This window comes from Flavobacterium antarcticum DSM 19726, assembly GCF_000419685.1.
Classification (GTDB): domain Bacteria; phylum Bacteroidota; class Bacteroidia; order Flavobacteriales; family Flavobacteriaceae; genus Flavobacterium; species Flavobacterium antarcticum.
On record NZ_ATTM01000004.1, the window covers coordinates 1 to 115,343 of the forward strand.

103 protein-coding genes and 1 tRNA gene (1 of these 104 running past the window's edge) are annotated in these 115,343 nt (G+C 34.3%); 47 read left to right on the top strand and 57 right to left on the bottom strand.

The window, feature by feature from the left end:
• Both YWA_RS14775 and YWA_RS0107350 read right to left on the bottom strand, forming a co-directional pair.
• Nucleotides 1-153 (bottom strand): transposase (locus tag YWA_RS14775; RefSeq protein ID WP_022827860.1); only part of this gene is annotated, 153 nt, incomplete at its 3' end.
• 24 nt (nt 154-177) lie between these two features.
• Nucleotides 178-465: a hypothetical protein gene (locus tag YWA_RS0107350; protein WP_022827861.1), complete on the bottom strand. Its 288-nt coding sequence runs from the start codon at nt 463-465 to the stop codon at nt 178-180.
• Between the two features lie 1,102 nt (nt 466-1,567).
• Here YWA_RS0107350 and YWA_RS0107360 point away from each other — a divergent pair.
• The 4 genes from YWA_RS0107360 to YWA_RS0107375 all read left to right on the top strand — a co-directional run bounded on the left by YWA_RS0107360 (nt 1,568) and on the right by YWA_RS0107375 (nt 7,072).
• Nucleotides 1,568-2,347 (top strand): DUF2971 domain-containing protein, encoded by a 780-nt coding sequence (locus tag YWA_RS0107360; protein ID WP_022827863.1) that lies wholly within the window; start codon nt 1,568-1,570, stop codon nt 2,345-2,347.
• Nucleotides 2,348-2,684: 337 nt separating this feature from the next.
• Complete coding sequence (locus YWA_RS0107365) at nt 2,685-3,908, top strand: serine hydrolase domain-containing protein (protein WP_022827864.1); 1,224 nt, start codon at nt 2,685-2,687, stop codon at nt 3,906-3,908.
• Between the two features lie 381 nt (nt 3,909-4,289).
• Nucleotides 4,290-5,936 (top strand): serine hydrolase domain-containing protein, encoded by a 1,647-nt coding sequence (locus YWA_RS0107370; RefSeq protein ID WP_022827865.1) that lies wholly within the window; start codon nt 4,290-4,292, stop codon nt 5,934-5,936.
• Between the two features lie 419 nt (nt 5,937-6,355).
• On the top strand, nt 6,356-7,072 hold the full coding sequence (locus tag YWA_RS0107375; protein ID WP_022827866.1) for a 3-ketoacyl-ACP reductase: 717 nt from the start codon (nt 6,356-6,358) through the stop codon (nt 7,070-7,072).
• A gap of 56 nt (nt 7,073-7,128) precedes the next feature.
• On the opposite strand, the gene YWA_RS0107380 is transcribed toward YWA_RS0107375, so the two are convergent.
• The gene (locus YWA_RS0107380) at nt 7,129-9,204 is read right to left on the bottom strand and encodes a M3 family metallopeptidase (RefSeq protein WP_051126936.1); all 2,076 of its coding nucleotides are present in this window, start codon (nt 9,202-9,204) and stop codon (nt 7,129-7,131) included.
• Nucleotides 9,205-9,400: 196 nt separating this feature from the next.
• Between YWA_RS0107380 and trmD the strand changes: the two genes are divergently transcribed.
• The 8 genes from trmD (at nt 9,401) to uvrB (ending at nt 18,092) form a co-directional block, all read left to right on the top strand.
• Nucleotides 9,401-10,078: a tRNA (guanosine(37)-N1)-methyltransferase TrmD gene (gene trmD / locus YWA_RS0107385; RefSeq protein WP_022827868.1), complete on the top strand. Its 678-nt coding sequence runs from the start codon at nt 9,401-9,403 to the stop codon at nt 10,076-10,078.
• An 80-nt stretch (nt 10,079-10,158) separates the two neighbouring features.
• Nucleotides 10,159-10,632, top strand: coding sequence for a hypothetical protein (locus YWA_RS0107390; RefSeq protein WP_157505316.1), 474 nt, complete (start codon nt 10,159-10,161; stop codon nt 10,630-10,632).
• A gap of 137 nt (nt 10,633-10,769) precedes the next feature.
• Nucleotides 10,770-11,123: a 50S ribosomal protein L19 gene (gene rplS / locus YWA_RS0107395; protein WP_022827870.1), complete on the top strand. Its 354-nt coding sequence runs from the start codon at nt 10,770-10,772 to the stop codon at nt 11,121-11,123.
• A 241-nt stretch (nt 11,124-11,364) separates the two neighbouring features.
• On the top strand, nt 11,365-13,587 hold the full coding sequence (locus tag YWA_RS0107400; protein WP_022827871.1) for an NADP-dependent isocitrate dehydrogenase: 2,223 nt from the start codon (nt 11,365-11,367) through the stop codon (nt 13,585-13,587).
• An 83-nt stretch (nt 13,588-13,670) separates the two neighbouring features.
• Nucleotides 13,671-14,333 (top strand): thiamine diphosphokinase, encoded by a 663-nt coding sequence (locus tag YWA_RS0107405; protein ID WP_022827872.1) that lies wholly within the window; start codon nt 13,671-13,673, stop codon nt 14,331-14,333.
• Nucleotides 14,334-14,346: 13 nt separating this feature from the next.
• Nucleotides 14,347-14,931: a GDP-mannose pyrophosphatase NudK gene (gene nudK, locus YWA_RS0107410; protein WP_022827873.1), complete on the top strand. Its 585-nt coding sequence runs from the start codon at nt 14,347-14,349 to the stop codon at nt 14,929-14,931.
• Nucleotides 14,932-15,903, top strand: coding sequence for a 23S rRNA (adenine(1618)-N(6))-methyltransferase RlmF (rlmF, locus tag YWA_RS14780; RefSeq protein ID WP_022827874.1), 972 nt, complete (start codon nt 14,932-14,934; stop codon nt 15,901-15,903). It begins immediately after the preceding gene.
• A gap of 197 nt (nt 15,904-16,100) precedes the next feature.
• Nucleotides 16,101-18,092 carry an excinuclease ABC subunit UvrB gene (gene uvrB / locus YWA_RS0107420; protein ID WP_022827875.1) on the top strand — a complete coding sequence of 664 codons (1,992 nt, stop codon included), beginning with the start codon at nt 16,101-16,103 and terminating at the stop codon, nt 18,090-18,092.
• On the opposite strand, the gene YWA_RS0107425 is transcribed toward uvrB, so the two are convergent.
• Nucleotides 18,089-18,490 (bottom strand): hypothetical protein, encoded by a 402-nt coding sequence (locus tag YWA_RS0107425; protein WP_022827876.1) that lies wholly within the window; start codon nt 18,488-18,490, stop codon nt 18,089-18,091. The two genes, uvrB and YWA_RS0107425, sit on opposite strands and share 4 nt — an antisense overlap.
• 59 nt (nt 18,491-18,549) lie before the next feature.
• Between YWA_RS0107425 and YWA_RS0107430 the strand changes: the two genes are divergently transcribed.
• The 8 genes from YWA_RS0107430 to YWA_RS0107465 all read left to right on the top strand — a co-directional run bounded on the left by YWA_RS0107430 (nt 18,550) and on the right by YWA_RS0107465 (nt 27,006).
• Nucleotides 18,550-19,347, top strand: a complete 798-nt coding sequence (locus YWA_RS0107430) for an alpha/beta hydrolase (protein ID WP_022827877.1) — start codon at nt 18,550-18,552, stop codon at nt 19,345-19,347.
• A gap of 204 nt (nt 19,348-19,551) precedes the next feature.
• A complete protein-coding gene (locus YWA_RS0107435; protein WP_022827878.1) occupies nt 19,552-20,043 on the top strand; it encodes a DUF1456 family protein in 492 nt (163 codons plus the stop codon).
• A 10-nt stretch (nt 20,044-20,053) separates the two neighbouring features.
• Nucleotides 20,054-20,680 carry a GDSL-type esterase/lipase family protein gene (locus YWA_RS0107440; protein WP_022827879.1) on the top strand — a complete coding sequence of 209 codons (627 nt, stop codon included), beginning with the start codon at nt 20,054-20,056 and terminating at the stop codon, nt 20,678-20,680.
• A 75-nt stretch (nt 20,681-20,755) separates the two neighbouring features.
• The gene (locus YWA_RS14785) at nt 20,756-23,053 is read left to right on the top strand and encodes a sensor histidine kinase (RefSeq protein ID WP_022827880.1); all 2,298 of its coding nucleotides are present in this window, start codon (nt 20,756-20,758) and stop codon (nt 23,051-23,053) included.
• Nucleotides 23,050-23,442 carry a response regulator gene (locus YWA_RS0107450; protein ID WP_022827881.1) on the top strand — a complete coding sequence of 131 codons (393 nt, stop codon included), beginning with the start codon at nt 23,050-23,052 and terminating at the stop codon, nt 23,440-23,442. Before YWA_RS14785 ends, YWA_RS0107450 begins: the two co-directional genes overlap by 4 nt.
• A gap of 15 nt (nt 23,443-23,457) precedes the next feature.
• Nucleotides 23,458-24,033: a non-canonical purine NTP diphosphatase gene (locus YWA_RS0107455; protein WP_022827882.1), complete on the top strand. Its 576-nt coding sequence runs from the start codon at nt 23,458-23,460 to the stop codon at nt 24,031-24,033.
• 181 nt (nt 24,034-24,214) lie between these two features.
• On the top strand, nt 24,215-26,152 hold the full coding sequence (locus YWA_RS0107460) for a DEAD/DEAH box helicase (RefSeq protein ID WP_022827883.1): 1,938 nt from the start codon (nt 24,215-24,217) through the stop codon (nt 26,150-26,152).
• A gap of 86 nt (nt 26,153-26,238) precedes the next feature.
• Nucleotides 26,239-27,006, top strand: a complete 768-nt coding sequence (locus YWA_RS0107465) for a carboxypeptidase-like regulatory domain-containing protein (protein ID WP_022827884.1) — start codon at nt 26,239-26,241, stop codon at nt 27,004-27,006.
• 1 nt (nt 27,007) lies between these two features.
• On the opposite strand, the gene YWA_RS0107470 is transcribed toward YWA_RS0107465, so the two are convergent.
• Nucleotides 27,008-27,676 carry a TrmH family RNA methyltransferase gene (locus YWA_RS0107470; RefSeq protein WP_022827885.1) on the bottom strand — a complete coding sequence of 223 codons (669 nt, stop codon included), beginning with the start codon at nt 27,674-27,676 and terminating at the stop codon, nt 27,008-27,010.
• Nucleotides 27,677-27,733: 57 nt separating this feature from the next.
• On the opposite strand from YWA_RS0107470, the gene YWA_RS0107475 reads away from it, so the two are divergent.
• The 3 genes from YWA_RS0107475 to YWA_RS0107485 all read left to right on the top strand — a co-directional run bounded on the left by YWA_RS0107475 (nt 27,734) and on the right by YWA_RS0107485 (nt 32,306).
• Entirely contained in the window at nt 27,734-28,420 is a 687-nt protein-coding gene (locus YWA_RS0107475; RefSeq protein WP_022827886.1) for an SIR2 family NAD-dependent protein deacylase, read from the top strand.
• Nucleotides 28,421-28,535: 115 nt separating this feature from the next.
• Complete coding sequence (purB, locus tag YWA_RS0107480; RefSeq protein ID WP_022827887.1) at nt 28,536-29,882, top strand: adenylosuccinate lyase; 1,347 nt, start codon at nt 28,536-28,538, stop codon at nt 29,880-29,882.
• 177 nt (nt 29,883-30,059) lie between these two features.
• A complete protein-coding gene (locus YWA_RS0107485) occupies nt 30,060-32,306 on the top strand; it encodes a cation:proton antiporter domain-containing protein (RefSeq protein ID WP_022827888.1) in 2,247 nt (748 codons plus the stop codon).
• Nucleotides 32,307-32,322: 16 nt separating this feature from the next.
• Here YWA_RS0107485 and YWA_RS0107490 read toward each other — a convergent pair whose 3' ends face one another.
• The 4 genes from YWA_RS0107490 to YWA_RS15340 form a co-directional block, all read right to left on the bottom strand.
• Nucleotides 32,323-32,724 (bottom strand): hypothetical protein, encoded by a 402-nt coding sequence (locus YWA_RS0107490; protein ID WP_022827889.1) that lies wholly within the window; start codon nt 32,722-32,724, stop codon nt 32,323-32,325.
• Between the two features lie 427 nt (nt 32,725-33,151).
• Nucleotides 33,152-34,162 carry a response regulator gene (locus YWA_RS0107495; protein WP_040472151.1) on the bottom strand — a complete coding sequence of 337 codons (1,011 nt, stop codon included), beginning with the start codon at nt 34,160-34,162 and terminating at the stop codon, nt 33,152-33,154.
• 4 nt (nt 34,163-34,166) lie between these two features.
• Complete coding sequence (locus tag YWA_RS0107500; RefSeq protein WP_022827891.1) at nt 34,167-34,607, bottom strand: response regulator; 441 nt, start codon at nt 34,605-34,607, stop codon at nt 34,167-34,169.
• Nucleotide 34,608: 1 nt separating this feature from the next.
• Nucleotides 34,609-39,831, bottom strand: a complete 5,223-nt coding sequence (locus YWA_RS15340; protein WP_022827892.1) for a PAS domain S-box protein — start codon at nt 39,829-39,831, stop codon at nt 34,609-34,611.
• 339 nt (nt 39,832-40,170) lie between these two features.
• On the opposite strand from YWA_RS15340, the gene YWA_RS0107510 reads away from it, so the two are divergent.
• The 3 genes from YWA_RS0107510 to YWA_RS0107520 all read left to right on the top strand — a co-directional run bounded on the left by YWA_RS0107510 (nt 40,171) and on the right by YWA_RS0107520 (nt 42,191).
• Nucleotides 40,171-40,752 carry a fasciclin domain-containing protein gene (locus YWA_RS0107510; RefSeq protein ID WP_022827893.1) on the top strand — a complete coding sequence of 194 codons (582 nt, stop codon included), beginning with the start codon at nt 40,171-40,173 and terminating at the stop codon, nt 40,750-40,752.
• A 368-nt stretch (nt 40,753-41,120) separates the two neighbouring features.
• The gene (locus YWA_RS0107515; RefSeq protein WP_022827894.1) at nt 41,121-41,378 is read left to right on the top strand and encodes a hypothetical protein; all 258 of its coding nucleotides are present in this window, start codon (nt 41,121-41,123) and stop codon (nt 41,376-41,378) included.
• Nucleotides 41,379-41,381: 3 nt separating this feature from the next.
• The gene (locus YWA_RS0107520; RefSeq protein ID WP_026718659.1) at nt 41,382-42,191 is read left to right on the top strand and encodes a DUF3667 domain-containing protein; all 810 of its coding nucleotides are present in this window, start codon (nt 41,382-41,384) and stop codon (nt 42,189-42,191) included.
• 86 nt (nt 42,192-42,277) lie between these two features.
• On the opposite strand, the gene YWA_RS0107525 is transcribed toward YWA_RS0107520, so the two are convergent.
• Nucleotides 42,278-42,703: a response regulator gene (locus YWA_RS0107525; RefSeq protein ID WP_022827896.1), complete on the bottom strand. Its 426-nt coding sequence runs from the start codon at nt 42,701-42,703 to the stop codon at nt 42,278-42,280.
• A gap of 213 nt (nt 42,704-42,916) precedes the next feature.
• Here YWA_RS0107525 and YWA_RS0107530 point away from each other — a divergent pair, with 213 nt between their 5' ends.
• Together YWA_RS0107530 and YWA_RS14795 are read left to right on the top strand one after the other, a co-directional pair.
• Entirely contained in the window at nt 42,917-45,322 is a 2,406-nt protein-coding gene (locus YWA_RS0107530; protein WP_022827897.1) for an alpha-ketoacid dehydrogenase subunit alpha/beta, read from the top strand.
• Between the two features lie 114 nt (nt 45,323-45,436).
• The gene (locus tag YWA_RS14795) at nt 45,437-45,712 is read left to right on the top strand and encodes a hypothetical protein (RefSeq protein WP_022827898.1); all 276 of its coding nucleotides are present in this window, start codon (nt 45,437-45,439) and stop codon (nt 45,710-45,712) included.
• Nucleotides 45,713-45,824: 112 nt separating this feature from the next.
• On the opposite strand, the gene uraH is transcribed toward YWA_RS14795, so the two are convergent.
• The 7 genes from uraH to YWA_RS0107570 form a co-directional block, all read right to left on the bottom strand.
• Complete coding sequence (gene uraH, locus YWA_RS0107540) at nt 45,825-46,232, bottom strand: hydroxyisourate hydrolase (RefSeq protein WP_022827899.1); 408 nt, start codon at nt 46,230-46,232, stop codon at nt 45,825-45,827.
• Nucleotides 46,233-46,265: 33 nt separating this feature from the next.
• The gene (locus YWA_RS0107545) at nt 46,266-46,787 is read right to left on the bottom strand and encodes a heme-binding protein (RefSeq protein WP_022827900.1); all 522 of its coding nucleotides are present in this window, start codon (nt 46,785-46,787) and stop codon (nt 46,266-46,268) included.
• Between the two features lie 63 nt (nt 46,788-46,850).
• The gene (locus tag YWA_RS0107550) at nt 46,851-47,420 is read right to left on the bottom strand and encodes a Crp/Fnr family transcriptional regulator (protein WP_022827901.1); all 570 of its coding nucleotides are present in this window, start codon (nt 47,418-47,420) and stop codon (nt 46,851-46,853) included.
• Nucleotides 47,421-47,437: 17 nt separating this feature from the next.
• Complete coding sequence (locus YWA_RS0107555) at nt 47,438-48,343, bottom strand: mechanosensitive ion channel family protein (RefSeq protein ID WP_022827902.1); 906 nt, start codon at nt 48,341-48,343, stop codon at nt 47,438-47,440.
• A 138-nt stretch (nt 48,344-48,481) separates the two neighbouring features.
• Nucleotides 48,482-49,858, bottom strand: a complete 1,377-nt coding sequence (locus YWA_RS0107560; protein ID WP_022827903.1) for a nucleoside permease — start codon at nt 49,856-49,858, stop codon at nt 48,482-48,484.
• A 190-nt stretch (nt 49,859-50,048) separates the two neighbouring features.
• Nucleotides 50,049-50,732, bottom strand: a complete 684-nt coding sequence (cmk, locus tag YWA_RS0107565) for a (d)CMP kinase (RefSeq protein WP_022827904.1) — start codon at nt 50,730-50,732, stop codon at nt 50,049-50,051.
• Nucleotides 50,733-50,838: 106 nt separating this feature from the next.
• Nucleotides 50,839-51,309, bottom strand: coding sequence for a hypothetical protein (locus YWA_RS0107570; protein WP_022827905.1), 471 nt, complete (start codon nt 51,307-51,309; stop codon nt 50,839-50,841).
• A gap of 119 nt (nt 51,310-51,428) precedes the next feature.
• On the opposite strand from YWA_RS0107570, the gene YWA_RS0107575 reads away from it, so the two are divergent.
• Nucleotides 51,429-51,857, top strand: a complete 429-nt coding sequence (locus YWA_RS0107575; protein WP_022827906.1) for a thioredoxin family protein — start codon at nt 51,429-51,431, stop codon at nt 51,855-51,857.
• 249 nt (nt 51,858-52,106) lie between these two features.
• Here YWA_RS0107575 and porQ read toward each other — a convergent pair whose 3' ends face one another.
• From porQ to YWA_RS0107600, 5 genes are all read right to left on the bottom strand, one after another.
• Complete coding sequence (gene porQ, locus YWA_RS0107580) at nt 52,107-53,126, bottom strand: type IX secretion system protein PorQ (RefSeq protein ID WP_022827907.1); 1,020 nt, start codon at nt 53,124-53,126, stop codon at nt 52,107-52,109.
• Nucleotides 53,127-53,267: 141 nt separating this feature from the next.
• Nucleotides 53,268-55,721 carry an endopeptidase La gene (gene lon, locus YWA_RS0107585; protein ID WP_022827908.1) on the bottom strand — a complete coding sequence of 818 codons (2,454 nt, stop codon included), beginning with the start codon at nt 55,719-55,721 and terminating at the stop codon, nt 53,268-53,270.
• A gap of 189 nt (nt 55,722-55,910) precedes the next feature.
• Complete coding sequence (locus YWA_RS0107590) at nt 55,911-56,852, bottom strand: DUF6252 family protein (protein ID WP_022827909.1); 942 nt, start codon at nt 56,850-56,852, stop codon at nt 55,911-55,913.
• A 42-nt stretch (nt 56,853-56,894) separates the two neighbouring features.
• On the bottom strand, nt 56,895-58,196 hold the full coding sequence (locus YWA_RS0107595; protein WP_022827910.1) for an MFS transporter: 1,302 nt from the start codon (nt 58,194-58,196) through the stop codon (nt 56,895-56,897).
• A 64-nt stretch (nt 58,197-58,260) separates the two neighbouring features.
• On the bottom strand, nt 58,261-59,079 hold the full coding sequence (locus tag YWA_RS0107600; RefSeq protein ID WP_022827911.1) for a M48 family metallopeptidase: 819 nt from the start codon (nt 59,077-59,079) through the stop codon (nt 58,261-58,263).
• A gap of 149 nt (nt 59,080-59,228) precedes the next feature.
• Between YWA_RS0107600 and YWA_RS0107605 the strand changes: the two genes are divergently transcribed.
• Nucleotides 59,229-59,531: a heavy metal-binding domain-containing protein gene (locus YWA_RS0107605; protein WP_022827912.1), complete on the top strand. Its 303-nt coding sequence runs from the start codon at nt 59,229-59,231 to the stop codon at nt 59,529-59,531.
• Nucleotides 59,532-59,603: 72 nt separating this feature from the next.
• Here the strand turns inward: YWA_RS0107605 and YWA_RS0107610 are convergent, their stop codons facing one another.
• The 5 genes from YWA_RS0107610 to YWA_RS0107630 form a co-directional block, all read right to left on the bottom strand.
• Nucleotides 59,604-59,792 carry a YgaP family membrane protein gene (locus tag YWA_RS0107610; protein ID WP_022827913.1) on the bottom strand — a complete coding sequence of 63 codons (189 nt, stop codon included), beginning with the start codon at nt 59,790-59,792 and terminating at the stop codon, nt 59,604-59,606.
• Nucleotides 59,793-59,896: 104 nt separating this feature from the next.
• Entirely contained in the window at nt 59,897-63,094 is a 3,198-nt protein-coding gene (locus YWA_RS0107615) for an efflux RND transporter permease subunit (protein WP_022827914.1), read from the bottom strand.
• A gap of 39 nt (nt 63,095-63,133) precedes the next feature.
• On the bottom strand, nt 63,134-64,261 hold the full coding sequence (locus YWA_RS0107620; RefSeq protein WP_022827915.1) for an efflux RND transporter periplasmic adaptor subunit: 1,128 nt from the start codon (nt 64,259-64,261) through the stop codon (nt 63,134-63,136).
• A gap of 18 nt (nt 64,262-64,279) precedes the next feature.
• Complete coding sequence (locus YWA_RS0107625) at nt 64,280-65,593, bottom strand: TolC family protein (protein WP_022827916.1); 1,314 nt, start codon at nt 65,591-65,593, stop codon at nt 64,280-64,282.
• Between the two features lie 299 nt (nt 65,594-65,892).
• Nucleotides 65,893-66,519 (bottom strand): Crp/Fnr family transcriptional regulator, encoded by a 627-nt coding sequence (locus YWA_RS0107630; RefSeq protein ID WP_022827917.1) that lies wholly within the window; start codon nt 66,517-66,519, stop codon nt 65,893-65,895.
• Between the two features lie 164 nt (nt 66,520-66,683).
• Between YWA_RS0107630 and YWA_RS0107635 the strand changes: the two genes are divergently transcribed.
• The 4 genes from YWA_RS0107635 to YWA_RS0107650 are packed head-to-tail and all read left to right on the top strand — an operon-like array spanning nt 66,684 to nt 69,362.
• A complete protein-coding gene (locus YWA_RS0107635) occupies nt 66,684-67,226 on the top strand; it encodes an RNA polymerase sigma factor (protein WP_022827918.1) in 543 nt (180 codons plus the stop codon).
• A gap of 30 nt (nt 67,227-67,256) precedes the next feature.
• Entirely contained in the window at nt 67,257-67,670 is a 414-nt protein-coding gene (locus YWA_RS0107640; RefSeq protein ID WP_022827919.1) for a hypothetical protein, read from the top strand.
• Nucleotides 67,671-67,672: 2 nt separating this feature from the next.
• The gene (locus tag YWA_RS0107645; RefSeq protein WP_022827920.1) at nt 67,673-68,110 is read left to right on the top strand and encodes a hypothetical protein; all 438 of its coding nucleotides are present in this window, start codon (nt 67,673-67,675) and stop codon (nt 68,108-68,110) included.
• Nucleotides 68,111-68,168: 58 nt separating this feature from the next.
• Nucleotides 68,169-69,362 (top strand): LETM1-related biofilm-associated protein, encoded by a 1,194-nt coding sequence (locus YWA_RS0107650; protein ID WP_022827921.1) that lies wholly within the window; start codon nt 68,169-68,171, stop codon nt 69,360-69,362.
• Nucleotides 69,363-69,412: 50 nt separating this feature from the next.
• Here YWA_RS0107650 and YWA_RS0107655 read toward each other — a convergent pair whose 3' ends face one another.
• The 9 genes from YWA_RS0107655 to holA all read right to left on the bottom strand — a co-directional run bounded on the left by YWA_RS0107655 (nt 69,413) and on the right by holA (nt 80,895).
• Nucleotides 69,413-70,747 (bottom strand): tetratricopeptide repeat protein, encoded by a 1,335-nt coding sequence (locus YWA_RS0107655; RefSeq protein ID WP_022827922.1) that lies wholly within the window; start codon nt 70,745-70,747, stop codon nt 69,413-69,415.
• 32 nt (nt 70,748-70,779) lie between these two features.
• Nucleotides 70,780-73,362 (bottom strand): DNA gyrase subunit A, encoded by a 2,583-nt coding sequence (gene gyrA / locus YWA_RS0107660; RefSeq protein ID WP_022827923.1) that lies wholly within the window; start codon nt 73,360-73,362, stop codon nt 70,780-70,782.
• A gap of 415 nt (nt 73,363-73,777) precedes the next feature.
• Nucleotides 73,778-73,948, bottom strand: coding sequence for a lmo0937 family membrane protein (locus YWA_RS15670; protein WP_022827924.1), 171 nt, complete (start codon nt 73,946-73,948; stop codon nt 73,778-73,780).
• Nucleotides 73,949-74,161: 213 nt separating this feature from the next.
• Entirely contained in the window at nt 74,162-74,320 is a 159-nt protein-coding gene (locus YWA_RS15675; RefSeq protein ID WP_022827925.1) for a lmo0937 family membrane protein, read from the bottom strand.
• Between the two features lie 90 nt (nt 74,321-74,410).
• Nucleotides 74,411-75,328, bottom strand: coding sequence for a YihY/virulence factor BrkB family protein (locus tag YWA_RS0107675; protein WP_022827926.1), 918 nt, complete (start codon nt 75,326-75,328; stop codon nt 74,411-74,413).
• Between the two features lie 92 nt (nt 75,329-75,420).
• Entirely contained in the window at nt 75,421-77,601 is a 2,181-nt protein-coding gene (locus tag YWA_RS0107680; protein WP_022827927.1) for a tetratricopeptide repeat-containing hybrid sensor histidine kinase/response regulator, read from the bottom strand.
• Between the two features lie 69 nt (nt 77,602-77,670).
• Nucleotides 77,671-79,365, bottom strand: a complete 1,695-nt coding sequence (ettA, locus tag YWA_RS0107685) for an energy-dependent translational throttle protein EttA (RefSeq protein WP_022827928.1) — start codon at nt 79,363-79,365, stop codon at nt 77,671-77,673.
• A gap of 108 nt (nt 79,366-79,473) precedes the next feature.
• Entirely contained in the window at nt 79,474-79,650 is a 177-nt protein-coding gene (locus YWA_RS14800) for a CAL67264 family membrane protein (protein WP_245557709.1), read from the bottom strand.
• A 243-nt stretch (nt 79,651-79,893) separates the two neighbouring features.
• Nucleotides 79,894-80,895, bottom strand: a complete 1,002-nt coding sequence (gene holA / locus YWA_RS0107695; RefSeq protein ID WP_026718662.1) for a DNA polymerase III subunit delta — start codon at nt 80,893-80,895, stop codon at nt 79,894-79,896.
• 88 nt (nt 80,896-80,983) lie between these two features.
• Here holA and YWA_RS0107700 point away from each other — a divergent pair, with 88 nt between their 5' ends.
• The 5 genes from YWA_RS0107700 (at nt 80,984) to YWA_RS0107720 (ending at nt 85,580) form a co-directional block, all read left to right on the top strand.
• Nucleotides 80,984-81,439, top strand: a complete 456-nt coding sequence (locus YWA_RS0107700; RefSeq protein WP_022827931.1) for a type I restriction enzyme HsdR N-terminal domain-containing protein — start codon at nt 80,984-80,986, stop codon at nt 81,437-81,439.
• Nucleotides 81,440-81,453: 14 nt separating this feature from the next.
• Nucleotides 81,454-82,446, top strand: coding sequence for a glycosyltransferase family 2 protein (locus tag YWA_RS0107705; protein WP_022827932.1), 993 nt, complete (start codon nt 81,454-81,456; stop codon nt 82,444-82,446).
• A 78-nt stretch (nt 82,447-82,524) separates the two neighbouring features.
• Nucleotides 82,525-83,361 (top strand): OmpA/MotB family protein, encoded by an 837-nt coding sequence (locus YWA_RS0107710; RefSeq protein ID WP_022827933.1) that lies wholly within the window; start codon nt 82,525-82,527, stop codon nt 83,359-83,361.
• A gap of 185 nt (nt 83,362-83,546) precedes the next feature.
• Entirely contained in the window at nt 83,547-84,725 is a 1,179-nt protein-coding gene (locus tag YWA_RS0107715; protein WP_022827934.1) for an acetyl-CoA C-acyltransferase, read from the top strand.
• A 93-nt stretch (nt 84,726-84,818) separates the two neighbouring features.
• Nucleotides 84,819-85,580, top strand: a complete 762-nt coding sequence (locus tag YWA_RS0107720) for a C40 family peptidase (RefSeq protein WP_022827935.1) — start codon at nt 84,819-84,821, stop codon at nt 85,578-85,580.
• Here the strand turns inward: YWA_RS0107720 and YWA_RS0107725 are convergent.
• Nucleotides 85,573-86,049: a hypothetical protein gene (locus tag YWA_RS0107725; protein WP_022827936.1), complete on the bottom strand. Its 477-nt coding sequence runs from the start codon at nt 86,047-86,049 to the stop codon at nt 85,573-85,575. The genes YWA_RS0107720 and YWA_RS0107725 overlap by 8 nt on opposite strands.
• Nucleotides 86,050-86,167: 118 nt before the next feature.
• Complete coding sequence (locus YWA_RS0107730) at nt 86,168-87,433, bottom strand: aminotransferase class I/II-fold pyridoxal phosphate-dependent enzyme (RefSeq protein WP_022827937.1); 1,266 nt, start codon at nt 87,431-87,433, stop codon at nt 86,168-86,170.
• 167 nt (nt 87,434-87,600) lie between these two features.
• On the opposite strand from YWA_RS0107730, the gene YWA_RS0107735 reads away from it, so the two are divergent.
• Nucleotides 87,601-88,404 carry an NYN domain-containing protein gene (locus tag YWA_RS0107735; protein ID WP_022827938.1) on the top strand — a complete coding sequence of 268 codons (804 nt, stop codon included), beginning with the start codon at nt 87,601-87,603 and terminating at the stop codon, nt 88,402-88,404.
• Here YWA_RS0107735 and YWA_RS0107740 read toward each other — a convergent pair.
• The 3 genes from YWA_RS0107740 to sucC form a co-directional block, all read right to left on the bottom strand.
• A complete protein-coding gene (locus tag YWA_RS0107740) occupies nt 88,390-88,812 on the bottom strand; it encodes a hypothetical protein (protein WP_022827939.1) in 423 nt (140 codons plus the stop codon). The genes YWA_RS0107735 and YWA_RS0107740 overlap by 15 nt on opposite strands.
• 249 nt (nt 88,813-89,061) lie before the next feature.
• Nucleotides 89,062-89,514 carry a response regulator gene (locus YWA_RS0107745; RefSeq protein WP_022827940.1) on the bottom strand — a complete coding sequence of 151 codons (453 nt, stop codon included), beginning with the start codon at nt 89,512-89,514 and terminating at the stop codon, nt 89,062-89,064.
• Between the two features lie 366 nt (nt 89,515-89,880).
• Nucleotides 89,881-91,074, bottom strand: coding sequence for an ADP-forming succinate--CoA ligase subunit beta (gene sucC / locus YWA_RS0107755; protein WP_022827942.1), 1,194 nt, complete (start codon nt 91,072-91,074; stop codon nt 89,881-89,883).
• 521 nt (nt 91,075-91,595) lie between these two features.
• Here sucC and YWA_RS0107760 point away from each other — a divergent pair.
• Nucleotides 91,596-93,014: an alkaline phosphatase gene (locus YWA_RS0107760; protein ID WP_026718664.1), complete on the top strand. Its 1,419-nt coding sequence runs from the start codon at nt 91,596-91,598 to the stop codon at nt 93,012-93,014.
• Nucleotides 93,015-93,043: 29 nt separating this feature from the next.
• Complete coding sequence (locus YWA_RS0107765; protein ID WP_022827944.1) at nt 93,044-93,670, top strand: carbonic anhydrase; 627 nt, start codon at nt 93,044-93,046, stop codon at nt 93,668-93,670.
• A 368-nt stretch (nt 93,671-94,038) separates the two neighbouring features.
• On the opposite strand, the gene YWA_RS0107770 is transcribed toward YWA_RS0107765, so the two are convergent.
• The 14 genes from YWA_RS0107770 to YWA_RS0107835 all read right to left on the bottom strand — a co-directional run bounded on the left by YWA_RS0107770 (nt 94,039) and on the right by YWA_RS0107835 (nt 110,031).
• A tRNA-Ser gene (locus tag YWA_RS0107770) sits at nt 94,039-94,123 on the bottom strand.
• A gap of 145 nt (nt 94,124-94,268) precedes the next feature.
• On the bottom strand, nt 94,269-95,402 hold the full coding sequence (gene ribB / locus YWA_RS0107775) for a 3,4-dihydroxy-2-butanone-4-phosphate synthase (protein ID WP_022827945.1): 1,134 nt from the start codon (nt 95,400-95,402) through the stop codon (nt 94,269-94,271).
• On the bottom strand, nt 95,383-96,876 hold the full coding sequence (locus tag YWA_RS0107780; RefSeq protein WP_026718665.1) for an LptF/LptG family permease: 1,494 nt from the start codon (nt 96,874-96,876) through the stop codon (nt 95,383-95,385). The genes ribB and YWA_RS0107780 overlap by 20 nt, the downstream gene beginning before the upstream one ends.
• A gap of 9 nt (nt 96,877-96,885) precedes the next feature.
• The gene (locus tag YWA_RS0107785; RefSeq protein WP_245557705.1) at nt 96,886-97,539 is read right to left on the bottom strand and encodes a LolA family protein; all 654 of its coding nucleotides are present in this window, start codon (nt 97,537-97,539) and stop codon (nt 96,886-96,888) included.
• 1 nt (nt 97,540) lies between these two features.
• A complete protein-coding gene (locus tag YWA_RS0107790; RefSeq protein ID WP_022827949.1) occupies nt 97,541-99,991 on the bottom strand; it encodes a DNA translocase FtsK in 2,451 nt (816 codons plus the stop codon).
• Between the two features lie 54 nt (nt 99,992-100,045).
• Nucleotides 100,046-100,420, bottom strand: coding sequence for a diacylglycerol kinase family protein (locus YWA_RS0107795; protein WP_022827950.1), 375 nt, complete (start codon nt 100,418-100,420; stop codon nt 100,046-100,048).
• A gap of 1 nt (nt 100,421) precedes the next feature.
• Nucleotides 100,422-100,919: a thiol peroxidase gene (tpx, locus tag YWA_RS0107800; RefSeq protein WP_022827951.1), complete on the bottom strand. Its 498-nt coding sequence runs from the start codon at nt 100,917-100,919 to the stop codon at nt 100,422-100,424.
• 140 nt (nt 100,920-101,059) lie between these two features.
• A complete protein-coding gene (locus YWA_RS0107805) occupies nt 101,060-102,055 on the bottom strand; it encodes a TerC/Alx family metal homeostasis membrane protein (protein ID WP_022827952.1) in 996 nt (331 codons plus the stop codon).
• 39 nt (nt 102,056-102,094) lie between these two features.
• A complete protein-coding gene (locus YWA_RS0107810; RefSeq protein WP_022827953.1) occupies nt 102,095-104,791 on the bottom strand; it encodes a DNA gyrase/topoisomerase IV subunit A in 2,697 nt (898 codons plus the stop codon).
• Between the two features lie 61 nt (nt 104,792-104,852).
• Nucleotides 104,853-106,709: a DNA topoisomerase IV subunit B gene (locus YWA_RS0107815; RefSeq protein WP_022827954.1), complete on the bottom strand. Its 1,857-nt coding sequence runs from the start codon at nt 106,707-106,709 to the stop codon at nt 104,853-104,855.
• Nucleotides 106,710-106,837: 128 nt separating this feature from the next.
• On the bottom strand, nt 106,838-107,512 hold the full coding sequence (locus YWA_RS0107820; protein WP_022827955.1) for a TIGR02117 family protein: 675 nt from the start codon (nt 107,510-107,512) through the stop codon (nt 106,838-106,840).
• The gene (locus YWA_RS0107825) at nt 107,484-108,044 is read right to left on the bottom strand and encodes an NADPH-dependent FMN reductase (protein WP_022827956.1); all 561 of its coding nucleotides are present in this window, start codon (nt 108,042-108,044) and stop codon (nt 107,484-107,486) included. Before YWA_RS0107825 ends, YWA_RS0107820 begins: the two co-directional genes overlap by 29 nt.
• A 192-nt stretch (nt 108,045-108,236) precedes the next feature.
• Entirely contained in the window at nt 108,237-109,700 is a 1,464-nt protein-coding gene (locus YWA_RS0107830) for an aminoacyl-histidine dipeptidase (protein WP_022827957.1), read from the bottom strand.
• A 76-nt stretch (nt 109,701-109,776) separates the two neighbouring features.
• Nucleotides 109,777-110,031, bottom strand: coding sequence for a (2Fe-2S) ferredoxin domain-containing protein (locus tag YWA_RS0107835; protein ID WP_022827958.1), 255 nt, complete (start codon nt 110,029-110,031; stop codon nt 109,777-109,779).
• Nucleotides 110,032-110,400: 369 nt separating this feature from the next.
• On the opposite strand from YWA_RS0107835, the gene YWA_RS0107840 reads away from it, so the two are divergent.
• Genes YWA_RS0107840 through YWA_RS0107855 form a run of 4 tightly spaced genes read left to right on the top strand, consistent with a single transcriptional unit; the run spans nt 110,401 to nt 113,565 of the window.
• The gene (locus YWA_RS0107840; RefSeq protein ID WP_022827959.1) at nt 110,401-111,468 is read left to right on the top strand and encodes a DUF3810 domain-containing protein; all 1,068 of its coding nucleotides are present in this window, start codon (nt 110,401-110,403) and stop codon (nt 111,466-111,468) included.
• 57 nt (nt 111,469-111,525) lie between these two features.
• A complete protein-coding gene (locus tag YWA_RS0107845) occupies nt 111,526-112,020 on the top strand; it encodes an RNA polymerase sigma factor (protein WP_022827960.1) in 495 nt (164 codons plus the stop codon).
• Nucleotides 112,021-112,033: 13 nt separating this feature from the next.
• Nucleotides 112,034-112,675, top strand: coding sequence for a hypothetical protein (locus YWA_RS0107850; protein ID WP_022827961.1), 642 nt, complete (start codon nt 112,034-112,036; stop codon nt 112,673-112,675).
• Nucleotides 112,676-112,710: 35 nt separating this feature from the next.
• Nucleotides 112,711-113,565, top strand: coding sequence for a TraB/GumN family protein (locus YWA_RS0107855; RefSeq protein ID WP_022827962.1), 855 nt, complete (start codon nt 112,711-112,713; stop codon nt 113,563-113,565).
• Here YWA_RS0107855 and YWA_RS0107860 read toward each other — a convergent pair.
• Together YWA_RS0107860 and YWA_RS0107865 are read right to left on the bottom strand one after the other, a co-directional pair.
• Entirely contained in the window at nt 113,562-114,374 is an 813-nt protein-coding gene (locus tag YWA_RS0107860) for a lysophospholipid acyltransferase family protein (protein ID WP_022827963.1), read from the bottom strand. The genes YWA_RS0107855 and YWA_RS0107860 overlap by 4 nt on opposite strands.
• Before the next feature lie 50 nt (nt 114,375-114,424).
• On the bottom strand, nt 114,425-115,063 hold the full coding sequence (locus YWA_RS0107865) for an NUDIX hydrolase (protein ID WP_022827964.1): 639 nt from the start codon (nt 115,061-115,063) through the stop codon (nt 114,425-114,427).
• A gap of 59 nt (nt 115,064-115,122) precedes the next feature.
• Here YWA_RS0107865 and YWA_RS0107870 point away from each other — a divergent pair, with 59 nt between their 5' ends.
• Nucleotides 115,123-115,343, top strand: partial view of a DUF4268 domain-containing protein gene (locus tag YWA_RS0107870; protein WP_022827965.1) — the 5' portion only. Its footprint extends 223 nt past the window's final position; the window shows 221 of its 444 coding nt (coding positions 1-221); the start codon lies at nt 115,123-115,125; its stop codon lies beyond the right edge, outside the window.

Here is a 115,343-nt window from a genome sequence, read left to right on the forward strand (position 1 = left end):
ACCAAACTTATCGTAATCCTTGCGCCATTTATAAAGCATACTAACTCGGATACCTAATTCTCTAGCTAATTCAGTAATGTTAGAACGTTCATTACTTAATTCTACAGCTTTTATCTTAAATGCTGCATCATATTTTTTTCTATCTGTTGTCATAAGTTAAAATTAAGTTTTTTTCTCTTAACTTAAACTCCCAGCTAAATTAGTATATCCAAACACGCGTTTCAAATTAGTTTCTAAAGTATGCATTGCAGCATCTTTACTAGCAACGATACTCTTGGTTCTTGCATTTAAATTTAGTGATTTCGGATACCAATCATTCCAAGCCTCCAAACCTGTCATTATTAATGCTTTATTTTCAGCACTGACATTTAAACGAACCATGTTGTCTACTAAATGCGGAACAGACAGGTTATAATAAGTATTTTTCTCTGATTCCTTTCCAGGAAATTGTCCATCTCTAGCCATATTTTATATTTATATAATTTTAAAATTTGTTTTGATAACTATATCATTTTTTTTTTGTTTTTGTGCTTTTAGGCATTCAAAATCAGTGTTTGGGAGCCTTCCCTTTGCTTGGGGGAGCTTTCCCTTTGCTCGGGGGAGCTCTCCCTTTGCTCGGGGGAGCTTTCCCTTTACTCGGGGGAGCCTTCCCCTTGCTTGGGGGAGCTTTCCCTTTGCTCGGGGGAGATCTCCCTTTTGTTGGGGGAGCCTTCCCTTTGCTTGGGGGAGCTCTCCCTTTTGTTTGGGGAGCCTTCCCTTTGCTTGGGGGAGGTCTCCCGAAACCCTAAAAATGTGTCCCAAAGCACAAAAAACACAGCACTTAATTTAGGGGAAACCCAACCCTGCTTTGCCTGAACAACGCAAAACCCTTGGGATAGATGCCAATGGTTAGTAAATAGGTGGAGAAAATGATTGTTGTAGTATTTTTAGCTTGCAAACTCATTTTGGCATTTATTTAATTTGTTGTGGCGGTTCGTGTTTCATTGCTCCTTTTAGTCCGGTTGCAAAACGGAGCTTGTTGTTTGAATTTAGAACATTCATTAGTTACCAATTGACCTTGAATAATTCTTGAATTGTTGTTCAAACTTGTCTTGTGAATTTAGAAAACAATTATGTCACAAAAACTCCCTACAAATGGGTATTTTTCAATTATTTTTCTGACTGCTAGTAAGTTGAATTTCTTTGAATATTAGGTAGGGAATGTTTTATTACGTTTTACTTTTAGCAAAAAAGAGATGTTTTAGGTTGGCGAAAATAGGAATAATGTAGTGGGGTGTTTTTTGAGGTTTGAAAAAAGCCAAAATTATTGCGGACGAAAACGTCGATTGAAGAGGGATTTGTGAAGTTTTGTGATTGAGAGGTAAAAGAGGAAGAACAATCTAAATTTATAAGCATGTGAGCAAAACGTACCGTAAATAAAAAGTCCATTTGATAATTTTTGATGGTATTTTAATACATTTACAATTCAATAATGTCTGACGTTTGTCAGACTTATGCATAGAAAAGGTGTTGTATATGTGTGAAGGCACAAGACATATATACAAGTTACCTGCAATATTAAACCAAAATGAGAAAAATATCCTTTTCAGAAATTTTAGAAAGCGGAATATCTAGCGGACAAGTTTCTCAATATCTATACAAATATAGAACTATTGATTCTCTGAAAAAAATTTTAGAAAATGATTCATTATGGTTTTCAAGTCCGCAAGATTTTAATGACCCTTTCGACTGCCAAATCGTACCAGATACGAATAATACTGAAGAAGAAATTATAGAATTTTTAAAGTCAAATGCTCCTGAAGGCACATCTGAAGAAAGTATTTCTTCTTTAGCATTAAAAATTTTTAATAATCCAGAGATTTGGAAAAAAACAATTGAAGGAGTTTTTAGGGACGTAATTAATGCAACAGGCGTTTGTTGTTTTACTGCAAATGAAACTAATTTACTTATGTGGTCTCACTATACTGATTCTCATAAAGGCGTATGTTTGAAATTCGACATTACTAAAGATCCTGAATATTTTGCGTATCCTTTAGAAGTAAAATACACAACGGATTATCCTGCCTATAATCATTTAACAAATCTAGGAGAAATAGTAAACCTCGTTGCTTTATCTAAATCTATTGCTTGGGAATATGAAGCAGAAATTAGAGTACTTAGACCTGAACAAAATGGATTAATTCCATTCAACAAAAATGCATTGGTCGAAATAATATTTGGTTGCAATTCTTCTGAAAATAGCATTAAAGAAATTACTGAGCTTGTAAATAAAAATCTATACCAAGTAAAATTTAAAAAAGCTAAAAGAAAGCAACGTGAATTTGGTTTAACGATCACTGACTTATAAAGACTACTGCCAATCGAGTAGACTGCCCCACTAGAAACTAGCAGGGAGAGCCTCTCACACCACCGAGCGTACGGGTCATCCCGTTAAAAATCGGGACAGGCTGTACTTGTCGGTTCGCAAAGAAATGGATTGATTTGGATGTAAGATTGCGAGAAATCCAAATGATGTGTTGCATCATTAAATATAGATAACAACTGATTCGTATGTATTTAATAATTTATATTTGGAAGTAATTAAACGTGGGTTTTTTCACGGACTGACGTTACTTGCAAGCTTAAAAAAAACGCAACTGAAAAAAAATTGAATAGTTACTGTCTTTACATTAAAACATTAAACAATGAAAAACACATTCTTTCTTCTCTTATTTTCAACATTTATTATTTCGTGCAGTCAAAAAACACTAACCACTATGACAATCGGTAATAATATAAATGATAGCTTGACTAAAAAATTAAAATTATCTTATGAAAAAGATGCCATTATTGGATTTTCAGTTTCCGTAGTAAATGAAAAAGGATTGATTTACGATAAAGGTTTTGGACATACTGATATTGAGCAAAATAAAGCATACACTTCGAGTACAACCCAAAACATAGCTTCAATATCCAAAACACTTATAGGAATATCTTTGTTAAAGGCACAAGAATTGGGAAAATTAAATATAAATGACCCTATCAATAAGTACTTGCCTTTTAAAATTATTAACCCAAACCATCCTGAAACCCCAATCTTAATCAAGCATTTGGCTTATCATACTTCTTCAATTATTGACCTTGACGAAGTTTATGCAAAATCCTATGTTTTAACTAAAAATAAACACGCCGAAAATGAAGGTGTTTATGACTATTTCAATAAATCTGAAACCAATATTTCATTATTAAGTTTTATTCAAAATAGTCTTACTCAAAATGGAAAATGGTACAGAAATGACTCATTTTCAAATACTAAACCGGGAGAAAAACGGGAATATTCAAATATTGCGGCGGCTCTGTGTGCTTTAGTAATAGAATCTGCAACTGGGCAAGATTATCGTTCTTTTACTAAAGACTACATTTTGAAACCATTAAAAATGAATAGTTCTGGTTGGACATCAAGGGACATTGATTCAACAAAACGTTCTCGACTCTTTGCGAACAAAGAGAAAATGATAGCCGAATATTCACTTATAACTTATGCTGATGGTGGGTTTCTAACTTCGAGTCGCGATTTAGGTTTGTATTTATCTGAACTTATAAATGGCTATGCTGGAAATGGAAAATTACTCAATAAAGAAAGTTATAAAAAACTCTTTGAAAAACAGCAATCTTTAAACAACGAAAAAACTGAAGACTATGGTATTTTCATTGAATATCGTGATGGCTTTTTAAACATTAAAAATGATATGATTGGTCATAATGGTTCTGATCCAGGCGTGTTTACAGCAATGTATTTTAATCCGAAAACTAAAATAGGAAAAATAGTTTTGGTAAATACGGATACGGATTTCACAGATGATGTATGGCCCGAGATAGAGCAAATATGGAAAACATTATCGGAATATGAAGAGACAATGAATAAATAAAAACCAGCAGGTAATCGAGTAGACTGCCCCGCTAGAAACTAGCAGGGAGAGCCTCTCAAATATTTATATTCACGAAAACCAAAAAAGCAATAATAAATTGAGTACACCACCGAACGTAAGGGTAACGTACTCGGCGGTTAGCAAAGAGATGGATTGAGTTGGATGTAAAATTGCTAGAAATCCAATTGATGTGTTGCATTATTAAATATAAATAACAACTGAGTCGTACGTATTTAATTATTTATATTTGGAAGTAATAAAATGTGGTTTTTTTCACGGACTGAAGTTACGCAAGCTTAAAAAAACGAGCAGAATTCGAGAAATTATGTAACAAATCGCAACTGTTTTGTACTTACTAGTATCAATCATCAATCAAAATCCATGAAATCAAAAATCACAACTATCGCTTTAAGTCTTTTGACTTGCTTAAATGTATCTGCTCAAAAAAACGAATTTGTTAAACAGGACAGTATTATTTATCCAATTCATAAGTTAAACATTGGTAAAGTTTCATTTATGAGACAAACAATCGCAATAGAAAACTTTAAGCAAACAGACTTTTTACAAACATTTGAACTAAAAGAAAAAACAGATCTGAATATTCGAGTTTTTTTAGATCAATCTTTGACAAATTATCTTCATTTATTATCACCAAATGCAACTGCCGAGGAATTGACAAAGAATGGAAATTATCAATTTACATTTTATGTCGACAACAAAAAAATTTATGTTGAAAACCTAAATATTGGTGCAGGAAGTACGGAAAGCAAAAATCAACAAACAATTTTTAGAGTTCCATTAATAAGTTCAACAAACGAAGATTCTTGGGGAAAATTTCTATGGTATAGATTTTTTGGAAATGGCGGACAAGATGCTCTTTCAGAAGGAGAACATATTCTTCAAATTGAAATCAGACCCTATTTAAAGTTAACGGAAGTGCTAACAGGAAATGTTATTGCTGAAGGAAAATTGAAGATAATCGTACCTGAAATAAAAATTAACAAACAGCTTGTTAAAGTTCAATTGGTTAAACCAACCAAAGATTGGCAGATTTCATCTGAAAAAATTGATACTCTTAAAATTGAGGAATTGAATAGAAAAATTGCGAAACAAACTTATAAAAATGTAACAAGTATAGTTGCAATAAAAAACGGAAAAATATTACTTGAAGAATATTTCAATGGCGCAAATAGGAAAACGCTTCATGACACACGTTCTGTTGGAAAATCATTTGCTTCAACTCTTTTAGGCATTGCCATAAAAGAAAAATACATAAAAAGTGAAAATAAAACTTTAAAAGATTTTTATAATTTAGAATCTTTTAAAAATTATTCAGCATCAAAAGACAGTATAACTTTAAAAAGTTTACTAACAATGAGTTCAACTTTTGAAGGTTCTGATATGAACTCTGAATCCATTGGTCACGAAGAAAATATGTACCCTACTAATAATTGGGTTGACTTTACCTTAAATCTTCCAATTGATAAAACAAAGCAACTAAATAAGCAATGGGATTATTTTACAGCAGGTTGCATAGTTTTAGGCGACATAATTGACAAATCTGTACCAAATGGTTTAGAAAAATACGCGGACAAAAATCTATTTCGTCCATTAAATATTACAAAATACAAGTGGCAATTTACACCTCAAAAAGTAGCAAATACCGCAGGAAGTTTACAATTAAGTTCATTAGATTATGCCAAATATGGACAGCTATACAAAAATCAAGGAACTTGGAATGGAAAACAAATTTTATCAAAAGAATGGATTGCGAAAAGTTTGTCACATCAAATGACAATATCCGAAGATGAATTTTACGGATATCTGTTTTGGAATAAGACCTACAAAATAAATGGCTTTGATTATGAGGTTTACTACTCTAGCGGAAATGGTGGAAATAGAATTTTTATTTTTAAAGACCAACCGATCGTCATTGTAATTACTTCGACAGCATACAATACGCCATACGGAGAACAACAAATTGAAAAAATTATGCAAGAATATTTAATAGAAGCAATAACGAAATAGAAAAAAGGCAGTTAACAGCAAACGGTTCGTATGTAAAGCAATTTAAGTTATTAACCCCGCTGGCCCACGAATCCCTTCGTGGAGCTTGCAATAATCCCGATCGTATGGATCAATTGAACTTTCATCGGTAAAACTGATTAAATACCTTCAACACTAATCTACTTAACGCTTAAAATACTCCACATAAAGATTGGTATTGAGGTACTGAATCGAGTTCAGCACGAGCACCCCTAGCCTAGATGGAAGTGACATCCTTTTTTCTGCTTTCTTTAAGCAGGAAAAAGATAGAACGTAAAGCTGGAAATAGCTCCTAAAGAAAATAATTATTGGTAATGTGATTTATTTTCAAGTATAACCTTACGTTAATTACTCGTCTTTCTTTTTAATAATTTATAATTTTGCTTTTTAAAATAACAAACATGAAAAATTTAAAAGGTCAAAAAGCGATAATTACAGGCGGTGGAAAAGGGTTAGGAAAAGCAACTGCATTGGCTTTCGCCAAAGAAGGAATTGACGTTGCAATCACAGGCAGAAACGAAAAAAACCTGCAAGAAACAGTTGCCGAACTTAAAGCGTTAGGCGTAAATGCTACTTATGCGTTGTTCGATGTTGGCAATCACAGCGAAGTAAAAACAGGAATTGAAAGCATTGTAAAAGAATTTGGTTCCCTAGATATTTTAGTAAATAACGCCGGAATTGCATCTTTTGGAAAGTTTCTAGAAATGAATGCGGAAGATTGGCAAGCCATTATGCAAACCAATGTCATGGGAATGTATTATGTGACGAGAGAAGTTTTGCCGCACTTGATCAACAACAAGCAAGGGGATATTTTTAATATTTCATCTACTGCAGGAATCAACGGAAATGCAGGAACTTCGGCTTATTCAGCTTCTAAATTTGCCGTAATCGGTTTGTCAGAATCATTGATGAAAGAGGTTCGAAAAGACAACATCCGCGTTTGTACCTTGACACCAAGTACCATCGCCTCTCAAATGTCACTTGATTTAGGAATTACTGATGGTGATGTTGAAAAGGTATTGCAACCAGAAGATTTTGCCGAATTAATCGTAAGCGCTTTGCAATTGCCAAGAAGAGCGATGTTGAAATCAGCTTCTTTATGGTCTACAAATCCATAAAACACAAGCTATAAAAAAAGCGACTTAGTAGTAAGTCGCTTTTTTTATGCTTTTAATTATTCACTCAAACCTTCGTTATCAAGGTAAGGTTGTACTTCCATTTCGTGTCCTACGAAATCTTTAAATGCTTGATTCAAATCGACACTGTTTCCTACGGACAAAATGTATTTTCGGAAACGCTCTCCGTTTTCACGGGTCATTCCGCCGTGTTTTTTCAACCAATCATATACGTTATAATCTAATGTTTTTGACCACGTATAGGCATAATATCCCGCCGAATAGCCACCACTAAAAATATGTGCAAAATAAGGAGAATGATAACGTGTAGGAACTTCATCAACTAAAAGTCCGTACTTTGATAATGCTTCTTTTTCAAAAACTAATGTTGGTTTAAAATCATTTTCATCCGTAACACTGTGCCACGCCATATCTAAAGTTGCCGCAGCCAGTAATTCAGTCACGTTGTAACCACTATTAAAAGTTCCTGATTTTAAAATTTTATTGATAAGTTCCTGCGGAATTACTTTTTTAGTCGCATAATGAATGGCGTAATTTTTTAAAACCGTTGGGTCAAGTGCAGCATGTTCATTGATTTGCGAAGGAAATTCGACATAATCACGAGGGACATTCGTTCCTGAAAGCGATACATATTGTTGGTTTGCAAATAGCCCGTGTAACGTATGTCCAAATTCATGAAACATCGTCGTGACATCATCAAAACTGATTAAAGACGGATTTCCATTCACCGGCTTGGCAAAATTGTAAACGTTGACAATAATTGGTTTTTGCTTCAAGTAATGCGACTGATCCACAAAATTACTCATCCATGCACCGCCATTTTTATTGTCTCGTGTGTAAAAATCAAGGTAATAAATGGCCATTGACGATCCGTCTTTATCAAAAACCTCATAGACTACCACATCAGGATGGTACACCGGAAGGTCTGTTCGTTCCTTAAAAGTGATGCCGTACATTTGTTTTGCGGCAAAAAAGACTCCTTTTTCCAAAACAGTTTTAATTTCAAAATACGGTTTTATTTCACTCTCGTCTAAATCGTATTTCGCTTTACGTACTTGTTCTGCATAAAAATTCCAATCCCAAGGTTCTAATTTAAAACTACCCTTTTGAGCATCAATAATGGTTTGAATTTCTTCTGCTTCTCGTTTTGCTTTTTCAACAGCTGGAGCGGCAATCTTTGCAAGTAGTTCCATGGCAGCTTCGGGAGTTTTGGCCATCTGATCTTGAATTTTCCATTCTGCAAAACTATTTTTCCCCATCAACTGTGCTTTTTTCAAACGAAGACGCACCATTTGCTCTAGGGTTTCCCGCGTGTCGCCCTCGTCGTTGTTTTCAGCACGGTGCCACGACATTTTAAATATTTTTTCACGCGATTTTCTATTCGTTAAATATTGTAAAACAGGTTGCTGCGTTGTGTTTTGTAACGAAATCATGAATTGACCTTCGTGTCTTGCTTCTAAGGCTTGCATTTTAGCGGCGTCAATTTCTTGACTGGACAAACCATCTAAGTCGGATGCATTATCAAAGAAAACGGCATTGTTCTTTCTAGCAATTAATAATTTATTTCCGAACGAAGTGCTTAAAGTGGCCAGTTCCCCGTTGATGATTTTCATTTGCTTTTTGTCGTCGTCGGACAAATTTGCTCCTGCTAATTCAAATTTCTGTAAATAATATTCGGTCAAGGTCTTGTCTTCTCCTTTCAGCATTTGCACATCAATCGACTTAAAACGCTGGTATAATTTACTATTTAAATAGATTTTATCGTTGTGTGCTGCAAAAATAGGGGCATATTCCTCATCTAACTTTTGCAATTCGGCGTTTGTGTTCGATCCTGATAGATTACCAAAAATGGTTCGGGCTCTATTTAAATCAACACCACTTAATTCCAATGCTAAAACGGTGTTTTTGAAGGTAGGTTTTTCTGTATTATCTGCAATTTGAGCTACTTCCGCGTCGTTTGTTTTCAAACCAAATTCAAAAGCAGGTTTAAAATGCTCATTTTTAATCAAGTTAAAAGGTGGCGCTTGATACTGCAAACTGCTCCTTTGAAGTAAAGGGTTATTGATTGCCGGCTTGTTTTGTGCTGAAATATGCGTGTTCGGCAATAAAGTCATTAATACAATGGCAATAGGGATGTGAACCCATTTCGGAGTTTGTGCTGTCATTTTAAAAAATTAAGATTGAGTCATAAAAGTACTTTAAATTTGAACCTTCGCAAAATGAAAGGTTGTTAAAAATTATACCGACTTTGATTTCCAAACAAACCATCTACCAATTAATAATGCTAACTTTGCGACAAATTTTATTGAAATGCGAATTGACATTGTTACCATTTTACCCGAATTACTGAGAAGTCCTTTTGAAGCTTCTATTATGAAAAGAGCTATAGACAAAGGATTGGTCGAAGTGCATTTTCATAATTTACGCGATTATACCACGAACAAACAAAAAAGCGTAGACGATTATCCGTTTGGCGGTGGCGCTGGAATGGTAATGACGGTTCAACCTATAGATGCTTGTATTTCAAAATTAAAAGAAGAACGCACGTACGACGAAATCATTTACATGAGTCCCGACGGTGAAACGTTGAATCAGAAAATGGCAAACACAATGTCAATGTATGAAAACATCATCATTTTATGTGGTCATTATAAAGGAGTAGATCAACGGGTTCGCGATCATTTTATTACCAAGGAAATTTCAATTGGCGATTACGTCTTATCCGGTGGTGAATTGGGAGCTTTAGTCCTTTCTGATGCTTTAATTCGATTAATTCCTGGAGTGTTAAGCGACGAAACTTCCGCATTAACAGATAGTTTTCAAGACAATTTACTTTCAGGACCTATTTATACACGACCTGCAGATTACAAAGGTTGGAAAGTTCCAGAAGTTTTGACCAGTGGTCATTTTGCAAAAATCGACAAATGGCGCGAAGACAAAGCCTACGAACATACTAAAAACAGAAGACCCGATTTGTTAGAAGAGTAGTGTTTTAATTTTTTCTTAAAGTTAGTCTGTTCATTTTCAATTCATTGTTGAAATTCTTAACTTTAGTAAAAATTATTATTATGAAAAATATATTTAAAATCTACGTCGTCCTACTGCTCTTCTCCTTCCCTACTTTATTTGCACAAGATATTGTTTCTAGAAAACCGGAAAGCAATGTGCCTATAATTGTAGCGCAAAATTTTGAAAGTAAATTTCCCAAAAAAGATCCTGTTTGGTTTTCACAATACCAAGGACGTTACGACAATAAGTTAGTTTACGAAGCAAGGTTTTTGTTTGACAACCGCTATTCAGCCGCAATTTATAATCGTGAAGGCGATCTAATTGCTTTTACCGCTACCATTTCAACTGGTGAAATTCCGGAAAAAGCAATTAACTATATGAAAGAGCATTATCCATATCAAACCATCACCGAAGCTGGAATCGTAGATAGAGGTGAAAAATCAACTGTAGAATTGGGAATTTACATTAATAACAGGTTTACTGTAGTGGTTTTTGACAAGGATGGAAATTTTATTAAAACTACACTTGGATAATAAGTACAAAATGTTGAAAAAAAGATTGCCTTACCCATTGTTTATTGGAAATTTTAATTAATTTTGCACCCTCATTGAATTAACCTCTGGCGAAAGGCGTGAATGTTGATTTGATTTAAACTATAATAATTATTATCATGGCAGATTTAATGAAGTTCGTTCAAGACGAATTTGTTGCTAAAAAAGATTTCCCAGTTTTCGGAGCAGGTGATACTATCACTGTGTACTACGAAATTAGAGAGGGTGAAAAAACAAGAACACAGTTTTTTAAAGGTGTTGTTATTCAAAGAAGAGGTTCTGGAACTACAGAAACTTTTACTATTCGTAAAATGTCAGGTTCTATTGGAGTTGAGCGTATCTTCCCAGTTAACTTACCCGCTTTACAAAAAGTTGAAATCAACAAAAAAGGTGCAGTTCGTAGAGCAAGAATTTTCTATTTCAGACAACTTACTGGTAAAAAAGCCAAAATTAAAGATAAAAGAAGATACTAATTTTCTTTCAATTACTAAAACTCCGATGCAAATCGGAGTTTTTTTTTGTTCCAAACTTTTTTGAATACATCGAAATTTTACAAATAGATAATTTTTAGTATTGAAAATTCCTAAATTAATAATTCTACTTCCCTCTTTTATCAAATTGACAATTATAACGTTTTCGCTTTCAGAACCAATCACAATTCCACCTCTTTTTAGTATATTTGTGTCGCATTAAACAAAAATTAAATTTTACTTTATGTCGAAAGAATCTACTATTTTCTATACCATCACGGACGAAGCGCCAATGCTGGCTACACATTCATTTTTACCTATTGTACAAGCATTTACAGCTCCCGCAGGAATTACAATCATACCTAAAAATATTTCTTTAACTTCAAGAATCGTTTCTAATTTCCCGGACTACGTGAAGAAAGAGCAGCAAAGAGAAGATGCTTTGGGCGAACTTGGAAAATTGGCAACAACTCCAGAAGCAAATATTATTAAATTGCCAAATATTTCGGCATCAGTTCCACAATTGAAAGAAGCAATTGCAGAACTTCAAAAGGACGGTATTGCAGTTCCAAATTACCCTGATAATCCAACCAATGACGAGGAAACTAAAATTAAAGCGACGTATGCTAAAGTTTTAGGTTCAGCGGTAAATCCCGTTTTGAGAGAAGGAAATTCAGATCGTCGTGCTCCAAAAGCGGTTAAGAATTATGCTAGAAAGCATCCACATTCTATGGGTGCTTGGTCGGCAGATTCTAAAACTGAAGTTGCCAGTATGCCAAAAGACGATTTCTACGGAAGTGAAAAGTCGGTGACTATTGATAAACAAACGAGTTACAGCATTCAATTAGTTCAAAAAGACGGAACGATAAAAATGATGAAAGAAGCAAGTCCGCTGATTTCAGGTGAAATAATTGACAGTGCTGTTTTGAAAATAGGAACCTTAAAGGATTTTATTGCGAAAGAAATGGAAGTGGCAAAGTCAAAAGGACTTTTACTTTCTGTACACTTAAAAGCAACAATGATGAAGGTGTCTGACCCGATCATTTTTGGCGCTGTTTTAGAAGTGTTTTTTGCAGCTGTTTTTGAAAAATATGCAACTGAATTTGCTGAATTGCAAGTTGATTCTAAAAATGGTTTAGCTTCTTTATATGAAAAAATAAAAGGACATCCGAAAGAACAAGAAATTAAAGCGGACATCGATAAAGCGTTCGAAAATGGTCCAGCGGTAGCAATGGTAAATTCTGAAAAAGGAATTACGAATTTACACGTTCCCTCTGACGTCATCGTTGATGCTTCAATGCCCGCGATGATTCGTACTTCGGGAAAAATGTATAATAAGGAAGGAAAATTACAAGATACGTTAGCACTTATTCCAGACCGTTCTTATGCGGGTTTATACGAAGCTACAATTGAATTCTGTAAGAAAAATGGTGCATTGGATCCTGTAACAATGGGAAGTGTTTCCAATGTAGGTTTAATGGCTCAAAAAGCAGAAGAATATGGTTCGCACGACAAAACATTCCGCAAAGTTTTAGCCGGAACAGTTCAAATTATCGACAACAACGGAAACGTATTATCTGAACAAGAAGTAGCACCGGGTGATATTTTCAGAATGTGTGAAGTAAAAGACGCTCCTATTCAGGACTGGGTAAAACTAGCTGTAAATCGTGCCCGACTTTCTAATACGCCTGCCGTTTTCTGGTTAGATGAAAACAGAGCACACGATCGAGAAGTAACTAAAAAAGTACAATTATATTTAAAAGACCACGATTTAACGGGATTGGAAATACACATTATGAATCCAATTGACGCTACAAATTATTCTTTAGAACGAATCGTTAAAGGCCTGGACACTATTTCCGTAAGCGGAAACGTTTTACGTGATTATTTAACCGATTTGTTTCCAATTTTAGAAGTGGGAACTTCCGCTAAAATGCTTTCTATCGTTCCACTAATGAATGGTGGTGGATTGTTCGAAACTGGTGCTGGAGGTTCTGCTCCAAAACACATTGAGCAATTTATTGAAGAAGGCTATTTGCGTTGGGATTCTCTAGGTGAATTCTTGGCTTTGGGTGCTTCACTAGAATTTTTAGGTCAAAATAACGATAATTCAAAAGCACTTATAATTGCAGATGCTTTGGACGTTGCGACAGAGAAATTTTTAGATACTGATAAATCGCCTGCAAGAAAAATTGGTCAAATCGACAATCGTGGTTCACATTTTTATTTGGCTCTATATTGGGCTCAAGCTTTGGCTGCTCAAAATGAAGATGCTGAATTGAAAGCTACGTTCACTCCTATCGCAAAAGAATTATCGGAAAACGAGGATAAAATCAATGCAGAATTAATTAGTGCTCAAGGTAAACCGCAAGATTTGGGCGGTTATTATAATCCTGATTTTCAGAAAACGGACAAGGCAATGCGTCCAAGTGCGACTTTCAATAATGCTTTGACAAAATTAAAATAGCATTTTACAACTAATTTTGAAAAAGACGGCTTATTAAAAGTCGTCTTTTTTTATATTTACACTTCTAATTAAATTTTACTCGAATGTCATCTCACCACATCGTTCGCGACGACCAAGAACCAGCTTTAATTATTGCCAATGGCGAAAGTTGCAGTTCTGAACTTTTAGGGCAATTACTAGAATGGTCGCCAATTGTTGTCGTGCTTGATTCTGCAATTACCCGAGTAATTGAATTGGGAATTAAAGTCGATGTTTTGTTAGGTGATTTCGACAGAAATTTCAACGCAGAAAAGTACAAAGATTCGCAATATCCGATTGAAATTGTGCACACGCCAAATCAAAATAAAACGGATTTAGAGAAAGCATTCGATTATTTAATTGAACGAAAAATTCCTGCTGTAAATGTAGTTTGGGCAACGGGACGTCGTGCAGACCATACGATTACGAATGTTACAAACATAATTAGGTATAAAAAGGAATTGAAAATTGTGATTCTTGACGATTACTCGAAAATCTTTCAGTTGCCAAAAAAATTTCAAAAATGGTATCCTGCGAAAACGATTTTGTCTTTGATTCCAATTGGTTCAGTTGACGGAATTTCATCGGAAAATTTAGAATATCCTTTGGAAAACGATACGTTAACTATTGGTTACAGAACCGGAAGTAGCAACTCCGTTTTAAACGATGGAATTGTAACAATTACACATTCTGATGGCGATTTATTATTAATGGAATGCCACGATTAAATTTAAAATTATTATGAAGAATTCAAATATAAATATCACCAACACTGAAGTGCTCTCTGCCAATTGGGCAAAACTTTCTAAAATAACATTAGAATACACCAAAGAAGACGGTGAAGTTGAAGTACATAAAAGAGAAGTGTACGACCGTGGTGATGGCGCTACAATCCTACTTTTCAATAAAATTAAAAAGTCGGTTGTTTTAATTAAACAATTCCGACTTCCCACCTATTTAAATAAAAACGAATCGGGATTTTTAGTAGAAGCTTGTGCAGGAGTTTTGGAAGAAGAACATCCAGAGGAATGCATCAAACGAGAAACCGAAGAAGAAACGGGTTATGAATTACACGATGTAAAAAAAATATTTCAAGCGTATATGTCTCCAGGTGCTGTTACAGAAATTATTCATTTCTTTGTCGCTGAATACGACGATGAAATGAAGAAGGGAAAAGGCGGAGGTTTAGCTTCCGAACACGAAAATATTGAAGTCATCGAACTTCCTTTTGAAACGGCTTACAACATGATTGCTTCAGGCGAAATTGTCGATGCCAAAACAATAATGCTTTTGCAATACGCAAAAATTAATCAGTTAATCAACTAAATGGAATCTACAGAAAAAAATAATTTGCATCCCAGAAACAGTCACCGTTCGCGTTACGACTTTGAATTATTAGTGCAAACCAATCCAAAATTACAACAGTACGTTCAAAAAGTAAAAGACACAGACAAACTAACAATCGATTTTGACAATCCAAAAGCGGTTAAAAGTCTGAATAAATCACTTTTGATGCATTACTATAATGTTGAAAATTGGGACGTTCCAGAAGGTTTTCTTTGTCCACCAATTCCAGGACGAGCGGATTACATTCACTATATCGCTGATTTAATCAAAGGAAATAAAGCAGAAATTCCTACAGGAAGTTATGTCAAAGGTTTGGACATTGGTGTTGGTGCGAATTGTATTTATCCATTAATTGGTGCTAGCGTTTACGGTTGGGATTTTGTAGCTACAGATACTAATTTGAGAGCATTGAAAAATTGCTCAACGATTTTACAACACAATCCTGAATTAGGCGAGAAAATAGCTTTGCAACAGCAATTAAATTCGCGTTTTATTTTTAAAGATATTATCGAATCGGAAGATAAATTTCACTTTACGATGTGTAATCCACCTTTTCATTTGTCGGCAGATGATGCGAAGAGAGGAACGACTCGTAAGTTAAATAATCTAGGTTTACAGAAAGATGCAACTGATAAAACACCCAATTTTGGTGGAATTTCAGATGAATTATGGTGCGAAGGTGGCGAAGTAAAATTCATCACTCAAATGATTTTTGAAAGTGCTAAATATCAGCAACAAGTGATGTGGTTTACGACTTTAGTTTCAAAAAACGAACATTTAAAAAGTTTGACTAAAGTGCTAAATAAAATCGAGCCAACAGAAATCAAAGTCATTGAGATGAAACAAGGTCAGAAAACGAGTCGCATTTTAGCGTGGACTTTTATGACGGAAAGTCGTATGAATAACGGAAGGTTTGATGAACAAAAGCCGAGTGCGGAAAACGATTTTTGATTTATAGAAGAGAATTTCTGTTTGAGCACATTTTGCGTTAGGGACAGAAGTGGAGCTCTTTTTTTGAGGCAATTTTTCTTTGCCTCAAAAAAAAGCGGGAACGGATTGCCCGACCCTTGTGGTAACGCCCAAATTAATCAAAAGTTTTAAGTTTTGCTTAATCTTTTTCCACATAAAACATTCGTAAGTTTGCATTTATGAAATTCAACGTTGTATCCGATTACCAACCCAAAGGCGACCAACCTCAAGCGATTAAAAAACTTGCGGAAGGAATAGAAAATGGGGAAAAATTCCAGACACTTTTAGGAGTTACCGGTTCGGGTAAAACATTTACGGTGGCGAATGTGATTGAAGAAGTGCAAAGACCGACTTTGGTTTTGGCACATAATAAAACGTTGGCTGCTCAACTATATTCAGAGTTCAAACAGTTTTTTCCGAACAATGCGGTGGAATATTTCGTTTCGTACTACGACTATTATCAGCCGGAAGCTTTTATGCCAGTTACGGGAGTTTTCATTGAAAAAGATTTGTCTATCAACGAAGAATTAGAGAAAATGCGTTTGAGTACGACGTCTTCCCTCCTTTCGGGACGACGCGATGTTTTGGTTGTTGCCTCCGTTTCTTGTTTGTACGGAATTGGAAATCCGGTTGAGTTTCAAAAAAATGTAATCACTTTAGATAGAGACCAAATCATCTCCCGAACGAAACTTTTACATCAACTCGTTCAAAGTTTATATTCTAGGACTGAAGCCGAATTCACACCCGGAACATTCCGTATAAAGGGCGACACGGTTGAGATATTTCCGAGTTATGGCGACGAACCTTTTCGCGTACATTTCTTTGGTGATGAGATTGAAGAAATTGAAGCTTTTGATGCAAAAACATCTTTGGTGGTTGAAAAATACAATACGTTGACCGTTTATCCTGCGAATATGTTTGTGACTTCGCCCGATGTTTTGAATGGCGCAATTTGGGAAATTCAGCAAGATTTGGTAAAGCAAGTTGACTATTTTAAAGAAATTGGAAAACATTTAGAAGCCAAACGATTAGAAGAACGAACGAATTTCGATTTAGAAATGATTCGGGAATTGGGTTATTGTTCCGGTATTGAAAATTATTCGCGTTACCTTGATGGCCGACTTCCGGGAACTCGACCGTTCTGTTTATTGGATTATTTTCCAAAAGATTTCTTGACCATTGTGGACGAAAGTCACGTGACGCTTTCGCAAGTTCACGCAATGTATGGTGGCGACAGAAGTCGAAAGGAAAATTTGGTAGAATACGGTTTCCGACTTCCAGCAGCAATGGACAACCGACCTTTGCGTTTTGAGGAATTTGAGGCGATGCAAAATCAAGTGATTTACGTTTCGGCGACTCCAGCAGATTACGAATTGGAAAAATCAGATGGCGTTTATGTCGAACAAATTATTCGTCCTACGGGATTGTTGGACCCGATTATTGAAGTTCGTCCGAGTTTGAATCAAATTGATGATTTAATTGAGGAAATTCAGATTCGTGCAGAAATTGACGAACGCGTTTTGGTAACGACATTGACCAAAAGAATGGCGGAAGAATTAGCAAAATACCTGACAAAATTAAATATTCGTTGTCGCTATATTCACTCGGAAGTCGACACTTTAGAACGAATTGAAATCATGCAGGATTTGCGAAAAGGAATTTTTGATGTTTTAATTGGTGTCAATTTATTGCGTGAAGGCTTGGATTTACCTGAAGTTTCATTGGTTGCAATTTTGGATGCTGACAAAGAGGGTTTTTTGCGAAGTAATCGTTCTTTGACGCAGACTATTGGTCGTGCGGCTCGAAATTTAAACGGAAAAGCGATTATGTATGCGGACAAAATGACTGTTAGTATGCAAAAAACAATTGATGACACAGAATATCGCCGAGCAAAACAAATGCAGTACAACACGGATAATAATGTCGTTCCAATGGCATTGAATAAGAAAATTGAAAGTGCGTTTACCAAAAATAAATTGGTCGATTATGAATTAGGAAACACAGCGTCAATTGCTGCAGAGCCTGATACAACTTATATGACAAAAGATGCGGTAGACAAATTGATTCGGGAAAAACGGAAATCAATGGAAAAAGCGGCGAAGGAATTGGATTTTATGCAAGCGGCAAAACTCCGTGACGATATTAAAGCATTGCAGGAAAAAGTATTTTAATTTCGTTGTTCTTTAAATAAAGCGTAAACTTCGTTTGGCTCGATAATTCGGTTTTTAGTCTTCCGAATTAATTCTAAAAAACGTGAAGTTGCTGAAGGATTTAATCCCATATCAATCGCAATTTGTTTGATGGCAATCGCTTCTTTTTCGTGTAAAACGCCATCAATATGCATTAACAAAGCCAAACGATAAAATTGCTGAATTCGTTGATTTTCAGATTTTATAGGAATCACGAAATGTTCTTGGTGAAATAAATCTTGGAATTCTTGCTTCGTTATTTTTAATTCGGTTGCAACCAAAGCTAAAAATTGATATTCGCGTTCGTGTAATTCGCCATCAACGATGGAAAAGGCAATCATTTCGCTCAATAAATTTATTTTTGTCGCGTGCGTATTCATAAAAAAGCTATTTTTAGCTAAACTATTTCTTTTTATTCAAAATCACAAGTTTCTACTGCATGCAAAAGATTTTCATTTTCATAATTACTCTTTTTCTTTCTGTAACTGTTTACGCTCAGGAATCTACAGCATCGGCGAATGTAACTACTTTCGAAATCTTTTCACCTGAATTAAATGTGCAAAAGAAAATATGGATTTATCTACCGAAAGATTACGCAACTTCAACTAAAAAGTATCCAACAATTTATATGCATGATGCTCAAAATCTTTTTGACGCAAAGACTTCCTTCGTTGGCGAATGGGAAGCCGATGAAACACTAAATAAAATGAATGCACAATTAATTGTGATTGGAATTGAACATGGAAATGATAAACGATTGGACGAACTGACACCCTATCAAAACGAGAAATATGGCGGCGGAAATGGCGATAACTATTTAGAATTCATTGTAAAAACTTTGAAGCCAAAAGTCGACAGTATTTACAGAACAAAATCAAATCCCCGAAACACAGCCATTTTTGGAAGTTCACTCGGTGGATTAATTTCGTTTTACGGCGTTTTGAAATATCCAGAAGTTTTTGGAAAAGCAGGAGTTTTTTCACCATCTTTTTGGTTTTCCGATGAAATTTATACGTTGATGGAACAATCGGAAACTACGAAAGCTAAAATTTTCTTTCTAAGTGGTGACAAAGAAAGTGAAACTATGGTTTCAGATTTAAAGAAGATGGAACGACTACTTGACCACAATCGCTGCTATTGTTTGAAATTGAATAAAACGGTAATTGTAAAAGAGGGCGAACATAATGAAAAGTTATGGAGAGAAAACTTTGAGCAAGCAGTGAAATGGTTGTTTTAAAACGAATAGTTTCTCGCTTACTTTTAAAAAATTATCTCGCAAAGTCGCAAAACCGCAAAGCAAGTGTATTCCAAATTTGCGTATCTGCGACTTTGCGAGATTAAAATTATAGGCGCTTTTTAAAATTAATCTTAAAAAGACAATATTAAATCATCCTGTCTTTTTACTAAAAAATAAAAATTACCTTTACAAAAATTTTCCTTTATGAATAATAACGATATTTTCAAAAAATTAAGAGTTGCATTACAATTGAGAGACGAACAAATTCTAGAGATTCTAGCTTTAGTAGATTTCCGTATGGACAAGCCAGAATTAAACGCACTTTTCAGAGCAGAAGACCATCCTAATTTTATGGAATGTGGCGACCAAGTCTTGCGTAATTTTTTGAACGGATTGATTATTCATTTACGAGGAACAAAAGAAGAGCCTAAAAATGCGATGGATGTCATTTCTAAAAATCGCGACGAAGTAAATAATCGTGATCAATCGGCAAAGCCTAAAGCGACATCTACTGCTCCAAAAGGAAAACCTTCATCAAGTGGAAAACCATATTCGGCTAACAAGCCTTATTCTACTGGAAAGCCTTCATCTTCAACCGGAAAACCTGATGCTAAAAGCAGTAGTGCTCGACCTAAAAAGAAAGAGCCAAAAATTGATGTCGTAGAAAAAGTACGTTATAAAAACGGAAAGAAATAATCTATTCTCTTTGGATCATTCAAACCACGATTGGGCGTATTTAGAGAAATTCCGATTGGCAAATGAAAAACTAAAAGTATATTCGGACGAAAATCGGATTGTATTTATTGGCGATTCCATAATAGCGGGTTGGAATGAACATACTCTATTCAAAAAAAAACCGCATTATATAAATCGAGGCATTAACGGACAAACTACCGCACAGATTTTACATCGTTTTCAACTAGACGTAATTGATTTAAAACCAAAAGTTGCAGTTGTGTTAGTGGGCACCAACGATATTGCTGAAAACTGCGGTCCAATAACACTGGATGAAATAAAAGAAAATTTTAGATCGATCATTGATCTCGCTTTACAAAATAACATCAAAGTAATCTTATGTTCCATTTTACCGGTTTCTAAGTATTATTGGAATCCAAAAATCACTTCTTTTGAAAAAATAAGTGTTCTTAATGCATTTTTAAAATCGTGTTCTAATAATAAAACGATCTCGTATCTTGATTTTTACCATCAATTTAAAAATGGTGATTTTATAAATACTAATTATTTTACTGATGGCGTTCACCCTAATTTGATTGGGTACACGCTCATGTCGTCGGTATTTATGAACCATTCAACGGAATTCCTACAGATTTAATTTTTAAAACTAGATTTTTTTGTACTTTTAGCATGTTTTTAGAATATCTAAAATATAATTTCCAACCTTTTGGCAATGATCCAAACCTCTTTCTCCATTTTTGAAAAAAATATATCGCGTCCTGAAACGCTTTTCTTCATAGAAAATCGAGCTTTTGAGGGCTTTTGGATTTGGGATCTATTAGAAAAGTCGATTTACATCAATCAGCAATTTCTGAAGAAATTGGGTTATAAAAAGCCTCAGGATAAAGAGAACTTCACTATTGAGAAATTATTAAATTTAACGCACGGAAAACCACTTTTGACTCAGATTTTAGAAAATTCTGATAACAAACTTACGTTGGAGTATTTTACAAGTGCAAGAGAACTAATCACTTTTGAAGTCGAATATTTAGCAGTAAAGGATTACTTAAATCGAGTTACAGGTTACATTTTTGCAAACACTGAAATTTTAGGAATTGATCCTTCAAATAAAGACATCGAAAACCTTACCAATGAGTTATTTGCACAAAAAGAAATTTTCTCAGAATTAGAGAAAATTGCTGAAATTGGAGGTTGGGAAATTAACTTAAAAACCGGCGATATTACGTGGACAAAACAAGTCTATAAAATCCATGAGGTAGATGAAAGTTTTAATCCTCGCGTAGATGTTGGCCTTGATTTTTACTTTCCCGACGACAGAAGAAAAGTAGTAAGAGCATTGCAGGAAACAATTAAAAAATCCAAACCTTTTGATTTAAACTGTCGCATTCTTACAGCTAAAAACAACATGAAATGGGTGCGTTGTTTTGGTAAAATTTTTAGAGATAGCGAAGGAAAACCTGCAAAAATTATTGGTGTATTTCAAGACATTACAAAGCAACGGTTGCAGTCGGAAAAATTGCGAATTAGCGAAAACACCTTTCGTGGAAATTTCGAATACGCTGCAATCGGTATGGCTATTTTGGATGAATATGGAACTTGGATTGAAGTGAACAAAAAGCTGTGCCAAATAGTAGGCTATAGTGCGGAAGAATTAAAAACAAAAACTTTTCACGAGATTACCCATCCCGAAGATTTAGACGCCGATGTGAAATTATTAAATGATTTGGCCGACGGAACCATTGATAATTACCAACTTGACAAACGTTATATTAACAAAAACGGAGCTATCATTCACGTTACTTTATCGGCTTCGGTTGTTAGAAATAACGACGGAACACCGTATCAATACACATATCAAATTGTAGATATTACTGCAAATGTTGAAGCTAAAAACAAATTAGAAACGGCTATTAAAAAACTAGAAGCTGTTTTTAACGCAAGTACGCAAGTCAGCATTGTAGCAACCGACAGAAAAGGATTAATCAAAAATTTCAATACTGGTGCTGAAAACCTGCTTGGTTATAAAGCTGCAGAAATGATTGGTATTCACACGGCGGATTTTTTACATTCCGCAGTAGAAATTGAGACTCGAAAAGAGACGTTATCTTTAACTGATGAGGATACTGATTTTGAAGTATTTGCAAATTTAGTTGAAAATGGTTTCGAAACTAGGGAATGGACATATACACACAAAGAAGGATATGAATTTCCCGTGCTTTTGACTGTGACGGAAATAGTAGAAAGTGGAGAAATTGTTGGTTACTTAGGTGTTGCTATCGATTTGACAGAAATTAAAAAAGTAGAACGAGAAATTACATCTCTGCTGGAAATTACAAAAGATCAAAATGAGCGACTGAAAAATTTTGCCCATATTGTTTCACATAATTTACGTTCACACGCTTCAAATTTCAAAATGTTACTCGAACTTTTAGTGCATGACCATCCTGAATTCAAAGAAAATGAATTTATTCTGTATTTGAAAACAGCTTCAAACGATCTGAAAGAAACGATTACACATCTAAATGAAGTGGTGCAATTAAATACAACGCTGATTGAAAATTTAGAAGTAGTCAATCTGCAAGATGTAGTAGAAATGAACATTAGAAATTTACAAGTGTTTGCAAATGAAAAGCAAGTTGTAATAGAAAACAATATTTCGAAAGGCGAAAAGGTATTGGGTATAACTGCTTACATAAGTAGTATTATTAATAATCTTTTGAGCAATGCAATCAAGTATTCAAAAGCGGAAGGAACAAAATACGTCTCTTTAAACTGCTTATTAACTGAAGATTCACTTGAATTGATCATTTCTGATAACGGAATTGGAATAGATTTACAGAAGAATGGCGCAAAAATATTTGGAATGTACAAAACATTTCACACGAACACCGATGCTCGAGGAATTGGCCTTTTTATTACAAAAAACCAAGTTGAAGCAATGGGTGGAAAAATAGAAGTAGAAAGTAAATTAAATCAGGGTACAACCTTTAAAATAACATTTAAGATTTGAAAAAAATTGCCTTAACTTGTATTATTGACGACGATCCAATTTATATTTTTGGAACGCAACGTCTTATGAAAATTGCGAATTTCTGTGAAAGCTTTATGATTTTCAACAACGGAAAGAACGCAATCGAAACGCTCGAGAAAATCATCTTAGCCGAAGGAACTTTGCCTGACTTGATCTTATTGGATTTAAATATGCCTATTATGGACGGCTGGGAATTTCTCGACGAATTCATTAAAATCCCTTGCAAACAGAAAATCACAATATACATCATCACATCATCAATTGACAATGCTGATATTGAAAAAGCAAAAACGTATTCTAACGTCAGCAATTATATTCTAAAACCAGTAACGGTTGACGGGTTAAAAGCAATTATGGAAGAAGTATAACTCAACAAATCGTATATGCAACTTGTTTTCGCTTCAAACAACCTCCATAAAATAGAGGAAATTCAGAATTTAGTTGGTTCTGAAATCCAAATCTTAAGTTTAAAAGACATTGGATGCTTCGAAGATATTCCAGAAACTGCGGAAACCATTGAGGGAAACGCCATACTAAAAGCTGATTATGTAACTGAAAAGTATGGTTACAACTGCTTTGCTGATGATTCAGGACTGGAAGTGGACTATTTAAATGGCGCTCCAGGAGTATATTCTGCACGATTTGCTGGAGAACAAAAAAACGACCAGGATAATATTGATAAAGTTTTAAAAGAACTAAAAGACGTTCAAAACAGGAAGGCAAATTTTAAAACGGTAATTGCGCTAAACTTAAATGACGAACAAAAATTATTTACTGGAATAATTGACGGCAATATTACCACTACACAGAAAGGAAATCAAGGATTTGGCTACGACCCTATTTTCCAACCTACTAAATACGAAATTACCTTTGCTGAAATGGATCAAAAAGAAAAATCAGCAATAAGTCACCGTGGTCAAGCGGTGTCACAATTATTATCTTTTTTAAGCGGAAAATAATCTAATTTACCGTAGAGAAAGTAAAATTCCAACTTAAAATGCACCGCTAAAAGTACACTTAGAAAGTTAACGCAGTCATAATTTATTGATAATCAATTACTAGTATTGCAATAAAACTTAAATTAACATTAGCAATTCAGAAATATTTGCTGTACTTTTGCAAAATATTTTAAAATACTATATGAATAAATTTGAACAATTAGGATTGAGTGAATCGTTACTGAAGGCGATTATCGATCTAGGATTTGAAAATCCGACTGAAGTACAGGAGAAAGCGATTCCCCTATTATTGGAAAAGGACACTGATATGGTTGCGTTAGCTCAAACGGGTACTGGGAAAACGGCAGCTTTTGGTTTTCCACTTATACAAAAAATTGATGCTGACAACAGAAGTACACAAGCATTAATCTTATCGCCAACACGCGAACTTTGCTTGCAAATTACAAACGGAATTAAAGATTACTCTAAGTACGAAAAAAACATCAACGTTGTTGCTGTTTATGGTGGTGCTAGTATCTCTGATCAAGCCCGCGAAATCAAGAGAGGTGCACAAATTATTGTTGCCACTCCAGGTAGAATGCAAGATATGATCAACCGTGGATTAGTTGATATTTCAAAAATTAACTATTGCGTTCTTGATGAGGCAGATGAAATGTTGAACATGGGTTTCTACGAAGATATCGTAAACATCCTTTCCACTTCGCCTGACGAAAAAAGCACTTGGTTGTTTTCAGCTACAATGCCGCAAGAAGTTGCACGAATTGCAAAACAATTCATGCATGATCCAATTGAAATCACTGTTGGAACTAAAAACTCTGGTTCGTCTACCGTTTCTCACGAATTTTACTTAGTAAATGCACGTGATCGTTACGAAGCTTTGAAACGTTTAGCTGATGCGAATCCAGACATTTTCTCCGTAGTTTTCTGTCGTACAAAACGGGACACACAAGCTGTTGCAGAAAAATTAATTGAAGATGGTTATAGTGCTGCAGCTTTGCACGGTGATTTATCACAAGCACAAAGAGACGGTGTAATGAAATCGTTTAGAGGTCATCAAATCCAAATGCTTGTTGCAACTGATGTTGCTGCTCGTGGAATTGACGTTGATAATATTACTCACGTAGTTAATTACCAACTGCCAGACGAAATTGAAATTTACAACCACCGTTCTGGTCGTACAGGTCGTGCAGGAAAATTAGGAACTTCTATCGTTATTGTAACGAAAAGTGAGTTGCGTAAAATTTCTTCGATCGAGCGTACAATCAAACAGAAATTCGAAGAGAAAACGATTCCTTCTGGAATTGAAATCTGCGAAATTCAGTTGTTACACTTAGCAAATAAAATTAAGGATACAGAGGTTGATAGCGAAATTAATCCGTACTTACCAACAATTAACAGCGTTCTTGAAGACCTGACTAAAGAAGAGTTGATTAAGAAAATGGTTTCTGTTGAATTTAATCGTTTTATCAATTACTACAAGAAATCTCGTGACTTGTCAAATCAATCAGCTGGTCCTCGCGAAGAACGTGGAGATCGTCCGATGAGTAATTCTGACGCAGTTCGTTATTTCGTAAACATCGGTTCAAGAGACAATTTTGACTGGATGCAATTGAAAGATTTCCTGAAAGAAACATTAGATTTAGGTCGTGATGACGTTTATAAAGTAGACGTTAAAGAAGGTTTCTCTTTCTTTAATACGGATGCGGAACACTCTGATAAAGTAATGGAGATTTTGAATAACACGCAGATTGAAGGACGCAGAATCAACGTTGAAATCTCTAAAAATGATGGTGGCGGAAGACGTGACCATAACAATAGAGGTGGATCTGGCGGTGGAAGATCAGGTGGCGAAAGAAGTTCTGGCGGCAGAAGTTCTGGAGGATTTGGTCCAAGACGTGAAGGTTCTGGTGGTGGCGGATTTGGTGCAAAACGCGAAGGTGGTTTCAGAAGTGAAAGATCTGGCGGTTCATCAGAAGGTGGATTTGGAAGAAGAAGTGCTGCTCCAAGAAGAGAAGGTTCATCTGACAGAGCTCCAAGAACTGAAAGTTCAGACAGAGCGCCAAGACGTTCAGAAAGTTTCGGTGATTCTGATAGACCAAGAAGACCAAGAAAAAGCTAAGAAAATTAGTTAATTTTCTTATAATTATAGGCAAACTGCAAGATTGTTTCAACTGTTTTACTACTTTTAAGGTTTTAAAATCAGTCATGAAATATCTTGCAGTTTTCTTTTTTACTTTCGTTTCTAACTTCCTTTTTGCTCAACAAAAAGAAGACAGTGCAATCATCAAAGGAGTCATTAAAGATGATACTTCAGGATTGGTTATTTCCAGCGTAAATGTTATAAATGTCAATACCGTAAAAGGTGTTGTAACTAACGATCAGGGTGAATTTTCTCTTATGGCTTTCGCCAATGACACCCTTCACATTTCACTTCTTGGCTATAAATCCATAAAAGTAAAAGTGACAAACGACTGGATTAAAAATAAATCAACTACCATCCAACTGACACAAAAAGCGTATGCTTTGGAAGAAGTAGTTGTTCGTCAGTATGTATTGACAGGTTATTTAGAAATTGACGCGAAGTTAATTCCAACAAGAGAAAATTACCGATACAGTATTTCAGGACTTCCTGAAGGTTATGAAGCAGGAGAATATTCGCCAAATGCTTTTGGTAGAGTTTTGGGATCAATCTTCAATCCGGCTGATATGTTGTACAATTTTTTTGGAAAGAAACCCAAAGAACTTAGGCGTTTGAAGGAGATGAAGAAAGACGATACGGTTAAAAATCTTTTGGCTTCCAAATTTGACCGCGAAACAATTTCAGCACTCTTAGGCGTTACGAAATCTGAAATCGCCGAAATCATGGAACGTTGCAACTATTCAGAAGCTTTTGTAAAAACGGCTAATGATTTGCAAATCATGGATGCAATTAGTGCGTGTTACGAAGAATATAAAATTCTGAAAAGGAAGTAATTTACTCACTTTTAGGATTTTCCTCATAATATCTTTTCTCAATTCGCTTGATATCTTTAATCGTGTTTTTAGCCCATTGCAATCTTTTTACCAAAATTTCTTCTTCCGAAAGTTGCCATTTAATATCTGTTTTCCGAAGTCTACTTGTCAAATTTTGAAGCGTAATTGCTGCTGAAACTGAAATGTTTAAACTCTCCGTAAAGCCAACCATTGGAATTTTTAAGAAACCATCTGCATTTTTTAATACTTCTTCAGAAAGTCCGTCGCGTTCTGTTCCAAAGAAAAAAGCTGATTTTCTAGAAACGTCAAAATCATCCAACATGCAGTCATTGTCATGTGGCGTCGTAGCGATAATTTGATATCCTTTCGATTTCAAGCTTTCAATACAATTAGTAATGGACTCAAAACGATTTACATCAACCCATTTTTGAGCACCCATCGCAATTTCCTTGTCGATGCTTTTACCGAACTTCTCCTCTACTATATTCAATTCTTGTACTCCAAAAACTTCACAACTTCGCATCACCGCACTTGTGTTATGCAACTGAAAGACATCTTCCATCGCAACGGTAAAGTGATTCGTACGATTTGCTAAAACAGTAGCAAAACGCTCTTTTCGGTTGTCAGTCAATATGTTTTCTAGAAATTCAAGGTATTTGAGGTCAATCATTATTTTAATTTTGGCAAAAATAGTAAAAAATGGTAGCTTTATAACTTATAATCAAATATGAAAAAGAAACTAATTGTTTTCTCAGGCGCCGGAATAAGTGCTGAAAGCGGTATTCAAACTTTTCGCGACAGCGATGGACTTTGGGAAGGCCATGATGTTATGGAAGTTGCCACTCCTGAAGGTTATCGCAAAAATCCTGCATTAGTTTTGGATTTTTACAACAAAAGACGCCAACAATTATTAACCGTAAAACCAAATGAAGCGCACTTAATTCTCGCAGAATTAGAAAATGATTTTGACGTGCAAATCATTACTCAAAATGTAGATGATTTGCATGAACGTGCCGGAAGTTCAAACGTTTTACATTTGCACGGTGAACTTTTAAAAGTGAGAAGTACTCAAAATCCAAATCACATTTTAGATTGGAAAACAGATTTATTAGATTCGGATAAAGATGAAAACGGTTTTAATTTGCGTCCCCATATTGTTTGGTATGGCGAAGAAGTTCCGGCATTAGAAGAAGCCGTTCAATTGACTTCAGAAGCCGATTTAGTATTAGTGATTGGAACCTCACTGCAAGTTTATCCTGCGGCAGGATTAGTGGACTTCGCACCTAAAAATGCTACGATTTATTACATCGACCCAAAACCAATTAAAATTCCCAACCTCCGAAATAAATTAGTAGTTTTCGCTAATAAAGCTTCAGAAGGAATGCAACTATTAAAAAAAGAATTATTGAAGTAGATCACTTCTATCATGTTATTATCAAGTAGATAATTTTAGCTGTAATTGTTGAAATTCTACGTTTGACTTTTGGTGTTAAAACCGTATCTTTGCCGACTTACAAAACACAACTACAATGAGTCTTTTAACTGAATTGAATGCTGTATCGCCAATTGATGGACGGTATAGAAATAGAACAATGAGTCTTTCGCCTTACTTCTCTGAAGAGGCATTAATCAAGTACCGCGTTTTAGTAGAAATCGAGTATTTTATTGCATTATGCGAAATTCCTTTGCCACAACTCCAAAATGTGGATGCATCTCTTTTTGAAAAACTACGCGACATTTATCGGAATTTTTCTGCTGCAGATGCTCAATCGATAAAAGACATTGAAAAGACTACAAATCACGACGTAAAAGCAGTCGAATATTTTATCAAAAGTGCTTTCGATAATTTAGGTTTAAACCAATATAAAGAGTTCATCCACTTCGGATTGACTTCACAAGATATTAACAATACCGCCATTCCTCTTTCTACGAAAGAAGCTTTTGAAAATGTATATTTGAAAAGTTTGGTGGCTTTAATTTCAAAGTTGAAAGAATTAAGTATTGAATGGGCAGCCATTCCAATGTTAGCTCGAACACACGGACAACCGGCCTCTCCTACTCGATTGGGAAAAGAAATCGCAGTTTTCGTAGAACGCTTAGAAGAACAAATGCGTTCCTTATTTACAATTCCGTTTGCAGCAAAATTTGGTGGAGCGACCGGAAATTTCAATGCACATCACGTCGCTTACCCAAAAACGGATTGGAAAATGTTCGGAACCGACTTTGTTGTAGGAAAATTAGGATTACATCATTCGTTTCCAACGACACAAATTGAACATTACGACCACTTTGCAGCATTTTTCGATGCTTTAAAAAGAATCAACACGATCATTATTGATTTGAACAGAGATATTTGGACGTACGTTTCAATGGATTACTTCAAACAAAAAATTAAAGAAGGCGAAATTGGTTCTTCAGCAATGCCGCATAAAGTAAATCCAATTGATTTTGAAAATTCAGAGGGAAATTTAGGAATTGCAAACGCGATTTTTGAACACCTTTCGGCAAAATTACCTTTATCAAGATTGCAGCGTGATTTGACGGATAGCACCGTTTTAAGAAATATCGGTGTACCAATGGGACATACTTTAATTGCTTTTGAAGCGACTTTAAAAGGTTTAAATAAATTACTTTTAAACGAACCAAAATTTGCGGAAGATTTAGAGAACAACTGGGCAGTGGTTGCCGAAGCAATTCAAACGATTTTAAGACGTGAAGGCTATCCAAATCCATATGAAGCGTTGAAAGGCTTAACAAGAACAAATACTGCGATTAATAAAGAATCAATCCATGCATTCATTCATACATTAGAAGTTTCTGATAAAATTAAAAATGAATTACTGGTAATTTCTCCTAGTAACTATTTAGGAGTATAATCCATTTTCAAAATATAATAATCCCTTTCTGCTTACAATTAGCTGGAAGGGATTATTTTAAAAAAATCCTAAAAACAACAAATCTGCTAATCAAATCTTAGCATTTTATTTGCTTTTTATTTATCTTTCCGAAAACCTTAAATTTTTCTCGTGATTCATTTTTTCTCTTCCTTTTTAATGACGGCAAGTGCTACCTCGCAATTGAAACCTCTTATCAGTGATTTGGGCTTAATTTTGATGACAGCGGGAATTGCGGTGTTATTATTTAAAAAAATCAAACAACCTTTAGTTCTAGGTTATTTGGTTGCTGGATTTTTAGCGGGAAATAATTTTGACTTTTTTCCTTCGGTCGAAGATAAAGCAAGTGTTGAAGTTTGGGCCGAAATTGGAATCATATTTTTACTATTCAGTTTAGGGTTGGAATTTAGTTTTAAGAAACTGATGAAAGTCGGTGGCTCCGCCTCCATAACCGCCACAGTCCAAATTATCTTCATGGTTATTCTGGGTTATTTTGTAGGAATTGCAATGGGTTGGGAACAGATGGATAGTATTTTTCTAGGTGTAATTCTCTCCATTTCCTCTACAACTATAATCCTTAAAACCTTTGATGAATTAGCCGTTAAAACCCAAAAATTTGCAGGAATTGTTATTGGTTCTCTTGTGGTACAAGATATCGTTGCGATTTTAATGATGGTATTACTATCAACGATTGCGGTAAGTCAACAGTTTTCAGGAGGTGAATTATTACAGTCAATTTTAAAGTTAATTTTCTTCTTGACTTTATGGTTTATAGGTGGGATTTTCTTTATTCCCACATTACTTCGAAAAGCGAAAAGTCTTTTGACTGATGAAATGACTTTAATTATTGCCATCGCACTTTGTTTAATGATGGTAATTCTAGCTTCAAACGTAGGTTTCTCTCCTGCTTTAGGTGCTTTTATCATGGGTTCAATTATCGCTGAAACAACGCAGGCTGAACATGTGGAGCATTTAGTTAAACCGGTCAAAGATCTATTTGGAGCCGTGTTTTTTGTATCGGTAGGAATGTTAATTGATCCTGATACCTTAATCGAGCATGCCGTTCCTGTTGCCATTTTGACTTTAGTAACCATATTTGGGCAATCCATAAGTTCTACTATTGGTGCCTTAATTTCCGGACAGCCACTCAAACAATCCATTCAAACCGGAATGAGTTTGTCGCAGATTGGAGAGTTTTCGTTCATCATTGCAACTTTAGGAATGACTTTAAAAGTTACGAGTGAATTTCTATACCCAATGGTTGTTGCCGTATCCGCGGTAACCACTTTTACAACACCGTACATGATTAAAGCAGCGGTTCCTGTGTCCAATTTTATTGAAAGAAAAATACCTAAAAAATGGGCAAAAAAAATAGACCGTTACAGTTCGCACTCAGAGTCTATAAAATCTGCAAGTAAATGGCAGATAGTTATGAAGGCATTCTTAACTCAAGTAGTTATTCACTCTGTTATCATCGTAGCACTCATTTTAGTTTCGTCCAATTACATCTTACCATTAGTGGAAGATTCGCGGTTTGGGAATGCACTAGCAGCTTTAATAACATTAGTCGTTTTATCGCCATTCTTCTATGCTTTATCCATTAAAAGAGTGGCTACAGAACAGGTAGATGAATTGATGAAAGAGCGTAAATACCGTGGTCCAATTATCATGATGGTTCTTTTAAGAATGTTACTTACATTATTCTTTTTAGGATTTTTATTGAATAGTTTCTTCTCGCCTGTTGTTGCTTTGATTGCACTTATTCTTGCAATTGGAGCGTATGTTTTGTTTCCAAAAAAATTAAACAAACTCTATCAACGCATTGAACGTCGTTTTGTGGAAAACTTGAATGCTCGTGAAATTATTCAAGCTACTAAAAGTCGAAGTCACCTGACACCATGGGACGGACACATGAGTACCTTTAATATTGCCAAAGAATCCAACATTGCGGGGAAAACTTTAGACGAATTACAACTTCGTGAAACGCTTGGAATCAACGTCGCTTTTATCAAAAGGGGTGAAATTATGATTGATATACCAAATAAGTTAGAGCGCTTATTTCCGGGAGACGAAATTTGTGTAATTGGAACCGATGCTCAAGTTATTAAATTTCAAGAGTATTTAGATCAACACGAATTTGAAATTCCTGAAGAAACGATTGAAAATGACATCATTCTAAAGCAACTGGAGCTTAAGAACGAACTGTTTATTGGAAAAACGATTCGAGATTCTCAAATTAGAGAGAAAACCAAGGCAATGGTTGTAGGTATGGAACGAAATGGAAAACGCGTTTTGAACCCCGAATCGAGCGTTGTTCTACAAGAGAATGACATTTTATGGATTGTGGGAAGTAAAAAAGGATTACAAGAGTTCTTTGCAGAAAAAAGAGCAAGAATCAAATTGTAACCGTTTTCAATAGTCTTTAATTAATTCCCTTTTCAATCATTTCTAACATTACTGGAGAAGCATTTTTAAATGTCGCGGTTTGCTCTGTAAGACTTCCAACGTTCTTTTTATTTACTTTAAAAGTCAAATCATGCGTTGTTGTAAACAATAAAGCAGTTAGAAAAGGTTTCTTAATGTAAGAACTCAGCAACATAAATCCTTCATCTATCGTATGAAAACTTTCAATTTCTTCGGTTTTATATTTAGTAGTAAAAACCCAATTGTATCCACCACTTTCAAGTATATTCAATCGAACGTAGATGTTTTTTAAATCCGTATCTCCTATCGTTTTCGCTAAAGTCAGCTTTGCAAAAGTACCTTCTTTAATACTTGATTTTACTTTTTCGTAGAATTCGACAAACACGGGTTGGTATAACATTTTTTTAAATTTTCTTTTGTGCAAAATTACATTAATGATACTTATTTCAATGTAATTTATGTGGAAGATTTTCTATTTGATCTCAACATCAAAATTTTCATTTTTGAGTAATTGATAACCGTTTCAACTATAATTTTAGTCTAAATTAATGATCTGCAAGTCGTTATTCAATATAAATGCGTCTGATTCTGAACTTGCACAACTACTTTAATTTAGAATTAAAGTATCTTGATTCTCAAAATTTCCTATAATTACACTCGATTTCGGCAGTAGAACCTCATCGGTACTAAAGTTTTCTGCGTAAATAGTTTTTACAACTAACAAAGTAAGTATAAAAACGATTTAAAAAGTTAAAAGTATAATTGTTCCGATTTAAAAATGACTTAAAAATTTTAATTGAATTGAAAACTTAGAAAGAAATAGTTGCCTATTCTTCTTCAAAATTATTCGTATTATTGACAATGTTTTTCACGATATCGTCCATTTCATTTGTAGAAACACGCAATTGTTTTAACCAAAATTCCATATCCGCTGGATTGTTCGATTCCTCTTCAATTAAATTTATAATCCCTAAAATGCGGCACAAAGGAGCTCGCACAACATGTGATTGTGTCCAAGCGATTTCTTTTAATTTCGCGTTTTGTGCTTCTATGGTACTGATGCGTTTTAGTGTTTTTGTAATGTCATTGGATTGTACAATCAGTCCACCGCTGATGCTGTAATTAATTGCTTTTGAATAAATATCTACTTTAATCTCTTTTCCGTCGGCTAAGAAATGAGTAAACGGATAACGTACTAATTCTTCGCCGTCCGAAGCTAATTTTTGTTCAATAAGAAGCACTTCCTTCTCAGGATGTAAATCCGTAAACGACCGCTCTAAAAAGTCTTCTAGCGAATACCCGTATTTATTTTGAGCTGCCTTATTGGCATTAAGTATTTTTAAAGTCGTGCTGTCCAAAAGCCACGTAGGTTGTGGACTAAAATTGAACAAGTTTTCATAATTTACTTTTTCACTTTCAATGTGGTTGATAAAACTATTACGATTTATCGCGAAAGAAATGGTTTTATGAAGTACAACCGGTGTTAATTCGTCTTTAATAAGATAGTCTGAAATACCAATTTGCAAACTGTGCTTGGCCATTACCAAATCAGAATATCCAGTGAGAATTATGATTGGAGTTTGAAAATTGTAACACAACAAGTCATTTATAAGTTCCATTCCTTGCTTATCAGGCAAATTCAGGTCTAAAAGTACAACAGAAACATTTTGTTTATTAGTTTCTAAGAAATTAACAGCAGTTTTAAAATCACGAAAATGTATAATTTCAACGAGCTTAAACTTTTCAATAAGAAAGTCTTCGATTAGAACAAAATCACCTCGATTGTCTTCAATTACTACAATTGATAGTTTTTCCGGATTCTTTTCTAATTCTTTCATCATATTACTTTGGAAGCGTATTCAACTGCAAATAAAATTCTTCAATCTTTGAGATCGCTCCTAAAAATTGCTCTATATCCAACGGTTTTTCAACATAACTGTTGCAATGATTTTCATAAGCACTATTTATATCCTTTTGGCTGCAAGAAGTCGTAAGCATTATTACAGGTATTTTTTTCAGATCTGAATCTTCTTTGATGATTTTCAATACTTCATGACCGTTAAATATTGGAATATTAATATCTAGCAAAATTAAATCAGGTCTATTCGCATCTGAAAATACACCTCTTCTATATAAAAAATCCAAAGCTTGTTCTCCGTTTTTAGCAACACTAATTTCTGTTTCTAATTTGCACTCTTCAAATGCTTCACGTGTTAGCAAAATATCACCCTCATTATCTTCCACTAAGAGAATGTGTGCCAGTTTCTTTTTATTCCTATCCATGCTACCTATTTTTTGGAATTGTAAAATAAAATGTAGTCCCTTCTCCTACTTTTGAATCGATCCAAATCCTTCCACCTAAAAGCTCTAGATGGCGTTTGGCAATGGAAAGACCGATTCCTGTTCCTGCATAATCGTCGTTGTTGTGCAACCTCTGAAAGATAATAAATATTTTATCAAAAAATTGAGAATCAACACCAATTCCGTTATCTTTTATCGAAAAGGTATATTCTAACTCATTTTCGTGGACTTCTAAGTCAATTACCGGCACTCTTTCTTCCCGTGTATATTTTAATGAATTATCTAGTAAACAATGAAACACTTGCGTAATTGGTGCTTTATAAATCAGCAAAGTTGGAAGTGTTTGCGAGTTAATTACAGCCTTTTTCTCTGTAATCAGTTTTCTTCGCAATTGCATAAATTCATCAAGAATATCATTTAAATTTACTAATTCAGTACCTTCAGAAGGTTTACTTGCTCTCGAATAATCTAATAAATCAAGAATAATTTGTTTCATTCGTTTCGCTCCATCTGTTGCAAAATAAATATATTGATGTGCTTTTTCATCTAATTGATCGCTGTACTTTCGTTTGAGTTGATCCATAAAACTAGACACCATTCGCAAAGGTTCTTGTAAATCATGTGATGCTACGAACGCAAACTGTTCTAATTCTTTATTGGAACGTTCGAGTTCTACCGTGTATTGCTGCAGTTCTTTGTTCAATTCATTTAATTGAAATTCAAGGTTTTTCTGTTCTGAAATGTCGGTCATCGCTCCAACCATTCTAAATGCTTTTCCATCCGAATCTCTAATAATTACACCACGATCGGCAATATATATGACAACTTGATCTTCATTTATAATCCGATATTCCAATTCCCAACGCGTACAAGTTGGATCTTCAATGGCTGCTTTAACACTTGTTTGAATCATTTCAAGATCTTGCGGATGAAAATTATCAACCCAAAAATCATTACTCGTAAATAACTTGCTTGCTGATTTCCCAAAAAAACGTTCGATAGCTTTTGATCTATAATAAGTTTGATTGCTAATATCCCAATCCCAAATTACATCGTCTGTTGCTTCTGTTACTTTCTCGAAACGCTCATTCGCTTTCAGTAGTTCAATATTACCTTCTTTTTTTAAGGTTATATCTTTCAAAAATATCGATAATCCATCCTCATTAGGGAAGATTGAGACCTCAAACCAAGCTTTCATAACTTCCGAGAACGTATCAAAAATTACGGGTTGTTTAGTCTCAATTGCTTTGTAATATTGTTTGTAAAATACACCATCAATTGCTGAAGGAAATTCCTGCCAAACGTTTCTACCGATAATTGATTCTTTTTTTATATTAAGAGTTTCTTCAGCGTGGCGGTTCCAGTAGGTTACGGTCCAATTATTATCTAAGGCAAAGAAAACATCTCCAATACTTTCTAAAATTTTATTTTTCTCTGCAAATAACTTTTGGAATTGTTCAGTTGCCGTTCTTCTTTCATCAATGTTTTTAAAGTAAACCGCAATACCACCAGCGGATGGATAGGCACTTATTTCATACCATTTTTGATTGGCTGTAAAAAAGAACTCGAAAGTTTCAGGTAAATTTGTTTTTGCAATTGTGTGGTAAATTTCATCCATTCTCGTTCCTACGATATCTGGAAAAATATCCCATAATTTTTTACCAATTATTTCCTTTTCATTTACTTGTAATAGTGTCTCTGCTTCCTTATTGAAATACGTAAATTTCCAATCATTATCTATCGCATAAAAACCATCTGAAATACTACCTAATATTTCCGTAATGCGAAGTTCAAGCGATTTTGAACGATTAATATTTTGAATACTTCCGTAAATTCGCTTACATCTTCCGTGTTGCATTTCTGCACTTGCTAAAACGCGAATCCACTTTTTCTTTTGATTGCGGTTTGTAATTTGGGCTTCAAAATCTACAGACACTCCATTCTTCATGCAATCAGTAATTTTAGATTGCAAAATTGCTCTTGAAGGTTCTGTAAAGAATTCCAGCGAAGTCTCTACTTCAGGATAGTAGTTTTCGGGCGTTGTTGCTGCAATTTCATGTACCATTTCTGACCAGTACAAGCCATTAGTTGCAAAGTCATATTCCCAGCTTCCGATACGTGCTAACCTAGACACTTGTTCTAAAAGTTGCTCGTTTTCCGCTTGATTAGTAACGTCTAATACTAAAGAATTAAAGAGGATTGTGCCATCTGTGAGGTAAATTGGCGTTCCAGTACCAAGATGCGTTCTGATTTCTCCCGAGGGCATAACGTACCGAAATCGCGTATTCCATTTATTTCTTGTCAACACCGAATCTAAGATACTTTGTTTTACTTTTTCAAGATCACCACTAAGTTCAACTTGCTTCCATATTAAACTGTTGTCTTCAAAAACTTTCTCTGCAGAAAATCCCCAAATTTCTTTCGACCCTTTGGTAACAAATTTTAAAGCGTCCGTTCCGTCAGGATAGAGCAAATATTGAAATACAACACCTGGAAGATTATCGGCCAATGATTGCAATCTGATTTCAGCCTCTTTTCGTTCGTTAATATCTTGAATACTGCCATAAATTCGGATGCATCTTCCATTAGAAAATTCGCCAACACCCATCAGTCGAACCCAAATTTCTTTTTTCTTTGACGTAATTAGAACGGCTTCAAAATCAAAATTTTCACCACTTATTTTACATTCGTTTACTTTGGCCGAAACAATTGGTCGGAAATCTTCTCTGTAAAAAGAAAGTGAATTCTCTAGTGTCGGAATAAAGGTTTTAGGATCGGTTTCAAATATTTGATGAATTTCATCAGACCAAAAAATAGAGTGATTCAATAGATTAATTTCCCCATTACCTATTCTAGCAAGAGTTGCCGCTTGCCGATTTAGTTCTCGTAAATTTTTCTCTGTAGTAATGTTTTTTCCAGTGACGTAAAGTAGCTCTTCCGCAAACGAAGCGTTACAATACCAGCTCAACCAAATAATCGCTCCCTTTTTAGTCAAATAGCGACTTTCAAATTCAAACGTATTCTGACCTTCTTCTACTGCTGTAAGATGCTGTAGTAATTTATCTTTATCGTCTGGATGAACAAATTTTGAAAGATGGGCATTAATTATTTCTTCTAGGTCATAACCCAAAATATCACTTCCTGCTTTATTGATTTTTAAAAACCTTCCTTTAAAATCGACTAAACAAAGGATATCTGGCACGGCATCAAACAGATGATTCAAATCATTTTCGAGTTTCTTTCGGTTAAGTTCTGAACCAATGAAATGTTCTAACCGCTCAAATATGGGTCCGTACGTTTTTAAATAGGCACTGTTTTGCTTGGTTCCAATCTTCAAAACGCCCATTACCTCATTGTTAAAAAGTAATGGAATACCAAGTACCGCTTTTAAACCTATTTTATTTACATAATTACTTCGAAGGAAAATTTCTGAGTTTGCCACATCCTCTAAGTAAATTAATGTCCGCTCGTTCCAAACTTTTCCTGCTAATCCTTCCGTTATGTTAAATGCATTTTGCGACTTTATATCTTTATGCAACTTTTGATCTTCGGCTGAAGGTAAATAATGACTGAATAAGTGCATTTGACTTTTGTCCAGACTTGAGGTCCACAATTCAATCCAATCAAATTTTCCAAAATCACAAATAAGTTTACAAACTTCTGTAGTTGCTGAAACGAAATTTTGCTCTTCTTTGAATACTTTTGTAATTCCCTTTAGCAATTCATTTTCACGTTCAATCATCTTTTGTGCTGTTACATCACGCTGTACACCAATCCAATGTGTGTAAATTCCAAGTTCGTTTGCAATAGGAGTTACCGCAAAATTTACCCAAAATTCCGTACCGTCTTTTTTATAATTTAAAACGGTAATTTCAGTCGATTTATACTCTCGAAGCGACCGTCCTAGTTTTGCTAAATCCTCTTTATTAGAATTAATTCCCTGAAGAATACGAGGGGATTGACCAATTACTTCTTCAGGTTTGTAACCCGTCATCGTTGTAAAAGCATCGTTGACAAAAATAATTTTAGGTCCAGGAAAATCTAATGATTCACCATCTGTAATGAGTATGGCATCAGTGGTATTTGTGATAACGCTTTCAAGTAATTTCTGTTTATGTCTTTCTTCAATTTTATCCGTTACATCTCTAGAATTAGTCACAAGACCGTTTATTGATGGATTATCGAGCATATTGGTTAAAACTGTTTCAACCCACCTCCATTCGTTGTCACCATTTATAAATCGGAACGGTTCCAGCACTATTCGCTTTTCAACAAATATGTTTTCCAAACTTTTAGTGAGTCGCTCGACATCACCTGGATGGACAAATTCTAGAGGACTTCTTCCAGTGAATACGGAAGGATCCATTCCCAACACCGGAATACTTGAAGGACTGACATAAGTGTATATACCTTCTTCATTAAGTATTGAGATTAAATCATATCCATCTTGTACTAATGCTTTGAAACGAAGTTCACTCTGCAAAATCTTATCTTCAGCAAGACTTACTTCGTTGCCGTCTCGCGCCACACAGTAAGCAAGTCCTATTTCAGCGTCCCATATAATAGACCATAAATTGTAAGCAATTCCGCCGTCTTTCTTTTTATAACGGTTTTTGAATGTTTTGTTTTCCGGACTACTTTTTATGTGATTACAAATTTCTAGGGATTTCAGCAAATCCTCCTCTACAACTAATTCCATAAAAGAAGTTTCTTCGAGTTCACTTGGAGTATAACCCCAATGATTTAACGCTGCAGCACTGACATACTTGAAAATTCCGTCTCCATCAATGGTACATAAAACATCTAATACTGAATTTAATAATTTATTGTCAGGTGTTGTAATGGTAAAAGGATCGACTTCTTGACAAACAACGATGACCAAATTTATACCATCTTCCTGAATTAAATTACCATTTAATTGCATCTCTAGCAATTCACCTGATTTCGTTTGATGTGTAAACGTACCTAACGAAGTATTATATAATAACTCATTAAGATTCTGATGCAACTTTAGATTCACTGATTCTTGAGTGTCGTAAAATAAATCTAGAAATGAAAAATCGATGATTTCGTTTTTGCTGTAGCCGTATGTCACTACTGCAGCCGTGTTCGCTTCTATAATTTTAAAAGTAACCGCATCATATACCAAGATTGGTAAAGGATTGATCTCAAATAGACTGCTGTAATAGGAAGCGTCTCTTTTCATATGAAATTTAATTACTTTATATAGATTGAGTAGGAAGAATGTACAATTTAAACAAAAAATAGGAATTTGAAACTAGAATGGAAATTAATTTATATCTCCAACATAATAAAGCACAGCAACTTTCTTACCTCACATTAATATGAAAAAGATGTTTTTACTACTATTTTAATTAAAATTAATAATTATTTTAATTAAAATCAAATATTTATTAGTGAAAAATTAAAAGCGTTAATTGCTAATTTAGAAACAAAAAAATATTTTGTTTAAATATTTCTTAAAATAGTTAAACAAATTAAATTTTATATTACATTTGTACTCTAATATAAAAACAAAAAGATTATGAAATTAGTAAGAACATTTGCAGCAGTTGCCATTTTTGGTCTAGTTGCAGCGTCATGTGGTAAAAAAGAAAATACCGAAATGACTGAAGAAACGACAATGGACACAACAACTACTGAAGTTGTAGCAGTAGATCCAAACATTGTTGAAGTAGCATCCGGAAATGAGAACTTTACTACACTTGTTGCAGCAGTTACTGCAGCGAATCTAGGAGAAACATTAAGTGGAGACGGACCGTTTACAGTTTTCGCACCAACGAATGATGCTTTCGCAAAATTACCAGCGGGTACTGTGGAGACTTTGTTGAAACCAGAAAACATAGAAAAATTAAAATCAATTTTAACGTATCACGTAGTTTCAGGTAAATTTGATGCAGCAGCTGTAATGGATGCAATTAAAACAAATAATAATAAATATACGGTTACTACTGTTCAAGGTGCAAAAATTGATTTGAGTATAAAAGACGATAAAGTAATTTTAACTGATGCAACTGGTGCAATGGCAACAGTAATTATGGCAGATGTAGCAGCTTCAAACGGTGTAATTCATGCAATTGATGCAGTAATTATGCCTTCAAAATAAGGTTTGATTTTTTTAATTCTGAAAACCGTTGTCTTTTAATAAACAACGGTTTTTTTTATGCCAACTTTTCTCACTAAAACTCAACTTTTTATATTAAAAACTAATTGCCTCCAAAACAATTTCATGTTTAAGATTTTTTCAATAAAAAAATTATAATTATACCTTCTTTGAGATTCTAAAATTATTTCTTTTGAATTCAAATATAGTTATTCGACTGACAAATTCTAAAAAACCACCTACAACATCAGTGTATTTCCTTCAGGTTACGTTGTTAATTATTACTAATTCTTTCAAGTATTTGAAATAATCTTAAAAGAACTTCTTACAATTAATAAATAATTCTATTTTAGCAACCAAAAGAAACTGCAATGAAAAAGAATACGTATTCCGAATTGACTAATGATGAACTTGTAAAGAAAATGATTTTTGCCAAACAAGTATTGACTGCTTTTGTCCTTATTTATTTCGTTGTAATTTTGATACTACTTTTTATGTTTTTTAATAAAAACTTTGGTGATGTTTCCATTGCTTTATTCGTACCTATTTTTATCATACCGGTAACTTTAGCACCGTTATACATCAGCTATAATATGCTTAAAGCTGAACAGAAATCCCGTAATCTATAATATATGGAGGCAACTTGTTTAAACTGCAATACCGAAATAGTACAGAATTTCTGTTCCAATTGTGGACAAAAGAAATACAAACGCATCGACCGAAAGTACATTTGGGACGAAGTGCAGTATTCTACCGTTCACATGAATAAAGGTTTTTTATATTCGATAAAGAATATTTTAATAAATCCGGGGAAAACTGCGAGAACTTTTATTGATGGTAATCGGGTAAATCATTATAAACCAATTGCGTTAACCTTTGTGTTGGCCGGTATTTCATCATTTATTTCCTATAAGCTTATTGGATTAAATGAAGTGATGGAAAAAACTATGAGTCCTAATGAAACTATCAATACGGAATGGTTTCATGAATATATGAGTTTTGTTCAGACTTACAATGCCTTTTTAATTTTATTAATGATACCGTTCTTTGCCGTATTTACACGTTGGGCTTTCAAAGCTTGGGGTCATAATTATTATGAACATGTAGTAGTTAACTCTTATATTCTATCTTATTATATCATTTTAAATTTGATACTTGTTTATCCTTTTACTTATATATTTAAAGAGAATGGAAATCTCGTTATGATCATTTCGCAAGCGGCAATGCTGTCTTTTCTAATTATTTTACCCTACTTTTTTAAGAATTTTTATCCAGAGCATTCTATGAAAAATATCTTATTGCGATTATTAATATTTATAGGATTATCAATAGGATTAGGAATAGTTTTATTCATCGCAACAATTATAGGTGCTATTGTTTATATAAAATTCTTTAGTCCAGAAACATTGCAACTATTTGTTCCCAAAAAGCCTGGCATCTAAAAATTCAGCTGTATATTAAAAAAGCGTTTCAATAATATTGAAACGCTTTTTTGTTGGAATTGATTTCTATGTTATAATCGTCCACTTTACTTCACATAATTGGGCGATTCACACAATAGCCAATATTCCACAATGGTCTTTATCGTGTTTTTCAAACCTTCATATGTTGACGGTTTTACGAAAAATCCTTGAATCGATTTTGAATAAGCGTCAATGACCGCCTCCTGTTCTGCACTTGTAGTAAAAAATAAGTAGGGAATGGTTTTTAATCGGATGTCCTCGTTTTCATGAATTTGTTTTCTCAATTCAATGCCATTTAGCTTCGGCATGTTGATATCTGAAAAAACGATAAAGGGTTCGGACGTTTTTGCAGTCAAATAATCAAGTGCTTCTTGTCCGTCGTTAAAAAACAGCACTTCGTTACGGTAACCCAGTTCTCTAAAAACATCAGCAAAAAAAACTTGATCGTCAGCATCGTTTTCAACAATCACAAAGGCACCTCTCTTGTTCATTTTATTTTATATAAAATTAGACTGCTAATGTAGTTTTTATTAATTACTTCCCTTGATAATATTCGTCTAATTATAGATTCAATAATTGCTAGGCCTTTACGTCCTTCTATCGTTAAATCTTTCTATCCTTCAATCTTTTTATCCTTTCTTTAATCATTATGATAACTCAATCCTTTTAATTAAATTTGCATCACATTCTTAAAAGAATTTATTATGACAAAAACGCAAAGCCAAAAAGAAATTTCATTTGAAGATTTCAAGACTGAAGTTTTAAACGATTATAAAATTGCCATAACCAGTAGAGAATGTAGTCTTTTGGGACGTCGTGAAGTACTGACTGGGAAAGCGAAGTTTGGAATCTTTGGCGACGGAAAAGAAGTGCCGCAACTAGCCATGGCGAAAGCGTTTAAAAACGGAGATTTCCGTTCAGGATATTACCGCGATCAAACGTTCATGATGGCGATTGGAGCGATGAATATCCAACAGTTTTTTGCCGGATTATATGGTCATACCGATTTGGAGCATGATCCAATGTCGGCTGGACGTCAAATGGGTGGGCACTTTGCTACGCATTCATTAAACGAAGACGGTTCTTGGAAAAACTTGACACAACAGAAAAATTCAAGTGCAGATATATCACCAACGGCAGGTCAAATGCCTCGTTTGTTGGGACTGGCACAAGCTTCAAAAATATTTAGAAATGTAAGTGGCATTCACAACAAAACTAATTTCTCGATTAATGGAAATGAAATTGCTTGGGGAACTATTGGAAATGCAAGTACTTCGGAAGGTTTGTTTTTTGAAACCATCAACGCTGCAGGAGTGTTACAAGTTCCTATGGTCATGAGTGTTTGGGACGATGAATACGGTATTTCGGTTCACGCCAAACATCAAACTACAAAAGAAAATATTTCTGAAATCTTAAAAGGTTTTCAACGCGACGAAAATGCAAAAGGTTTTGAAATCATTCGTGTGAAAGGTTGGGATTACCCAGGATTGATTGACGCGTACCAAAAAGCGGCTTCAATCGCAAGAGAAGAACACGTTCCAGTTTTGATTCACGTAAATGAACTGACACAACCGCAAGGACATTCGACTTCAGGTTCGCACGAACGTTATAAAAATGCCGACCGATTGAATTGGGAAGGTGAATTTGACTGTGTACGTCAAATGAAATTGTGGATGATTGCTTTAGACATTGCAACAACGGAAGAGTTGGACGAAATGGAAGCTTCTGCAAAGAAAGAAGTGATGCAAGGCAAGAAAGCAGCTTGGGAAGCATTTGTCAATCCTACAAAAACAGAACAACAAGAAGTGTTGACTTTATTAAATGAAGTGGCAGATGCAAGTGCAAACAAAGCATTTATCACTCCATTAATTAATGATTTAAAAGGAATTAAAGAACCGATTCGAAAAGATATTCTTTCTACGGCTCGAAAAGTACTTCGATTGACTATTGGCGAAAGCAAACATAAATCGCTTTCAGATTGGATTAAGAATTATACAGAAAAAATTCAACCGAAATTTAGTTCACACTTATTCTCAAGTTCAGATGAGCAAGTCACTTCTGTAAATGAAGTATTACCAACCTATGATGAAAATGCGGAAGAAGTAGATGCTCGATTGGTAATTAGAGATAATTTCGATTCTATTTTTACAAAATATCCAGAAACGTTGATTTTTGGCGAAGATGCAGGAACTATTGGTGATGTAAACCAAGGTTTGGAAGGCATGCAAGAAAAATACGGCGAATTGCGTGTTGCCGATGTAGGTATTCGTGAAGCAACTATTTTAGGTCAAGGAATTGGAATGGCAATGCGAGGTTTACGTCCGATTGCTGAAATTCAATATTTGGATTATTTGCTTTATGCAATCCAAATTATGAGTGATGACTTGGCTACATTACAATACAGAACACGTGGAAGACAAAAAGCACCGCTAATTATTAGAACACGTGGACATCGATTAGAAGGAATTTGGCATTCAGGTTCTCCAATGGGAATGATTATCAACGCCATTCGTGGAATTCACGTTTTAGTACCTAGAAATATGACTAAAGCAGCTGGGTTTTACAACACACTTTTAGAAACAGACGAACCTGCTCTAGTTGTAGAATGCCTAAACGGTTACCGATTGAAAGAAAAAATGCCTACGAATTTAGGCGATTTCAAAACGCCAATTGGTGTGGTGGAAACGATTAAAGAAGGTACAGATATTACCGTAGTTTCGTACGGTTCAACTTTGCGATTGATTGAACAAGCTGCAAAAGAATTACAAGCGGTTAATATTAACGTAGAAATTATTGACGCACAATCGCTATTGCCTTTTGACATTAAGCATGATATCGTGAAAAGTGTTGCAAAAACAAATCGTTTGTTGGTCATTGATGAAGATGTTCCTGGAGGAGCTTCGGCTTTCATCTTACAAAAAATTGTAGACGAACAGAATGCGTATCGTTATTTAGACAGCAAACCAGAAACTTTAACTGCAAAAGCACACCGACCAGCTTACGGAACTGACGGCGATTATTTCTCTAAACCTTCGATAGAAGATATATTTGAGAAGATTTATGCGGTAATTCACGAAGCAAAACCGGAAGCCTATCCGAGTTTATACTAAAACCTAAAATTCCCAATATGAAAATGTTGGGAATTTTTTTTGTAATAGTGTAACATTTGTACTCTATTTTTCATTAGTTTTATCACCAATATTAATTAGAAAACAAAATACGAGATGAAAAAGATTGGATTAACCTTAAGTATGTTTGCCATTATGGCATTAGTTTCTTGTAAAAAAGAAGAAACAGTTGTTACACCTGCACCAGAAACCGAAACGGAAGTAGTTGTTTTACCTCCACCTCCACCTCCCGCTCCTGTAGAAGAAGTTGAAAAAGACGGAACTTCTATCAGTGTTGGTAAAGATGGTGTAGAAGTAAGTACGAAAGACGGTGATAATAAAACAGTTATCGACGTGAAAGACGGAAAAGGTTCCATCGAAATTAAAAAATAATTACACAAAAAAACCGAAGCTACAGCAACGTACTTCGGTTTTTTATTTGCAACATAAATAAATAATAGTGTTGTGTTGCAAGGCTTAACAAATTATATTTTTAAATCATCTCTTAGTTTCCTCTATACGTGGAATATCCAAAAGCAGACAGCGTTATTGGAACGTGGTAATGATTTTTATCTTTAATTTCAAAAACTACTTCAATAAAAGGATAAAAGCTTTCAATTTTATCTTTCTTAAAATAATCGCTTACGTAATACGTTAATCTGTAAATTCCTAAATTCGATTTTTCGTTGCTTAAAAAGTCAGGAATTCTACCATTCTTATCCGTAATTTTCTCTTCTACAAACGACCATGTTCTTGTATTATCGTGGTACTGTTCCAATTTTATTAAAACTCCAGCAGCAGGCAATCCTTTGGAAACATCTAAAATGTGACTTGACAATTGATATGTTTTTTCTTGTGCAAATGTGATTGTAGAAATAAATGCAAATGCAAGTGTGTAAATTAAATTTTTCATGTGTATCTTAATTTTAAATTTATAAAAATAATATTATTTTCTTGCTGAAATTCCAGCTGCAGGAATTCCTACTGATTGTGCAATAATGTCGTCATTTTCTGCACTTCCACCACCGGCAACTCCAATACTTCCGATGATTTCATTATTATAATAAATGGGTGCTCCACCACTTAATAATAATAGTTCAGGAAGTGTATTTAAGTTTTGAGCATCTGCACTTTTAGCTGCATTTCGCATTAATTCCAGCGTTGGCGTTTTTGTAGATAAAGCCGTAAATGCTTTTCTTCTTGCCGCTTCCGTATTATGAGGTCCTACTCCTGCTCCACGTGTGATTAAAATAATCGTTCCCGATGCGTCAAGAATTGCGACAGAAACTTTTTTGTCGTATTTTGAGGCTAAGTCAGCAGCTTGTTTTTGCAATTCAAAAGCAGCTTCCAAGGTTAAGTTATTCACTGAAACCACAAATTTTGAATCTGTGGTTATTGCTTTTTTAGTTTGAGCATGACCAAAATTTACTGCTGAAAGTAGTACCGTAAGTATAAGTAATTTTTTCATTGTTTAATTTTTTACAAATTTAGGTCAACAAAACACTACTATACTTGATCTAAGTCAACGAATTTACAATTTTGCTTTAATTCTCGACAAAGTAGATGGAGCAATTCCCAAATAAGAAGCCACCATTTTATTTGAAACGCGTAAAAGCAGTTGCGGTTGGTTTTTAATAATCCATTGCACTTTTTCTAAAGCATCAAAACCTTGGAAACCATAAATCCGTTTTTGTGCTACAATAAAACCCAGTTCTAAAATCTCTGTGTAAATTTTTGCAAATTCAGGTATTGTTTGAACCAGATGATAAAAAGAAGTACGAGAAATTTTCAACAACTCACACTTTTCGATCGTTTGCATGAATTCTTCAGCAGGCTTTTGATCGATAAAACTAGGTAAAGCAGCCACAAAATTTCCTTCAAAAGCAAAGTAACGAGAACTTTCCTGTCCCTCTTTATTCAAGGTAAACAGTCGTATACAACCTTTATTGACAAAATAATATTCGTTTGCCGTTTGATTATAATCGACTAAAATCGTTTTTGATTTCGCTTTCTGCAGCGTAAAGCAGCTACAGATTTGTTGCTGCGTTTCAACATTCTCAATACCTTTATTATTTAAAAATGCTATTAATTCTTGGTACATTAATTACTCGAATAAAATTAATCTTCCTTCTTTATATTGACTTTGAAGTCGGGAGAATCTACTAATTGGAAAGTTGCCGAAGCAAATTTAACAGCACCATTCGTAGCTTCTAATCGTTTTAAAACAGACATAAATAAAGCCGTTTTTGTAGCACGACGCCTTTTGAACGGAACAACGTACCGCAAGGTAAATTCAACCCAATTATCATTTGCGACAAGCGAAACCATTGGCTCCGTTTGTGCATCTTCTAAACGATACGTTTGCTGTAAGTGATTCCAATTCGCATGTGAATCAGACGATAAGTCGCCTACGATTTCATTTCCAATTTCATTTAATATAGAAGTCGTTAATTCATAATCACTTCCGTATTGAATGGGAATTTTGATTTCATCCCAAAGAAAAGGAAATTCACCTGAGTAGTTGAAAACGGGTTCTTTAAAAACATAACTGTTGGCAATCATCACAATTCTTCCATTGTACAAATCGCCGTCTACCCATTGACCTGTTTCCATAATGGTCGTTCTCAAAACGCCAATATCCATTACGTCTCCTTTAATTCCACCAAGTTGAACTCTATCGCCTGTTCTAAAAAAACTTCCAAACATAATCGCAAGCCATCCCGCAAAAGAAGCAATCACTTCTTGCAATGCAAATGCGACTCCGGCACCAGCAACTCCAAAAGCGGTTGAAAGACCGCTTAATTTACTACTGAAAATAATAAGAATTAAAATAAAAGTAAGAATATAACCTGCAAAACTTCCAATTTTTCCCGCTCGATAACGGTTTTGATTGTCGTCAATTTTAAGAATAAATTTCTTCTGAATAAATTTAACTACAAGCCATATTAAAATAGTTCCAATAAGAAGTGTTACTATTTTTCCAACGGTTGGATCGTGAAGTAATTCGGTAATTTTCTCATCCATACTTTTATCTTTTTTTGGCAAAGCGTTTCGAAATCAGTTCAAAACTACTTGTTCTTTTAAAGATATAAAAGAATGATTTAATATAGATTGTTTTAAGAAAAAAACAACAAAAAACCCGATCGGAATCGGGTTTAAAATTTAGTGCATAATATTTTCAACTTCTTTTGGATCGTGTTTGTGTTTAAATAAAAACGCAAAAGCGATAGCAATAATTAGCGAATAAGCGGCAAAAGCCAGCCAGATCGTATGCCAATCTTTCATCATAATTACGTCGCTGAACATTCCATTTGCATCAATTGAAAGTTTGCTTTTCTTAACAAATTCAATCATTTGCGAGTTGTTTACTTCCGTTTCTAAGAATTGAGAAAGTTCTGTTGTGGAGTGAAATGATTTCGTGAAAAAGCGTTCAATTGCCCAACCTGACGTAAAACTTCCGAGAATAGCGCCAACTCCATTAGTCATCATCATGAATAAACCTTGAGCGGAAGAACGTATTTTAGGATCTGTATTGGATTCAACGAATAAAGAACCGGAGATGTTAAAAAAGTCGAATGCCATTCCATAAACGATACAAGATAAAATAATCATCCACAAACCGCCCACAGGATCGCCATAAGCGAATAAACCAAAGCGCAAAACCCAGGCCAACATACTCATTAACATCACTTGTTTGATTCCAAAACGTTTTAAGAAAAAAGGAATCGCAAGAATAAATAAAGTTTCTGAAATTTGAGAAATCGACATAATGATGGTCGAATATTCCACTACGAATGAGTTGGCATATTTCGGGAAAAATTTAAATTCGTCCAAAAACACATCGCCGTACGCATTGGTCAATTGTAACGCACCTCCTAAAAACATAGAGAAGATGAAGAACAATGCCATTTTATAATTACCAAATAATTTGAATGATTCTAAACCTAAGGTTTCCGTTAATGAAGCATTTTCTTTAGTCAATCGTTGAGGCTTACAAGCTGGTAAAGTGAACGAATACAATCCTAGTAAAATAGCTCCTGCTCCTGCAATATAAAACTGGTAATCCGTTGCCTTATTACCAGACAAATTGGTCATCCACATGGCAATGATAAAACCAATGGTTCCAAAAACACGAATGGGTGGAAAATCTTTAACGACATCTTTACCGCTATTTTTCAAAACCGTGTAAGATATTGAATTACTTAACGCAATTGTAGGCATGTAAAAACACATGGCCAATAACATAATGTAAATAAATTCGGTTGGAGTGGTGACTTGCGGAATATAGAATAAAACACAAGCATATAAAATATGCAATACACCATAGAGTTTTTCGGCATTTACCCATCTGTCAGCGATAATTCCGGTTAAAGTAGGCATGAACAATGAAGCAATTCCCATGGTGCTGAAAACCAATCCAAATTGTGTTCCTTCCCATTGTTTCGTTCCAAACCAGTAATTTGCTATTGTGATCAGCCAAGCTCCCCAAACAAAAAATTGAAAGAAGCTCATGAAGGTCAACCTATATTTTATTCCCATCTAAAAGTATATTAAAGTTTGCTCAATAAACAGCCCGTAAATCTACTATTAAATATTTAATGGCAATGAGAAAATTGATTTAAAAGTAAGAAATTGTAGTTTTAACTTGGCAACACTAAAAAGTAAATATCTTGTAAATACGTGAAATTAAATAAAACATATAATAATTTCACAAAGACAGAAGTTAAAATTACATTGAGTGTTGAACCAATTTCAGTACTTGTTGAAATTGTTGGTTTTTATCTAACTTAGAATTATCTATTTCCACTGCATCGTCCGCGATAATTAACGGTGAATCTTCGCGATGGGTATCGATATAATCGCGTTCTTCCACGTTTTTCAACACATCCTCGTAGGTAACGTTTTGACCTTTTTCCGTCAATTCCTCAAAACGACGTTGGGCACGTGTTTCTGCACTTGAATTCATAAAGATTTTAACTTCTGCATCTGGAAAAACAACAGTTCCAATATCGCGTCCGTCCATCACAATTCCACGCTCCTGCCCCATTTTTTGTTGTTGCTCAACTAATTTCGCACGAACTTCTGAAATTTCAGCAATCCGACTCACATATTGAGAAACTTCTAAAGTTCTAATGTCGTTTTCAACATTTTTGTCGTTAAGAAACATTTCTGCGAAACCCAATTGTTCGTTGTAAACAAACTGCAAACGAATATCAGGCAATGCGTTAATCAAGGTTTGTGTATCAAAAGACTCTTTATTTATGTAACCATTTTCCATAGAAAACAAAGCAACCGCACGGTACATCGCACCTGTATCTACGTAAACATAACCCAAATGCTTGGCTAATTGTTTGGCAATAGTACTTTTTCCTGTGGACGAAAATCCGTCAATGGCGATGATAATTTTTTTCATTTCTATACCTATAAGTTACTTCGCAAAAGTAAGCATCCTAATCATAAAAAAAACTGCTTTTCAGCAGCTTTTTAGATTTATTTATTTACAAGTTTATACATTACAATTATTTTTTATAATACAGGTTTATTTGCGTTGAATGCAAGTTCCTTATAACGCCAAATTCAGCAGAGGGATTTTCGCTAATAATTTCATTCATTTTAGAATTAAAACTTTCAGCATCCGAACAGACGCCAAGGTCTTGCCAATTACTAAAATCTTCCGTTTCCTTTAATTGAGCGGTAATCGTACTTGATTCTTTGGAAACAGTAATGATTGCATTGATCGTGTCCGTTTGTTCTGATGCATCACCTTTATTAACGGAGGCTGTTAATTCCTCTGCCAACTCATTGATAATAGAATCACGTTGCATTTCTGAATTATAGGTTTGAACATAAGGTTGTGAAAAATCAATATTCATTTCTGATAAATCGAGTTTAAAGTCATGCATAAAATCAGCTTTTAAATCGGCTTCTTTTTTTCCACATGCGATTAAAAATAAAAACGCAAATACAGTTGTGATGCCTACTTTTTTCATGTTGTTTTAATTTAGAGTTATTCAAATATAAGGAATTAAACGAGATGATGTTGCTGATTTTCAAATCGTAATAATGTCAATAATTCTTCGATTTAAAAAATTAATATATCTTTACTACTATGAAAAAGTTTCCAATATTAATTCTACTGGCGTTTATTCCGCTGACAAGTTTTAAAACTAAAACTTATGAATCTGGCAAAGGAAAGGGAATTGATTTTTTTAAAGGGTCATGGGAAGAAGCATTAGAAAAAGCAAAGCAAGAAAATAAAAACATATTTGTCGATTTTTATGCCACTTGGTGTGGACCATGCAAACAATTGAAAAAATCTTTTAAGGACAAAGAGGTTGGCGCTTATTACAACAAAAATTTTATCAATATTTCTATTGATGGAGAAACCAAAGAAGGACGTCAATTAATGTATCGGTATCAAATTCAAGGCTATCCTACTTTACTGATTTTTGATTATAATGGCAAAGTAAAAACAAAGTCTTTTGGTGTTTTAAAACCTTATATCCTTATTAATTTTGGTCGACGAATTGTGCCTTAGGAAATTTGTGATTTATGATTTAGGAATTTGAGATCATAGTTTGTGCATTTAGATTTACGGCTTTTGGAAATGAATTTTTGTGTGTAAATAACAACGCGTGAGGGATAGCAGAGAAAATCTTGTCTTGAGAATGGAGCTTGCGGAATGAACAAGAAAGATTGTAACGGATAGCCCGACAGCATTTTTAAAAAAGGCTATTTAATCCTACTGGTTTTGCCTTTTTAAAAATGGTGGCACGCCCAAATCAAACTATTGGAAATTAATGGTCAAGCCAAATAGACTCGTGTTTGCCGCTAAAGTATAGCGTGAGTAGGAATAATCAAACTTAATTTTATTAAATCGCAATCCAAAACCGAGTGAAATTCCACTGAAGTTCCGTTGTTCTTCAATACTTAATTCTTCACCCCGTCTGAAATTATAACCCATTCTGATGTTGAATGCTTTTTCAGGAAATAATTCGGCTCCTACAATAACGTGCCGTAATGCATTGTTGAAAAACCCTACTTTTTCAGGAGTTGAGCCACCATCAATATTTCCTTCGGCTCGTGCAGGGTTAGAAAAAGCGACATTCCATTGCTGGAGATTTTCAAGAGTCAAGTGCCAGCGTAAAGGAACATGCTCCAATTGTTGTGAAATTCCTGCAATAATTTCGAGCGGTAATTTCTCGTTCGTTCCCGCATAAGTAGTAAATTGCGTTCCAATATTCCGAACCGTTACTGCAATATTGATGTCGTTATATTCGTCCACGTACAAAGCGCCTAAGTCAATCGCACCACCAAAAGAGTTGTAACTTTCCAAGGTAGAAGAAATCAATTTTGCATTGGCACCTACATAAAAGTCGGTATTGGGAACATTATAAGCATAGCCAAAAGACAGTGCAATTTCACTTCCTGTAAAACCAGAGGTTTCGAGTCCGTTTTCATCATACCCATCAAAACTTCCGTAATTTACATAGTTTACACCTGCGTGAAAAGTTTGCGTTCTACGGTCATACGTATAAGCATAAGCCGCCGTTCCGTAAGTGACTTCTCCAAAAAGACTTCCGTAATTTAAGGAAAGATGATTGTCCATCTTTTCATTAATCGTGGCAGGATTAAACAACGCTTGATTGACATCCGAATCGTAAATTGTAATCAACTTCCCACCTAAAGCCGCTTGTCGAGGCGAGGTTACCAGATCCAGAAATTGATAAATCGACTTTCCGCCCACTTGCCCGAATGAAATCGCACTTGTAAGAATTAAAGTAAATAAAATCTGTTTTTTGAACATTTAGAAAGTTTCGATTACCACATCTATAACGGAGATGCGAAGATATTATTTTTGCGCTAACTTGATTTGTTTATTGGATGTAAAATAATAAAAAAAGTCCAATCTATTGCTAAATTGGACTTTTCCTAAAATTATTTATTTTTACGCAATCACTTTCGCGTTTTTCACATCTTGATCTGTAATCGCAATTGCCAGCACCTCACTCATTTCTTTCACATAATGGAAAGTCAAACCTTCTAAATATTCTTGTTTGATTTCATCAATGTCGCGTTTATTTTCTTGACACAGAATAATTTCTTTGATATTCGCTCTTTTTGCAGCAAGTATTTTCTCTTTTAATCCACCAACAGGAAGTACTTTTCCACGAAGCGTAATTTCACCTGTCATGGCTAAGTTTTTCTTAATTCTTTTTTGCGTAAACACAGAAACTAAAGAAGTCAACATTGCAATTCCAGCACTTGGTCCATCTTTTGGCGTTGCTCCTTCAGGAACGTGTACGTGTACATTATATTTGGGCAACATTTCAGGATCCAGTCCCAAATTTTCTGCATTTGCCTTGATATATTCTAAAGCAATTGTAGCTGATTCTTTCATCACCGTTCCCAGATTTCCGGTCATAGTAAGTGTTCCCTTTCCTTTTGAAACTAATGATTCAATGAAAAGTATGTCGCCACCAACACTTGTCCACGCTAAACCTGTCACTACACCAGCAACTTCATTGCTTTCTGATTTATCGCGTTGCATTCTTGGCGCTCCTAACGCTTTGACAATATCAGCTTCCGTAATTTTAGTATTGTATTCTTCCTCCATTGCAACTGCTTTTGCAGCACCGCGAATGACTTGAGCTACTTTATTTTCTAAACCACGAACGCCCGATTCACGTGTATAACCTTCTACAATGAATTCCAACTGTTTCCGTCCGATAGTCAATTGCTTTGCGCTTAAACCGTGTTCTTTCAATTGTTTTGGAAACAAATGTTTACGGGCAATTTCTGTCTTTTCTTCAATCGTGTAACCTGACATTTTAATGATTTCCATTCGGTCACGCAATGCAGGTTGAACCGTACTCATATTATTTGAAGTGGCAATAAACATCACTTTAGATAAATCATATCCCATTTCAAGGAAATTATCGTAGAATTCGCTGTTTTGTTCTGGATCCAAAACTTCTAATAATGCAGAAGATGGATCTCCACTGTTACTGCTTGAAAGTTTGTCAATTTCATCCAAAACAAAGACGGGATTTGACGTTCCTGCTTTTTTCAAACTTTGAATAATTCGTCCCGGCATCGCGCCAATATAGGTTTTCCTGTGTCCTCTAATTTCAGCTTCATCACGCAATCCACCTAACGAAATCCGAACATATTCACGACCTAAGGCTTCTGCAATTGACTTTCCTATAGACGTTTTACCAACTCCCGGAGGTCCTGTCAAGCAAAGAATTGGAGATTTCATATCGTTTCGCAATTTTAAAACTGCAAGATGCTCAATGATTCTCTTTTTAACCTCATCTAAACCAAAATGGTCGCGGTCTAATACTTTCTGAGCCGATTTTAAATCGAATTTATCTTTTGAAAAATGATTCCAAGGCAATTCTAAAAACAACTCCAAATAATTCCGTTGAATTCCGAAATCAGGTGCTTGTGGATTCATGCGTTGCATTTTTGACAATTCCTTCTCAAAATGCTTTTGCGTTTTTGTATCCCATTTTTTCTTGGATGCCTTTTCACGCATTTCTTCCAACTCTTCTTCTTGCGAAACACCACCCAATTCTTCTTGAATCGTTTTCATTTGCTGATGCAAGAAGTATTCGCGTTGTTGCTGATCCAAGTCAAAACGAACTTTCGACTGAATGTCATTTTTAAGCTCAAGTTTCTGCAACTCAATGTTCATGAATTTCAACGCACGTAAAGCTCTGTCTTTTAAATTATTGATTGACAACAAGTCTTGTTTCTCTTGAACAGAAAGATTCATGTTTGAAGAAACGAAATTGATTAAAAACGACTGACTTCCAATATTTTTAATCGCAAAAGTAGCTTCTGACGGAATGTTTGGACTTTCCTCAATAATAGCTGTTGCCAATTCTTTAACAGAATCAATAATCGCGCTGAATTCTTTATCGTTTTTTCGAGGACGTTTTTCTTCCACTTCTTTAATTGTGGCTTTCATATACGGCTCTTCAGTAGTCATTTCGTCTATTTCAAAACGTTTTTTACCTTGAAGAATAACGGTAACGTTTCCGTCAGGCATTTTCAAAACACGTAAAATTCGTGCTACTGTTCCAATTTTATGAATATCACCAAAAGTAGGCTCTTCGATGTCCTCGTTCTTTTGAGAAACAACACCAATAACTTTACCTGCCGCGTTCGCATCGTTGATCAATTTAATGGATTTATCTCTTCCCGCAGTAATAGGAATTACAACGCCAGGAAATAAAACCGTATTTCGCAAAGGCAAAATAGGCAAATCTAAAGGAAGTTCCTCCTTGTTCATTTCCTCCTCGTCTTCTGGCGTTAAAAGTGGAATCAATTCCGCTTCGCTGTCCAATTCGTGAAGTGACATATTGTCTAATGTAATAATTTTTTGATTCGACATATTATATTTAAGTCATTTTGTCATTAAGAAAATACCTTTACTTTGTATATAAAAGTAAAGATAACAAAGTATTTAACTGTAAATCAATTCACTAAAATTAATCAGCGAATTGATTTCGATTGATAAAGTCAATCTTTGTGCCATAAAAAAATCCGCCGAAGCGGATCATTTTTTATATAGAAAATAGCTTTATTGATAGGTAACATCAAAAGCTCCTTCCGTTATTGTATGTGTTGCAGTACTGAATAATGATTTTCCTACAAAATTGAATGTTCCTTTAATTTTCTTCGCAGACGTGTCGTGTGTGGTGATTGTGAAACTTCCCGAATCTGCATTGAATGTTCCGTTCTGAGTGGTATCCACGATGTACATTCCGATGTATGTTCCAAATGTTGAAAATTCATAAGTTCCCGGAGTAATTGTTGAAGGAACAGTAAGTGTAATATTTTCAACACCCGCTTTCTTTCCTGAAACAAAAATAGAGCCACTCAATACATTTGAATTAACAGATGTTGGCTCAAAAGCCACTCCATCAACTTTTGCAAAAAATGTGTTTCCCGATGGCGTTACAACATCTCCTGAAAATTTAATATTCGTAAAGGAACCATTCGTAAATTTCTTCATCACCAAGTTTCCTGCATCGTCAAAGCGTCCACCTGTAAATTCAAATGTTCCTGAAATTGTTTTATTTGCTTCGTCAATCGAAGTAACTGTCACTTTAGCTGTATCTGTGTATGCCGGAAAATCAACAAAATCACCGTTAGCAGGTGCACTAACAAATCCTTCGGAAGCACTGTTAGAATACATTAAACCTAAAATTGCGTTACTTGCAGTGGCATTAGTCCAAGTGTACGTTCCTACTTGATTTAAAGGAGCTGGTAAAGTAATTTGTAAAAAATCATTATTTCCCGAACGTAAGCCTGTTATAGAAATTGCAGTTGAGTTTACTACGGCTTGAATATTTGTTGCCACAAAAGTTTGACCGTCAAAATCAACTTTTAGTTGGCCGTTTGTACTTGAATCAGGAATCAAAACAGAAGGATCTAACGGCTCAACATCGGTTGAACAGGATGTGAAAATGGTTGCAGTTGTGACTAAGAAAAGCAATAAAAATCGGTTTATTTTTTTCATTTTAATTTGGGAATTTTAATTCGGTTTCAAATATAACTTTTTTTATTGTGCTGAAATAGTTTTTTTTGGAACTCGTAAAAGTAATATAACGCCTCCAATGAAGAATATTGTTAGAAAAACGATTGAGTTTCGCATACTTCCGGTAAGTTGGTCAATCAGTCCATACAATCCCATTCCGATTACGATTCCGATTTTTTCAGAAACATCGTAAAAACTAAAGTAAGATGCGGTATCGTCGGTTTTCGGTAAGAATTTGGAATACGTAGAACGTGAAAGTGACTGAATTCCTCCCATTACCAATCCTACAAATCCAGCAGTAACATAGAAATGAATGGGTTCTGTAACAAAATAAGCACAAACGCAAATTACTGCCCAAATAACGTTTATTACAATAAGTGTGGGTATGTTTCCGTATTTGGCGGAAGCCTTAGAAGTGATAATAGCTCCTCCAACAGCAACCAATTGGATTACCAAAATACTTATAATTAATCCCATTGTTTTTCCACTTTCGGAAGGCCAATTTATTTCTTGTTCACCAAAATAAGTGGCCACTAGCATAACGGTCTGAACTGCCATACTGTAAACAAAAAAGGCAATCAAATATCTTTTCAAAGACAAATCTTTAAATAGTTCGTTTTTTACTTTTACTAATTCTCTAAATCCATTAAAGAATACGGATGTATTGATTTTTTTAGCTTCTTTATTACTTTTCGGCAAATAGTAAAAAGTATATTGACTGAAAAAAATCCACCAAATTCCTGTGAACACAAAAGTCAATCGCATAGCGTCAATTGCTGCTTGATCTTCTTTCCCAATAACGATTGCTAAACTTGCCACTAATAAAATTACACTTCCGATATATCCTAATGAATATCCTTTTGCACTCAAGCCGTCTTGTTGCTCTTCGAATGCGACATCAGGCAAATATGAATTATAAAAAACCAAACTTCCCCAAAAACCAATCAGGCCGAAGAAGTAACAGAGTAAGCCAAACATTATATTTTCAAGAGAAAACCAATACAAGCCTATGCACGACAAAGCTCCTAAATAACAGAAAAATTGGAGAAACCGTTTTTTATTTCCCACGTAATCTGCAATTCCAGAAAGTAAAGGGGAAATAATAGCAACTACTAGAAAAGCAATCGCCGTTACAAAACTGATTAAAGCTGTACTTTTAAAGTCAATCCCAAAAACGTTGATATTGGGGAATTCGTCCGAAAATAAACTCGCATAAAAAATGGGAAATATTGAGGAAGTGATTACTAATGGGTATACTGAATTTGCCCAATCGTAAAATGCCCAAGCGTTTTGGAGTTTCTTACTACCTTTTTCTAATTGACTCATAAAGTGGAAGTTTATTAAATAAAAAAAGCTGCCAATAAATTGACAGCTTCGAAAGTACTCTTTTTTATTTATATGTAACTCCAAATTTTGCAGCTTCTGCTTTTGCTTTAGGAATTAATCTTTTCAAGTTTGCAATACGAGTAGCATCTGCAGGGTGCGTACTTAAAATTTCAGGTGGTGCTCCACCTCCAGAATTAGCAGCCATTCGTGTCCAAAAAGCAATTGATTCATCAGGGTTATAACCAGCTATTGCCATTAATGTTAATCCGATTTCATCTGCTTCTGTCTCGTGGCTCCTACTAAATGGTAAAGCGATACCCACTTGCGTGGTAATTCCGTACGCTTGCATGGCTATTGCTTGTGTTTCAGCACTTTTCTCACTAAGAGCAACTTGCGCTACAATGGCACCATAATTTTGAAGTTGACTACTACTCATACGTTGTTGACCGTGATTTGCTAATGCATGCGCCACTTCATGACCCATAACTGTTGCTAAACCCGCTTCTGTTTTAGTAATAGGTAAAATTCCGCTGTACACAACAATTTTTCCTCCTGGCATACACCACGCATTTACTTCTTTATTATCTACCAAATTGTACTCCCAACGGTAATCGTTAAGGTACCCTTTATAACCATTTGCATTCAAATAACGTTCGGCTGCATTCTTAATTTTCACACCCACGGACTCAACTAACTTCGCACTTGAAGTACCTCTAACAACTTTATTTTCTTTTAAAAATGAGCTGTATTGTGCAAATGCTGCAGGTAAAATTTCTGAATCTGGAACTAAAGCTAAAGTTTTCTTACCTGAAAATGGATTTGTAGCACAAGAAGCTAAAAGTCCTAGAACAAGTGCCGTACTGATGTAGATATATTTTTTCATAATTGGTTTGATTTATCAACCGTAAAACTACACTTTTTTTATTCAGTTGAAAATATAGAATTTTTAAAAAACATTACAGTTAAACAAGGTTTTAAATAAATAACTTACTTTTATGTTTTTTACAAATCCACTCTTATAAAACTTTGATTATGATTTTAACCACAACCAATTCAGTAGAAGATTATAAAATTTTAGCCTACCGAGGCATTGTTTCTGGTACTTCAATAGACATGCAGAAAATGACTTTGACCTTTAATATGACGAAATATTATGAAGGTTTAACACAAAGTGTTAACGAGGTAAAAGCTAAAGCTTTTGAAGAATTAAAAGCAGATGCGGAAAAATTAAATGCGAATGCAGTTATAGGTATTTCTATTGACATTGAACTGACTACAAGTAATTGTATTATGGTTAGTGTAAGCGGAACTGCAGTAAGTATTGTAAAAAGATAAAATTAGATATTCGATTTCTCCAAAAAAGAATGCCGACTCAAAATTGAATCGGCATTTTTATTTTCTATTTATTTAGTCTTTTATTTTGAAAACTTTTCGAAGAATATCTTCAAGCAAGCACCACTTCGTTAATGCAGATTGGAATAAATTAATTCCAACAAAACCTGTTAACCACAACCAATTTTGGTTTACATACACCGCTAATAATAAGCTAAACATTATAAAAATTCCTGCGATAGCTCGAACATATCTATTTATCATATTTTTTTGATTTTAATCCTTTTCCAACCCATCCTACTTTCATTCTATCTTCGGAGGAAATTGGAAAAGGTAAGTTGTTTTTAATTATTTATTTATTGATATTTTTACTGTTTTTTCTCCCACTTTTTACGCTCAACTACATAATATAATAGAGGAACAATAACCAATGTCAACACTGTAGAAACAATTGCTCCAAAAACTAATGAAATTGCCAATCCTTGGAAAATTGGGTCAAACAAAATGACAATCGCTCCAATTACTACCGCACCTGTCGTCAATAAAATTGGTGTTGTTCGCACTGCACCAGCTTCGATAATCGCTTCTTTCAATGGAGATCCTTCTTTCAATCGGATTTCGATGAAGTCAATAAGTAATACCGAGTTTCGAACCATAATTCCGGCGAGTGCAATCATACCAATAAATGAAGTTGCTGTGAAAAATGCATTTAATAACCAGTGACCAAATACGATTCCAATCAACGAAAGTGGAATCGCCACCATCATAATCATCGGTGTTTTAAAATTTTGGAACCAACCTACGATTAGCATGTAAATAATCACAATTACAATTAAGAAGGCAATACCTAAATCTCTAAAAACTTCTAAAGTAATCTGCCATTCTCCATCCCATTTTACGCTGAAATTCGATTCGTCTTTCGGTTGTGCCATGTATAATTCTTCCAGAGTATAGCCTTTTGGTAATTTTACTTTCTCCAATTTTTCTGTCATTCCAAGAATTGCGTAAGCAGGACTTTCAAGACCTCCAGCCATATCAGCTGTAATGTAAACCACTCTTTTCTGATCTTTTCTACTGATGGTATTCGCCGCTTTCACTTTATTCACAGTAACTAAATCCTTGATTGGAATCATCGTTCCCATCTGAGTTTTGATTTTCAAATCTTGAATATCTTCAATGCTCGTTTTATTTTCATCCGAAATCGCTAACGTCATGTTCACTGGCTTAACCGAATTTTCGATGTATAACGTCGAGAATGGATGTTCACCTAATAAGTAGTTTAAATTTCCAACCAATTGTTGTGGCGCAATTCCTTTCAACATCGCTTTCTCTTTGTCGGTATCCAAACGATATTCGTCGTGTGGTGCTTGAACTGTCCAGTCAATATCTACAACATCCGCCGTGTTTTCTAAAATTTCCTTAACTTGAGCTGCAACTTTAATTTGCTCGTCATAATCAGGTCCGTAAATTTCTGCAACAATTGTAGACAATACTGGTGGTCCTGGTGGAACTTCAATAATTTTTACATTCGCACCGTATTTTTTTGCAATTGTTTGAATTGGTCCACGAACTAATTTAGCTAAATCGTGACTTTGCAATTTTCTATCTTCTTTGCCAATCAAATTCACTTGAATGTCTGCCATATTACTTCCACCTCGTAAATCGTAGTGACGTACTAAACCGTTAAAAGTAATTGGCGCTGAAGTTCCCACATAATTTTGGTAACTCACCACTTCAGGAATCGAAGATAAATAATTCGAAATCTCTCTTGTTGCTGCTGCAGTTCGCTCTAATGTTGAGCCTTCTGGCAAATCAATAACAACTTGAAATTCATTTTTGTTATCAAAAGGCAACATTTTTACTGCAACCGCATTGGTGAAAAACATCGATACAGAACCGATAAGTAACAATACAATTACTCCAACCGTAATCCTTCTTTTATTCGAATTTTCTAATAACGGACGTTCAATTTTATTGTACAATCTGTAAATCCAGTTTGCTTCTAAACCTTGCTCCTCTTTTTCTTCTTGATTATCTTTTTCACGTAGCAAATGATATCCTAAATAAGGAGTTACGGTCAATGCTAAAAACAAAGATAAAATCATTGCAATCGAAGCACCAATTGGCATTGGACTCATATAAGGTCCCATCATTCCAGACACAAAAGCCATTGGCAGTAATGCCGCAATAACGGTGAATGTTGCTAAAATTGTTGGATTTCCAACTTCATTAATCGCATAAATCGCTGCTTTATGGAAAGGCAATTTCTTCATTTTGAAGTGGCGGTGCATGTTCTCGGCGATAATAATACTATCATCGACTACAATTCCCACGACGAAAACCAGTGCAAATAACGTAATTCGGTTAAGCGTGTAACCCAACATATAATAACTGAACAATGTCAAGGCAAACGTCAATGGAACAGAGAAAAACACTACTAATCCACCGCGCCATCCCATGGCAAGCATCACTAAAATTGTTACTGCAATAATTGCAATAAACAAGTGAGACAAAAGTTCATTTACTTTTTCAGAAGCCGTTTCACCATAATTCCTAGTAACTTCAACGTGCATGTCATTTGGAATTACAGTTGCTTTTAACTGATTCACTTTCGCCAAAATCAATTCTGAAATATGCATCGCATCCGCACCTTTTACTTTCGCAACTGATAAAGTTACCGCCGGATATTCAGATGGATTGGCTGCAAATTTCTCGTTTACTTTACTGTATCCGAAAGAAACATAACTTTTTGCCGTTCTAGGTTGGTCTTCAATTGTAGCAATTTGTTTTAAGTAAACCGGTTTGTTTCCGCTTACGCCAACAACTACATTCTCAACATCTTCTTTTGAAGATAAAAATTCGCCTGTTCGAACAGAATATTCCGTGTCATTTTGTGAAAAATTTCCAGAAACACTACTTCCATTATTCGCTTGAATTCTTTGAATTACTTCAAGTGCATCCACATTGGCTTCAGCCATTTTATCTTTGTCAACCGTAATTTTAAGTTCATGAGGTCGTCCGCCGATTTCTTTGGTTGCGGCAACATCTTTCACTTTTTTAATTTCCGAAGCTACTTCTTCAACAACTTGCGAAATTTCAAAATCACTGTATTTTTCACTCCATAAAGTCAACGCCAACATAGGAACATCATCAATAGAACGCGTTTTTATTAGCGGTTGATAAGCACCTTGAGGCATTAAATTCATGTTTTTGAAAATCTCATCGTATAATTTTACGTACGACCTTTCAATATCTTCACCTACATAAAACTGAACAATAATCATTGCTTGGCCATTGTGTGCTTCACTATAAATATGTTCAACACCTTTAATATTGGAAATCATGCTTTCCAAAGGTTTGATAATTCTGCTTTCTACTTCTGATGGACTCGCACCAGGATATCCAACAAGAATATCAGCCATCGGAACATTAATTTGAGGTTCTTCCTCACGTGGAATTAGCGTTGAACTATAAACTCCAATTATCATTAATCCTACCATTAAAAGTAGCGTTAACTTTGAGTTTATAAACAGTGACGCAATTTTTCCTGAAAATCCATTTTCCATCGTAATTGTTTTTTTTACTTACTAATTGATTTTTTCGACTTACTTAAGCGTCACTTTACTTCCGTTGAATAATTTTCCATCGGCAGTCACTACATATTTTTCTCCAGCTGCAAGTCCAGATACAACTTCGATGTTATCACCATAAGTTCTCCCTAAACGCAACCATCTTAACAAAGCAATATTATCAGCCGTAACAGTGTAAACTCCGTTTAATTGTCCTTGCGAAATTACCGCCGATTTCGGAATCACAACCATTGTTGAAGCAGCCGCATTGGCGTCTTTTTCAATTGGAAAAATTACATTTACGAACATTCCTGATAATGCTGCGTCTTTCTTTGCATCCAAAGCTAATTTCACTAAATATTGTCCACTTGAACCTTGTGATGAAGAACTAATTTCAGTTACTTTCCCTTTAATCACTTCGTTTGAAGATTTCAATTTTATATCAGCAGAAGTTCCGTTTTTGATTTTCAAAATATCAGATTCAGAAATCGAAACAACCGCTTGCAATTCGCCACCACCTTCAATCGTTAATAATGGCGCTCCAGGATTTGCCATTGTTCCTGCTTTTACAAAAGTTTCAGTTACAGTTCCGTCAAAAGGAGCGGTCATGTTTGCATAAGCAAATTGTGCCATAACTTCACTTCGCATCGCTTTAGCGGCATTTAATCCTGCTTCAGCCATTTGATATTGAGTAGTTACGTTGTCTAATTCTTTTTGAGAAGCACTTTGTTGTTTGAATAAAGCTGTAAATCGTTCAAAATCTTTTTTCGCACTATTATAACCTGCTTGTGCTTGCATAATTCCGGCATCTGCTTGCGATTTTTTTGCTCTTAAATCATCGTTGTTGATGCTCACTAACAGTTGGCCTTTGCGAACTTTCTGTCCAGTGCTTACTTTTAAGTCGGTGATGTATCCCATCATTCGCGTACTGATTACAGCTCTTTTTTCAGATTCTAAAGTTCCACTAGCACTGATGAATTTCGAATTTGAGCCCGAAGCAACTTCTTGAACTTCAACAGCTACTGCAGGAAACTCAGCTACTTTTACATCTTTCTTATCTCCTGAACAAGCAGTAAGAAATAAGACGGTAGACAATATTGCAGCTGCTATTATTTTTTTACCCACTTGTAAAACTTTTGTATTTTGATTATTATTTGATTTCATGAGGTTCGTTTTTGATTGTTATTGTTGTAAAAAAGTAACGTAGTCTTTTGTGAAATTATATTCGAAAACGGCTTGTTGGTATTCCAAATCTTTTTGGATTTTTTGTGTTTCAGAAATCAAAACATCAGCTGTTTTTTCTAAACCTTGTTCGAATCTGTTTTGCCGAATTCGATATGCTTCTGAAGCTTGTTTCACATTCAAGTCAGCCAACTTTACTTTTTCTTTTGCGTCTAATAATTGTCGGTTGTATTTATTCAACTCTAATTCGCTTTTCGCTTTGTATTGCAATTCTTCCGTTTGCGCTTTTTCATAGACAATTTTCGCTTGTTGCAGTTTTCCAATTGATTTGTATCCGTCAAAAACATTCCAAGACAATTGCGCTCCAACGACATAACCTCCAGCACTTGTTCCGAAGATTTTATTATCATATAATTCGTATGTTCCAAAAGCATTTAATCGAGGAAGAAAATTCATTTTAGATGCAGAAACCATTTTGCCATACGCTTCAGTTGACAAAGCCATCGCTTGAAAATCTTTTCTATTGGAGATTGACAGCTTACCGTCTGTAGCATTCATTTCTTGTAATTCGAAAGCATCGAGTGGTTTGTAAATCACATTTTTATCTTCGCTGTTTACCAAATAACTGATGTAATCTGAACTATTTTGCACTGCAGATTTTGCCATTTGCAACTGGTTTTTGATTTCGTTAATTCGGATTTCAACAGAAAGAACGTCTGTTTTTTGCACTAAACCTTGTTTGCTATAATTGTCAACCATTCGACCGTTTTCTTGTGCGGTTTTCAACGCTTTTTCTAAAACAGAAACCATTTGGTAAGCCAGTTGCAATTCCATGTAGCTCTTTTTCGCATCTAAAAGCATCGCTTCTTGAGTACGTTCTGCTTGTAATTTGTAGGACTGCAATTTAATTCTTACAGCTTGCCGTTGAGCAAAACCATCAAAATTTAAAATGGGTTGCAAAACTTCAATTTTTGTAGCAAAATTTTGTGTCACATTCGGATTATTAAGCAAACTTGGATTGAAATCATTTTGCGTTAAAATTTCCTGATTCAATTTTGACCCAAAAGCCATTAAAGGATTTGTTGTTGAAATTCCCGTGTGAGAAACCGTAATATTAGGTAAGAAAACCGCGGAAGATTGACGGTATTCAGCTTGAGAAGCTTTGAAATCGTGTTGGGAAATTTTAATTTGTAAATTCCCTTCAGCTACTTTTTTCAGTAGTATTTCTTTCGAAATTCCAAGAGTATCTTGTGCGTTCAATTGCGTAAAACTCAAAAGACCAAAAAGACATAATGTCAGATATTTTGCATTCATAAACTTATAAGTTTAATTAGTTATGCAAAACTCCGACTTAAGATTGATGTGTACAGTTACATTAGTTACATAAGGATTTATGATTTTTGAATTATGAAGTATGAATTTGGGATGTTCAATTCATGTAGAATATATTTTCAATAATCTTTAAAATGTCTCGCAATTCCGATAATCATCGGAAGCGAAGGAGCAAAGAAAAACATATCTAGCTTTGCGACTTCGCTCCCGAAGACTCGGGATTGCGAGATAAAAAGTAGCTAGAAATGTAAAATAACACTTCTAAAACAAATAGAGAATTCCTATTTCAGCAACTGAATTTTATTCCGACCTAAAATAAGTTGGCCGCTTTCTTCCAACTGTTTTAAAAGTCTTGAAACAACTACTCGTGCTGTTCCTAACTCGTTTGCAAGTTGTTCGTGAGTGATTAATAAAGTTTGAGATTTAGTCATTTCCGACTTTGTTTTAAGCAGATTAAGCAAACGCTCATCCACTTTTTTGAAAGCGATTGCGTTGATAATTTCTAATAATTCTTCAAATCTTTTATGGTACAATCTGAAAATATAATCCAACCATTGCGGATAATCTTTAATGAAAAGTGCGACTTTATCCATTGGAAGAAATAAAATTTCGGCATCTTCCTCTACTTCTGCTTTGACTTTACTGGTTTCGTTATGCATACCACCAAGAAATGACATGATGCAACTTTCACCCGCTTTAATGTAATATAGTAAAATTTCCCGACCGTCGTCCTCTAACCGAATTACTTTCATCACTCCTTTTGTAACAATTGGAATAGAACGAATATGTGCATTTTCGTTTAAAATAATACTTCCCGCTTCGTAATTTTTTTGAATGCCAAATTCATATAATTTCGCAACTAATTCAGGAGAGGTTTTAAATTCGGTAATTTCTTCAAGTGGATTCATTGAGTAAAGATATGGATTGTTTTGTAGAACAATTTAACTAAAATAAATTTTAATATTCTAATTAAAAAAATAAGAATCAATTGCAAATTCAATTTTTAGACGAATTTTTAAAGGTAGAATTAAACCTTTTCATTTATCTTTAGTCCAATACCTAAACCAATAATTTGCAGGACGAGAAGGAATTTATCGACCAGTTATTGCATCCAAAAACGCAAAACGAAGCATTTGAAAAACTAATTAAAGATTTTCAGCGGCCGTTGTATTCCCATATCCGAAGTATTGTTTTAAATCATGATGACACGAATGACGTTTTGCAGAATGTTTTTATAAAGGTATTTCAGAATTTGAAAAACTTTAAAAGAGAGAGCAAACTCTTTTCTTGGGTTTACCGAATTGCTACGAATGAATCGATAACATTTATAAATCAGAAAGCAAAAAAGAATCACATTTCTTCGCAAGAATACGCACAGAAGGAAATTGATAATCTTAAAGCAGAAACTTATTTTGACGGAGACGCAATTCAATTAAAATTACAAAAAGCCGTCGCATTACTGCCTGAAAAACAGCAATTGGTTTTTAATATGAAATATTTTCAAGAATTAAAATACGAAGAAATATCAGAGATTTTAGGCACCACTGTTGGAGGTTTGAAAGCTTCTTACTTCCATGCTGTTAAGAAAATTGAAGATTACATGAATGCCGGTTAAACCATTTACTTTTTTAAAAGTCAAAGAAACATGAACAAATTTAGTTTAGAGAGCCATCCTAAAATAACGAGCGGATTTACTGCTCCGGAAAATTATTTCGATAATCTTCCGGATATTATTTTGGAAAAAATAAAAGAGGAACAACCTAAGAAAGGGAAAGTAATTTCTTTAAAAAACCTTTCTTACGCGGCAGCTGCTATTTTAGTTCTTGCTTTAAGTATTCCTTTTTTTACTTCAACTGCAAATATTTCTTTAGAGCAAATTGACACAACTACATTAGAGAACTATATTTCGTATCAATCAAACGTTTCGCAATATGAATTAATCAATTTAATGAACGAGAACGAACTGGAAGCGATGTCTGTTAATCTAGGTATAGAAGACCAAGCCATTGAAGAAATTTTGATGAGCAACCCAAATTTTGAAAATTATATTACCGACTAACTATGAAAACAAAACACTTTATAACTGTACTTTTCTTGATGTGTACCATTACTTTTTACGGTCAAGAAAATAAAAAAGAAAAAATAAAAGCATTGAAAATAGCCTACATTACTAAAGACTTAAGCCTTTCAAGTAGTGAAGCAGAGAAATTCTGGCCTGTTTACAATTCTTTCGACGAAAAACAATTTGATCTAAGAATGGTTAAAATGCGAAAAATTAGACAAGAGTTGAAAAGCAAACCGATAGAAAATTTTTCAGATGCAGAAGCGAACGCACTTTTAAATCAAATTGATAATTTAGAGGACGAATCGTATCAAAATAAGAAAAAATTGATAACTGATTTGCGCAAGATAATCAGTCCTGTAAAAATTTTAAAACTCAAACAAGCAGAAGACGACTTTAATAAATCGTTATTAAAACAATACCGTAAGAGAAATTAAAAATTCTATAGGATTTGTTAAGCTTTAATTTTTTACTTTTGATGCAAAAGAAATTGAGATGATTAATGCTTCGGCTAGCGGGTGGATTGATAAGTTTTTTGCTGAGCAAGGAACTTCAAAGGCGCTTGTTAAAGATTATCCTGAATCATTTTATGAACGCATTCGTTCAACGGGGTTTGTGTACGGTCATATTATTTCCTTCGACACACAAAAACCAATAGATACAAAAGGATGGATCAGTGAGGAGGTTTCTAAAGTAGCATTACTGAATACGCTTTACACCACTTTTGAAATGATCACACAAGAATCAGATCAAAAAGTATTTATTACTACTGCACTATTTTTCTACAAGAAAATTCATCCGGAAACATTTAACCTTCTAAAGAAAATTTTACCGGAAGATAATGCGAGCCAAAGTTTAGAGAAATTAATAAACGAGCGTGTAAAAACCAACGGTAATGCGTTTAGTAAAAACTTTTCGCACATTGTTACTAACGCTTTATTGTTTGAAGATGTTTTGGCATTTATACATTATCTTATTCACGACGAAGTTCCGCTGAATTATCTTAAAAAGTTGGAAGAAGCAATCGTTAGTGTTGTTTCTTTAGCTTTAAAAACCAAATCGAATCCTTCAAAATACGATGATTTGTTGACCAAATTATTTGAAGCATCGGTACGTTTTACAAAATTTTCAAATGTCAATGTCGAAAATTTAGAAGCGTTACAACTCGATTATTTTTCTTCGGTTTTAGAAAAGTATTACTTGATTGATATGGCCGGTTTAGCCATGTGGAGTGACGAAAAAATTGAGCAAACCGAAGCATCATTTTTGTATGAACTAGCAAAAGTGTTAAAAGTAAATTCTACATTTGTTACAGAAAGTATTCAAAGTACAGACTTATTTATCGAGAAACATAAGAAGGAAATTCCGTACTTTAATTATTCGAATCCCGTAAAGCATTTCTACGATCAAGCTACTCAAACGGTTGTAGTTCTGATTACTAGAAACAAAAACCGACTCTTAAAAGAACTTTCACAAAGTGGCGAACTTATGGTTCTTCTAGCGCATTCAACTCACCGTGATTTGAATGAAAAAGAAAAGAAAAAAGTAAAAAAACAACTGCTCGATATTTGCAAGACCATTCCGTCTTTGACTATATTTTTATTACCTGGAGGAAGTTTGCTTTTACCTATTTTAATAAAATTTATCCCAAAATTACTACCGACCGCTTTCAACGAAAATTTAGAATAAAAAAAACCGCTTCTTTTCAGAAACGGTTTAGTATTTAAATGAGTTTTAGACTATTTATCTAATTCTATTTGAAGTGCTTTTGCTTTTTCTTTCATCTCAAGTGCTTTGTAAACACTTAGTAAAACTTCTTTTGCATCTTTATTCTTCTTGTCTAAGCTTGTTGTTTTTTCTAAAAGTTGCACTACATCTTTCAAAATAGTTTCTCTCTGTGTTTTTAATACGTCGTACTTTTTGTTTTCAGCAGCTGATGTACCCAATTTATTCATTTGGTCTAAAACCAACTGAGCATCGTCAATGCGAATCGCCGCCAAGTTATAGTATGCATTTGCATATTCAGGTTTTAGCGCAATTGCTTTTGTATAATACGTTTCAGCATTTTTATTGTCTTTGTTCTGACCACTTACAACACCTAAGTTATAGTATAAATCAGCATTGTTAGGCTCTTTTTCCAAAACTTCTTTGATCAGTTTTGCATAAGTTGCCATGTCGTTCGTCTTCAAATAAATATCTGCTTCTGAAATAATCAATGAAGTATCGTCTGGATTGGCTTTTCTAGCATCCACAATGGCAGCTTTTGCTTGTTCCGTTTTACCTTCACTCGCTAAAATTAACGCAATGTTTTTGTAGATTTCGCCACGTTTAGAAGGTTCTTTTTCTTCAGTTGGTTTTTCGTGTGTTCCAAGTTTAACAGATTGGTCTCTATCTGCTTTACTACCAAAGTAATCCACATTATCATTTACCTTATTAACAGCTAAATAATTCGTTCTTTCTCCAGAATAATCTAAGTCTTTTAAGATCTTGTAATGTTCCAATGCCGACTTATAATCGTTAGCATTCACTGCATAACTTGCAGCATAATACAACTTTTCAGTATCTGTTGGGTCAAGCAGGTAAATTCCGTAAAGAACACTAGATGCATCACTAAAACGTTTTTGGTCTCCTAAACTTACCGCATAGGATAATAAAGTTGGTTTATATCTCGTTACTAATTCCTGAATTTTTTTAGTAAGAACTGACTTTCCTGATTTTTTTTCATACATCAAAACAGCATTCGTATTTTCAGCAAACTCAACAATTTTCGCAGGCGTGAAATATTTAAGTGCGTTTTGTGGATTTGACTGGTTTTCTGGTTTAGCCATTGCTTCAGTCATTTCAATAAAAGGAACAGTGGAAGCGTAGAAGTTTAAATAAACAGTGTCTTCTTCATTTGAAGAGGAAACCAACGGAGTTGCTGTTGCAACCGCCGCTTTATAATTCATTACATCTTTCGTACTAATTTTATCTTTCTCGTAGATTTTCTTAAGCGTTTTAAACTCGTCTTTTTGGGCAAAAGCACCCATTGAAATTAATAGAGCAGTCGCTAGTATACTATATTTTCTATTCATCACTTTAAAATTTAAGTTAGTTGTTTAAATTATTATTCTTCCGTATCAGTATCAAGAGATTCGTCTGACGGTTCTGAATCTTCTGAGGTTGCACTATTTTCTCCGTCGGTTCCTTCAATTAATTCTTCATCTGTTTTAATTTCTTCTTCGTCGTCTTTCATTACTTTCGTAACAGCAGCAATTGAATCGTTTCCTTTGATGTTGATTAATTTCACACCTTGAGTGGCACGACCCATGACTCTTAAGTCTTCCACTGCCATTCTGATCGTTAAACCTGACTTATTGATAATCATCAAATCATCGTTATCGTTTACCGCATTGATTGAGATTAAAGCTCCTGTTTTCTCTGTAATATTAAGGGTCTTAACTCCTTTACCACCTCGATTTGTAATTCTGTACACATCAACGCCGTCTTCTTCTACTAATTTTGTACGTTTTCCGTATCCTTTTTCAGTAACAACGAGAAGTTGCGTATCGTTTACATTGTCCTTATTAACAGAAACCATACCAATTACCTCGTCTTTGTCGTCTTGAAGCGTAATTCCACGAACACCTGAAGCAGTTCTTCCCATTGGACGGGTTTTACTTTCCTCAAAACGAACCAATTTACCGGATTTCACTGCCACTAAAATTTGGCTTTCACCATCCGTTAATTTAGCTTCTAATAATTCATCGTCTTCGCGAATAGTTATCGCAGCTACTCCATTTACTCGTGGACGAGAATACTGTTCTAACGAAGTCTTTTTCACTTGACCTTGTTTGGTCACCATAATCACATAATGGCTGTTGATGTAATCCAAATCTTTTAAATCTTGCGTACAGATAAAAGCTTTCACTTTATCATCGCTTTCAATATTGATCAAGTTTTGAATTGCACGTCCTTTACTTGTCTTACTTCCTTCCGGAATTTCGTAAACACGCATCCAGAAACATTTTCCTTTTTGCGTAAAGAACATCATATATTGGTGATTAGTAGCCACAAACATGTGTTCCAAGAAATCTTGATCTCTTGTTCCTGCACTTTTCTGTCCTACTCCACCTCTATTTTGTGTTTTGTATTCGGTAAGATTTGTACGTTTAATATAACCAGCGTGCGAAATGGTAATAATTACATTCTCATCCGCAATTAAATCTTCAATACTTACATCTCCACCTGCATATTCAATTTGAGAACGACGCTCGTCACCGTATTTATCACGGATTTCAATTAATTCTTCTTTGATTAATTCCGTACGTAAATTAACGTCTGCTAATAAAGCTTTCAAATGCTCAATTAATTTCATCAATTCTTCGTATTCAGTTCTTAACTTGTCTTGTTCCAGACCTGTTAATTGACGCAAACGCATTTCTACAATTGCTCTTGCTTGAATATCTGAAAGTTTAAATCTTTCAATTAATTTTTCACGTGCTTCTTCTGTGTTTTTCGAACCTCTGATTATCGCAATTACCTCATCAATGTTATCCGAAGCAATAATCAAACCTTCTAAAATATGCGCTCTTTCTTCGGCTTTACGTAATTCAAATTGCGTTCTACGAACCACAACATCATGACGGTGTTCGATGAAATAGTGAATCATGTCTTTTACGTTCAACATTTGTGGACGCCCTTTCACAAGCGCGATATTGTTGACACTGAAAGAAGATTGTAATTGTGTATATTTATATAAGGTATTCAAAACCACGTTTGGCGTTGCATCACGTTTCAAAATATAAACGATACGCATTCCATTTCGATCCGATTCATCACGGATATTTGCAATTCCTTCAATTTTCTTTTCGTTTACCAAATCAGCAGTACGTTTGATCATATCTGCTTTGTTCACTTGGTACGGAATTTCAGTAACGATTATGCATTCGCGTCCGTCTACTTCTTCAAAACCAACTTTAGCACGCATAACAATACGTCCTCTTCCTGTCTTGAAAGCTTCACGAACACCGTCATAACCATATATTACACCACCTGTTGGAAAATCGGGTGCTTTGATGTAGTTCATTAACTCATCAATTTCAATATCATTGTTATCCAGGTAAGCTAATGTTCCGTCAATAACTTCTGTAAGATTGTGAGGAGGCATATTTGTAGCCATACCAACAGCAATTCCTGTAGCTCCATTTATCAATAAAGTTGGAACACGCGTTGGCATAACAGTTGGCTCATACAACGTATCGTCAAAATTCAATTGAAAATCAACGGTTTCTTTTTCGATATCTGCCATGATTTCTTCCGAAATTTTACGCATTCTCGCTTCCGTATAACGCATTGCTGCTGGACTATCGCCATCTACAGATCCAAAGTTACCTTGACCGTCTACCAATAAATAACGCAAACTCCATTCTTGTGCCATACGAACCATCGCGTCGTACACAGATGTATCTCCGTGTGGGTGATACTTTCCTAATACTTCACCTACAATCCTTGCAGACTTCTTATGAGCTGATCTTGAAGTCACTCCTAAATCGTACATTCCATATAAAACTCTACGGTGTACAGGTTTCAAGCCATCTCTAACATCAGGAAGTGCTCTTGACACAATAACCGACATCGAATAATCGATGTAAGCTGATTTCATTTCCTCTTCTATGTTTATTGGAATTAACTTTTCTCCGTCAGACATATTATCTATTTATATTAAAAATTCGTTTACTCTAAAAATCCCGCTAATATAACCTTTTTTAAGAATTTTTCAGGTATAAATGACATGGAAATTTCCCGAATTTATTAACAATTACTTGCTTTTAATTGGTTTTTACCTTGTTCGTTAAAATCTGCAAATAAAATACGCTTTCGCCTTTGAGTCGATGTGTTGAAATGAGTAAATTTTAATGGAATAGTTTGTAAAAGTTGAAGAATGATCAAGTGTAGAACTTCGATTTGACGTTGCATTAGAGATAACTAGATTTAATATAATAGTATACGTCTTTTTAGTAAGTTCAAAAAGAAGCACAGTGAGAACTTAAAGAATTATTGGTATAAAAAAAATCGCTGAATATCAGCGATTTTTATCTTCATAGCAATTTGCGTCGTATTTCTTACAATGGTCTTCTTCCTGAAATCAATCTTAATAATACAATGATGATTGCGATTACTAATAAGATGTGAATCAATCCTCCTGTAGCGATTCCTGCTCCTAAAATGCCGAAGAATCCAAGAGCCCAAATGATTACTAAAATAACTGCGATTGTGTAAAGTAAATTTCCCATAATGTTTGTTTTTGTTGGTTAATTATATATTAGTTTTTTTATTAATGCTAAAGTACTACCTACTATTCTAGATCAGATTACAAGATATGAATATTATGTTACACAATTATTATCAAACAGTTACTGGCACTATAATACGAAAAAAAACGGCCTCCCAAAAAAATTCAGAAGGCCGTTTCACCAAAAACAATTTAAAACAAAAAACTTAATTTCTTATATAGGTTTTTTACCTTGAATTACTCGTAATATAATCGCGATTACAGCGATTACAAGTAAAACGTGAATGATTCCGCTTGTTACAAATCCTCCTAAAAATCCGATTGCCCAAATGATAATCAGAATAACTGCAATTGTGTACAATAAATTTCCCATAGCTTTTTTTTTATTGGTTAAATTATAATGTCAAAGATCCTCATTAATAACAGATTGTGCTTTATGAAATTATTTTGAAATGTTATAAAATTATTTTGTTTCAATTTCAAAAATCTCTTTTTGAATTTCTACGGCGTAATCGTTTGGTATAATTTTACGTCCGTAACGTAGCGAGTAAACCTTTGTAAACTCAGCTCCGAAGTATAAAATAATAGCAGAGTAATACACCCAAACCAGTATTATAACCACTGAGCCTGCTGCACCATAAACACTCGCTACAGTTGAATTTCCTAAATAAAATCCAATTGCAAATTTTCCCAACATGAAAAAGAAAGAAGTAAAAGCAGCTCCTATAAAGGTGTCTTTCCAACTCATCGTTCCATCAGGTAATGTTTTAAATATTATAGAAAATAAAAGTGTCGTACTCGCAAAAAGGATTACGGTATTTAAAATATAAAATACATATACCGTCAAATCAGGGAAATAAATTACAAGTTGGTTGTTTAAAACATCCATAACCGTATTCACCGTTAAACTGACTAAAAGCAGAAAGCCAACTGCCGCAATCATTGAAAAGGACATCAATCGGTTTTTAATAAATTTTATTAATCCCTTATTTGGTTTCGCTTTCAAACCCCATATATAGTTGATCGAACTTTGAATTTCAGCAAAAACACCAGAAGCACCAATTAATAACATGATTCCGCCAAAAATTGCAGCGAACATATTACTGTCCGATAATTCGATGTTTTTAATGGTATCTTGGATTTGAATAGCAGCATCGTTTCCTACCATTCCATTTATTTGTCCAAAAAACTGACCTCTAACTGCTTCTTTACCAAAGAATAACCCAGTTACTGATAAAATAATTATCGACAAAGGCGGTAAAGAAAATATGGTATAATAGGATAAGGATGCACTTAATTTTATAGCATTATCCTCTAAAAACGCATCAAAGGTTTCTTTTAGAAGTCCCCAAGAATTTTTAAAAAGCTCTTTCTTTTTCATTTAAATTGTTTTGTAAACAAAGTTACTTTCTAAAAGAGAGCTCCACTTACAGATTTTACAGATATAGTTATAATATTATAAATTTTACAGCGCTAACTAACCGATTTAGCAAACAACTTTTCGATTGTTTCAAACAAAATTTCTGGATTAAAAGGCTTAATAATGACATCCGAAATCCCATGTTCTTTCGCTTTTGCTTCCACTTCTCCACGTTCAAATGCGGTTAAAGCGATAATAGGAGTTTCAATGCCAAGTTCACGAATAATTTTAGAAGTTTCATAGCCGTCAAGAATTGGCATACTGATGTCCATTAATATTACATCAAAAACATTTGTTTTTAATAATTCAATAGCCTCATGTCCACTTTCCGCTATTGTACATGGATAATTTTTGCGTTGAATAATCTTCTTTGTTACGATCTGATTGATCTTATTATCCTCCACTACCAAAATATGCAATTCTTTTTTCATTCGTTTTTCTTTTGGTGTACTGTTAATTTCTACCGGCTTCGTATCCAAATATTCAAATTCTATAGCGAATTTAAATGTAGTTCCTTTATTTTCTTCACTCTCTAAGGAAATGGTGCCGTTAAAAAGTTCGACTAACTTTTTAACGATTGGCAATCCCAATCCTGTTCCCAAGTAATCACCTTGCTTCCGTTCAATTTGAACAAATTTATCAAAAATTCGTTCCTGATCTTCACGCTTTATTCCCAATCCCGTATCGCTGATGGCAAACTCAACTGTGCACTTTTCACTTTTCTTTTCTAATACCTTTACTTCAATACTAACTTTCCCGTTTTTGGTAAATTTTAAAGCATTGCTGATCAAATTTATTATAATCTGCGACAGTCTTAATTCATCTCCAACTAATTGTTCAGGTAGCTCTTCATCAACACAAACGGAAAGCTGATTCCCATTTGTATTAGCCATAAAGGTCATCGAATTATTTATGATTGCCAATTCTTTCCGTAAATCAAAATGATTCTTCTTCAGAATAATCTTATTTTCTTCTACTTTATTGATATCTAACAAATCATTTACTAAAGCTAATAAATATTGTGCAGAAAAATGCAGTGAATGCAAGTTTTCTTGGTTAACTAAATCTTTATTTTCTTCTAAAATTATATTTGACAGTCCTACAACTCCGTACAAAGGCGTTCGCAACTCATGACTTACCGTTGAAATAAACTGCGATTTCAAAACAGAATGTTCTTCCGCAGTATTTTTCGCCGCTAATAATTCCTTATTTTTCAGAAACAAGGCACTATTATTTTTCTTAACAAGTTTTTTATTCCTGTACAAACTATAAATCAAAACTAATAGAATAATCAGAATTACGCAAAAACCAATAATAAGGATGCGAGATTCTCTAATTTTTTGATTTTGCAGTTCATTTTTAATTTCGATTCTTTCAAATTGAAATCGATATTCATCTAATTCAATCTGAGTAGCTACTTTATCTATTGTGTCAAGTTTATCCTCTGAAGCCACATCTACCTCGAACGCTTTCGCCAGTTTGCTATATCTTTTGCCTTCTATTAGATTGCCGCTATTCAAATAATGATTAGCAAAATTTTGATAAACATCCTGCAACTGGTAAGGCGATTCAAAAGTTTTAGCAAAACCAATTGCCTTTAAAAAATTTTCTTCTGCCTTTTTATTTACTCCTTTTAAACTGTAATACTTGGCTAATAAATCATGATACGTAATCTTGGATTCTAGGTTTTCACTCTTTTCAATATAGGAACTCAACGGTTTTATGTACGCCATTCCAGAATCAGGGTTTTCCAATTCAAAATACGCATTTGCAATATTTAAGCGTATGAAAGTGATTTGCAAACTGTCTTTGACCTTTTCAGCTAATTCCAACGACTTATCATAAAATCGAATACTTTCCTTGATATCAATATTATTGTAATAATAAACGCCGCCAATATTTGAATTAAGCCACAACCGCAAGGTATCATTATCAACCTTATTCGCGTAAGCCAATCCTTTAGTGTAAAAGTTTAAGGCGCGATCTGACTGCGAAAAATCACCGTAAATACTACCAATTAAATTATACGAAAGTGCGAGGTGATATTCATCGTTATTATTTAACGATAGGGAAAGCGCTTCTTTAGAAAGATTGAGTGCTTTTATATAGTTTTGTTTTTTGTAAAAAGAGGCTGCTTCATTTAAAAGTAATTCTGCTTTTGCCGAATCTTCCTTGTTTTGCGAATGACTAAAAATAGAAAAAATACCAATTATAAATAAAAATAAAATTCTCACGAAATAGATTTAAGGGGAGTGAAAAGTATAAAAAAAATCCCAATTTTGAGTTGGGATTTTGTAATTTAATTAGTTACGAATTAACTTTCTATATTTTATTCGTTTCGGTGTCAAGTCGCCACCTAATCGTTTCTTTTTATTCTCTTCATACTCACTAAAACTTCCTTCAAAGAAATACACTTCAGAATTTCCTTCAAAAGCTAAAATGTGTGTGCAAATACGATCTAAAAACCACCTGTCGTGCGAAATTACAACAGCACAACCAGCAAAATTTTCTAAACCTTCCTCTAAAGCTCGAAGTGTATTAATGTCCAAATCATTCGTAGGCTCATCCAATAAAAGTACGTTTCCTTCTTCTTTTAAAGTCATTGCCAAGTGCAAACGGTTTCGTTCTCCACCAGACAACATAGAAACTTTCTTGTTTTGGTCGCTTCCACCAAAGTTAAATCGGCTTAAATATGCACGTGAATTGACTTGACGACCACCCATCATAATTAATTCTTGTCCGTCTGAAAAGTTTTCCCAAATTGATTTATTAGGATCAATATTCGTATGCGACTGATCTACATAAGCGATTTTTACAGTCTCACCTACATTAAATGAACCCGAATCCGTTTCTTGTTCACCCATAATCATTTTGAAAATAGTAGATTTACCAGCACCATTGGGTCCGATAATTCCAACAATTCCCGCTTGAGGCAATGTGAAATTTAAATTGTCATATAATAATTTGTCACCAAATGCTTTTGCAACATTAGATGCTTCAATCACATTATTCCCTAAACGTGGTCCATTAGGAATGTAAATTTCTAATTTCTCGTCCAGTTCTTTTTGGTCTTCGTTTAATAATTTATCGTAATTCTGCAAACGCGCTTTCTGTTTCGATTGTCTTCCTTTCGCTCCTTGACGAACCCAGTCCAACTCACGTTCCAACGTTTTTCTACGTTTAGAAGCTACTTTTTCTTCAGAAGCCATTCGCGTAGACTTTTGGTCCAACCAAGAAGAATAATTTCCTTTCCACGGAATACCTTCTCCTCTATCCAACTCTAAAATCCAACCTGCAACATTATCCAAGAAATACCTATCGTGCGTTACTGCAATTACGGTTCCTGAATATTGAGCCAAGTGTTGTTCTAACCAAAGTACACTTTCTGCATCCAAGTGATTCGTAGGCTCATCTAGAAGTAAAACATCAGGTTGTTGCAATAATAATCTACACAATGCCACACGTCTTTTTTCTCCACCAGAAAGTACACTTATAGGTGTATCAGGGTCTGGCGTTCGTAAAGCATCCATTGCGATTTCAAGTTTGGTGTCAATTTCCCAAGCTCCTAACGCATCAATTTTATCTTGTAAAGCTGCTTGACGATCCATCAATTTGTCCATTTTATCTGGATCAGAATAGTTTTCTTCAAGACCAAATAAATCATTGATTTGATTGTACTCTTCCAAAACTGCCATCGTTTCTGCAGCTCCTTCACGAACAATTTCAATTACGGTTTTAGTTTCATCAAGTTTAGGTTCTTGTTCTAAATAGCCAACCGTATATCCAGGAGCGAACGTAATATCACCTTGGTAATTTTTATCTTCTCCAGCAATGATTCTAAGTAAAGAAGATTTTCCCGAACCATTTAGACCTAAAATACCAATTTTAGCACCGTAGAAAAAACTTAAATAAATATTTTTAAGCACCTGTTTGTCGCTGCTTGAGTAGGTTTTACTCAATTTCTGCATCGAAAATATGACTTTTTTATCGTCTGACATAACTGATTATTTTATTTTTAAATGACCACAAATATAGCTAAAATAAGTGAGAATCTAGCGGCAAAATTGGTAGTAATTGTGGTTGTTGCTTCTTGGCTTTCGCCAAATTTAAACGCGTCCTTTCAATGCATTAAACACCCAAGCAATCGCAAAAAACCCGATACCAACGGCTGCAAATCCCCATCCAGAAACGTCGCTGTAACGGAAAGCTCCCAAACCTATTAATAGTAAGCCCATTAATACCATTATAAAAGTAGCCCATCCTAAAATGGTGTTTTTATTCATTCCCATAGCAATCAATTTTTCGACAAATATCGTGAAATTCACAAAAAAATAAAGGAATTAATTGTCTTTTTAAGTAAATCATATTTTTTTACAGTAAGATTTCAAATGAATAATTTTTAAACTAAAAAAAGCACACTGAAATTACGTTCAATATGCTCTTTTGACTTCTGTTAGTAACTAACCAAACTATGGTATAAAGTTAATTGAAAAACAAATTCGAAAACTACCTACAAGTAGTGATTTTTAATTAAAAACAGAGAACAACAATGTTTTGTATAATTCTTTGTCATTTAAAGTGGCACCAACACCTTTACTTTTTACATCAATATCGCGCAAAGCCGCTACAATTTGGCTTACTTTTCTCATGGGATAATTCTTTGCAGCCATTTCATAATCACCCACAAAATACGGACTTATCTTGAGTACACTTGCTGTATTTTTTGGAGATTTATCTTTTAATCCATGGTATTGCAAAAGTTTAGAAAAGAAACTGAATAAAATTCCCGTTACGGCAATTACGTTGTGATCTTTTGGGTTGTCATGAAAATAATAAGCTATCGAATAGGATTTTAGGACATTTTTTTGTCCAATTGCTTTTTGAAATTCAAAAATATTAAAATCCTTACTGAAGCCAATGTTTTTTTCAATCACTTCTGGTGTAATAGTTGATCCTGCAGGTAAAACAATCGCTAGTTTGTCAATTTCATTTGAAATTTTACTCAAATCGTTCCCTAGAAAATCAATGAGCATTGCTGATGCTTTGGGCTCAATATCTAATTTTTTACCCGATAAAACCCGTTTCAACCATTGAGGCAATGCGGTATCATATAATTTTTTACTTTCAAACAAAAGCGCCGTTTTTTCAATGGTTTTCACCATTTTCTTTCGTTTGTCGAGTGTTTTGTATTTATAACAAACTACTAAAATCGTCGTAGGGGTCGGATTGTCAACATATGCTTCTAATTTATCAATTGTACGCGACAAATCCTGAGCTTCTTTAACAATAACAACTTGGTAATCCGACATCATAGGATATCGTTTACACGTCGAAATAATATCTTCCACTTCCACATCGCGACCGTACAACACCGTTTGATTAAAACCTTTTTCTTCTTCGGTCAATACATTTTGTTCAATATAATCAGACAATTTATCAATGTAATACGGTTCATCACCCATCAAAAAATAAATAGGTTTGATCCGTTTCTCGTTTATGTCTTTGACAATTCTTATAATTTCATCCATTGGAACGTCTTTCATTTTCTAGAAATAGAAAGTGAATTTTGCATCCATTTAAAATTTGAATCTGTAAACAAATCCCTATTTTTGCTGAATGCAACCACTTCTATTTCCGCCGTATAAATTTCGTTTCAAAAATAGGGAAAATAAAGTAGCCATCTTTGATGAAATAAGGAAAAAATTTATAATCCTTACTCCTGAAGAATGGGTGAGGCAACATGTAGTGCATCATTTAATTTACGACAAAGCCTATCCAAAATCTTGGATCAATGTGGAGAAATTAATCAAATTAAATGACTTAACTAAACGATACGATGTGGTCGTATTCAATCCCGACGGTTCGATTTTCTTGCTTGTGGAATGCAAAGCACCTGAAATTAAAATCAGTCAGCAGACGTTTGACCAAATCGCACGTTATAATTTGGCGTTAAAAGCAGACTATTTAATGGTAACTAACGGATTGGAACATTACTTTTGCCAAATGGATTATGCGAATGAAAAGTATCATTTTTTACAAGATTTGCCGTCCCTTATAAATCATAAAATTTAGATTCGACCTTATCAATGAAAGTAGCCGTCGTCATTTTAAACTGGAATGGAGCTGAATTGTTACAGCAATTTATGCCTACAATAATTGCTTATTCTAGAGAAGCAATTATTTATGTTGCTGATAACGCTTCGACAGATGATTCCATTCAAGTCCTGCAAACTGAATTTCCTGAAATACAAATCATTCAAAATACTGCTAATTTTGGCTTTGCCAAAGGATATAATGAAGCGTTGAAGAATTTAGATGCGGATGTTTATGCTTTAGTAAACTCGGATATTGAAGTCACTCCAAATTGGTTGCAACCCATTATTGAAACTTTTAAAAATGAAAAAGAAACGGCTATCATTCAGCCGAAAATCTTAGATTTTAAAAATAAAAGTAAGTTTGAATACGCTGGTGCCGCAGGAGGATTTATTGATTCTTTTGGCTATCCATTTTGTCGAGGTCGCATTTTTGATACCGTTGAAGAAGATTTTGGCCAGTATAACGATGCGGTAGAAATTTTTTGGGCTTCTGGCGCTTGTTTTTTTATTCGTAGTGAAGTATTCCACCGTTTAAATGGTTTTGACGATTCGTTCTTTGCCCATCAGGAGGAAGTGGATTTATGTTGGCGTGCTTTTAATAATAACTATACAACTAAATTTATTCCTGATTCTGTTGTTTACCATGTTGGCGGTGCTACTTTACAACACGGAAATCCGCGGAAGACTTTTCTGAATTTTAGAAATTCCTTATTGATGTTGACCAAAAATCTTCCGAAAAACATTCTATTTACAACATTGATTATGCGAATGTTACTGGATGGAATAGCTGGATTCCAATTTATTTTTCAAGGAAAATTCAAACATTTCGGAGCAATTTTAAATGCGCATTATTCATTTTATCTTAATTTTCGATCAAGCTATAAAAAAAGAGATGTGGTTCAACGTAAAAATTACTACAAAACAAAATCGGTCGTATACCGTTATTTTATTAGAAACGGCAAGGTATTTGGAGACATACTTTAACAATAGTTTAGGTAATTCCGTTGAAAACTATCTTTTATTAACCTTAAATTTGTGTAGAAACTAAAAAAGAAAACATTTATGAAAAAAGTATTTTTAGCCTTATCATTAGTAGCGTTCCTAGCTACTTCATGCGGTACCAAAAAGAAAATTACGGAGTTGGAAAACCGAAACAAAGAGATTCAGGATCTTTTAAATACGGCTACAGTTAAACTGAATACTTGTTTGACTGAAAAAGACGGAATTGCCAGTCAATTGGATTTCTTGAAAAAGAACAACTCTGATTTGATTAACAATATGGGTAACTTGACTACTTTGTCAACAAAAGGAGCTGAAAACATTGAGAAAGCGTTAGAAAGCATGAAAGAGAAAGATTTAAAAATCACTCGTATGCAAGATGCTTTAACTAAAAAAGACAGCGTTACTTTAGCATTAGTTTCTAGTTTGAAACGTACGGTTGGAATTTCTGATCCAGATATTGAAATTAACGTTGAAAAAGGCGTTGTATTTATTTCTATCGCTGATAAATTATTGTTTAAAAGCGGAAGTTATGTAGTAAGCGATCGTGCTAAAGAAATTTTAGGAAAAGTTGCGAAAGTAGTAAACGACAAACCTGAGTTTGAGTGTATGGTAGAAGGTCATACTGATAACGTGCCTTTCATTAGCAATGGTACTTTATTAGACAACTGGGATTTAAGTGTAAAACGTGCGACTTCAATCGTTAGAGTATTAGCGAAAGATTTTGGTGTAAGCCCAAAACGTTTGATTGCTGCAGGACGTGGAGAATATGTTCCGTTAGTAGAAAATACTTCTGCTGAAAACAGAATGACAAATAGAAGAACACGTATTGTTGTTCTTCCTAAAATCGATCAATTTTACGATATGATCGAAAAAGAAATGAAGAAATTGACTAAATAATTAATAGTCAAAAATCATAATCAAAGGTTTGGAGCATTGCTTCAAACCTTTTTTTTTACCAAAAACCTAAATTTTTAGAAATTATATTCGGTGGCCAACAGTTAGTTTCATCAATTTTTGTCAAAAGCATTTCTAGATTAAGGTATTTTCAGTAAATTCGCAACTCAAATTTAATACACATTAAAATGAATAAGAAAGTAGTTATAGTATCAGCTGTTCGTACGCCAATTGGAAGTTTTATGGGAGCCTTATCAACGGTTACCGCTCCACAATTAGGTGCTGCAGCGATTAAAGGTGCTTTAGAAAAAATAAATTTAGACCCTTCAAAAGTGGATGAAGTAATTATGGGTAACGTAGTTCAAGCAGGCGTTGGTCAAGCTCCGGCAAGACAAGCGGCTCTTTTAGCTGGTTTATCTAATGAAGTTGCTGCAACTACTGTGAATAAAGTATGTGCTTCAGGAATGAAAGCGGTAATGCAAGGTGCTCAAGCAATTATGGCAGGTGACGCTGAAATTGTTGTTGCTGGAGGAATGGAAAACATGAGTTTGATTCCACATTACGTACACATGCGAAACGGAAATAAATTTGGTCCATCTACTATGGTGGACGGAATGCAAAAAGACGGACTTACAGATGCTTACGACAATAATGCAATGGGAGTTTGTGCTGATTTATGTGCAAAGGAATATGAGTTTTCAAGAGAAGATCAAGATAAATTTGCCATTCAATCTTACGAACGTTCTGCAAAAGCATGGAGCGAAGGTAAATTTGCTAATGAAGTTGTTCCTGTAGCAGTTCCTCAAAGAAGAGGTGACGCAATTATCGTGGACAAAGATGAAGAATATACTAATGTGAAATTAGATAGAATTCCAACTTTAAACGCTGTTTTTACAAAAGAAGGAACCGTAACTGCTGCAAATGCTTCTACAATTAATGACGGTGCTGCGGCATTGGTTTTAATGAGTGAAGACAAAGCAAAAGAATTAGGCATCAAGCCACTTGCTTATATTAAAAGCTATGCAGATGCTGCTCAAGAGCCAAAATGGTTTACAACTTCTCCTGCAAAAGCATTACCAAAAGCATTGGATAAAGTAGGAATGAAAATCAGCGATGTTGATTATTTCGAATTTAACGAAGCTTTTGCTGTTGTTGGATTAGCTAATGCAAAAATTTTAGGATTAGAAAATGATAAAGTAAACGTTAACGGTGGTGCAGTTTCTTTGGGTCATCCTCTTGGTTGTTCAGGTGCAAGAATCATTGTAACTTTACTAAATGTATTAGAGCAAAACAATGCTAAAACTGGTGCTGCTGCAATTTGCAACGGTGGTGGTGGCGCTTCGGCAATTGTTATTGAAAGAATCTAATAAAATAATATTCTGTAAATGGTGAATTTTAGATAAAATGAATTAATTTCAATTTTTATTTAAAATTCATCATTTATTTTTAAATCCAACTGCATGTTCGGAATTTGTGAACTCGCCAATATACCGTTACGTTTTGAACCAAATGATCGAAGTGAAATTGTTTCACAGGTGCTCTTTGGTGAATTTTTTGAAATAACGGAAACTACTAAAAATTGGCTCCGAATCAAATTGCACGACGATGGATATGAAGGTTGGATCGATAGCAAACAAAGCCGGCCTATTTCAGAAATAGATTTTAAAAAATTAAACAAAACCGCTGTCGTTTTAAACGGTGATTTGGTCGAGTATATTTCAACGAAAGAAAATATTTTGATTCCAATTCCGTTAGGTTCTTCGGTCTCATTTTTACAATTTCCAGAAATTAACACAGCAAATTACTTGTTTGAAGGATTAGAATCAAAAGGAATTCAACCAAAGGAAAAGCTTATTGAGACGGCATTTCTTTATTTAAATGCACCTTATCTTTGGGGTGGAAAAACACCTTTCGGTATCGACTGTTCGGGTTTTACACAAATGGTCTATAAATTAAACGGTTATGCTATTTTGCGTGATGCTTCTCAGCAAGCTACTCAAGGCGAAGCTTTAAGTTTTATCGAAGAAAGTGAACCGGGTGATTTGGCATTTTTTGACAATGAGGAAGGCAAAATTATTCACGTAGGAATTATTATGAACGACAATTACATTATTCACGCCAGTGGAAAAGTACGCATAGATCGTTTAGACCACTTGGGAATTTTCAATGCAGAAACCAATCGACATACACATAAGTTACGTGTAATCAAACGAATTATTTAGCTTCAGGACAAATTACTTCTGTTAGAACAGTCGCACTATCAAAAAATAATTTCTTTGGATCTTTAAAAATTATTTTTCGATCAACTTCTTCTACATCTCCGTACGCTTCAATCATTATTTTACCTTTCCGAAGAAAAACAATTTCTCTTTCACTCTTTTTTCCTTCCGACATAAAGGTATAATTGGCTCTTAAAGTATCGCCGACCATCTGACCTACAATTGTTCCGTTATTTTTATCTTTTTCAAAAAACAAATAGGATAATTCTCCCTTAATTGCTTGATTTTGCTCAATATGCAAACTCAAATTTATAGTGTCATTTTTAATTATTCCCTGGTAACACACAATTTGAGACTCGTTCGACACCATTTCTTCCTGTACCGTTGGAGTGACCAAAGGTTGATTTACTTCTTTTTTACAAGATGATAAAATAAAGACAGCGAGTAAAGGAAATAATAGTTGGTTTTTCATAGTTGTGAAGTTGTTTTGAAATAAATTTCAGTTATAAATATACAGAAAAAGGAATTAAAAAAAGCAAAACATTCTCCGTTGAGAATATTTTGCTTCAAACTTAATTTTTATAAAAATTTTAAACAACGTCCAAATCAACCTTAGTTTGGTCTGCAATTGCTTTATAAGTTCCATTTTCTAATTTTTCTCGAATTGCTTCGAAAGCTGATAATGTTTGATCGATATCAGCAAATGTATGTGATGAAGTAGGAATTACACGTAATAAAATCATTCCTTTTGGAATAACTGGATAGATAACAATAGACAAGAAAATTCCGTAGTTTTCTCTCAGGTCATTTACCATTACCATTGCTTCAGGCACACTTCCTTCTAGGTAAACAGGTGTAACACAAGTATTTGTATCACCAATATTAAAGCCTTTTGTTCTTAATCCGTTTTGTAATTTATTTACATTTTCCCAAAGTTTATCTTTTAATTCCGGGTGATTACGCAACAATTCTAATCGCTTTAAAGAACCTATTGTTTGAATCATCGGCAATGCTTTCGCAAACATTTGAGAACGCAAGTTGTACTTTAGATAATCGATAACTTCTTGATCTGCAGCAACAAATGCTCCAATATTCGCCATTGATTTGGCAAAAGTAGAAAAGTATACATCAATTCCATCTTGAACGCCTTGTTCCTCACCTGCTCCAGCTCCTGTTTTTCCAAGCGTACCAAAGCCGTGTGCATCATCAACTAATAATCGGAAATTGTATTTCTTTTTCATTTCTACAATTTCTTTCAACTTACCTTGTTGACCTCGCATTCCAAAAACACCTTCCGTGATGAATAAAATTCCTCCACCCGTTTCTTCCGCCATTTTGGTAGCACGTTGCAGGTTTTTCTCCATACTTTCCAAATCATTATGCTTGTAGGTATATCGTTTCCCGCTGTGCAAACGAACGCCATCAATAATGCAGGCGTGACCGTCCACATCGTAGACAATAATATCGTTTCTTGTTACCAAAGCATCAATGATCGAAACCATTCCTTGATAACCGAAGTTCAATAAATAAGCAGCTTCCTTCATTACAAAAGTGGCCAATTCGCTTTCTAATTGTTCGTGGTATTTCGTATGACCAGACATCATTCGAGCACCCATAGGAGCTGCTGCACCATATTTAGCTGCTGCATCAGTATCTGCTTTTCGTACTTCTGGGTGATTTGCTAGACCTAAGTAGTCGTTCAAACTCCAGTTTAAAACTTCTTTACCTTGAAATTGCATTCTTGGACCTAAATCTCCTTCTAACTTTGGAAATACAAAATAACCTTCCGCTTGTGAAGCCCATTTCCCTAAAGGACCTTTATTGTTTTGAATTCTTTCGAATAAATCTTTTACCATGAGTTTTATTGTGTTAAAAAACGCCACAAAAGTACGAATTTTAAAATTATTACGAGTAATGGCAAGGCTTTATTTTATGTAAGTTTCAAAATAAACGGTTATTTGTTGGTAAATTTGCAGAAACTATAAATAGATTGTTTTACCTTTAATGTTCAAAAATTAAAATAATGCCTCAACATACAACAGAACTAAAATTAGCCGTATTAATAGATGCTGATAATGTACCTTACAGCAATGTAAAGGGAATGATGGAAGAAATCACTAAATACGGAACGCCAACCACAAAGAGAATTTATGCGGATTGGACACGTCCCAATGCCAATGGTTGGAAAAATGTTTTACTGGAACATGCCATCACTCCTATTCAGCAATACAGTTACACTTCTGGAAAAAATTCGTCGGATTCTGCGTTAATTATTGATGCAATGGATTTACTTTATTCCGGGAAACTAGATGGTTTTTGTATTGTGTCAAGCGACAGTGATTTTACGCGATTAGCAACAAGACTTCGGGAAGCTGGTATGAAAGTGATTGGAATTGGTGAACAAAAAACACCAAAACCTTTTATCAGTGCCTGTGACCGTTTCATCTTTATAGAAGTTATAGAAGGAGCCATAAAAAAGAAACCGGCTAAGAAAACAACCGAAGTAGATTCTAAAAAATCAGTGGGGAAAGAAATTTCAAAAGTGGCTGAAAAACCTCAAGAAAAACCACTTAATAAAATTGATGAACCTACCATCGAACTTATTGAATCTACGATAGACGACATCGCTGACGACGACGGTTGGGCGTTTTTAGGTGATGTAGGAAATTTAATTGTTAAGAAGAAACCTGAATTTGATCCTAGAAATTATGGATTTGTTAAGTTGACTCCAATGATGAAATCGTTGACTGACATTCTAGAAATTGACGAACGCGAATCTGAGAAAAAAGGAATCAAACACGTCTACGTAAAATTAAAGTACAGCTAAAGCACTATACTTGTTGTGTAAAATAATTAAATCCGTTTCGGTACGAAATAGCATTTCACTTTGCTTGATTAATATTTTAGAGTAATAGTTTTTATCTTTATTTTTTAATTTATTTCTTTTTAAGAGTTTTAAAGTACCTTCAGAATATTCATTCTGAAGGTTGATTTTTAACTGCAGCAGATATGCTTCAACGGTGCTATTTTTTCCTTCATCCCAAACATTAGATCCACACTCATAATTTAAAATCAGCTGCTGCAAAGAATCAATATGTTTTTCTAATTGTATTCTATTTCTTAAATAGCGTCTGTAATAATAATTCTCGGCAGTTCCTTTTTTGCTTGTACTTCTGTATATAATAAACGCGCCTACACCAAATACAATAATTGTGAAGAAAATAAAAAATTCCATACTATTGTAAATTTTGTTAAATAAATTATGATTTACTTATGTAAATATACAGAAATAAAGCACTAACATTAAAAATACCGACAAACTGCTAATTTTAACGTTAAACAGCAAGCTGCGTTTAATAATTGACATTAAGTGATTTATAAATGAACGTGAACTTATTTTGCATTTAATAAAACAAATTTATAACAAAAAAAAAGACAGTAGCGTTAAACTACTGTCTCTCTTAAAAAATTTTAAAATTCTATCCTATATACTCAAGAAAAATGATTCTCTGTTGAGTCCAGAAGTCTGATATTGCCAATTAATCTTTAAAACGTGTCTGATGATATGTTTTAAGCGATCAAAGTCACTGGGCTTGTGAATGTAAATATTAGCGCCACCACTTAGCGTTTCCTCAATATCCTTCTCAGAATTAGAAGTGGAATAAATTGCAACAGAAATATCTCTTAATTTTTGATTCGATCGTATAAGTTTTAGACAATCAAAACCAGAAAGACCAGGCATATTTAAATCTAAGAATAAAATATGAGGCAATGCGATATCATCTTGATTCAAATAATCCATTAATTCCTGTCCTCCATTGAACATTTTTAATTTAGAATTAAACTCCATTTCATCAACAGCAGATTTAAAGAAGAATCGATCATCTTCATCATCATCAGCTAAGACGATATACATTTGTTCTGCATTTAATTTCATAAGCAAGTTTTTATTTTGGGGTAATGTGATTAAATAAATTTAACCACGTAAACAAATTTAAAAAAAATATTAAACAAAGTCAAAAAATAACTACTTATTAATAATTTCTTATTTAAAGTCCAATAAATTAAATTAATTTTTAAATATTTTGAAAAAAAATAAATCTCGTTAATCATGCAGATAAATTAATTTCAAAATGCAAATATTGACTTTTGTCCGAACGTGGAGTTTATGAAATTTTTTGCAAACATTACAATATTCCCACATTTCAAAACGGTAAAAAAAATTCCCAAGCACTAACTTGGGAATTTTTATGATCTAATGTACTAGAAATAATTTGAACACTATAACTAATACGTTTTTATATTATTTTAATGCGGCTTTTACTTGGTCAGCTGCTTCTTGAAATTCAACTGCTGATAAAATTGGCATTCCTGAATTGTCAATTAATTCTTTTGCAATTTCTGCATTTGTACCTTGCAAACGAACGATGATTGGCACTTTAATTGAGTCACCCATATTTTTGTAAGCATCAACAACACCTTGAGCTACACGGTCACAACGAACGATTCCTCCAAAGATGTTAATTAAAATTGCTTTTACGGCTGGGTCTTTCAAAATAATTCTGAAAGCAAGTTCCACACGTTTAGCATCTGCTGTTCCGCCTACGTCAAGGAAGTTAGCCGGTTCAAAACCTGCATATTTAATTAAGTCCATTGTTGCCATAGCAAGTCCTGCACCATTAACCATACAACCTACAGTTCCATCTAAATCTACATAGTTTAAACCTGCAGCTTTAGCTTCAACTTCAATAGCATTTTCCTCACGAATGTCACGGTACTCTGCTAATTTTGGATGTCTGTATAAAGCGTTGTCGTCTAAATTTACCTTAGCATCAACAGCGATGATTTTATTGTCTGAAGTTTTCAAAACTGGATTAATTTCAAACATTGAAGCGTCAGATCCGATGTATGCTTTGTATAAAGCATCTACAAACTGAACCATTTCTTTAAAAGCATTCCCAGAAAGACCTAAATTAAAGGCAATTCTTCTTGCTTGAAAAGCTTGCAATCCAACAGAAGGATCAATTTCTTCAGTAAAAATTAATTCAGGAGTTTTCTCAGCTACTTCCTCGATATCCATTCCACCTTCAGTAGAATACATGATCATATTTCTAGCTTTCCCACGGTTTAATAAAACCGACATATAGAATTCTGAAGTTTCCGTTTCACCAGGATAGTAAACATCCTCAGCCACTAAAACTTTATGTACTTTTTTACCTTCAGCAGAAGTTTGTGGAGTAATCAATTGCATACCAATGATTTGCTCTGCAATTTCTTCCACTTGTTGCAAGTTTTTAGCAAGTTTAACCCCGCCTCCTTTACCTCTTCCACCTGCGTGAACTTGCGCTTTAATAACGTGCCACCCAGTTCCTGTTTCAGCAGTTAATTGTTTTGCTGCAGCAACCGCTTCTTGTGGGTTATTCGCCACATATCCGCGTTGCACTTTTACACCATAACTGGCTAATATCTCTTTTCCTTGGTATTCGTGTATATCCATAATGAAGTTTTTGACTTTTTAAAAGTGGCACAAAAATAACTAATTAAGTCTAATCGGCGAAAGATTTTTAGCTTTAATTTAGCTATAATCGCTTTGTTTGTTTTAAATGCCAATTATTCCGCAAACACTGTTAAATAAAAAAAATCTGAAAGTGATGATATGTACTCCATTACGAACTTAAATTGTAAACCTGACCGTTCTATTTATTTGAATTGATTTAGGACTTTCAACAATATTGCATAGTAAGGATATTTCCAAAATTTATCTTTTTCAAGAGATCACCTAAAATTTCTTTAATAAACGAAGTAAATAATGTTTACCAACTGAAATTCAAATGGTGTAACAAATTTTAATTTATCAGATATAAATCTAAATAACACTTACTTTTAATATTTATATGGTAATAAAAAGCAGTTATGGCAAAAAATTAGATCGGTTTTTTAATCCTAAATCATAAATAATATAATTTTCACATTCAAAAAAGAGAAGTTTACTATCTTTGAAGACCTTATTACAATATGATGAATAGAAGAAAATTTTTTAGAAACGGTTCGCTTTTTACCTTAGGAACTGCCTTTATAAGTCCATTTCAAGCCACTGCAGCTCCAATAACTACGGATTTTATTGACAAAAATAAAAAAGCAAAAAATATTATTTTGCTCGTCAGCGATGGAATGAGTACAGGCACATTGAACATGGCCGACTTATATTTAAATCGAAAAAACGGAGTGGGTTCTAACTGGCTTCAACTCTATAAAGACAACCGCGTTTCTCGTGCATTGATGGATACTGCTTCGGCAAGTTCAATCGTAACTGATTCTGCTGCTGCAAGTTCATCTTGGGGTGGCGGTTTTCGTGTGAAAAACGGATCGTTAAATGTAGGCCCAAATGGAGAAGAACATTTACCGATTTGGCAAAAATTCAAGAAAGCTGGAAAAATGGCGGGTTGCGTGACAACAGTTCCTATCACGCATGCAACGCCAGCTGGTTTTTGTGTAAATTCAAAAAGCAGAAATGGACAAGCAGAAATAGCAGAACAATATCTTGAACAGGGATTTGACATCATGATGGGTGGCGGACAAAAGTACTTTGACGCTGAATTCAGGAAAGATAAAAAAGACATGTATGCTGCTTTTAAAGCAAAAGGATATCAAGTAGCGAAAACTCGATCGGAAATGATGAGTACTTCTAATGACAAACCTGTTCTAGGTGTTTTTGACGAAGACGCTTTGCCTTACTCTATTGATCGGAATTCAGATGAAAAACTGAAAGAAAATATTCCGTCATTGGCAGAAATGGCTCAAAAAGCAATTGATAGAATGAAAAATCATCCCAACGGATTTGTATTGCAAGTGGAAGCGGGTAAAGTAGATTGGGCAGCTCACGGAAACGATATTGGGGGATTGATTTACGACCAGGTCGCTTTTGACGAAGCGGTTAAAGTAGCAATAGATTTTGCCGAAAAAGATAAAAACACATTAGTTATCATAACGACCGATCACGGAAATGCAAATCCAGGTGTTATCTACGGAAAATATGCAAATGATAATTTTGACAACATTCAAAAATACAAGCATACTAATGAGTGGCTTTTAAACAATATTCACCCTACTTCTACGCTATCTCAAATCAAGGAAGTTGTTGATTTTTCAAATGGCTCATCGCTTTCAGATGATGATGCTAAAGCAGTACTTAGTTACTACGATGGTTTGCACAAAGAAGAAGGAGGATTATACAATTACAAAAAATTACCATTTAAAGCTTTCGCAGAAATGCAACAAAAGACGAATTCAGTAGGCTGGATTAGCATGGATCACTCGGCAGATTATGTTGAACTTGCCGTTTTTGGACCAGGAAGTCAGTTTTTGAAACCTTTCATAAAGAACACTGATTTGCATTATTTGATGCTTCAGGCAGCTGAAGTAGAAAATAAATTTTAATTTTACAATTCAAAAAGTAAACATATTATATGAAATTAGAACGCGTTTTTGAAAACAACGAAAATTGGATTGCCAATAAATTAAATTTAAATCCCAGCTATTTTAGTGATTTATCGAAAGGTCAAAATCCCGATATTCTTTACATTGGCTGTTCGGACAGTAGGGTTTCTGCCGAAGAACTTATGGGCCTGAATCCAGGAGAAGTTTTCGTACACCGAAATATTGCAAATATGGTTGTCAATATAGATTTAAACGTAATGTCTGTTTTAAATTATGCTGTAACTCATCTTGAAGTAAATCATGTCGTTGTTTGTGGCCACTATTTTTGCGGTGGCGTAAAAGCTGCCATGCAAGCTGAAGATTTAGGAATTTTAAATCCTTGGTTGCGGAACATCAGAGATGTATACCGCACCCACAAAATAGAATTGAATGCGATTACTTGTGAAACAGAAAAATACAATCGCCTAGTGGAACTCAATGTTGAAGAGCAATGCATCAATTTAATAAAGACTGCTGATGTACAAAAGGCATACAAATCTCGTAATATAAAAGTCCACGGATGGGTTTTTGATATCCAAACTGGTAAGCTAATTGACTTACACATCGATGTTGATAAAATTATGCACGACATTATGGAAATTTACGATTTAGGCTAAAAATATACAAACCCCGAAAATTAAAATTTTTCGGGGTTTCTTTTTTCTATGAATAAGTGGAAAGAATTTCTTCATTCTTTCAATCAATCTGTTTACCTATAGTCGACAGATGAATTCTTTGTGGACTATTTTAGAGACTCTTAAAGGGAAAAATTCACAATACATATACTTTATTATTAAAGTAAGTGAAATCTCGTCAGTACTATAGTGAGACGACATTAAACTACCCAAAAAATGATACACTTGTGATAAATTATCTTATCCACTTAAATTCAAGTCTGATTAGATAATTTGAACCTAGATAAAAAGAAAAAACCCTTTAAATCATAAGATTTAAAGGGTTTTGATACCGTTTAGGATTTTTTGTGCGGAGAAAGAGGGATTCGAACCCCCGGACCTGTTACAGTCAACAGTTTTCAAGACTGCCGCATTCGACCGCTCTGCCATTTCTCCAATGACTCGCTTTCATTAGCTGATTGCGAGTGCAAATATAAGATGTTTTTTCTATTCTCAAAGCTTTTTTATCAAAAAAAGTAGCACTTTTTATTTCAGAAAAATTAACTTTTTCATACTCTTTAAGTTAGCCTCAAAAAATAGTTTAATAATTTACGTAATCTGTTATTTCTAGTCCGTATCCAATCATTCCAACCCGTTTTGATTGCTGTGAATTTGACATTAACCGTATTTTTGAGATGTTGATATCATGTAAAATTTGTGCTCCAATTCCAAAATCTTTTGAGTCCATTATAATTTTTGGCGCCTTATAAATACCTTGTACTTGCAACGCTTTAAGCTCTACAATTCGGTTCAATAAATTAATGGATTGGCTTTCTTGATTAATGAATACAATTGTACCTCTTCCCTCTTCGTTAATCACCTTAAACATATCGTCTAATTTCTCATCCGCGTTGTTGGTCAAGGTTCCTAATAAATCATTATTGACTAAAGTCGAATTGATTCTAGTCAACACAGCGTCTCCTAAATTCCAAGTCCCTTTAGTTAAAGCAATGTGAATTTGGTTATTTGTTGTCTGTAGATAAGCTCTTAAACGGAATTTTCCAAAACGAGTATTGATTTCGAAATCTTCTTTCTTTTCAATTAAACTATCGTTTTGCATTCTATAAGCGACTAAATCTTCTATGGAAACAAGTTTTAAATCGAATCTTTTAGCAACTTCAATTAATTCTGGTAAACGAGCCATTGTCCCGTCCTCATTCATAATTTCGCAAATTACTCCTGCTGGTTTAAATCCTGCAAGTCGGGCAAAATCAATTGCAGCTTCCGTATGTCCAGTTCTTCTTAAAACGCCTCCTTGCTTAGCAATAAGAGGAAAAATATGACCTGGTCGCGCTAAATCAAATGATTTGGTGTCGTTATTGATTAGTGCAAGTACAGTTTTCGCACGATCTCCAGCGGATATTCCTGTAGTAACTCCATGGCCTTTTAAATCAACAGATACCGTAAATGCAGTTTCTAAATGATCGGTGTTATTGGTCACCATTGCCTTTAAATCCAATTCCTTGCATCGACTTTCGGTCAATGGCGTACAAATCAACCCACGTCCGTGAGTGGCCATAAAATTAATCATTTCAGGTGTTATCATTTCCGCGGCACAAAGAAAATCGCCTTCGTTCTCTCGATCTTCATCGTCAACAACTATAATAATTTTTCCGTTTCGAATATCTTCAATCGCTTCCTCAATCGAATTGAGTTTAATTTTGTCCGTTGACATTATTTTTGTTTTTATTTTTATTAAATAGAATTTTAAAGAAATTTTGAATCGGTGTTAGAACAACATCCATATTAATTAAACCGATATCATTTGTCGCTCTATACGTCAGTAATATTGCTAAAGGTGTCAGAATAATACTGGACATCCATACTCCCAAAAAAGGCGTAAGACCATCTTCTTGCGCAATTTTTTTTCCCAACATATTTGTGAAATGGAATGATATGAAAATCAATACTGCAAATACAATTGGCAATCCCAATCCTCCTTTTCGGATAATAGCTCCAAGTGGCGCTCCAATGAAAAACATGAGTAAACAAGCGTATCCCATTACAAATTTTTCATGAATTGCAATCCAGTGATTATTAATGTTTTTCTTTTTGCTGAGTAATTCTTCTTTTGTAGCTTGAATACTAAAATTCGTACTCGTAATGTTATTATATGCCAATTCCAAAAATCGAGATTTTTCTGTATTACTGTAACCATTAAGTAGGTCTTTTGAAATATCTCTTTCTTTTTCAATATTTTTGATCGAGTCTGATTCCATTTCCCGCAAGTTAATTCGCAAAGGAACGGTTTCAATTCCAGAGCGTGAGTGAATATTTTCAGTAAAAGAAACGACTTCTTTTTTATAATTTGCACTCAATGAATCTAATGTATAATACAATTCATTGATATTTAACATTGTATTTGTACCTTGAGAAACTGCTTCTTCGGGATCGACTTTATTCAATTGCGACAGATCAAGATTCATCGTGTATTTTTTGAACGCAGTTTTTGCAAAAGGCAACTTCTTCCGTTCCTCGTATTTAACGGGATTTACATCTTCGTACTGAAATCCATCGTATAAAACCAATTGTAGAATATTTGAATCTTCACTACTAAGCAATTGTCCGTTTTTAGCTTTGATCACGTTATTAATTCCACCGCTATTAGGATTTTTTTTGTGAATCGTAATTCCTTTTAAGTCACTTCCTTTCTCGCCTGATTTTTTTTCTACTTTAATATTAAAAGGCCCCACCTCACTAAATTGTCCTTCGGCAACAGCTAGTGCAGGTTTTACTTGTGCTATATTTTGGCGAAAGCTTAAAAACTTATACGTTGAATATGGAATGACGTTATTTGCAAATGTAAAAGCGGCAATACTTAATATAGAAATGAAGACAGTCAAGCTTTTCATGGCCCGTTGAAGAGAAACACCAGAAGATTTCATCGCTGCAAATTCATAATTTTCAGATAAATCGCCAAAAGTCATGATTGAAGCTAATAAAATCGAAAGTGGTAATACCAATGGAATTACATTGGGCATTGAATACATTAAGAACTTTAGAATTAAGATTAAGTCCAAGTCTTTTCCTGCAAGTTCAGCAATAAAAAGCCAAACAGTCTGTAAAATAAAGATAAAAAAAAGGATTACAAATACCGAAGTAAATGTAATCAAGAAGGTTTTTAAAAGATATTTATCAAGTATTTTCACTCAAGCAGTTTAGTCTAGATTGTTAATGTAATAATTGGGATATTTACTTTTAACAAATGTAAACTGATTTTTTGAAACGGGCTGATTGGTTTTAAAAGAATTAACAACAATTGTTGTTTTGGTGCCATTTTTACCTGTTTCAATTACATTGTAGATGTTTTTTGTTTGCACATCAATTCCAAGTAATACCTCTTTGCGTTGGTCTTTTGAGCTTATTGGAATTAATTTAATGTATTGAATTTTTCTTCCGCGAACATTCTGCAAAATATCCCACGAATACTTATACCCTTTGTTGAAAAAAGTCAACATTTTTGAAGGTGTAATCGCACTTTCGTCCTTTTCGTCAAAATTAGAAATACTAATCTCTTCGTCTTCGGGCACAATAGTGTAGACTTTTTTTCCGTCAAAAATTTTAGTGATTCCCATGAAGTTCAGCACATAGTTATTGCTCTGCAGTAACACGTTTCCTTTACTTTCTTGGTTGATATTTTCTTTCAAATTTTGAAGGGAATACTTAAAGTCAATTGCAATATTGTCGTAGCTTTTTACTTTTGCAGTAACTTCATCAAGTAAGCCTTTCGCTTTTTGATCTTGAGCATTTACCTGAAAATTAGTAACTACAGCAAACAATACGGTTAAAAATAGTTGAATCTTGAATTTCATTTTAGAATGTATTTTTTTCATTATTAAAAAAATCATCAAGAGAACTTAAATCCTGAATTAAAACGCCTCGCGCTTTACTACCTTCAAAGGGTCCTACAATTCCTGCAGATTCCAATTGATCAATTAAACGTCCGGCACGATTGTACCCTAATTTTAATTTTCTTTGCAGTAAAGAAGCGGAACCTTGTTGAGCTGTAACAATGATTTCAGCGGCGTCTCGGAACAAAGTATCTCTTTCGGAAATATCCATATCAAGTTTAGTGCCACTTTCATCTGGGCCAACAAATTCAGGCAATAAGTAAGCTTCAGGATATGCTTTCTGCGAACCAATAAATTCCGTGATTCGTTCCACTTCTGGTGTATCGACAAAAGCACATTGCACCCGAACTACATCATTTCCGTTTGTATATAATAAATCACCACGACCTATCAATTGATCAGCACCAGCAGTATCTAAAATGGTTCGTGAGTCAATTTTTGAAGTTACCCTAAATGCAATTCGAGCAGGGAAATTCGCTTTAATAATACCAGTAATAACATTCACCGAAGGACGTTGCGTTGCAATAATTAGATGAATTCCAATGGCACGAGCCAATTGAGCTAATCGAGCAATTGGAGTTTCTACTTCTTTTCCAGCGGTCATAATTAAATCGGCAAACTCATCTACTACTAATACAATATACGGCAAGAAGCGGTGTCCATTTTCAGGATTTAATTTTCGCCCTTTAAACTTATCATTGTATTCCTTGATATTTCGAACCATTGCATCTTTAAGCAAATCATAACGGTTGTCCATTTCAATACATAATGAGTTTAAAGTATTGATTACCTTTGCATTATCAGTAATAATCGCATCGCCTCCATCCGGAAGTTTCGCAAGATAATGACGTTCAATTTTATTGAATAAAGTTAATTCTACTTTTTTCGGGTCAACCAAAACAAACTTTACTTCCGCAGGATGCTTTTTATATAAAAGCGAAGTCAATACTGCATTCAGTCCAACCGATTTTCCTTGACCCGTCGCTCCAGCCATTAATAAGTGAGGCATTTTGGCCAAATCAACTACGAATGTTTCGTTACTAATCGTTTTTCCTAAGGCAATTGGCAATTCCATTTCTGCTTCTTGAAAACGTGCTGAGCCGATGACGCTTTTCATAGAAACCATTGTTGGGTTTTTATTTGGAACTTCGATACCAATAGTACCTTTTCCAGGAATTGGTGCTATAATTCGAATTCCCAGAGCTGAAAGCGATAAAGCGATATCATCTTCCAAACTTTTAATTTTTGATATACGAATTCCCGCTTCCGGAACAATTTCATACAAAGTAACAGAGGGACCAACAGTTGCTTTAATTTGAGCAATTTCAATTTTGTAATTCCGTAAAGTCTCCACAATACGGTTTTTATTTTCTTCTAATTCAGCTTGGTTTATAGTAATTCCACCCGTTGAATATTCCTTAAGTAAGTCTAAAGTAGGGAATTTATAATTTGATAAATCTAAAGTGGGGTCAAACAAACCAAAATCAGCCACTAATCGGGAAGCCGTATTTTCTTCAATCGTTTCTTCTTCGGCCACTTTCTCGATAACAAATTCTTCGTGATGCGGGACTTCATCAACAACTAATTCAGGAACAGAAACTACTTTTTTAGGCTTTGGATCTAAATTTAATTCTGACGAATTATTAATAGTCGGTTTAATATCCTCTTTATTGATTTCAAATTTTGAAGCAGGTTTTACAACGGGCTCTTTTTTGACTAACTCCGGTTCCTCCGCTACAGCAAATTCCTCTAAATTATAAGATTTCGATTCTTCACGGCTTTTTTTCAACGCTTCAAAATCTTCTGCAACTTTGTTCTTCGTTTTTTCAAATAAATTTTTAACTGCATCAGGCGACACTTTCATTCTAAAAATCAGAAAAATAATGAGTCCAAAAATCAGTACCAGTAATGTTCCTGTTTTGCCTAAATAATCCTGAAGGTAATCGTTCATTTCAAAACCAATTACACCACCTAACTCTGGTAATTTAGTTGCGAAAAATCCAAAAATAACAGCTACAATTATAGCCACAAAACTATCCCAGAACCAACTGCTACGCAATTTTCGAACTGATAAGTCTAAAATTAAATACATTCCGGTTAAGAAAAATAAACGCACAAATATAAATGCAGCCACACCAAAACCTTCGTAAACAAACAAGTTAGCAAGATAAGCTCCAAATTTTCCAAGCCAATTTCTAACTTCTATTCCACGATTTGCAACTTCATGAACGGCACTTTGATCTTGTTGTCCATAAATATAAAATGAAATAAAAGAAAGCGCCAATGCTATTGAAAACAAAAGCAAAAGCGTTCCAAAAATCATTTTATGCTGACGCGAAAATCCTTTCTTTTTAGTGGAATCCGAAGTGGAATCTTTTTTAGATGCAGTAGTTTTTTTTGCTGTTTTCGCCATGCTTGAGTTAGATGCTTAAAATATAAATATAAGGAGTTTACGATTACATACCAATTAAAGCGCCCGAATAATAGGTACATAAATTATTGCACCAATCAAAAGAGCAGTCATTGCTGCGAAAAATACAGCTCCAGCAGCGATATCTTTGATAAAGCCAATTTTAGTATGGAATTCCGGATGGATAAAATCTGCAATCTTCTCAACGGCAGTATTCAAACCTTCAATACTAAGTACTAAACCAACCGCCAAAGTTTGAAACAACCATTCTGTTTTTGAAATTTCAAAATAAAACCCAGCTATTGTTACTAGAATTCCCAAGGAAAACTGCACCATAATGCTGTGTTCTGTCGTAATCAATTTGTACGCTCCGACAAGTGCAAATTTCAAACTTTTTAATCGTCCTGAGACAAAGCTGTGATCCTGTTTCATCTTACAATACTGCTAATGCAGCTTCGTAATTAGGTTCGTCCGCAATCTCACCCACTTGTTCTGCATGAATAACAGTTCCGTTTTCATCTAAAACAATAACCGTTCTAGAATGCAATCCCGCTAATGGACCGTCTGTCATTTCTAAACCATAATTTTTACCAAATTCACCCGTTTTAAAATCAGATAAATTAATTACATTTTCTAGTCCTTCCGCACCACAAAAACGTTTTTGCGCAAATGGTAAATCTCTAGAAATACACAATACCGTTGTGTTCTCTAATTTACTCGCTTGCTCATTGAACGTACGAACTGATTGAGCACAAGTTCCCGTATCGATGCTTGGAAAAATATTCATAACTACTCTTTTACCTGAAAAATCAGCTAAAGTTGCAGGTGATAAATCGGTTTTGATTAAGTTGAATTCAGTTGCTTTTGAACCTTTTTTAGGTAATTCGCCACTTGTATGAATAGGATTTCCTCCTAAAGTAATTGATGCCATAATAAAAATATTTTAGTCGTCAAAAATACAGAATATTTTAGACAAATTAAAGATTATTGTAGGTTAATGAGTGGTTAAAGAAGCAGAATTTTATTTCTAATTATACCTATTTTATTTAAGTGATCGTGTGGCTTTTTCACTTATCGACTGGGCTTTCTAGCAACAATTAAAGATAAAAGTACAGAACCTACTAAAATTCCGCCAATAATAATCAGCGAAAAAATCGAATCAATATGGTATACCGGAGCTATTACCATTTTTATTCCAATAAAAGTCAAAATAATAGCAAGACCATATTTCAACATGCTGAATAAATATAGAAAATTATCCAATAGGAAAAATAGTGCTCGTAAACCTAAAATTGCAAATATATTAGAGGTATACAATATAAATGGATCGTCAGAAATCGCAAAAATGGCAGGAATTGAATCAACTGCAAATAGTAAATCTGTAAACTCAATAACAGCTAAAACAACAAAAAGAGGCGTCGCCAAACGCTTTCCGTTTTTAATTGTAAAAAATTTATCCCCATCATATTCATCGGTTACTTTAAAGAACTTCCGAACCAACTGAGCTCCTTTAGTTTGATTATAATCGGCACTATCATCTTCCAATTCCGGCATCCAAGATTTAATTCCGGCATAAATTAAAAACACACCAAACAGTGTCATGATAATATTGATGTTATACTTTAAGCCTTCTATGCCAAAGTTCTCTAGTATAGTATTTAAATACGTTAACTTTATTAAATACGCTCCTGAAAAAATAAAGATGGCACGTAAAAATAAAGCACCGATAATTCCCCAAAACAAAATTTTATGCTTGTTTTTGTTGGCAACGTCAAAGAACTTAAATACCATTATAAAAACGAACAAGTTGTCTACCGAAAGTGCTTTTTCAATCCAATAAGCCGATTGAAATTCGTAAAATTTCGTTGGACCTGCAATATTGTAAATAATCGCACTAAAACCCATCGCCAAACCAATCCAAACTACGGACCAACTTAACGCTTCTTTATTAGTGATTTCGTGGCTGTTTTTATTAAACACACCTAAATCCAGCAATAACATCACAATAATAACAACGCCAAAAAGAGCAATTAGCCAGGGATGTTCAAGATATATCGGGTGGTCCATTTTATGTAATACAACTTAATTAATAATTTTCTATTTTGATTACTCTTCTTCTTTGAAAAGATTGATTTGGCCGTCTTCTCCCAATGAGGTATTTGGATCTACTTCCATTGGGTCAACAACTTCTTTCTCTTCTGGAGCGATTTCTACAGGAATTTCAAATGGCAGTGACTCAAGTAAATTAATCTGTTTAATTTTATCACTAGTCAACTGATTACCTAAAGCTTTAATTCCCTTTACCGTTATAAAACTTTCAAAATCAATAGTTTGATTTTCTTTTTGAACTCCTTTTACTTTTGCAAAAACAACTTCTGCAACGGGTCGATAATCGGTTGCTACAATTTCAACTTGCGACTTTGGATGTTCCGTTATGAAAATATCTTCCCTGTTTTCATTGTCAATTAAGAAGCGTTTTACAAAATATTTTTCCTTTTCTCCTTCGAAATAAATCGCGGAAATAGGTTTTTTTGGCGACCATTTTTCCAACACAATCATGTCTTCATCAAAATGCGTCGTCAATTCAGGAATTATGGTCTTCACTTTTCCGGATTGTTGGATAATCAATAAGCGATCATTAGGTTTAAATTCGCCTAGCAACTCACCTCTTCCATCTACATTTAGCTTCTGTACTGTATCGTCAAACCAAATTCTTCTCGGTTTCAAAGTCGAAATTCCTTTTTCCTTTAATTCGATTTTCTTAATTGGATATTTAGTAACCAAGTTTCCTTTTGAACCACGACCTTTTATCGCTAAATCAGCAAAGTCAATATCGAATTTTAATTTTTTAACAGTACCAACTTGCCGCAGCAAAATGGTAATTACTTCCGCTTCTCCATTTGGATTGTGCGAAAAATACAGCACTTGTGAACCTGCTTTGTCTTGCGAAAGTGGATACACTTTATCCCTAGTCACTCCCGAAACATTAAATCTCTTGATATAAGAAGGACCTGATTTTCCATCTCGGTAAATCATATTATAGATCGTCCGTTTGTCTTGTTTGTCGAAAATAGCAATGTGAATAATATCTTTGCCCACAAATTTCTTGTCGTCAACCTTTGAAATTAGCATCGATCCGTCGCGTAGAAAAACAATTACATCATCAATTTCCGAACAATCCGCTACATATTCGTCTTTTTTCAAACCAGTTCCGAAGAATCCTTCTTCCCGATTTACATATAATTTTGTATTCCGAAGAATAACTTTTGTAGCTTCAATATCATCAAATATTCGAAGTTCCGTTTGACGTTCACGGCCTTTTCCGTATTTGTCTTTTAATTTGGTGAAAAATGCAATGGCGAAGTCAATAATATGTTCCAAATCATGTTTGACTTGCTCCATTTCTGCTTCTAATTTTGCAATCGCATCATCCGCTTTATCCGAGTCAAAACGCGTAATTCGAATCATTGGAATTTGCGTCAACTTTTGCAAATCATCGTCGTTAATATCCCGAACTAATAAATTTCTATAAGGCTCAAAACTCTTGTACATGTATTCATACAGCGCTTCTTTGTCAGAATACAGCTTGAAGTCGATGTACATTTCTTCCCGAATGAAGATTTTTTCTAAAGTTGAAAAATGCCATTTATTCTGCAATTCAGCCAATTGAATTTCCAACTCACTTTTCAGTAAATCAACCGTTCGATGCGTAGAAATTTTCAACATTTCAGAAACACCAATAAATAAAGGTTTGTGGTTTTCAATGACACAACCTAAAGGTGCAATAGACGTTTCACAAGCCGTGAAAGCAAATAAAGCATCAATCGTTTTATCAGGAGAAACACCTGGAAATAAGTGAATTAAAATTTCAACTTCAGCGGCAGTATTGTCTTCAATTTTCTTTATTTTGATTTTGCCTTTGTCGTTGGCTTTTAAAATACTGTCAATTAAAGTTACCGTATTTGTCGAAAATGGAATTTGAGTAATGACTAATGTTTGCTTGTCCAATTGCGCAATTTTCGCCCGAACGCGAACTCGACCGCCTCGAAGTCCATCGTTATAATTGGAAACATCGGCAATTCCAGCTGTAATATAATCCGGATATAAAGTAAATGGTTTTCCTTTTAATATTTTTATCGAACTATCAATCAGTTCATTAAAATTATGTGGCAACACTTTTGTAGACAATCCAACAGCAATTCCCTCAGCTCCTTGTGCTAAAAGTAATGGGAATTTTACAGGAAGATTTACAGGTTCTGCACGTCGACCATCATAAGAAACGCCCCATTCTGTAATTTTTGGAGAATATAAAACATCGTGACCAAATTTTGAAATTCGTGCTTCGATGTAACGAGAAGCTGCAGCACTGTCGCCGGTGAGAATGTTTCCCCAGTTTCCTTGCATGTCGATTATCAAATCTTTCTGGCCAATTTGGACCATCGCATCGCCAATACTAGCGTCACCGTGTGGATGATACTGCATCGTATGACCTACGATATTCGCCACTTTATTGTAACGACCGTCGTCTAATTCTTTCATCGAATGCATTATCCGACGTTGAACGGGTTTGAAACCATCTTCAATCGCAGGAACGGCACGTTCCAAAATCACGTAAGAAGCATAATCCAAAAACCAATCCTTGAACATACCCGTTACTTTCGTAATCGTATCTTCCGGATTGTCGTTATTTTCGTAAAAATGATGTCCCGAGGTTTGAATATCTTCAAATCCTGCATCATTTGATGATTGATTCAGAGATGCTTCGTTTTCTTCAGGTAATTTATTTTCTTCGTCTTCGTTCATTATAAATTTAAGAACTAAAAATTATATTTTTTTTCAAAGTAAAACTTTTAATAGTTTTACGTTATTCTTTTTCCACCACATCCAACTCCACCTTCAAATTATTAATAATAAATTCTTGTCTATCGGGCGTATTTTTTCCCATATAAAACTCTAATAATTTTTCAATAGAAGTCGACTTATCTAACATCACAGGATCAAGGCGAATATCGGCTCCAATAAAGTGCTTGAATTCATCTGGCGAAATTTCACCAAGACCCTTAAATCGAGTTATTTCTGGTTTTGGTTTTAATTTTTCAATCGCATTTACACGTTCTTCTTCAGAATAGCAATAAATCGTTTCTTTTTTATTTCGAACTCTAAAAAGTGGCGTTTGCAAAATATACAAATGTCCTTCTTTGATTAATTCGGGAAAAAATTGCAAGAAAAAAGTAATCAATAATAACCGAATGTGCATTCCATCGACATCGGCATCGGTTGCAATTACGATATTGTTGTACCGTAAATCTTCCATGTTTTCTTCGATATTTAAAGCCGCTTGAAGCAAGTTGAATTCCTCATTTTCATAAACAATCTTCTTGGTCATGCCGTAAGAATTCAATGGCTTTCCACGCAAACTAAAAACCGCTTGCGTATTGACATCACGTGATTTGGTAATCGAACCCGAAGCCGAATCTCCCTCCGTTATGAAAAGCGTACTTTCCAAATAGCGTGGATTTTTTATATCGGCTAAATGAACTCTGCAATCTCTTAATTTCTTATTGTGTAAGTTGGATTTCTTAGCTCTGTCTTTCGCCAGTTTCCGAATTCCAGAAAGTTCTTTTCGTTCGCGTTCGGCTTGTAAAATTTTACGTAGCAATAAATCGGCAACTTCCGGATTTTTATGCAAGTAGTTGTCAAGTTTCGTCTTAACAAAGTCGTTAATAAAGGTTCGAACCGTTGGCATATCAGGTCCAACATCAGTAGAACCAAGTTTTGTTTTCGTTTGGGATTCAAAAACAGGTTCCATCACTTTAATACTGACCGCACTTACTACCGACTTTCGAACATCAGACGGTTCAAAGTTTTTATTGTAAAATTCACGAATCGTTTTCACCAAAGCTTCTCGAAAAGCAGTTAAGTGCGTTCCGCCTTGAGTGGTATTTTGACCGTTAACAAAAGAGTGGTATTCTTCTGAATACTGCGATTTACTATGTGTCAAAGCCACTTCGATATCTTCACCTAAAAGATGGATGATCGGATAAACCATATCTTCCTCAGCGATGTTTTCTTCTAATAAATCTTTAAGTCCGTTATCCGAATGAAATTTTTCACCATTGTATAAAATGGTCAATCCTGTATTCAGATAACAGTAATTTTTAAGCATTTTAATTACATATTCATTTCTGAATTTGTAATTTTTAAAAATAGCTTCGTCGGGAACAAAAATTACTTTTGTTCCTTTCCGTTTTGTAGATTCAATGACGTCTTCTTCAAGAACCAGATTTCCACCTGAAAATTCAGCGGCCTTTTGTTTGTCGTCACGAACAGATTCTACTCTAAAATAATGCGAAAGTGCGTTTACCGCTTTTGTTCCAACACCATTTAGTCCCACGGATTTTTTGAATGCAAGTGAGTCGTATTTACCACCTGTATTCATTTTGGAAACCACGTCAACCACTTTCCCCAAAGGAATTCCACGACCGTAATCTCGAACAGAAACCGTTTTATCTTTGATGGAAACTTCAATGGTTTTCCCAGCACCCATAACGAATTCATCGATACAGTTGTCTAAAACTTCTTTAAGTAAAATGTAAATTCCATCGTCAGGAGAAGATCCGTCGCCTAATTTTCCGATGTACATTCCTGGTCGCATTCTGATGTGCTCTTTCCAGTCAAGTGAACGGATATTATCTTCGTCGTACTTATTTTGTTCGGCCATTTGAAAATTGTGGATTTTCAGCTAATATACGGTATCTGGACAAAAGATAAAAGTGGGTGTAAATAAAGTTATCAAAAAGAATTTAACCACTTTAAATGTTGTTTTCTAGAGGTTTTTCTGCTACTTATTTACTTATAATGTTGAAAAATCCCGAAGTCACTTGGGGTCCAAAGTGCCGCTTTCTGATCCATCGCTTTTAAACCATTATTTGCCCAAGTATTGCAAGTATAAAAGAAACTGTACGAACCTTTGGCTTCATAAAAACTATCATTTTGACCGTAAGTCGTTGCATCAATCAAAATTGGATTTCCATCGGCATCAAGTTGAAATTTTGCTTCGATATAAGCAATCAGATTTCTGTATTCGTCAGCAGAAATTTTAATTTTTATACAGTCTTCATTTTCGTTGATTTGCTTATAAAAAGTTGCATGCATCGCCGAACTTCCGAGTCCAAAAGCAGCTACAAAAGCGGTACTGAATTTTAAATCCGACCATTCGGGAGTGTCCAAATAGAATCCTTTGTCTCCCCAACCAAAACCAATAAACTGCATGGTGCTGTCTTGCGATTTAATTTGACTGAATTTTATGGTTTTACTCCAGTCTTTATATCCTGTTTTTATTGGAACTACTAAATCAGTATGAACGCCATTGGTTTTAATGTACACCTCTACATCCTCTTTGGGCTGGACATCTTTAGAATTAACTGAAATATAAGGAATTAATAGTGCAAAAATCACATACACTATTATAAAAATTACTAATGCTAAAACTGTTTTAGCTAAAATTATAAGCACTTTCTTCATCTATTAATATTTGTAATTTTTGAACATTTTGTTTCAGTTCACTATCAAGGTCGGCATTAGTAATTCTATTCGTTTCAAGATCAAAATTTTCATTGAAACTGGGCAACGAAAATACAGCTTGAATATTTGCGTCAAAACGCGTTAAATTATTTTGCGCAATTTCCAAAACACTTTTTCCTCCGCGAGCTCCTGGAGAAGTTGCCATTAAAAGCATCGGTTTATTTTGAAAAAAACCTTTTTCAATTCTCGAACACCAATCAATCAAATTCTTGAACGCTGCAGCATAATTCCCATTGTGTTCAGCTAAAGAAACCACCAAAATATCAGCCGAATTTATTTTCTCTAGAAAAGATTTCGCTTCTTCGGCTTGGCCAATTACCTTTTCAGTATCGATGCTAAAAAGTGGTGCTTCATAATGGTTTAAGTCTAACACTTCTACTTCACAATTTTTAAAGAGACTAGAAGCATAGGTCGCTAATTTTTTATTAATGGAGTTGGAGTGGTTACTTCCCGCAAAAGCGATAATTTTCATAAATTGATTTTTCTTTGGTGTTCAAATTTATTGTAAAGTTAAAAATTTATAATTACAACTACGCTCTTAAATTTTATATGATTTGAAAGTTTCAAAGTACGCGTATTTACCAACAAAGCTAAAATGTAGGCAAACAAAAAAGCCCGCTGAACTTAATCAACGAGCTTTCTTAAAAAATTCTATTTTGGAAAATTAATTTTTCACAGGAATATTTTTCAAAATTTCCAGTACAAATTTCCAGTATTTTTGTGCGGATGAAATAGAAGCTCTTTCGTCTGGTGAATGTGCTCCATGAATCGTCGGTCCAAAAGAAATCATATCCATGTCTGGGTAATTTGTCCCTAAAATTCCACATTCTAAACCTGCGTGACAAGCCACAACTTTTGGTTTTTCGTTGTTTTGTTTTTCGTATAAATCGGTTAAAACATCTAAAATTGGAGAAGTTACATTTGGCGTCCAACCTGGATAAGATCCTGAAAATTCAACTTCGCAACCCATTAATTCAAATGCAGAACGCAATGCGTTTGCCAAATCCATTTTAGAAGTTTCTACAGAAGAACGTGTTAAACATCCTACAGAAATTTCACCCTCTTTTACAATAACTCTCGCGATGTTATTTGAAGTTTCCACTAAATCAGCCATATCAGGACTCATTCTGTAAACTCCGTTGTGAGCGGTATAAAGTGCACGAAGTAAACCTTCTTGAACACCTAAATCCATTATTTTTGTTGGTAAATCCGCTTTTTCAATAGTGATGGCTAATTTTGGTTCCATCGTTTTAAATTCGGTTTTGATGTCGCCTATGATTTCTTGCATGTCAAAAACATACGCTTCGTCGTACATTCCTGCAACAACAACTGTCGCTACACTTTCACGAGGAATTGCGTTACGCAAACTTCCACCGTTGATTTCCGCAATTTGCAAACCAAAATTTTCAAATGCACCGAAAAGTAAACGGTTCATAATCTTGTTCGCGTTTCCTAAACCTTTGTGAATGTCCATTCCTGAATGTCCACCGTTAAGTCCATTAACCGTAATTTTATAAGCAACTGCATCTTCGGGAACTTCTTCCTCATTATAAGAACGCGTTGCAGTTACGTCAATTCCTCCTGCACAACCTATATCAATTTCATCGTCTTCTTCGGTATCTAAATTTAAAAGAATTTCACCTGAAAGAACGCCACCTTTTAATCCCATCGCACCGGTCATTCCTGTTTCTTCGTCAATGGTAAACAAAGCTTCTATTGCAGGATGTTCAATATCTGTCGATTCTAAAATTGCCATAATTGTGGCAACTCCTAAACCGTTATCCGCTCCAAGTGTTGTTCCTTTTGCACGAACCCAGTCGCCATCCACGTACATTTCAATTCCTTGTGTGTCAAAATCAAAAATAGTATCAGAATTTTTTTGGTGAACCATGTCTAAATGCGATTGCATCACGATGGTTTTGCGGTTTTCCATTCCAGCTGTTGCCGGTTTCTTGATGATTACATTTCCGACTTCATCTTCATTGGTTTCCAAACCTAATTTAGTACCAAAGTCTTTCATAAAGGCAATTACACGTTCTTCTTTCTTAGAAGGACGAGGAACGGCATTTAAATCGGCAAATTTATTCCAGAGTTGTTGGGGTTCGAGGTTACGAATTTCTTGGCTCATGCTTATAATTGATTATAAAGTTATGGCCGTAAAGTTACAAAGTTAGTGTGGGAAAGGTCTAAAAATACTGCTAAAATTATGCGATATGTTTTTCGAAAAGTTTTTTAGCGTCTTGTGTGGAAACATTTCCGACACATTCATTTTTATGAATACATATAATAGGAGCGCTTTTGCAAAATCCTTGGCATTTCATTTTTTGAACGGTAACAATATCCGTTAAACCTGCTTCTTGGACTAAATCCTTGAAACATTCTTTGATTTCAGAATTGTATTTGCAACATTTCTTGCCGTCGCAAAATAGAATTACCTTTTCTTTATTTTTCTTGCCCATTCGTAATGAATTGAAGTTGTATAAATTAATGCGGGACAAAAATACATTATTATTTTAATCTATTCTAAATAAACGATTAATTTTAACAATGTGATTTTTATTTTGCTACCAATTACACGAATTTTCACGAATTTGAACTTGAATTAAAGTGCTATTAATTTTAAAAAACCAAAAGATAAAAAAGAGCCGAAAGATTTTAAAATAGCCCCGGTTGAAGCGAGAAATCCTCCCGATTTTTTTCGGGAGATTGAAGCGGAAGACGGGAAAATAGATTAAAAAACTCACAATTGATTTGCTCCAAATACTAATATCAGAGTTGTTTTAGGATTCGAAAACTATTTATTACATTAGCTTCATTAAAATAAGAAGATGAAAAACCGTCGGTTGGGTTGGGTGATTTTTTTGGGAATTCAGATTGTAGTAATTCAAACTTTACAATTGATACCGGAATTTGTTGAACGTTTTTACAGCAATGGCTTCTACCCTATTATTGCCGAATTTTCACGACATTTATTGACTGGTATTTCATTTTCTGTAGGCGATTTAATTTATTTTATTGCAGGTTTTTTTCTGTTGAAATGGATTGTAAACTTATTTCGAAAGCCTAAAAACTGGAAAATAATAGCTTTTCAGGTTGCAAGAGGTTTGAGTATTTTCTATTTTCTATTTCATATTCTTTGGGCATTTAATTATTACAGAGTACCTCTTTTTGATAAGATGAATATCGAGAAGGAATATAGTGATGCTGATTTACTGCGTTTTACAAAAGAAATGATCAAGCAGACAAATGCAATTCAAGTTGCCATAACTAAAAATCCAAATGCAAAAGTCGTAAATCCTGGAACTCAACAAGAAATTTTCGAATTCAGCATTGACGGATATGAAAATTTAGCTAAAAAGCATTCCTTTTTCGATTACAGAAATAGAAGTATAAAGAAATCTATGATTAGTTTGCCTCTTTCCTACATGGGTTTTTCTGGCTATTTAAATCCTTTTACCAATGAAGCCCAAGTAAACGATCGAATTCCTACAGTGAATTTTCCTTTTACGGTTTGTCACGAAATGGCTCATCAAATTGGGTATGCTTCTGAGAGTGAAGCAAATTTTATTGGCTTTTTAGCAGTGACACAGAATGAGAATCTGTACTTTAAATATGCGGGATACAGCAGTGCTTTACGCTATTGTTTGCGCAACTGGGAAGTTAGAAATCCAATACTTGGCAAACAATTATTTAAAGAAATCAATCCGGGAGTAATTCAAAACTATAAAGATTCAGCAGCACATTGGGAACAATATGAAACCTTTATTGAAGATGGCTTTAAGTTTTTCTACGATCATTTTTTGAAAGTAAATCAGCAAGAAGATGGATTAGAGAGTTACAGTAAATTTCTAAATCTGCTGATTAATTATTCCAAAAACAATCCAATTGTGTCTTAAAAATCTAAATTTTCAAATTTCTGTAACAAATCCGTTACAAAACCTACTAATGACAATATGAGTGCTTCTTTAGAACAATCTTTTGTAAAACAACTTCAGGAAAATCAGAATATCATCCACAAAATTTGTCGGTTGTATACTTCTGGCGACGATGAGCACAAAGATTTGTTTCAGGAAATAACGATTCAACTTTGGAAAGCCTTTCCAAAATTCAGAGGCGATAGTAAATTTTCAACGTGGGCTTACCGTGTCGCTTTAAATACTGCAATTACTTTGTACCGGAAAAGTAAGCGTTCCATTGCGACAACAGAATACGACACGACCAAACATTTTTTTAAAGCAGAAGATTATAATTATGAAGAGGAAGAGCAACTCAAATTATTGTATAAAGCAGTTTATCAATTAAATGACATTGAAAAAGCGCTTGTATTTATGTATCTTGAGGATAAAAATTACGAAGAAATAGCGGAAACGTTAGGAATTAGCGAAGTGAATGCACGAGTGAAGATGAACCGCATTAAAGGAAAATTAAAGAAAATTTTAAATCCGTAAGGAAAAAAAATATATGGAAGAGTTAGATCTATTAAAGAAACACTGGAAGAAAGACGAAAGTTCCTTTGAGCAAGTTTCTGAAAAACAAATATATAAAATGATTCACAAGAGTTCCAGCTCTATTGTGAAATGGATTTTTATTATCAGTATTGTAGAGTTTTTGTTTTGGTCCGTTTTATCGTTTTGTATGAAAGATGGTGAAGTCATGCGGCAGTTTGACGCTTATCATGTGGAACACATTATGACGCCGTTTATGATTATTGGTTATGTTGGACTGGCGTACTTTTTCTTTCAATTTTATTTGAATTACCGCAAAATTACTGCCACAGACAACGTCCAGAAACTAATAAATACGATTTTAAAAACACGTAAAAAAGTACATCAGTATGTATGGTTTAACATTATATATGCAGTTTGTAGCGCTGTAATCGTTTTGTTTATTCAATTTAATCACGACGAGCGAATTATCGAAATGATTGAAATGTCGGAAAAGAACAACAGTACTGTTTTAATTTACGCAATTTACATTGGAATAACGATTTTGTTCCTGTCGATATTCATCGCATTTATTTGGTTATTTTACCGTCTTATCTACGGAATATTACTAAAGCAACTTTATAAAAATTACCAGGAATTAAAGAAAATCGATTATTAGATTTAATTTCACAACCTATAATCAAACTTAAATTTATGAAAAATCTATTTATTTTAGCGTTAAGCTTGCTATCAATTGTAGCGTTTGGACAGAATGACAACTCACTTTTGTATAAAATTTCTGGCAACGGAATTGAAAAACCGTCTTATGTTTTTGGAACCATCCACATCAGTTGTAATGCCAAATTAGATGATGAGATTTTAAATGCATTGGATAATACTTCTCAAATGTATCTAGAGCTTGATATGGACGATCCGGAAATGCAAACAAATGTGATGAAAAGCATGAGCATGAAAGACGGAGTAACTATAAAGTCATTAGTTTCAGAAGAAGATTACTACATGTTAGATAAGTATTTAATGTCTAAAATGAGGGTTTCGGCAGATCTATTTAATACATACAAACCGTTTCTTGTGAGCTCCATGTTTCTAACTACTTTATTGGATTGTTCTCCTGAATCGTTTGAAAATGAATTAGTAAAAGTTTCAAAAGCACAGAAGGAACCTGTTTACGGATTAGAAACTGTTGCCGAGCAAATGGCTATTTTTGATAAAATCCCTTATAAAGTGCAAGCTAGAGAATTGATCAACTCCGTGAAAAATGACTTTCAAGAGGATAAAGTAGAATTAGATGAATTATTACACGTTTACGCTGATAAAAACTTAGATGAAATGGAGCGTCTTTCCAAAAAAAGTAAAAGTGCTATTATGACTGATTATGAGGACTTACTTCTTAAAAATCGAAATGAAAGATGGATTCCAAAAATAGAAAAAATAAGTAAAGAGAAACCTACTTTCTATGGTGTTGGTGCCGCACATTTAATAGGAGAATTCGGTATTATTAATTTACTACGTAAAAAGGGTTACAAAGTAGAAGCGATTATAAATTAATCTGCTTTATAGCTGTAACGCCTTTGCTCATTAAGTTGTTCCACTTCTTCTTGAATTTGGACTGGAATTACTTTTAAGAACGAAGGATGTTGCTCTATTGCGAACTCTACTTTTTCTACAATTTCTTCAATTGTGTCATTTTCATAATCAATTTGCAACGGTTCTTTAATGATAAAGGATTGTAGAATTCCTTTCTTTTTTAACCGCAAACCTTTCTTATCAAATGAGCGTCTGAAACCGTCAATAACGATAGGAATTACAATAGGTTTGTACGTTTTAATAATATGAGCGGTCCCTTTTCTTACTGGTTTAAACGACTTTGTGGTTCCTTGTGGAAACGTAATTACCCAACCATCTTCTAAAGCAATTCTGATGTTTTCTGTATCATTTGGATTTACATTCCGCTGCACATCTTTTCCTTCGCAACGCCAAGTTCGATCCACAGTAATCGCTCCCGCATAGGACATGATTCGTGGAAGAATTCCGGATTGCATTGTTTCTTTTGCCGCTACATAATAGAGATTAAGTTTAGGATTCCATATGTATCCAATGTTTTTTATATTGTCCACTCGACCGCTCAAGCTCGCATTAAAAACATGTACCATGGCAACAACATCAGCAAAATAAGTCTGGTGATTGGAAATAAAAAGCACATTACTATTAGGTAAGCTTTTTATAATTTCAGATCCTTCAATTTGCAATTCGTTGAAACCGCGATATCTTCTGTGTGTTAAAGCAGCAAAGATTCGGATCAACCATTTTTTGACAAAAAGTATATGACCAAAAGGTCCTCGTTTAAACAATCCCATAAAGGAAATTTTTATATACAATAGCCTACAAAAGTAGCAAAACTATTGCATCACAACACTTTTTTAAGCACTTCTTTTAACTCACTCAGCATCATTCCGGTAGCTCCCCAAACAATATGATCACCAAATTTAAATACCGGAAGTTCAATTTCTTTCATATAAGATGTTTCCATAATTTGAGTGGTAAAATTATGTTCATTTAAAAAATCTTTTAAAGACAATTCGATGATTCCAAAAACTTCTCGCGGATCAGGGTTGAAAATTAATTCATCAGTACTGTATCCTAAAAATGGTAAAACTGTAAAATTACTTGGCGGAATATACAAATCTGAAAATGCTTTTACGATTGAAATTTGTTCTGGAGCAATACCAATTTCTTCATGTGTCTCACGTAAAGCGGTCGCTTCCATGTTTATGTCAAAAGTTTCTACTTTGCCTCCAGGAAAACCAATTTGGGACGAATGAACACCCGGATAGGAATTTCTAACAATTAAAACCAAATGTGTTTCTGCATTTTTTGGATAAAAAAGCATCAAAACAGCCGCTTTTCTTGGGTTGAACTCCGCGGGATCATTTTTCTTTATAAACGCTAATCTTTCGGGTGGAGACATTTTTTCATGTGCTTCTTCGCCTATCAGGTTTTCTTTTGCTATTTTTGGAATGTAATTGAGAAATTCTGTGAAAATCATTTTACTTATTTTAAAAAATCTAAATTACAAAAAATCCTTCATTATTAGTTTCCCAAATTATGTTTAGTAAAGCCGACTCACAAAAAATAAAAAGAGAATTCTGGATTGAATTTGCACAAGTTTATCCGAGGAAATGGATGTTGTATGACACAAAAATCAAAGATTTCTCGTTCAAATTCTATGTGGATAATAAAAAAGCCCAAGTTACGCTGGACATCGAACCAAGAGATGAACAAAAAAGAAAAATCTACTTCGAGAAAATTGAATCTCTGAAGCAGAT

Bases quoted from the DNA above. Each gene is read 5' to 3' on its own strand.
- YWA_RS0107810 (WP_022827953.1), bottom strand. From the start codon at position 104,791: ATGAACGAAGACGAAGAAAATAAATTACCTGAAGAAAACGAAGCATCT.
- YWA_RS0107610 (WP_022827913.1), bottom strand. From the start codon at position 59,792: ATGATAAATAGATATGTTCGAGCTATCGCAGGAATTTTTATAATGTTT.
- YWA_RS0107840 (WP_022827959.1), top strand. From the start codon at position 110,401: ATGAAAAACCGTCGGTTGGGTTGGGTGATTTTTTTGGGAATTCAGATT.
- YWA_RS0107745 (WP_022827940.1), bottom strand. From the start codon at position 89,514: ATGAAATTAAATGCAGAACAAATGTATATCGTCTTAGCTGATGATGAT.
- YWA_RS0107460 (WP_022827883.1), top strand. From the start codon at position 24,215: ATGAATAAATTTGAACAATTAGGATTGAGTGAATCGTTACTGAAGGCG.
- YWA_RS0107520 (WP_026718659.1), top strand. From the start codon at position 41,382: ATGGAGGCAACTTGTTTAAACTGCAATACCGAAATAGTACAGAATTTC.
- YWA_RS0107470 (WP_022827885.1), bottom strand. From the start codon at position 27,676: ATGATTGACCTCAAATACCTTGAATTTCTAGAAAACATATTGACTGAC.
- YWA_RS0107560 (WP_022827903.1), bottom strand. From the start codon at position 49,858: ATGGGAATAAAATATAGGTTGACCTTCATGAGCTTCTTTCAATTTTTT.
- YWA_RS15340 (WP_022827892.1), bottom strand. From the start codon at position 39,831: ATGAAAAGAGACGCTTCCTATTACAGCAGTCTATTTGAGATCAATCCT.
- YWA_RS0107510 (WP_022827893.1), top strand. From the start codon at position 40,171: ATGAAATTAGTAAGAACATTTGCAGCAGTTGCCATTTTTGGTCTAGTT.
- YWA_RS0107495 (WP_040472151.1), bottom strand. From the start codon at position 34,162: ATGAAAGAATTAGAAAAGAATCCGGAAAAACTATCAATTGTAGTAATT.
- rlmF (WP_022827874.1), top strand. From the start codon at position 14,932: ATGGAATCTACAGAAAAAAATAATTTGCATCCCAGAAACAGTCACCGT.
- YWA_RS0107860 (WP_022827963.1), bottom strand. From the start codon at position 114,374: ATGGGATTGTTTAAACGAGGACCTTTTGGTCATATACTTTTTGTCAAA.
- YWA_RS0107765 (WP_022827944.1), top strand. From the start codon at position 93,044: ATGAAATTAGAACGCGTTTTTGAAAACAACGAAAATTGGATTGCCAAT.
- trmD (WP_022827868.1), top strand. From the start codon at position 9,401: ATGCGAATTGACATTGTTACCATTTTACCCGAATTACTGAGAAGTCCT.
- purB (WP_022827887.1), top strand. From the start codon at position 28,536: ATGAGTCTTTTAACTGAATTGAATGCTGTATCGCCAATTGATGGACGG.
- YWA_RS0107720 (WP_022827935.1), top strand. From the start codon at position 84,819: ATGTTCGGAATTTGTGAACTCGCCAATATACCGTTACGTTTTGAACCA.
- ribB (WP_022827945.1), bottom strand. From the start codon at position 95,402: ATGTCAACGGACAAAATTAAACTCAATTCGATTGAGGAAGCGATTGAA.
- YWA_RS0107350 (WP_022827861.1), bottom strand. From the start codon at position 465: ATGGCTAGAGATGGACAATTTCCTGGAAAGGAATCAGAGAAAAATACT.
- YWA_RS0107620 (WP_022827915.1), bottom strand. From the start codon at position 64,261: ATGAAATCAAATAATAATCAAAATACAAAAGTTTTACAAGTGGGTAAA.
- YWA_RS0107865 (WP_022827964.1), bottom strand. From the start codon at position 115,063: ATGATTTTCACAGAATTTCTCAATTACATTCCAAAAATAGCAAAAGAA.
- nudK (WP_022827873.1), top strand. From the start codon at position 14,347: ATGAAGAATTCAAATATAAATATCACCAACACTGAAGTGCTCTCTGCC.
- YWA_RS0107370 (WP_022827865.1), top strand. From the start codon at position 4,290: ATGAAATCAAAAATCACAACTATCGCTTTAAGTCTTTTGACTTGCTTA.
- gyrA (WP_022827923.1), bottom strand. From the start codon at position 73,362: ATGTCTGACGGAGAAAAGTTAATTCCAATAAACATAGAAGAGGAAATG.
- YWA_RS0107795 (WP_022827950.1), bottom strand. From the start codon at position 100,420: ATGAAACAGGATCACAGCTTTGTCTCAGGACGATTAAAAAGTTTGAAA.
- YWA_RS0107735 (WP_022827938.1), top strand. From the start codon at position 87,601: ATGCCTCAACATACAACAGAACTAAAATTAGCCGTATTAATAGATGCT.
- YWA_RS0107515 (WP_022827894.1), top strand. From the start codon at position 41,121: ATGAAAAAGAATACGTATTCCGAATTGACTAATGATGAACTTGTAAAG.
- cmk (WP_022827904.1), bottom strand. From the start codon at position 50,732: ATGAAAAAAATTATCATCGCCATTGACGGATTTTCGTCCACAGGAAAA.
- rplS (WP_022827870.1), top strand. From the start codon at position 10,770: ATGGCAGATTTAATGAAGTTCGTTCAAGACGAATTTGTTGCTAAAAAA.
- YWA_RS0107405 (WP_022827872.1), top strand. From the start codon at position 13,671: ATGTCATCTCACCACATCGTTCGCGACGACCAAGAACCAGCTTTAATT.
- sucC (WP_022827942.1), bottom strand. From the start codon at position 91,074: ATGGATATACACGAATACCAAGGAAAAGAGATATTAGCCAGTTATGGT.
- YWA_RS14800 (WP_245557709.1), bottom strand. From the start codon at position 79,650: ATGAATAAAAACACCATTTTAGGATGGGCTACTTTTATAATGGTATTA.
- YWA_RS0107715 (WP_022827934.1), top strand. From the start codon at position 83,547: ATGAATAAGAAAGTAGTTATAGTATCAGCTGTTCGTACGCCAATTGGA.
- YWA_RS0107815 (WP_022827954.1), bottom strand. From the start codon at position 106,709: ATGGCCGAACAAAATAAGTACGACGAAGATAATATCCGTTCACTTGAC.
- lon (WP_022827908.1), bottom strand. From the start codon at position 55,721: ATGTCGAATCAAAAAATTATTACATTAGACAATATGTCACTTCACGAA.
- YWA_RS15675 (WP_022827925.1), bottom strand. From the start codon at position 74,320: ATGGGAAATTTATTGTACACAATTGCAGTTATTCTGATTATCATTTGG.
- YWA_RS0107655 (WP_022827922.1), bottom strand. From the start codon at position 70,747: ATGAATAGAAAATATAGTATACTAGCGACTGCTCTATTAATTTCAATG.
- YWA_RS0107595 (WP_022827910.1), bottom strand. From the start codon at position 58,196: ATGAGTCAATTAGAAAAAGGTAGTAAGAAACTCCAAAACGCTTGGGCA.
- YWA_RS0107825 (WP_022827956.1), bottom strand. From the start codon at position 108,044: ATGAAAATTATCGCTTTTGCGGGAAGTAACCACTCCAACTCCATTAAT.
- YWA_RS0107705 (WP_022827932.1), top strand. From the start codon at position 81,454: ATGAAAGTAGCCGTCGTCATTTTAAACTGGAATGGAGCTGAATTGTTA.
- YWA_RS0107645 (WP_022827920.1), top strand. From the start codon at position 67,673: ATGAAAACAAAACACTTTATAACTGTACTTTTCTTGATGTGTACCATT.
- YWA_RS0107375 (WP_022827866.1), top strand. From the start codon at position 6,356: ATGAAAAATTTAAAAGGTCAAAAAGCGATAATTACAGGCGGTGGAAAA.
- YWA_RS0107570 (WP_022827905.1), bottom strand. From the start codon at position 51,309: ATGAAAAAAGTAGGCATCACAACTGTATTTGCGTTTTTATTTTTAATC.
- YWA_RS0107600 (WP_022827911.1), bottom strand. From the start codon at position 59,079: ATGAAAAAATATATCTACATCAGTACGGCACTTGTTCTAGGACTTTTA.
- YWA_RS0107490 (WP_022827889.1), bottom strand. From the start codon at position 32,724: ATGTTATACCAACCCGTGTTTGTCGAATTCTACGAAAAAGTAAAATCA.
- YWA_RS0107850 (WP_022827961.1), top strand. From the start codon at position 112,034: ATGGAAGAGTTAGATCTATTAAAGAAACACTGGAAGAAAGACGAAAGT.
- YWA_RS0107380 (WP_051126936.1), bottom strand. From the start codon at position 9,204: ATGACTTTATTGCCGAACACGCATATTTCAGCACAAAACAAGCCGGCA.
- YWA_RS0107740 (WP_022827939.1), bottom strand. From the start codon at position 88,812: ATGGAATTTTTTATTTTCTTCACAATTATTGTATTTGGTGTAGGCGCG.
- YWA_RS0107590 (WP_022827909.1), bottom strand. From the start codon at position 56,852: ATGAAAAAAATAAACCGATTTTTATTGCTTTTCTTAGTCACAACTGCA.
- YWA_RS0107630 (WP_022827917.1), bottom strand. From the start codon at position 66,519: ATGAATCCACTTGAAGAAATTACCGAATTTAAAACCTCTCCTGAATTA.
- YWA_RS0107555 (WP_022827902.1), bottom strand. From the start codon at position 48,343: ATGGATGAGAAAATTACCGAATTACTTCACGATCCAACCGTTGGAAAA.
- YWA_RS0107500 (WP_022827891.1), bottom strand. From the start codon at position 34,607: ATGGATAGGAATAAAAAGAAACTGGCACACATTCTCTTAGTGGAAGAT.
- YWA_RS0107550 (WP_022827901.1), bottom strand. From the start codon at position 47,420: ATGTACCAAGAATTAATAGCATTTTTAAATAATAAAGGTATTGAGAAT.
- porQ (WP_022827907.1), bottom strand. From the start codon at position 53,126: ATGTTCAAAAAACAGATTTTATTTACTTTAATTCTTACAAGTGCGATT.
- YWA_RS0107390 (WP_157505316.1), top strand. From the start codon at position 10,159: ATGAAAAATATATTTAAAATCTACGTCGTCCTACTGCTCTTCTCCTTC.
- YWA_RS0107725 (WP_022827936.1), bottom strand. From the start codon at position 86,049: ATGAAAAACCAACTATTATTTCCTTTACTCGCTGTCTTTATTTTATCA.
- YWA_RS0107485 (WP_022827888.1), top strand. From the start codon at position 30,060: ATGACGGCAAGTGCTACCTCGCAATTGAAACCTCTTATCAGTGATTTG.
- YWA_RS0107785 (WP_245557705.1), bottom strand. From the start codon at position 97,539: ATGAAATTCAAGATTCAACTATTTTTAACCGTATTGTTTGCTGTAGTT.
- YWA_RS0107425 (WP_022827876.1), bottom strand. From the start codon at position 18,490: ATGAATACGCACGCGACAAAAATAAATTTATTGAGCGAAATGATTGCC.
- YWA_RS0107650 (WP_022827921.1), top strand. From the start codon at position 68,169: ATGATTAATGCTTCGGCTAGCGGGTGGATTGATAAGTTTTTTGCTGAG.
- YWA_RS0107805 (WP_022827952.1), bottom strand. From the start codon at position 102,055: ATGGACCACCCGATATATCTTGAACATCCCTGGCTAATTGCTCTTTTT.
- YWA_RS0107835 (WP_022827958.1), bottom strand. From the start codon at position 110,031: ATGGGCAAGAAAAATAAAGAAAAGGTAATTCTATTTTGCGACGGCAAG.
- YWA_RS0107475 (WP_022827886.1), top strand. From the start codon at position 27,734: ATGAAAAAGAAACTAATTGTTTTCTCAGGCGCCGGAATAAGTGCTGAA.
- YWA_RS0107845 (WP_022827960.1), top strand. From the start codon at position 111,526: ATGAGTGCTTCTTTAGAACAATCTTTTGTAAAACAACTTCAGGAAAAT.
- YWA_RS0107605 (WP_022827912.1), top strand. From the start codon at position 59,229: ATGATTTTAACCACAACCAATTCAGTAGAAGATTATAAAATTTTAGCC.
- uraH (WP_022827899.1), bottom strand. From the start codon at position 46,232: ATGAAAAATTTAATTTACACACTTGCATTTGCATTTATTTCTACAATC.
- YWA_RS14785 (WP_022827880.1), top strand. From the start codon at position 20,756: ATGATCCAAACCTCTTTCTCCATTTTTGAAAAAAATATATCGCGTCCT.
- YWA_RS0107830 (WP_022827957.1), bottom strand. From the start codon at position 109,700: ATGAGCCAAGAAATTCGTAACCTCGAACCCCAACAACTCTGGAATAAA.
- YWA_RS0107700 (WP_022827931.1), top strand. From the start codon at position 80,984: ATGCAACCACTTCTATTTCCGCCGTATAAATTTCGTTTCAAAAATAGG.
- YWA_RS0107790 (WP_022827949.1), bottom strand. From the start codon at position 99,991: ATGGCGAAAACAGCAAAAAAAACTACTGCATCTAAAAAAGATTCCACT.
- YWA_RS0107820 (WP_022827955.1), bottom strand. From the start codon at position 107,512: ATGAAGAAAGTGCTTATAATTTTAGCTAAAACAGTTTTAGCATTAGTA.
- YWA_RS0107525 (WP_022827896.1), bottom strand. From the start codon at position 42,703: ATGAACAAGAGAGGTGCCTTTGTGATTGTTGAAAACGATGCTGACGAT.
- YWA_RS0107400 (WP_022827871.1), top strand. From the start codon at position 11,365: ATGTCGAAAGAATCTACTATTTTCTATACCATCACGGACGAAGCGCCA.
- YWA_RS0107575 (WP_022827906.1), top strand. From the start codon at position 51,429: ATGAAAAAGTTTCCAATATTAATTCTACTGGCGTTTATTCCGCTGACA.
- YWA_RS0107615 (WP_022827914.1), bottom strand. From the start codon at position 63,094: ATGGAAAATGGATTTTCAGGAAAAATTGCGTCACTGTTTATAAACTCA.
- YWA_RS0107760 (WP_026718664.1), top strand. From the start codon at position 91,596: ATGAATAGAAGAAAATTTTTTAGAAACGGTTCGCTTTTTACCTTAGGA.
- holA (WP_026718662.1), bottom strand. From the start codon at position 80,895: ATGGATGAAATTATAAGAATTGTCAAAGACATAAACGAGAAACGGATC.
- YWA_RS0107435 (WP_022827878.1), top strand. From the start codon at position 19,552: ATGAATAATAACGATATTTTCAAAAAATTAAGAGTTGCATTACAATTG.
- YWA_RS0107640 (WP_022827919.1), top strand. From the start codon at position 67,257: ATGAACAAATTTAGTTTAGAGAGCCATCCTAAAATAACGAGCGGATTT.
- YWA_RS0107710 (WP_022827933.1), top strand. From the start codon at position 82,525: ATGAAAAAAGTATTTTTAGCCTTATCATTAGTAGCGTTCCTAGCTACT.
- YWA_RS0107855 (WP_022827962.1), top strand. From the start codon at position 112,711: ATGAAAAATCTATTTATTTTAGCGTTAAGCTTGCTATCAATTGTAGCG.
- uvrB (WP_022827875.1), top strand. From the start codon at position 16,101: ATGAAATTCAACGTTGTATCCGATTACCAACCCAAAGGCGACCAACCT.
- ettA (WP_022827928.1), bottom strand. From the start codon at position 79,365: ATGTCAGACGATAAAAAAGTCATATTTTCGATGCAGAAATTGAGTAAA.
- YWA_RS0107530 (WP_022827897.1), top strand. From the start codon at position 42,917: ATGACAAAAACGCAAAGCCAAAAAGAAATTTCATTTGAAGATTTCAAG.
- YWA_RS14795 (WP_022827898.1), top strand. From the start codon at position 45,437: ATGAAAAAGATTGGATTAACCTTAAGTATGTTTGCCATTATGGCATTA.
- YWA_RS15670 (WP_022827924.1), bottom strand. From the start codon at position 73,948: ATGGGAAATTTACTTTACACAATCGCAGTTATTTTAGTAATCATTTGG.
- YWA_RS0107545 (WP_022827900.1), bottom strand. From the start codon at position 46,787: ATGAAAAAATTACTTATACTTACGGTACTACTTTCAGCAGTAAATTTT.
- YWA_RS0107465 (WP_022827884.1), top strand. From the start codon at position 26,239: ATGAAATATCTTGCAGTTTTCTTTTTTACTTTCGTTTCTAACTTCCTT.
- tpx (WP_022827951.1), bottom strand. From the start codon at position 100,919: ATGGCATCAATTACTTTAGGAGGAAATCCTATTCATACAAGTGGCGAA.
- YWA_RS0107730 (WP_022827937.1), bottom strand. From the start codon at position 87,433: ATGGTAAAAGATTTATTCGAAAGAATTCAAAACAATAAAGGTCCTTTA.
- YWA_RS0107430 (WP_022827877.1), top strand. From the start codon at position 18,550: ATGCAAAAGATTTTCATTTTCATAATTACTCTTTTTCTTTCTGTAACT.
- YWA_RS0107365 (WP_022827864.1), top strand. From the start codon at position 2,685: ATGAAAAACACATTCTTTCTTCTCTTATTTTCAACATTTATTATTTCG.
- YWA_RS0107360 (WP_022827863.1), top strand. From the start codon at position 1,568: ATGAGAAAAATATCCTTTTCAGAAATTTTAGAAAGCGGAATATCTAGC.
- YWA_RS0107455 (WP_022827882.1), top strand. From the start codon at position 23,458: ATGCAACTTGTTTTCGCTTCAAACAACCTCCATAAAATAGAGGAAATT.
- YWA_RS0107675 (WP_022827926.1), bottom strand. From the start codon at position 75,328: ATGAAAAAGAAAGAGCTTTTTAAAAATTCTTGGGGACTTCTAAAAGAA.
- YWA_RS0107625 (WP_022827916.1), bottom strand. From the start codon at position 65,593: ATGAATGCAAAATATCTGACATTATGTCTTTTTGGTCTTTTGAGTTTT.